The 115,343-nt window shown below is 65.5% G+C and carries 105 protein-coding genes (1 of these 105 only partly in view); 42 read left to right on the forward strand and 63 right to left on the reverse strand.

All coding sequences use genetic code 11. The annotated features are described in order from the left end of the window. Positions 1–1,476 (forward strand): aldehyde dehydrogenase family protein (locus E4J89_RS09670; protein ID WP_136786058.1); only part of this gene is annotated, 1,476 nt, incomplete at its 5' end. A gap of 203 nt (positions 1,477–1,679) precedes the next feature. Here E4J89_RS09670 and E4J89_RS09675 read toward each other — a convergent pair. From E4J89_RS09675 to E4J89_RS09700, 6 genes are all read right to left on the reverse strand, one after another. After that, the gene (locus E4J89_RS09675) at positions 1,680–3,086 is read right to left on the reverse strand and encodes an aminomethyltransferase family protein (RefSeq protein ID WP_136785928.1); all 1,407 of its coding nucleotides are present in this window, start codon (positions 3,084–3,086) and stop codon (positions 1,680–1,682) included. Between the two features lie 106 nt (positions 3,087–3,192). Further along, entirely contained in the window at positions 3,193–3,864 is a 672-nt protein-coding gene (locus E4J89_RS09680) for a GntR family transcriptional regulator (protein ID WP_240691827.1), read from the reverse strand. A 66-nt stretch (positions 3,865–3,930) separates the two neighbouring features. Then, complete coding sequence (locus tag E4J89_RS09685) at positions 3,931–4,893, reverse strand: VOC family protein (RefSeq protein WP_136785930.1); 963 nt, start codon at positions 4,891–4,893, stop codon at positions 3,931–3,933. A 9-nt stretch (positions 4,894–4,902) separates the two neighbouring features. Continuing rightward, positions 4,903–6,054 (reverse strand): 4-oxalomesaconate tautomerase, encoded by a 1,152-nt coding sequence (locus E4J89_RS09690; protein ID WP_136785931.1) that lies wholly within the window; start codon positions 6,052–6,054, stop codon positions 4,903–4,905. Then, positions 6,044–6,739 (reverse strand): 4-carboxy-4-hydroxy-2-oxoadipate aldolase/oxaloacetate decarboxylase, encoded by a 696-nt coding sequence (locus E4J89_RS09695; protein WP_136785932.1) that lies wholly within the window; start codon positions 6,737–6,739, stop codon positions 6,044–6,046. Before E4J89_RS09695 ends, E4J89_RS09690 begins: the two co-directional genes overlap by 11 nt. Then, positions 6,736–7,470: a PIG-L deacetylase family protein gene (locus tag E4J89_RS09700; RefSeq protein WP_136785933.1), complete on the reverse strand. Its 735-nt coding sequence runs from the start codon at positions 7,468–7,470 to the stop codon at positions 6,736–6,738. Before E4J89_RS09700 ends, E4J89_RS09695 begins: the two co-directional genes overlap by 4 nt. 518 nt (positions 7,471–7,988) lie before the next feature. Between E4J89_RS09700 and E4J89_RS09705 the strand changes: the two genes are divergently transcribed. Beyond that, complete coding sequence (locus tag E4J89_RS09705) at positions 7,989–8,579, forward strand: TMEM175 family protein (RefSeq protein ID WP_136785934.1); 591 nt, start codon at positions 7,989–7,991, stop codon at positions 8,577–8,579. Between the two features lie 7 nt (positions 8,580–8,586). Here the strand turns inward: E4J89_RS09705 and E4J89_RS09710 are convergent, their stop codons facing one another. Then, positions 8,587–9,735: a serine hydrolase domain-containing protein gene (locus E4J89_RS09710; protein ID WP_136785935.1), complete on the reverse strand. Its 1,149-nt coding sequence runs from the start codon at positions 9,733–9,735 to the stop codon at positions 8,587–8,589. A 178-nt stretch (positions 9,736–9,913) separates the two neighbouring features. Here E4J89_RS09710 and E4J89_RS09715 point away from each other — a divergent pair, with 178 nt between their 5' ends. Further along, positions 9,914–10,690, forward strand: coding sequence for a VOC family protein (locus E4J89_RS09715; RefSeq protein WP_136785936.1), 777 nt, complete (start codon positions 9,914–9,916; stop codon positions 10,688–10,690). A 154-nt stretch (positions 10,691–10,844) separates the two neighbouring features. Further along, positions 10,845–11,369, forward strand: coding sequence for a VOC family protein (locus E4J89_RS09720; RefSeq protein ID WP_136786059.1), 525 nt, complete (start codon positions 10,845–10,847; stop codon positions 11,367–11,369). Between the two features lie 12 nt (positions 11,370–11,381). Here the strand turns inward: E4J89_RS09720 and E4J89_RS09725 are convergent, their stop codons facing one another. After that, positions 11,382–12,275 (reverse strand): helix-turn-helix domain-containing protein, encoded by an 894-nt coding sequence (locus tag E4J89_RS09725; protein ID WP_136785937.1) that lies wholly within the window; start codon positions 12,273–12,275, stop codon positions 11,382–11,384. A 77-nt stretch (positions 12,276–12,352) separates the two neighbouring features. Between E4J89_RS09725 and E4J89_RS09730 the strand changes: the two genes are divergently transcribed. Next, entirely contained in the window at positions 12,353–13,327 is a 975-nt protein-coding gene (locus tag E4J89_RS09730) for a formylglycine-generating enzyme family protein (RefSeq protein WP_136785938.1), read from the forward strand. A 133-nt stretch (positions 13,328–13,460) separates the two neighbouring features. On the opposite strand, the gene E4J89_RS09735 is transcribed toward E4J89_RS09730, so the two are convergent. Continuing rightward, positions 13,461–15,797, reverse strand: coding sequence for an arylsulfatase (locus tag E4J89_RS09735; RefSeq protein WP_136785939.1), 2,337 nt, complete (start codon positions 15,795–15,797; stop codon positions 13,461–13,463). Between the two features lie 93 nt (positions 15,798–15,890). Continuing rightward, positions 15,891–17,231, reverse strand: coding sequence for an MFS transporter (locus E4J89_RS09740; protein ID WP_240691828.1), 1,341 nt, complete (start codon positions 17,229–17,231; stop codon positions 15,891–15,893). A gap of 106 nt (positions 17,232–17,337) precedes the next feature. Between E4J89_RS09740 and E4J89_RS09745 the strand changes: the two genes are divergently transcribed. Further along, positions 17,338–18,255 (forward strand): LysR substrate-binding domain-containing protein, encoded by a 918-nt coding sequence (locus tag E4J89_RS09745; RefSeq protein WP_169303958.1) that lies wholly within the window; start codon positions 17,338–17,340, stop codon positions 18,253–18,255. A 40-nt stretch (positions 18,256–18,295) separates the two neighbouring features. On the opposite strand, the gene E4J89_RS09750 is transcribed toward E4J89_RS09745, so the two are convergent. Both E4J89_RS09750 and E4J89_RS09755 read right to left on the reverse strand, forming a co-directional pair. Next, the gene (locus tag E4J89_RS09750) at positions 18,296–20,017 is read right to left on the reverse strand and encodes an amidase (RefSeq protein WP_136785942.1); all 1,722 of its coding nucleotides are present in this window, start codon (positions 20,015–20,017) and stop codon (positions 18,296–18,298) included. Beyond that, on the reverse strand, positions 20,017–21,060 hold the full coding sequence (locus E4J89_RS09755; protein WP_136785943.1) for an agmatine deiminase family protein: 1,044 nt from the start codon (positions 21,058–21,060) through the stop codon (positions 20,017–20,019). The genes E4J89_RS09750 and E4J89_RS09755 overlap by 1 nt, the downstream gene beginning before the upstream one ends. A 109-nt stretch (positions 21,061–21,169) precedes the next feature. Here E4J89_RS09755 and E4J89_RS09760 point away from each other — a divergent pair, with 109 nt between their 5' ends. Further along, positions 21,170–21,820: a TetR family transcriptional regulator C-terminal domain-containing protein gene (locus E4J89_RS09760; protein ID WP_136785944.1), complete on the forward strand. Its 651-nt coding sequence runs from the start codon at positions 21,170–21,172 to the stop codon at positions 21,818–21,820. Positions 21,821–21,914: 94 nt separating this feature from the next. Here E4J89_RS09760 and E4J89_RS09765 read toward each other — a convergent pair whose 3' ends face one another. After that, the gene (locus E4J89_RS09765) at positions 21,915–22,319 is read right to left on the reverse strand and encodes a VOC family protein (RefSeq protein WP_136785945.1); all 405 of its coding nucleotides are present in this window, start codon (positions 22,317–22,319) and stop codon (positions 21,915–21,917) included. A 9-nt stretch (positions 22,320–22,328) separates the two neighbouring features. Next, on the reverse strand, positions 22,329–22,769 hold the full coding sequence (locus E4J89_RS09770) for an AraC family transcriptional regulator (RefSeq protein ID WP_136785946.1): 441 nt from the start codon (positions 22,767–22,769) through the stop codon (positions 22,329–22,331). Positions 22,770–22,916: 147 nt separating this feature from the next. Between E4J89_RS09770 and E4J89_RS09775 the strand changes: the two genes are divergently transcribed. Both E4J89_RS09775 and E4J89_RS09780 read left to right on the forward strand, forming a co-directional pair. Next, positions 22,917–23,609 (forward strand): TMEM175 family protein, encoded by a 693-nt coding sequence (locus E4J89_RS09775; protein WP_205754451.1) that lies wholly within the window; start codon positions 22,917–22,919, stop codon positions 23,607–23,609. A gap of 187 nt (positions 23,610–23,796) precedes the next feature. Then, positions 23,797–24,993 (forward strand): M14 family zinc carboxypeptidase, encoded by a 1,197-nt coding sequence (locus tag E4J89_RS09780; RefSeq protein ID WP_240691829.1) that lies wholly within the window; start codon positions 23,797–23,799, stop codon positions 24,991–24,993. Between the two features lie 69 nt (positions 24,994–25,062). Here the strand turns inward: E4J89_RS09780 and E4J89_RS09785 are convergent, their stop codons facing one another. The 5 genes from E4J89_RS09785 to E4J89_RS09805 form a co-directional block, all read right to left on the reverse strand. After that, complete coding sequence (locus E4J89_RS09785) at positions 25,063–26,736, reverse strand: ribonuclease J (protein ID WP_136785949.1); 1,674 nt, start codon at positions 26,734–26,736, stop codon at positions 25,063–25,065. A 258-nt stretch (positions 26,737–26,994) separates the two neighbouring features. Continuing rightward, complete coding sequence (locus E4J89_RS09790; RefSeq protein ID WP_136785950.1) at positions 26,995–27,747, reverse strand: 3-oxoacyl-ACP reductase family protein; 753 nt, start codon at positions 27,745–27,747, stop codon at positions 26,995–26,997. A gap of 45 nt (positions 27,748–27,792) precedes the next feature. After that, on the reverse strand, positions 27,793–28,584 hold the full coding sequence (locus E4J89_RS09795) for an SDR family NAD(P)-dependent oxidoreductase (RefSeq protein WP_136785951.1): 792 nt from the start codon (positions 28,582–28,584) through the stop codon (positions 27,793–27,795). Continuing rightward, a complete protein-coding gene (locus tag E4J89_RS09800) occupies positions 28,581–29,939 on the reverse strand; it encodes an MFS transporter (RefSeq protein WP_136785952.1) in 1,359 nt (452 codons plus the stop codon). The genes E4J89_RS09795 and E4J89_RS09800 overlap by 4 nt, the downstream gene beginning before the upstream one ends. Positions 29,940–30,112: 173 nt before the next feature. Continuing rightward, positions 30,113–31,144 carry a substrate-binding domain-containing protein gene (locus E4J89_RS09805; RefSeq protein ID WP_136785953.1) on the reverse strand — a complete coding sequence of 344 codons (1,032 nt, stop codon included), beginning with the start codon at positions 31,142–31,144 and terminating at the stop codon, positions 30,113–30,115. 207 nt (positions 31,145–31,351) lie between these two features. Here E4J89_RS09805 and E4J89_RS09810 point away from each other — a divergent pair, with 207 nt between their 5' ends. The 3 genes from E4J89_RS09810 to E4J89_RS09820 all read left to right on the forward strand — a co-directional run bounded on the left by E4J89_RS09810 (position 31,352) and on the right by E4J89_RS09820 (position 33,827). Beyond that, entirely contained in the window at positions 31,352–32,323 is a 972-nt protein-coding gene (locus E4J89_RS09810) for an asparaginase (RefSeq protein ID WP_136785954.1), read from the forward strand. A gap of 27 nt (positions 32,324–32,350) precedes the next feature. Further along, entirely contained in the window at positions 32,351–33,232 is an 882-nt protein-coding gene (locus tag E4J89_RS09815) for a polysaccharide deacetylase (protein WP_136785955.1), read from the forward strand. A gap of 67 nt (positions 33,233–33,299) precedes the next feature. After that, positions 33,300–33,827 carry a hypothetical protein gene (locus E4J89_RS09820; RefSeq protein WP_136785956.1) on the forward strand — a complete coding sequence of 176 codons (528 nt, stop codon included), beginning with the start codon at positions 33,300–33,302 and terminating at the stop codon, positions 33,825–33,827. A gap of 34 nt (positions 33,828–33,861) precedes the next feature. Here E4J89_RS09820 and E4J89_RS09825 read toward each other — a convergent pair whose 3' ends face one another. The 3 genes from E4J89_RS09825 to E4J89_RS09835 are packed head-to-tail and all read right to left on the reverse strand — an operon-like array spanning position 33,862 to position 36,850. Beyond that, complete coding sequence (locus E4J89_RS09825; RefSeq protein WP_136785957.1) at positions 33,862–34,188, reverse strand: 2Fe-2S iron-sulfur cluster-binding protein; 327 nt, start codon at positions 34,186–34,188, stop codon at positions 33,862–33,864. Between the two features lie 22 nt (positions 34,189–34,210). Further along, on the reverse strand, positions 34,211–35,605 hold the full coding sequence (locus E4J89_RS09830) for an MFS transporter (protein ID WP_136785958.1): 1,395 nt from the start codon (positions 35,603–35,605) through the stop codon (positions 34,211–34,213). Between the two features lie 45 nt (positions 35,606–35,650). Then, entirely contained in the window at positions 35,651–36,850 is a 1,200-nt protein-coding gene (locus E4J89_RS09835) for a cytochrome P450 (protein ID WP_136785959.1), read from the reverse strand. Positions 36,851–36,967: 117 nt separating this feature from the next. On the opposite strand from E4J89_RS09835, the gene E4J89_RS09840 reads away from it, so the two are divergent. The 4 genes from E4J89_RS09840 (at position 36,968) to E4J89_RS09855 (ending at position 41,378) form a co-directional block, all read left to right on the forward strand. Then, on the forward strand, positions 36,968–37,726 hold the full coding sequence (locus E4J89_RS09840) for an IclR family transcriptional regulator (protein ID WP_136785960.1): 759 nt from the start codon (positions 36,968–36,970) through the stop codon (positions 37,724–37,726). Positions 37,727–37,840: 114 nt separating this feature from the next. Next, on the forward strand, positions 37,841–39,109 hold the full coding sequence (locus E4J89_RS09845) for an MFS transporter (protein ID WP_240691830.1): 1,269 nt from the start codon (positions 37,841–37,843) through the stop codon (positions 39,107–39,109). Positions 39,110–39,190: 81 nt separating this feature from the next. Then, positions 39,191–40,465 (forward strand): MFS transporter, encoded by a 1,275-nt coding sequence (locus E4J89_RS09850; RefSeq protein WP_240691831.1) that lies wholly within the window; start codon positions 39,191–39,193, stop codon positions 40,463–40,465. Positions 40,466–40,595: 130 nt separating this feature from the next. After that, positions 40,596–41,378, forward strand: a complete 783-nt coding sequence (locus E4J89_RS09855) for an SDR family oxidoreductase (RefSeq protein WP_136785961.1) — start codon at positions 40,596–40,598, stop codon at positions 41,376–41,378. 118 nt (positions 41,379–41,496) lie between these two features. On the opposite strand, the gene E4J89_RS09860 is transcribed toward E4J89_RS09855, so the two are convergent. Further along, complete coding sequence (locus tag E4J89_RS09860) at positions 41,497–42,462, reverse strand: ornithine cyclodeaminase family protein (RefSeq protein ID WP_136785962.1); 966 nt, start codon at positions 42,460–42,462, stop codon at positions 41,497–41,499. 403 nt (positions 42,463–42,865) lie between these two features. Between E4J89_RS09860 and E4J89_RS09865 the strand changes: the two genes are divergently transcribed. Beyond that, positions 42,866–44,764, forward strand: a complete 1,899-nt coding sequence (locus E4J89_RS09865; RefSeq protein ID WP_136785963.1) for an FAD-binding monooxygenase — start codon at positions 42,866–42,868, stop codon at positions 44,762–44,764. A gap of 75 nt (positions 44,765–44,839) precedes the next feature. On the opposite strand, the gene E4J89_RS09870 is transcribed toward E4J89_RS09865, so the two are convergent. The 4 genes from E4J89_RS09870 to E4J89_RS09885 form a co-directional block, all read right to left on the reverse strand. Continuing rightward, positions 44,840–45,823, reverse strand: coding sequence for a hypothetical protein (locus tag E4J89_RS09870; RefSeq protein ID WP_136785964.1), 984 nt, complete (start codon positions 45,821–45,823; stop codon positions 44,840–44,842). A 148-nt stretch (positions 45,824–45,971) separates the two neighbouring features. After that, a complete protein-coding gene (locus tag E4J89_RS09875; protein ID WP_136786062.1) occupies positions 45,972–46,640 on the reverse strand; it encodes a DNA alkylation repair protein in 669 nt (222 codons plus the stop codon). A gap of 99 nt (positions 46,641–46,739) precedes the next feature. Next, a complete protein-coding gene (locus tag E4J89_RS09880; RefSeq protein WP_169303960.1) occupies positions 46,740–47,732 on the reverse strand; it encodes a nuclease-related domain-containing protein in 993 nt (330 codons plus the stop codon). 239 nt (positions 47,733–47,971) lie between these two features. Next, on the reverse strand, positions 47,972–49,024 hold the full coding sequence (locus tag E4J89_RS09885) for an LLM class flavin-dependent oxidoreductase (RefSeq protein ID WP_136785966.1): 1,053 nt from the start codon (positions 49,022–49,024) through the stop codon (positions 47,972–47,974). Positions 49,025–49,203: 179 nt separating this feature from the next. On the opposite strand from E4J89_RS09885, the gene E4J89_RS09890 reads away from it, so the two are divergent. From E4J89_RS09890 to E4J89_RS09910, 5 genes are all read left to right on the forward strand, one after another. Continuing rightward, on the forward strand, positions 49,204–49,818 hold the full coding sequence (locus tag E4J89_RS09890; protein ID WP_240691832.1) for a thymidylate kinase: 615 nt from the start codon (positions 49,204–49,206) through the stop codon (positions 49,816–49,818). A 151-nt stretch (positions 49,819–49,969) separates the two neighbouring features. After that, positions 49,970–50,377 carry a hypothetical protein gene (locus tag E4J89_RS09895; protein WP_136785967.1) on the forward strand — a complete coding sequence of 136 codons (408 nt, stop codon included), beginning with the start codon at positions 49,970–49,972 and terminating at the stop codon, positions 50,375–50,377. Then, on the forward strand, positions 50,374–52,371 hold the full coding sequence (locus E4J89_RS09900; protein WP_136785968.1) for an alpha/beta hydrolase: 1,998 nt from the start codon (positions 50,374–50,376) through the stop codon (positions 52,369–52,371). Before E4J89_RS09895 ends, E4J89_RS09900 begins: the two co-directional genes overlap by 4 nt. Beyond that, positions 52,368–53,006, forward strand: coding sequence for a hypothetical protein (locus E4J89_RS09905; protein ID WP_136785969.1), 639 nt, complete (start codon positions 52,368–52,370; stop codon positions 53,004–53,006). The genes E4J89_RS09900 and E4J89_RS09905 overlap by 4 nt, the downstream gene beginning before the upstream one ends. Before the next feature lie 190 nt (positions 53,007–53,196). Further along, positions 53,197–53,982 carry an acetoin reductase gene (locus E4J89_RS09910; RefSeq protein WP_136785970.1) on the forward strand — a complete coding sequence of 262 codons (786 nt, stop codon included), beginning with the start codon at positions 53,197–53,199 and terminating at the stop codon, positions 53,980–53,982. 80 nt (positions 53,983–54,062) lie between these two features. Here E4J89_RS09910 and E4J89_RS09915 read toward each other — a convergent pair whose 3' ends face one another. The 11 genes from E4J89_RS09915 to E4J89_RS09965 form a co-directional block, all read right to left on the reverse strand. Beyond that, complete coding sequence (locus E4J89_RS09915) at positions 54,063–55,550, reverse strand: benzaldehyde dehydrogenase (RefSeq protein WP_136785971.1); 1,488 nt, start codon at positions 55,548–55,550, stop codon at positions 54,063–54,065. Positions 55,551–55,596: 46 nt separating this feature from the next. Beyond that, positions 55,597–56,241: an IclR family transcriptional regulator C-terminal domain-containing protein gene (locus tag E4J89_RS09920; protein WP_276606342.1), complete on the reverse strand. Its 645-nt coding sequence runs from the start codon at positions 56,239–56,241 to the stop codon at positions 55,597–55,599. A gap of 317 nt (positions 56,242–56,558) precedes the next feature. After that, positions 56,559–57,617 (reverse strand): helix-turn-helix domain-containing protein, encoded by a 1,059-nt coding sequence (locus E4J89_RS09925; RefSeq protein ID WP_169303962.1) that lies wholly within the window; start codon positions 57,615–57,617, stop codon positions 56,559–56,561. Between the two features lie 156 nt (positions 57,618–57,773). Then, entirely contained in the window at positions 57,774–58,859 is a 1,086-nt protein-coding gene (locus E4J89_RS09930) for a zinc-binding dehydrogenase (RefSeq protein ID WP_136785974.1), read from the reverse strand. 29 nt (positions 58,860–58,888) lie between these two features. Next, positions 58,889–59,980 (reverse strand): Zn-dependent alcohol dehydrogenase, encoded by a 1,092-nt coding sequence (locus tag E4J89_RS09935; RefSeq protein ID WP_136785975.1) that lies wholly within the window; start codon positions 59,978–59,980, stop codon positions 58,889–58,891. Continuing rightward, positions 59,980–60,540 (reverse strand): hypothetical protein, encoded by a 561-nt coding sequence (locus E4J89_RS09940; RefSeq protein ID WP_136785976.1) that lies wholly within the window; start codon positions 60,538–60,540, stop codon positions 59,980–59,982. Before E4J89_RS09940 ends, E4J89_RS09935 begins: the two co-directional genes overlap by 1 nt. A gap of 75 nt (positions 60,541–60,615) precedes the next feature. Then, positions 60,616–61,632, reverse strand: a complete 1,017-nt coding sequence (locus E4J89_RS09945) for an ABC transporter permease (protein ID WP_136785977.1) — start codon at positions 61,630–61,632, stop codon at positions 60,616–60,618. After that, positions 61,629–62,624: an ABC transporter permease gene (locus E4J89_RS09950; RefSeq protein WP_136785978.1), complete on the reverse strand. Its 996-nt coding sequence runs from the start codon at positions 62,622–62,624 to the stop codon at positions 61,629–61,631. Before E4J89_RS09950 ends, E4J89_RS09945 begins: the two co-directional genes overlap by 4 nt. Then, positions 62,596–64,188, reverse strand: a complete 1,593-nt coding sequence (locus tag E4J89_RS09955; protein WP_136785979.1) for a sugar ABC transporter ATP-binding protein — start codon at positions 64,186–64,188, stop codon at positions 62,596–62,598. The genes E4J89_RS09950 and E4J89_RS09955 overlap by 29 nt, the downstream gene beginning before the upstream one ends. A gap of 99 nt (positions 64,189–64,287) precedes the next feature. Beyond that, on the reverse strand, positions 64,288–65,583 hold the full coding sequence (locus tag E4J89_RS09960; RefSeq protein ID WP_169303963.1) for a substrate-binding domain-containing protein: 1,296 nt from the start codon (positions 65,581–65,583) through the stop codon (positions 64,288–64,290). A gap of 244 nt (positions 65,584–65,827) precedes the next feature. Next, positions 65,828–66,709: a DNA-formamidopyrimidine glycosylase family protein gene (locus E4J89_RS09965; protein ID WP_136785981.1), complete on the reverse strand. Its 882-nt coding sequence runs from the start codon at positions 66,707–66,709 to the stop codon at positions 65,828–65,830. A 280-nt stretch (positions 66,710–66,989) separates the two neighbouring features. Here E4J89_RS09965 and betT point away from each other — a divergent pair, with 280 nt between their 5' ends. The 5 genes from betT (at position 66,990) to E4J89_RS09990 (ending at position 75,568) form a co-directional block, all read left to right on the forward strand. Then, complete coding sequence (gene betT, locus E4J89_RS09970; protein WP_136785982.1) at positions 66,990–69,197, forward strand: choline BCCT transporter BetT; 2,208 nt, start codon at positions 66,990–66,992, stop codon at positions 69,195–69,197. Next, complete coding sequence (locus tag E4J89_RS09975; protein ID WP_136785983.1) at positions 69,194–70,690, forward strand: aldehyde dehydrogenase family protein; 1,497 nt, start codon at positions 69,194–69,196, stop codon at positions 70,688–70,690. Before betT ends, E4J89_RS09975 begins: the two co-directional genes overlap by 4 nt. Continuing rightward, entirely contained in the window at positions 70,691–72,325 is a 1,635-nt protein-coding gene (locus E4J89_RS09980; RefSeq protein WP_136785984.1) for a GMC oxidoreductase, read from the forward strand. Between the two features lie 264 nt (positions 72,326–72,589). Further along, positions 72,590–74,728, forward strand: a complete 2,139-nt coding sequence (locus tag E4J89_RS09985; RefSeq protein ID WP_240691833.1) for a transglycosylase domain-containing protein — start codon at positions 72,590–72,592, stop codon at positions 74,726–74,728. 102 nt (positions 74,729–74,830) lie between these two features. Further along, positions 74,831–75,568: a GntR family transcriptional regulator gene (locus tag E4J89_RS09990; RefSeq protein ID WP_136785985.1), complete on the forward strand. Its 738-nt coding sequence runs from the start codon at positions 74,831–74,833 to the stop codon at positions 75,566–75,568. A 103-nt stretch (positions 75,569–75,671) separates the two neighbouring features. Here E4J89_RS09990 and E4J89_RS09995 read toward each other — a convergent pair whose 3' ends face one another. Further along, on the reverse strand, positions 75,672–76,031 hold the full coding sequence (locus tag E4J89_RS09995; RefSeq protein ID WP_136785986.1) for a DUF1801 domain-containing protein: 360 nt from the start codon (positions 76,029–76,031) through the stop codon (positions 75,672–75,674). A 444-nt stretch (positions 76,032–76,475) separates the two neighbouring features. Here E4J89_RS09995 and E4J89_RS10000 point away from each other — a divergent pair, with 444 nt between their 5' ends. The 4 genes from E4J89_RS10000 (at position 76,476) to E4J89_RS10015 (ending at position 80,629) form a co-directional block, all read left to right on the forward strand. After that, complete coding sequence (locus E4J89_RS10000; RefSeq protein ID WP_136785987.1) at positions 76,476–77,459, forward strand: phosphotriesterase; 984 nt, start codon at positions 76,476–76,478, stop codon at positions 77,457–77,459. Positions 77,460–77,513: 54 nt separating this feature from the next. Further along, the gene (locus tag E4J89_RS10005; RefSeq protein WP_240691834.1) at positions 77,514–78,476 is read left to right on the forward strand and encodes a phosphotriesterase; all 963 of its coding nucleotides are present in this window, start codon (positions 77,514–77,516) and stop codon (positions 78,474–78,476) included. A 108-nt stretch (positions 78,477–78,584) separates the two neighbouring features. Continuing rightward, positions 78,585–79,706: an NAD(P)/FAD-dependent oxidoreductase gene (locus tag E4J89_RS10010; RefSeq protein WP_136785989.1), complete on the forward strand. Its 1,122-nt coding sequence runs from the start codon at positions 78,585–78,587 to the stop codon at positions 79,704–79,706. After that, positions 79,703–80,629, forward strand: a complete 927-nt coding sequence (locus E4J89_RS10015; protein WP_136785990.1) for an alpha/beta hydrolase — start codon at positions 79,703–79,705, stop codon at positions 80,627–80,629. The genes E4J89_RS10010 and E4J89_RS10015 overlap by 4 nt, the downstream gene beginning before the upstream one ends. 480 nt (positions 80,630–81,109) lie before the next feature. Here the strand turns inward: E4J89_RS10015 and E4J89_RS10020 are convergent, their stop codons facing one another. Further along, a complete protein-coding gene (locus tag E4J89_RS10020; RefSeq protein WP_136785991.1) occupies positions 81,110–82,051 on the reverse strand; it encodes an MBL fold metallo-hydrolase in 942 nt (313 codons plus the stop codon). Positions 82,052–82,213: 162 nt separating this feature from the next. Between E4J89_RS10020 and E4J89_RS10025 the strand changes: the two genes are divergently transcribed. Beyond that, positions 82,214–83,932: a CocE/NonD family hydrolase gene (locus E4J89_RS10025; protein ID WP_136785992.1), complete on the forward strand. Its 1,719-nt coding sequence runs from the start codon at positions 82,214–82,216 to the stop codon at positions 83,930–83,932. A gap of 180 nt (positions 83,933–84,112) precedes the next feature. Here the strand turns inward: E4J89_RS10025 and E4J89_RS10030 are convergent, their stop codons facing one another. Next, positions 84,113–85,087 (reverse strand): LysR family transcriptional regulator, encoded by a 975-nt coding sequence (locus E4J89_RS10030; protein ID WP_240691835.1) that lies wholly within the window; start codon positions 85,085–85,087, stop codon positions 84,113–84,115. Between the two features lie 182 nt (positions 85,088–85,269). On the opposite strand from E4J89_RS10030, the gene E4J89_RS10035 reads away from it, so the two are divergent. From E4J89_RS10035 to E4J89_RS10065, 7 genes are all read left to right on the forward strand, one after another. Then, complete coding sequence (locus E4J89_RS10035; protein ID WP_136785993.1) at positions 85,270–85,458, forward strand: ferredoxin; 189 nt, start codon at positions 85,270–85,272, stop codon at positions 85,456–85,458. Next, positions 85,428–86,648, forward strand: a complete 1,221-nt coding sequence (locus E4J89_RS10040) for an FAD-dependent oxidoreductase (RefSeq protein ID WP_136785994.1) — start codon at positions 85,428–85,430, stop codon at positions 86,646–86,648. The genes E4J89_RS10035 and E4J89_RS10040 overlap by 31 nt, the downstream gene beginning before the upstream one ends. A gap of 339 nt (positions 86,649–86,987) precedes the next feature. After that, a complete protein-coding gene (locus E4J89_RS10045) occupies positions 86,988–88,058 on the forward strand; it encodes a LacI family DNA-binding transcriptional regulator (protein WP_136785995.1) in 1,071 nt (356 codons plus the stop codon). An 88-nt stretch (positions 88,059–88,146) separates the two neighbouring features. Continuing rightward, positions 88,147–89,469, forward strand: a complete 1,323-nt coding sequence (locus tag E4J89_RS10050; RefSeq protein WP_136785996.1) for an MFS transporter — start codon at positions 88,147–88,149, stop codon at positions 89,467–89,469. A gap of 93 nt (positions 89,470–89,562) precedes the next feature. Then, on the forward strand, positions 89,563–90,327 hold the full coding sequence (locus E4J89_RS10055) for an SDR family oxidoreductase (protein ID WP_136785997.1): 765 nt from the start codon (positions 89,563–89,565) through the stop codon (positions 90,325–90,327). Between the two features lie 29 nt (positions 90,328–90,356). After that, the gene (locus E4J89_RS10060) at positions 90,357–91,289 is read left to right on the forward strand and encodes a 3-keto-5-aminohexanoate cleavage protein (protein WP_136785998.1); all 933 of its coding nucleotides are present in this window, start codon (positions 90,357–90,359) and stop codon (positions 91,287–91,289) included. Between the two features lie 8 nt (positions 91,290–91,297). Then, entirely contained in the window at positions 91,298–92,275 is a 978-nt protein-coding gene (locus tag E4J89_RS10065) for a glycerate kinase (protein WP_136785999.1), read from the forward strand. Here E4J89_RS10065 and E4J89_RS10070 read toward each other — a convergent pair. The 3 genes from E4J89_RS10070 to E4J89_RS10075 form a co-directional block, all read right to left on the reverse strand. Further along, positions 92,262–92,996 carry a VOC family protein gene (locus E4J89_RS10070; RefSeq protein ID WP_136786000.1) on the reverse strand — a complete coding sequence of 245 codons (735 nt, stop codon included), beginning with the start codon at positions 92,994–92,996 and terminating at the stop codon, positions 92,262–92,264. The genes E4J89_RS10065 and E4J89_RS10070 overlap by 14 nt on opposite strands. A gap of 88 nt (positions 92,997–93,084) precedes the next feature. Further along, a complete protein-coding gene (locus E4J89_RS19375; RefSeq protein ID WP_169303964.1) occupies positions 93,085–93,240 on the reverse strand; it encodes a hypothetical protein in 156 nt (51 codons plus the stop codon). Then, complete coding sequence (locus E4J89_RS10075; RefSeq protein WP_136786001.1) at positions 93,237–93,833, reverse strand: TetR/AcrR family transcriptional regulator; 597 nt, start codon at positions 93,831–93,833, stop codon at positions 93,237–93,239. The genes E4J89_RS19375 and E4J89_RS10075 overlap by 4 nt, the downstream gene beginning before the upstream one ends. Positions 93,834–93,888: 55 nt before the next feature. Between E4J89_RS10075 and E4J89_RS10080 the strand changes: the two genes are divergently transcribed. Next, the gene (locus tag E4J89_RS10080; protein WP_136786002.1) at positions 93,889–95,157 is read left to right on the forward strand and encodes an MFS transporter; all 1,269 of its coding nucleotides are present in this window, start codon (positions 93,889–93,891) and stop codon (positions 95,155–95,157) included. Here the strand turns inward: E4J89_RS10080 and E4J89_RS10085 are convergent. The 9 genes from E4J89_RS10085 to E4J89_RS10125 all read right to left on the reverse strand — a co-directional run bounded on the left by E4J89_RS10085 (position 95,154) and on the right by E4J89_RS10125 (position 104,273). Beyond that, complete coding sequence (locus E4J89_RS10085) at positions 95,154–95,450, reverse strand: antibiotic biosynthesis monooxygenase (protein WP_136786003.1); 297 nt, start codon at positions 95,448–95,450, stop codon at positions 95,154–95,156. The two genes, E4J89_RS10080 and E4J89_RS10085, sit on opposite strands and share 4 nt — an antisense overlap. A gap of 217 nt (positions 95,451–95,667) precedes the next feature. Continuing rightward, the gene (locus E4J89_RS10090; protein WP_136786004.1) at positions 95,668–97,080 is read right to left on the reverse strand and encodes an aminomethyltransferase family protein; all 1,413 of its coding nucleotides are present in this window, start codon (positions 97,078–97,080) and stop codon (positions 95,668–95,670) included. A 26-nt stretch (positions 97,081–97,106) separates the two neighbouring features. Beyond that, on the reverse strand, positions 97,107–98,009 hold the full coding sequence (gene purU / locus E4J89_RS10095) for a formyltetrahydrofolate deformylase (protein ID WP_136786066.1): 903 nt from the start codon (positions 98,007–98,009) through the stop codon (positions 97,107–97,109). A 35-nt stretch (positions 98,010–98,044) separates the two neighbouring features. Further along, entirely contained in the window at positions 98,045–98,911 is an 867-nt protein-coding gene (locus E4J89_RS10100; RefSeq protein ID WP_136786005.1) for a methylenetetrahydrofolate reductase, read from the reverse strand. Between the two features lie 238 nt (positions 98,912–99,149). Continuing rightward, positions 99,150–99,827 carry an ABC transporter permease gene (locus E4J89_RS10105; protein ID WP_169303965.1) on the reverse strand — a complete coding sequence of 226 codons (678 nt, stop codon included), beginning with the start codon at positions 99,825–99,827 and terminating at the stop codon, positions 99,150–99,152. Between the two features lie 107 nt (positions 99,828–99,934). Further along, entirely contained in the window at positions 99,935–100,714 is a 780-nt protein-coding gene (locus tag E4J89_RS10110; RefSeq protein WP_240691841.1) for an ABC transporter permease, read from the reverse strand. After that, positions 100,714–101,499, reverse strand: coding sequence for an ABC transporter ATP-binding protein (locus E4J89_RS10115; protein ID WP_240691836.1), 786 nt, complete (start codon positions 101,497–101,499; stop codon positions 100,714–100,716). The genes E4J89_RS10110 and E4J89_RS10115 overlap by 1 nt, the downstream gene beginning before the upstream one ends. Before the next feature lie 17 nt (positions 101,500–101,516). Then, entirely contained in the window at positions 101,517–102,551 is a 1,035-nt protein-coding gene (locus E4J89_RS10120; RefSeq protein WP_169303966.1) for an ABC transporter substrate-binding protein, read from the reverse strand. A 69-nt stretch (positions 102,552–102,620) separates the two neighbouring features. Then, the gene (locus tag E4J89_RS10125; RefSeq protein ID WP_205754452.1) at positions 102,621–104,273 is read right to left on the reverse strand and encodes a thiamine pyrophosphate-binding protein; all 1,653 of its coding nucleotides are present in this window, start codon (positions 104,271–104,273) and stop codon (positions 102,621–102,623) included. A gap of 91 nt (positions 104,274–104,364) precedes the next feature. Here E4J89_RS10125 and E4J89_RS10130 point away from each other — a divergent pair, with 91 nt between their 5' ends. After that, positions 104,365–105,291 carry a LysR family transcriptional regulator gene (locus tag E4J89_RS10130; protein ID WP_136786010.1) on the forward strand — a complete coding sequence of 309 codons (927 nt, stop codon included), beginning with the start codon at positions 104,365–104,367 and terminating at the stop codon, positions 105,289–105,291. A 69-nt stretch (positions 105,292–105,360) separates the two neighbouring features. On the opposite strand, the gene E4J89_RS10135 is transcribed toward E4J89_RS10130, so the two are convergent. From E4J89_RS10135 to E4J89_RS10170, 8 genes are all read right to left on the reverse strand, one after another. Beyond that, positions 105,361–106,032, reverse strand: a complete 672-nt coding sequence (locus tag E4J89_RS10135; RefSeq protein WP_136786011.1) for a response regulator transcription factor — start codon at positions 106,030–106,032, stop codon at positions 105,361–105,363. Next, entirely contained in the window at positions 106,029–107,537 is a 1,509-nt protein-coding gene (locus E4J89_RS10140; protein WP_346763380.1) for a GAF domain-containing sensor histidine kinase, read from the reverse strand. The genes E4J89_RS10135 and E4J89_RS10140 overlap by 4 nt, the downstream gene beginning before the upstream one ends. A gap of 114 nt (positions 107,538–107,651) precedes the next feature. Then, entirely contained in the window at positions 107,652–108,395 is a 744-nt protein-coding gene (locus E4J89_RS10145) for an SDR family oxidoreductase (protein ID WP_136786013.1), read from the reverse strand. Positions 108,396–108,397: 2 nt separating this feature from the next. Further along, positions 108,398–108,673, reverse strand: a complete 276-nt coding sequence (locus E4J89_RS10150; protein ID WP_136786014.1) for a muconolactone Delta-isomerase family protein — start codon at positions 108,671–108,673, stop codon at positions 108,398–108,400. Positions 108,674–108,709: 36 nt separating this feature from the next. Next, positions 108,710–109,411 (reverse strand): alpha/beta fold hydrolase, encoded by a 702-nt coding sequence (locus tag E4J89_RS10155; RefSeq protein ID WP_136786015.1) that lies wholly within the window; start codon positions 109,409–109,411, stop codon positions 108,710–108,712. Beyond that, positions 109,408–110,796 (reverse strand): MFS transporter, encoded by a 1,389-nt coding sequence (locus E4J89_RS10160; protein WP_240691838.1) that lies wholly within the window; start codon positions 110,794–110,796, stop codon positions 109,408–109,410. The genes E4J89_RS10155 and E4J89_RS10160 overlap by 4 nt, the downstream gene beginning before the upstream one ends. After that, positions 110,793–111,656, reverse strand: coding sequence for a class III extradiol dioxygenase subunit beta (locus tag E4J89_RS10165; RefSeq protein WP_136786016.1), 864 nt, complete (start codon positions 111,654–111,656; stop codon positions 110,793–110,795). Before E4J89_RS10165 ends, E4J89_RS10160 begins: the two co-directional genes overlap by 4 nt. After that, positions 111,649–112,005, reverse strand: coding sequence for a protocatechuate 3,4-dioxygenase (locus tag E4J89_RS10170; RefSeq protein ID WP_205754453.1), 357 nt, complete (start codon positions 112,003–112,005; stop codon positions 111,649–111,651). The genes E4J89_RS10165 and E4J89_RS10170 overlap by 8 nt, the downstream gene beginning before the upstream one ends. 504 nt (positions 112,006–112,509) lie before the next feature. Between E4J89_RS10170 and E4J89_RS10175 the strand changes: the two genes are divergently transcribed. After that, positions 112,510–114,000 (forward strand): aldehyde dehydrogenase family protein, encoded by a 1,491-nt coding sequence (locus tag E4J89_RS10175; protein ID WP_136786017.1) that lies wholly within the window; start codon positions 112,510–112,512, stop codon positions 113,998–114,000. A 280-nt stretch (positions 114,001–114,280) separates the two neighbouring features. Here E4J89_RS10175 and E4J89_RS10180 read toward each other — a convergent pair whose 3' ends face one another. Both E4J89_RS10180 and E4J89_RS10185 read right to left on the reverse strand, forming a co-directional pair. Further along, a complete protein-coding gene (locus E4J89_RS10180) occupies positions 114,281–115,207 on the reverse strand; it encodes a hypothetical protein (protein WP_205754454.1) in 927 nt (308 codons plus the stop codon). Between the two features lie 63 nt (positions 115,208–115,270). Continuing rightward, on the reverse strand, positions 115,271–115,343 hold the end of the coding sequence (locus tag E4J89_RS10185; protein ID WP_169303968.1) for an alpha/beta hydrolase. 764 nt of this gene lie beyond the right edge of the window; the window shows 73 of its 837 coding nt (coding positions 765–837); its start codon lies beyond the right edge, outside the window — the gene reads right to left on this strand; it ends in the stop codon at positions 115,271–115,273.

A 115,343-nucleotide genomic window follows, 5' to 3' on the forward strand; every position in this document is an offset into this window, starting at 1 on the left:
ACCACCCAAGTCACTACGGGGCTCTACATTGGGGGTGAAGTCAGGGACACCGGCGAGACCTACGCCGTGGCGGACCCCGGCAAACCCGGCGCAGTGGTGGGATACGCCGCCGCGGCGTCCAAGCAGGACGTGGCCGACGCCGTAGCCGCCGCGAAATCCGCCTTCCCGGCCTGGGCTGCCCTCGGCGCGAAAGAACGGGCCGCCCGGCTCGCCGCAGCCATCGAAGGCCTCGCCGAACTGCGGGACGATGACGCGGCCATCCTGTCACAGGAAAACGGGAAAATCCGGATGGAAGCCTGGATCGACGCCCTGGTCTTCGACATCCGCTTCCAACTCGCCCTGGCCCTCGCCGACCAGATCGACCAGGGCAAGGTCCTCGAACCGGCACCGGGCATCCCGGTGACCACCACCGTGGCCTACCAACCGCTGGGCGTGGTGACCATCATCGTCCCGTTCAACTGGCCCATCGCCATCCTCGGCGCCTCGCTGCCGCACGCCCTGCTGGCCGGCAACACCGCCATCCTGAAACCACCGCCCACCACCCCGCTGGCCATCACCCGGGTAGTGCAGCGCGTGGCGGAGAAACTGCCGCCGGGCGTGCTGAACATCGTCACCGGCCACGACAGCGAGATGGCCGGCCTGATCCAAAACGACGACGTGGCCAAGGTCTGCTTCACCGGCAGCGTCGGCGGCGGCAAGAAAATGATGGAAATGGCCTCCAAGTCCCTGACCCGCGTCACCCTCGAACTCGGCGGCAACGACCCCGCGGTCTTCCTCGACGACGCCATCCTGGACGACACCCACCTGGACCGGCTCTACGCCGCCATCTTCGACACCACCGGGCAGATCTGCATGAACGCCAAACGCGTCTACGTGCACCGCTCCCGGATGGACGAACTGGTCGCCGGACTCTCCGCCCGGCTGGAAAAAGCCGTCGTCGGCTACGGACTGGACGAAACCACCACCATGGGCCCGCTGCACCAGCCCGCGCAGAAGACCTTCGTCGAGGAACTCATCGCCGAAGCCAAGGCCGCCGGCGCCGACGTCCGCGAGTTCGGCGAGCTGCCCTCCGACCCCGAACTCCAAGGCGGCAACTTCCTCAAACCCGCCCTCGTGGTGGACCCGGACCCGTCCCTGCGCGTGGTCACCCAGGAACAATTCGGACCGGTCATCCCGATCATCCCCTTCGACACCGAAGAAGAAGCGATCACGGCCGCGAACGACACCTGGGCAGGCCTCTGCGGATCGGTATGGACCGCGGACAAGGACAAAGCCAACACCATCGCGGCGCAACTGGTCTGCGGCTACGTCTGGGTCAACGACCACGGCGCCACCCGACTGGACCTGCGCGCACCCTTCGGCGGCATGAAACACTCCGGCTTCGGCCGCGAACAGGGCATCGAAGGCGTCCGCGCATTCCAGGACACCCGCTCCATCGCCCACCTGGACGAAGCAGCCGCCGCAGCCGGCCACTAATAACAACGACGACGGCGCGTGGCCGGTCCTTGCCTCAAGGGCCGGCCACACGCCGTCTCGTTACCCGGCCACCCGACGGCTGCGGCTGCCCCGGCCGCCCCGGACACCGCGACACCGGACACCGGACACCGGACACCGGACACCCTAGTGAGCGGCCCGGCTCCCTCAGCAGGGAAACCGGCCCGTTTGTTTGTCTGGTGGGCTTAGACGGTCTGAGCCGTCCGCCAGCCACCGCGGTATTCGTTGCGGGCGGTAACCGAATAGGGCGCCGGGCTGACCACGGCGCGGACCTCCAGCTGTTGGTGCGGCTCAACCGTGGTCTTGCGCGTGCCGCCGTCGGGCTCGCCCCACACCACCTTCACCTCGGTGCCGATTTCCACGTCCGGGTTGACGGTGGCCAAGGACAGCGCCCGCTTCTCGTTGGCGCTGTAGCCGGTGAACAGGGACAGTCCCACATTCGTGCCGCCGGCGTCGACGATCGCGTCGTAGTTCGAGGACCCGTAGTTGGCGTTGGGCAGGTCGAAGTACTTGTAGGGCGTGCCGTCGGTGTCGAACAGCGAGGCGAAGATCTTGGTCATGTCCTCGGCGTTCCAGGCCAGCGTGACTTTCTTCCGCTGCACAGCCGGGTCGATTTTCTCCAGCGCCTCGCGGCCGATGAAGTCATGGTCGAACTTGACGAAGGAGCCATAGCCGAGCTCCCAGGGGTTCAGGTAGTAGTCCTCGATCTTGTCGGAAAAGAAGCTCCCGGCCACCGCATTCACGGCCTCATAGCTGTCCACACCGAGCCATTCGCGGTACGGCCGTAACTCCTCACCGGAGTAGATGGCCGGCAGCGGAGACGGGATCCAGCCGGATTCCAGCGTGTTGGACGAATACGCCCGGGCGCCGACGGCCAGCATGCCGAACTCCTCGCCCGCCGCCAAAATGGCCTCCCGGATCCGGTCGTACGATTCATACGGCCCCCACAGCTCCAGTCCCGGCGCCCCCGCCATGCCGTGCCGCAGCGTGCGTACTTGCGCCCCGGCCACCTGCATATGGTCCATGCTGAAGAATTTCAACTGCTCCACGGTGCCGCCATTGATCTTTTCGATGATCTGCCAGGCGTTCGGACCCTGGATCTGGAAGCGCCAGTACTTGCGCTGCACCGGCTTGCCCATCGGCCGCGACGGGGACCGGCGGTCCACCTCCAACTCCACGTCGTACCCGCGGGTCTGCCCGTGGAAGAGCAGCCAGTTGGCAGCCGGGGAACGTCCCACGTAGACAAACTGGTCCTCGGCTTCGTGGAACATGATGCCGTCGCCGATCACGTGCCCGGACGGCGTCGTCGGCACATATTGCTTGGCCTTGTTCACCGGGAAGCTGACCACCGAGTTGATCGCGGTGTCGGAGATCAGTCTCAGCGCGTCCGGGCCTTTGATGAACAAGTTGTCCATGTGGTGCGTCTGGTCGTAGAGCACGGCGGCATCCCGCCAGGCGCGGACCTCGCTGCGCCAGTTGGTGAATTCGGGCGCGACCACCGGGTAGATATAGGCGCCGATCTGCGAATTGCGCAGCATGTCAACGGTATTGCCGGCCTGGTCCAGGACCTGCTGCAGGTTCTGTGCACTCATGATTCCCCTATCCCCGCCGGCCGGGGCGGCCGGCGTATCTTGTCCCATGCTCCGGGTGGCCGGGGGCATGCTGATCGATAGCGAGTGGCTGGGGAACCGGCGTGCGTCAGCCGCCGGGCTCCTCGGCTGCCCGCATGATGGCAGTGGCAACGCTCTTCAGGTGCTTCTCCATGGCAGCCGCGGCCCGTTCCGGGTCCTTGGCGCAGACGGCGTCCACGATCTCCAAGTGCTCGGGCAGCGAGACGGACGGCCGCCCCGGCTGCATGGCCAGCCGGAACTGGAACCGGACGCTCTGGCCGCGCAGCCGCGCGATCAGGGCCGCCGCCGTGTTGTGCCCGCCCAGCTCGATGACCCGGCGGTGCAGCGTCTTGTTGCAGTCCGAGTACTTCAGCAGGTCACCGGTTTCCACGGCCTGGCTCATGGTCCGGCCGAGGGCCTGCAGTTCCTGCACATCCTCGTCGGTGACGTGCTCCGCTGCCTTCGCGGCGCAGATGGCCTCCAGCGCGGCGCGGACTTCGGTGATCTCCACGGCTTCCTCCACCGAGACAGCCCGCACCCGGGCTCCCCGGTTCTGGATCCGCTCCACCAGCCCCTCCAGTGTCAGTTCCGCCAGCGCGGCCCGGACCGTGGCCCGACTGGCGTTGAATTCGGCGCAGATGTCCGCCTCCACCAGCCGCTGGTTGGGGACCAGTTCGCCCCGGTCGATCGCCTTCTTGAGTCCGGCGACGACGGCGGCCGAGTCGGTGGACTTCGGGACGGCGGTGGGGGTGGTGCTCACGGGAGGCTGCTCCATGCTGGTTTGTGTGCTGACAAAGTTGTTGGCAATAACCTAGCCCACCCGGTCTCAGTGCTCGTCCGGCACGTCGATTGGCGGCGTGCCGTGGGTGTGGAACGTGGAGATGGTCTGCATGCCCCAGGCCTGGCCCTTTTTGCGTTCCGTCTCGCTCCACACCACTGGCTCCCAATCCGGTGCCAGCAGCAGCCGCGCCCCGGCGTTGGCGAACTCGATGCGGTTGCCGCCCGGCTCGTACACGTACAGGAAGAACGTCTGGTTGATGGTGTGCTTGTGCGGACCGGATTCGATGTGGATGCCGTTTTCCAGGAAGATGTCGGCGGCCTTGAGGATGTCTTCCCGGGTGTCCGGCGTGAAGGCGATGTGGTGCAGCCGCCCGGAGGCGCCCAGGTTGTCGGCGGAGTAGACCAGGTCGTAGGACTTCTGGCCGAACCGGAACCAGTGGGCCGCGGTGCGGCCGTTGTCCAGCCGGATGAGTTCGCTGTCCTTCAGCCCCAGCACCTCGGCGGAGAATTTGGCGTTCTCCTCTACGTTGGCGGCCAGGTAGTTGATGTGGTCCAGCCGGCGGGCGTTGACGCCGTGGCCCGGGAAGCGGGAGGCCTGGTTCTTCAGCGCCGGCTTGTCGTCCGAGGCCTGGTACCACTCGGTTTCGTAGTAGACGGACATCGGGTGCCCGTCCGGGTCGGTGAAGTGGAACGACGGGCCGACGCCGAATTCGCCGTCCTGCCAGCTTCCGCCGAGTCCGGCTGCCTGGATCGAGGCGACCAGCCGTTCCAGCGCCTCGGGTGACGCGGCCCGGTGCGCGACCAGTCCGACGCCGGAGGCCGCCCGCGGGGTGAGCTTGATGCTCCAGTTCTCGTAGTCGTCCCAGGTGCGCAGGAAGACCGAATCGCCGGCGCGGCCGACTTCCCGCATGGCCAGCAGGTCGTTGAAGAACCAGTAACTTTCCTCGAATTTGTCCGTGAAGAGCTCGATGTTGCCGAGATGGGCGATATCGCCGTGATGGGGTGTCATGCTCATCCTTTAGGTGGTGGCTGGTGTTTGTTCGCGGGGAAAAACGGTGCCGTCGAACAGCTTCCGGGCTGTCCGCAGCACCGTGGAGGACGTGGTGGTGAGGCCGGATGGCCCCTGTTCCAGAGCGGCACCCACGTCGAGGTAGCCGGTGGGATGTTCCAGCCGCAGCGGCCCGCCATCCGCGGGCAGCTGCGCGAATTCGTGCCCGACGGCGTCCGGCAGTTGGATGCCGGCCGCCACGGTGGTGCCGCCGAGCACGCCGATGGAGGTGTGGCAGCGCACCGGCAGGAAGCTTCGGGTGGTCACCGCGCCGCCGTTGCGCGGCGCGGCGAGCAGCACCAGTTTGGGCACGGTCTTGCCGGAGACGTCGCCCATGCCCATCAGTTGCGCGGCTTCCAGCCGGATCCGGGCCAGCCGGGCCGCCAGTTCGGCGTTGGCTTCCAGTTCGGCCGGCTCCTCATAGCCGCTGACTCCGAGATCCGCAGCCCGGATCAGGACGGACGGCATGCCGTTGTCCACGCAGGTGACCTCCACGCCGTTCACCACATCCTTGGTGTTGCCGGTGGGCAGCAGGGCTCCGGTCGAGGAGCCGGCGGTGTCGGCGAAGTCCAGCATGATGGGCGCCGCCGTGCCGGGTACGCCGTCAATGGCAGCGTGGCCGCGGTAGTCCACACGGCCGCCGGGCGTCGCGAAGGTAGCCGTGGCGATGCTGTCCGAGTTCACCATTCGGATGCGCACCGACGTCGTGCTTTCCTGCGCCGGGACCAGGCCGCGTTCGACGGCGAACGGCCCGATGCCGGCGAGGATGTTGCCGCAGTTCTGGCTGTCCGAGACGGCTGCCTCGTCCACGGCCACCTGCAGGAACAGGTAGTCCACGTCGGTGGTGCCGTCGGCCGAGCGCGAGACGACCGCCACCTTGCTGGTCAGCGGGTGCGCCCCGCCGATGCCGTCGATCTGCCGCGGGTCCGGGCTGCCCATGATCCGCAGCAGCAGTTCGTCCCGCTCGGCCGGATCGGAAGGCAGGTCCTCGGCCAGGAAGTAGGCGCCCTTGGAGGTGCCGCCGCGCATCAACAGGCAGCGCACGCCGTCGTCGTAATGCGCGGGGCCGGAGGCCGGGCCCGCACCCACTGGCCGGGCGCCGCCGTCGGGGTCAGCCGTCATAGTCCTCAGCCGCCACATACTGCACGCCGAGCTTCTCCAGCAGCGGCCGCAGTCCGTAGTAGTCCAGGCCCAGCGTGCCCTCCTGGAACACCGAGCGGGTCTTGGCTTCCTTGGCTTCGCGCGCCTTCGACGCCTCGATCGCGGCCGGGACGTCCAGCCGCGGCACACAGACCACGCCGTCGTCGTCGGCCAGCACCACGTCGCCGGGGCGCACCGTGATCCGGCCCAGCGTGATGGGCACGTTGACCGCGCCGGCGGTGGCCTTCACCGTGCCCTGCGCGTGCACGGCCGCGGACCAGGCCGGGAATCCCATCGCCTGCAGTTCGGCGACGTCGCGGATGCCGGTGCTGGTGACCACGCCGCGTACGCCGCGGTACTGCAGCGCGGTGGCGAACAGTTCGCCGAACAGCCCGTCGGTGCACTCGGAGGTGGTGGTGACCACCAGGATGTCGCCGGGCCGGCACTGTTCGATGGCCGCGTGGATCATCAGGTTGTCGCCCGGCCAGCACAGCACGGTGACGGCGGTGCCGGCCACGCGGGCGCCGGACTGGATCGGCCGGAACTGCGGGCCGGCCAGGCCGGTGCGGCCCATTGCCTCGTGCACCGTGGCCACGCCGAAGCCGGCGAGCGCGTCGGCGTCGGCCAGCTCGGCCCGCGGCGGGTTGGTGACGATGACGTTTTTCATGCCAGCGTGTCGGTCACTTGCGGGTAGTAGCGCATGTAGGCCTCGCCCTTGGTGTCCGTGGTGAAGCCCAGGTTGGGGCCGGCGTTGCGCTTGACCTGCACGCCGCGGCGGACGGCCAGGTCCGTGTAGTAGTCCCACATGTGCTGCTGCGCTCCCAGGCACTCCATCGCCTTGCGTTTGGCGGCGAAGGCCTCGGTGATGTCCAGCAGCACGTTCGGCTTGAAGTCGCACTGTTCGGGCTGGTGCGGTTCGAAGAAGAACACCGGCGGCGCGCCCAGCGGATCGCCCGGCGCGTCGTAGCCGATGGCCTGTGCCAGCACGCGCGCGTCCAACGCCATCCGCGCCGCGGCCGGGTGGTCGCCGTTGTAGGGGTCCACCAGCGGATGGGTCAGCACCACGGTGGGCTTGACCTCGCGGTAGATCTGGACCAGCTGGTCCACCAGTTCGCGGGTGGGCACCAGCGGGTAGTCGCCGGCGTCCAGGAACCGGACCTCCGCGCCCAGCGCCGCGGCGGCGTTCTCCGCCTCCTCTCGGCGGATCGCCTTGATCTCCTCCAGCCCCTTGCCTTCGCGCCAGGCCTTGGCGGACTCGCCGCGTTCCCCATAGGACAGGCACACGACGACGGCGCGCTCGCCCCGCTGCGCCGCGGCGGCGATCGCTCCGCCCGCCCGCCAGACGAAGTCGCCGGCATGGGCGCTGACCACCAGCAGGGCCGGTTCGGTGTTGTTCACGGATTCTCCTTGCACTCGGTCTGTTCTGTGTGAAGTCAATCACCGGACGCTCAAGATTGTCAACAATCTTGGTTCCAGATTGCAATGGGTGGGATGGTGCTGTGCACGGGGGCGACGCGAGCCGGTTTCGCGCGCACAGCGGGAAGGCGCGTTGCGGGGGTGACTTGCGGGAGGTACCCATCGAGGCCCACAGCGAACCGGGCGGACCTGCGGGAAACAAGCGAACAGTATGCGCCACATTGGACCACGGAGAGCAAGGGCAGCTTGTGGTGGAAGACCCAAGGAGCCATCCAGATAAGAGCCGTCACTCACCGAGCAGCAGCGTTCCTTACCTTTCCCCGGCAATGTGGCGCATAGCGTACGCGCGCCTGCCGGGCACTTCCCCTGACACACGCCCGGCCGCCATTTGCTCGGGCACTCTCCTAAACGGTCCCACTCGCCCGGCTAGCCGTTCCGGGCATCTGGCCCTTCCCAACCGCGGGCGGCGGGACGATGATTTCGTGCATGGAAGTTCCGCCATGAACAAGAACAGGTTGGAAGCGTTCAGCGACGGCGTGTTGGCCATCATCATCACCATCATGGTGCTGGAACTCCATGTACCCGAAGAACCCACCTGGCAGGCCCTGTTTGAGCAGGCTCCCGGATTCTTCAGCTACCTGCTTAGCTTCGTCTACGTAGGCATCTACTGGAACAACCATCACCACATGCTGCACCTGGCCGGGAAAATCAACGGCACTGTCCTCTGGGCCAACCTGCATCTGCTCTTCTGGCTGTCCCTGTTCCCGTTTACCACCCGGTGGATGGACGAAACCGGGTTCGTTACCGTGCCCGTCCTGGTCTACGGATTGAATCTTCTCCTGGCCGCCATTGCCTACTACGTCCTGGAAACTTGCCTCATCCGGCTGCAAGGCCGCGACGGCGCGCTGGCGCAGGCGCTGGGCCGGGACTGGAAAGCAAAGGTCTCCCCTGCCATCTACGTTTTCGGCATCGCCGTGGCGTTGCTGCAGCCGCTGGTGAGCATCGCGGCCTACACGGTGGTGGCGGCCCTGTGGCTGATCCCGGACCGGAGGGTGGAGCGCTTCCTCGCCCGACAGGAGCGTGAACCTTGAGCCCTGGTTAAACGGAGGCGCAGCTAGCCCAGAAGTCGCGCATCAACGGTGGCGCGCTGGGAGACGTCAGCTCCACCTGGCTCATCAGGATGGTCACCGCCTTCTTGGCGGGCAGGACATGCGCTGCCGTCCCGGTGCCGCCGATCCAGCCGTAGCGGCCCGGCATATTCCAGGGGTCTACCCGCGCGACGTCCACCGATCCGCCAAACCCCCAGCCCTGGCCTTCAAGGAACAGCGCACCCGCAATACGCTGGGCCGGCGTCAATTGGTCGGTCATCATCTGCCGCACGGACTCGGACGAGAGCAACTGGCGGCCGCCGGCAGCCGCGCCGTCGGCTAGCAGCATCCGCGCGAACAAGAGTAAGTCATCCACGGTGGACACCAATCCGCCCGCACCCGACGGGAACGCCGGCGGCGTGCTCCACTCTCCGTCCGGAGCGTCAACCAGCTCCACACCATCTGGGCCGGGCTTGTAGTAACTGGTGAATCTTTCCAGTTTGGCGGCGGGAACGTGGAAGCCGGTGTCAGTCATGCCCAGCGGCTGGAATAGCCGCTCGGCCAAGAACTCGGGGAACGGCTGGCCGGCGGCCCTCGCCACCAGTACGCCCTGGATGTCCGAGCAGGTGTTGTACAACCAGGCGTCGCCGGGCTGATGCAGCAGCGGGATGCGCGCCAGGGCAGCCATCCAGTCATCAGGTGCCGCTACCTGCTGCGGCTGCGGCGGCCCCTGGTTCAGCTCGCTGAACAGCAACTGCACGGCCGGCAAGGAGAAATCGGAAGGAAATCCGTATCCTGCACGGGAGCTGAGCACATCGTGGACGGTGATCTCCCGGGCCGCCGGAACCACGTCGTCGACCGGACCCGCCGGCGCACGCACTACCCGCGGCGATTCAAGCTCCGGAAGCCATCGTGCCACCGGATCCTCAAGGCCCAACAGACCATCGTCGACCAGCAGCATGACCGCCGCGGCCGTGATGGGCTTGGTGAGGGACGCCACGCGGAAGATCGACTCACGAGTCATGGGCGAGGTGCCGCCGACGTCGGACCATCCGGCTGCCGCCACTGCCGTCCGGCCGCCGCGGTCCACCAGCGCCACGGCCCCGAGCAACTGGCCGCGGCCCAGGTGATCGTCGAGAACGTCTTTCAGGCTGCCCATCGTCCTGTCCTTCCGCCGCTGAGTTGGGAGGGAGTCTACGCCAACCGCAGCGAACCGCCGGCTGCCGCCCCGGAAGCCTCAGTGCGCACACCAAGCCACCGGATCCGTTGCCGCCTGAGTGGGCCGCGAGTATGCTCGCGGATGTCTCCACCACCCTTCCGCTGAACAGGAGCACGCCATGCCCAAGCCCACCTTCAGTCCCGGCGCACCATGCTGGGTCGATCTGATGACCTCCGATCCGGAGAAGGCCAAGCAGTTCTACACCGAACTCTTCGGTTGGACGTACGAGGTTGGCGACCAGGAGAAGTACGGCGGCTACACCACGGCGTTGAAAGACGGCCAGGCCGTGGCCGGCATCATGCAGAGCCAGGACTCCGGCTACCCGGACGTGTGGAGCACCTACCTGCGGGTGGAGGACATTGACGCCGCCACCCGGGCGGCCGCAGCCAACGGCGGCCAGGTCTACATGCCCCCGATGGTGGTCCCCGAGCAAGGCAAGATGGCCATGATCGGCGATGCCGGCGGTGCCGCCGTGGGCCTCTGGGAGTTCGCCGGCCATACCGGCTACCAACTGGCCGCCGAGCCCGGTGCCCCGGCCTGGCACGAGCTCTTCACCCGTGATTACCCTGCCACCGTGAAGTTCTACGAGGACGTCTTCGGCTGGGACACCGAGGTCATGAGCGACACCGACGAATTCCGCTACACCACGCTCGGCTCCGGCGAGAACGCCACGGCCGGCATCATGGACGCCACCGCCTGGCTACCTGAGGGCGTCCCCGCCCACTGGCGCGTCTATTTCGCCGTGGAGAACACCGACGCCGCCGTCGAGAAGGCCACCGCCCTGGGCGGCAGCGTGGTGCAACCCGCCGAGGACACGCCCTTCGGCCGCATGGCCACGCTGACCGACCCCACCGGAACCACCTTCCTGGTCGCGCAGGATCTGCCGGGGCGCTAGCGGGTCCCAGCACAGCAGCCGGGCTTCACTGCAGTCCCCGCCGGGCTCCGGCGCCCTTCAAGCACGACGGCGGAGCCCGGCTATGGCTCGCCCCGCGCCTTGGCGGAAATCTTCAAGACCGGACACCGGCCGCGCCCCTAGCTTGGAAGGCATGATGACTAACACCACCCAGCCCGCCCACGGCGAACATACCGACCACGGCGTACCGCACGGCGTGACGTCCTTGACCCCGTTCATTGCGCTCACCGACGCGGCGGGCGCCATCGACTTCTACACCAGCGTGTTCGGCGCCAAGCTGCTGGATCGGACCGAGATGCCGGGCCCGGACGGCAGCCCCGTCGTCGTCCACGCCACCCTGGAATTCGGCAACGGCTGCCTGCAGCTCGGCGAGGTCAACCCGGCCTACCATCTGGTCGGCTCCCCCGAGGGCGACGATGACTGCTATTCGCTGGGGCTCTACGTCCCGGACGTGGATGCCGCGGTGGAGCGTGCGGTGGGTGCGGGCGCCAGCGTGCGCGAGGACGTGAATACTTTCGTCTCCGGAGACCGGTACGGCAGCATCCGCGACCCCTTCGGCGTCCGCTGGTCCATCATGACGCGTGTGGAGGACCTGTCGCCGGAAGAGAGCAGCCGCCGCGTGGCCGAATGGGCGGAGTCGATGGCGTCCGGCGAAGCCTAGCTGCCTCTCGCGCTAGGCCGCGGGCGAACCCGGGTACTGGCGCGGCGTGAACCCCAGCACCTGGCGGAATTCCCGGGTCAAGTGCGCCTGGTCGGAGAAACCAAGCTCTGCAGCGAGTTCGCCGAGGTCCGTTGCGGGGTCGGCGCGGACGCGCTCGGCGGCGTCCTGCAAGCGTCGGCGGCGCAGCATCAGCACGGCCGACATCCCGACATAACGGGACGCCAGCCGCTGCACGCTGCGCTCGGACAGGTGCAGTGCCCGGGCCAGCTGCGGCGCTGACCGGATGTCGCCCTCGTCGATCAGGTCCACCATCTGGTTGGCGAGGGCGGCCTCGTCGGACATCCCGCCATCGGACCGCTGGGCGGCGAGTGCCACCACATAATCCTGGAGCAGATCGGCAGCCCGGGCGCGGTACGCAGCAGCAGGAGCGGCGTCCGCCGGAACTGGCGGCCCGGAACCTGCCAGCGAGAAATCAGCCGGCCCCGATTCTGCGGCCCCGGAACGCTCCGCCGCCCCCGGGCTTGCCATCACGTCGCAGATCGACCGGTGCAGGTCAGCCGCCGCTATCGGGGCGTCGGCGTCCAACAGTTCCGCTGGCCGCTCCGCGAACAAGCGCACCCCGGCGGGCTTCAGCAGCGCACCGACCGCCCACCCGCTGCCAATCAGCACCCTGGTGGACGCCCGGCTGGTCGGCCCGTAGATCGCGACGCCGTCCGGCTCCACCACCACGTTGCTGGCCGGATAGCCCAGCACCAACTGCTCCGCTTGCTCCCCCGCCGGCAGATCCCACTCTGGAATCCAGATCTGGCGTACGAAGGCAGCTACATCCGCCCGCGCCGCAAACCTCGTCACCGCGGACCCGGTGCCCGGCGTCAGGTGGCCCTTCGTCGTCGGCCTGAAGCTCATGCTGCGATCGTAGCCGTCCGGTGCCTGTCCGCTCCGGCACGGCACTATCCTGAAAGGACAGCCTGCGAAGGAGCCGTATGTCTTGCTGCCATGGGCCGGAGCGCGAAGCCGGCACGTCGGCCACCCCTGCCGCCGGGACCGGAACTGCCGCCCCGCACAACGGTGCCGCCGCGGCGGCCACTCCCGCCACCCGGGAGCGTGGCATCGAACAGGTCACGCTGCCCGGCGGACGGTTCCTGATGGGCGACGCATTCGACGAGGGCTACCCGGAGGACGGCGAGGGCCCGGTCCACGCGGTGGCGTTGTCCCCCTTCACCGTGGACGCCACGGCCGTGACCAATGCCGAGTTCCATCGTTTCGTCGCCGCCACCGGCTACCGCACCGAGTCCGAGGTCTACGGCTACTCGGCGGTGTTCCACCTGCTGGTCGCCGCCGATGACTCCGACATTCTGGGCCGGGCCGAAGGCCTGCAGTGGTGGGTCACCGTCCGGGGCGCCGACTGGGCGCATCCGCACGGGCCGAATTCCTTCTGGCAGGACGTCCCGGACCACCCCGTGGTCCAGGTGTCTTGGAACGACGCCGTGGCCTACTGCCGCTGGGCCGGACGGGCGCTGCCGACCGAGGCCCAGTGGGAGTACGCCGCCCGCGGCGGCATAGAGCAAGCGCGCTACCCCTGGGGCAACGAGTTAGTGGGGCCGGACGGGACGCACCGCTGCAACATCTGGCAGGGCACCTTCCCCACGCACAACACGCTCGACGACGGCTTCCTCGGCCCGGCCCCGGTGCGCTCCTTCCCGTCGAACGGCTTTGGTCTCTACGAGACCAGCGGCAATGTGTGGGAATGGTGCTCCGACTGGTTCCTGCCCAAGTACTACCGCAAGTCGCCAGAGGACAACCCGACCGGACCCACCATCGGGCAGGGCCGGGTGATGCGCGGCGGATCGTTCCTGTGCCACGATTCGTACTGCAACCGCTACCGGGTCGCCGCCCGGTCGAAGAACACCCCGGACTCGGCGGCCAGCAACATCGGCTTCCGCACCGTCGCCGCCTGAGCGCCGTCGAAGCTGTCGGGGCCGTCGGGGCTGCACTGCGCCGGCCGCGGGGATGCCAAGCTGCGCCATTCCCCGGACCAACCGCACCAAGCGCGGATCGTGCCGCGCCCCCGTCAGGCGCGCATCGCCGTCGTTATTCGAAGGCCGCGGCCATGGCGCGGTCCAGTTCCATGATCTGTTCGGGGTTGTAGTCCGCCTTGGGGCCGGGGGTGTAGCGGACCTGGCGCAGCCGCCCGGTGTAGGGGTAACAGCCGTGGCGCCGGGAGAGCTCCCAGTCCACTGGGCCGCCGCGGTCCAGCCCCACGCTGATTCCGGCGAACGGGGCCATCCCGGTCAGCTGGAAGACCTCCGGCAGGCCGGCCAGCTGGCGCCCATCCAGGTGCAGGCTGATGGCCCACTTGAAGTCCGGCAGTGCGGCAAACTCCACCCTGGCGTCGCGGAGCCCGGGTTCGATCGGGGCGCCGATGCGCTTGACCTCGCCGTATTCGTTGTAGGTCAGGACCAGCTGGCCGTCCTCGATGAACAGCACGTAGCCGCCGCCCTGGTCGCCGTGCGCCACCAGCACGCCGCCGTCGCCGCCCGCTAGCTCAACCTGCGCGTCGATGGTGAAGGAACGCAGCCGAACCAGCTTGGCCGAGCGGTAGCGCTCCAGCGTGGGTGCGCCGGGGTACAAGGTCACCGGCTGTTCCAGCAGCAGTTCGCTGGGCGGCCGGTTGCGGTTGAACGAGCCGTCGTCGTTGAGCGGGTAGACCTGGTTCCACCAGGCATCTGCCTGCCATTTCGCGGCGAGCTCGCGCACCTTCTCCGGATGTTCGGCGGCTACATTGACCAGTTCGGTGGGGTCGGCGGCCAGGTCGTACAGTTCCCAGCCGTCGTGTTTCCAGCCGGGACCGTTGGGCTCCGGGGCAATGGCCTTCCACGTCCCGGCGATGTAGCCGCGGCGGCCGTTGAGCTCGGTGTACTGGGTGGTGTGCTCCGACGCTGCCGCCGGGTTCCGCAGCCAGTTGGCGAACGGCACACCGTCGGTTTCCCGGGCCGGCAGCCCGTGGCGTTCGGCCAGCGGCTCCACGCCGGCAAGTTGCAGCAAGGTGGGACCGATGTCCACGGCATGCGCGAACTGGTGGCGGACGCCGTCGTCATCCGCCGTCCGGGGCAGGCCGGCAGGCCAGGACAGCAGCATGGGCACCCGGACCCCGCCGGCATGCGGGAAAGTCTTGTACATCCGGAACGGGGTGTTGGACGCGTAGGCCCAGCCGCGCGGGTAGTGCACGTAGGTTCGCGGCCCGCCGATCAGCTCCGGGTCCCGCGGCACGTCCGGCTGCCAGTCCTTGGGCAGACCGGACCGCGGTGCGGAGAAACGGCTGAAGTAGCTGCGCGTTCCGGTGTCGCCGCCCTCCGAGGTGCCGCCGTTGTCCGAGGTGAACACGATGATGGTGTTCTCATACTCGCCCAGTGCCTTCAGGTGGTCCGTCAGCCGGCGCAGGTTCTGGTCCACGTTGTCCACCGCGGCGGCGTAGGCCTCCATGTAGCGGGCGAACAGCGCCTGCTGTTCGGCACTGAGCGATTCCCACGGCACCACGTCGGATCCGGGTTCGGCATTGCGCGGGGCGCAGGCCGTGCCTTCCGCAAACAGTCCCAGCTCAACCTGCCGGGCGAACCGCTCCGACCGGATGTGGTCCCAGCCGGACTCGTACCGGCCGCGGTACTTCTCCATGTCCGCCGCCTTGGCCTGGACCGGTCCGTGCACCGCGGTGTGCGCGAAGTAGAGGAAGAAGGGCTTGCCGGCGTCGCTGCTGCGCAACTCGGAAATCATCCCCACCGCCTGATCGGTCAGGTCATCGGTCAGGTAGTAGTCCTCCGGATATTCATCCACCACCACCTGGCTGTTGTCCCGCACCAGCCGGTGCGGGTGGAACAGCGAGGTGAAGCCGTCCATGCAGCCGTAGTAGCGGTCAAAGCCGCGCTGCACCGGCCAGGAGGATTTCTCCGCGGCATCGTGCATCTTCGACTCCACCGTCAGGTGCCATTTGCCCACCATGAACGTGGCGTACCCGGCCGCCCTAAAGTTCTCGGCCAGCGTGGGCGCGTCCGCCGGCAGTTCCATCGCCGAATTCGGAAAGCCCGGATCCATGTGCGGCACGTAGGCGAACCCGGCCCGGTGCGGGTTCATTCCGGTCATCAGTGCGGCCCGCGCCGGAGCGCACATCGGCGGCGTCTGGTAGTTGCCCAGCCGGTACCCGTCGGCGGCAATTTCGGCCAGCGCCGGGGTGTCGATCTCGCCGCCGAACGGGGCGATGTCGCTGTACCCCATGTCATCCATCAACATCACGACGACGTTCGGCGCACCCGCCAGCGCGCGCGTGGCCGGCTTCCAAGCCGCTATGGATTCACTGGCTTTCTCGGCAACGGTTCCTTCGAACCCGGCGTAGTCCCGCACCGGGTGCGGGCCGTTGTGGAGATGATCGTTCATGGTTTTTCCTTTGGTGGTGCCGCCGTCCACCCGGCCATAAATGCGGCGGGGTGGACGGCCGGGATACTGCAACGGCCTGGGCCGGTTGGTGGGTCAGCCGATCTCGGCGCGGTGGCTTTCGCGGGTCATCAAGACCGCAGCGGTGCCCGCGGCGATGACCACCGCCCAGAAGACTGCCACCAGCGCGGTGCCTCCGCCGGCGGCGAGCACCAGGCCGGTGGCGATCATCGGTGTAAAGCCGGCTCCGAGCACGGACGCTCCCTGGTACGCGAGCGAAGCGCCGGTGTAGCGCACGTGGGTGGGGAACTGCTCCGCGATGAAGGCGCCGATCGGCCCGTACAACAGTCCTTGAACCAGTCCGTTGCCGACGACGATGGCGACGGCGAAGCCCCACAAGGTGCCGTTGTCCAGCAGCGCGATCAGCGGGTAGGCGAGGACGATGCCGGTGATGCCGCCGATGACCAGCATCTTCCTGCGGCCCACGCGGTCGCTCATCCGGGCGGCCCAGAAGGTCACGATCAGCGTCATGACGGCGCCGGCGGCCTTCCAGTTCAGCACCCCGGAGCGGTCCACGCCGTTCTCCACCGCCACCGAGACGCCCCAGACAGTGAGCAGTCCCTGGCAGCAGTAGAAACTCATGGTGGCGACGAGGGCCAGGACCACGGCCTTCGGGTGGTTCCGCAACACATCCAAGAGCGGCATCTTGCGCTTTTCGCTGGCGTCCTCCAGCTTGGCGAACATCGGCGACTCGGTCACCTTCAGCCGGATCACCATGCCGACGACGATCAGGACGGCGCTCAGCAGGAACGGGATGCGCCAGCCCCACTCGAGGAACTGGTCGCCGGTGGCAGCGGAGACGGCGGAGACCACCAGCGTGGCCAGAATGGCACCGGCAGGTCCGCCGGCATTCGCGAAGGAGGTGGCGAAACCGCGCTTGGACTTCGGCGCGTGCTCCAGCGCCATCAGTGCTGCGCCGCCCCATTCACCGCCGACCGCCACACCCTGGACCAAGCGGAGGATGACCAGGGCGATCGGAGCCGCCATCCCGACCTGCGCCGTCGGCGGCAGCATGCCGATGATCATGGTCGCGACGCCCATGATCAGCATGGACAGCACCAGCATTTTCTTGCGACCGATCCGGTCACCGAAATGGCCGAAGACCACACCGCCAAGCGGACGGGCCACATAGCCGGCAGCCAGGGTGGCAAAGGAGGCAAAGAGAGCGAACCCATCGCCGAGGTTGGCGAAGAACACGTGCCCGAAGACCAGCGACGCCGCCGTGGCATACAGGATGAAGTCGTAGTACTCGATGGCGCTGCCAATAAAGCTGGACGAGAGGATGCGGCGCATCTCCCGCGTGTTCAGCGACTCGTTTGCTTCCGGCAGCGTCGCCGGAGCCTTTACCGCCGTGCTGGTGTTGCTGGTTGGTTCCACGTGGAACTCCTCGAGGGGTTGGGTCGGGGGCTGGTTGCTACAAGTGTGCTGCAGGCCACATAATATGGAAAATCAATTGTTCCAATGCGACCCATCAAGAGGACTTATGTCTGAGCTCACGCTGCGGCAAATGGAGTACTTTGTCGCCGTGGTGGACCACGGCTCCGTGACCGCAGCCGCGGCCGCCTGCCACGCATCGCAAGCGGCTGCGTCGATGGCCATCGCACAACTCGAGAAGGCCCTGGGAGCCGACCTGCTGGTGCGCAGCCGGTCACGGCAGATTGCCTTGACGCCGGCAGGAATCGAGTTCGCCACCCATGCCAGGGCGGTGCTCGAACGGGTGACCGAAGCTGCGGCGTCCATCTCCGACAACCTGGGACAGATTCGCGGCCCGCTCCGCGTCGGCTGCAGCCAGACGCTCTCGCCACGGCTGGTGCCACCACTGGCCGAGTACTTCACGAAACACCACCCGGAGGTGGACCTGCGCTTCACCGAAAGCTCTGCCGGGGCCGTGCAGGACGGCGTGCGGGAAGGCCGGCTCGACGTCGCGCTGGTCTATGCACTTCAGGCCGACGACGATCTGGACCGGGAGGTCCTCAAGGACATCCAACTCCAGGTGGTCCTGCCCCAGGGCCACCGGCTCGCGAAGGAGTCCGCGGTGCGGCTGAAAGACATCGCCGCGGAACCTGCCATCCTGTTGGACGTCCCGCCCACCATCGAACGTCTGACCACGGTGGCGCGGCTGTCCGGCTTGGAGCTCGACGTGCGTTGGACCAGCGCCAACATGGAGACCATCCGCAGCATGGTGGCCCGCGGCCTCGGCTACTCATTCGCCAACAGCCCTCCGGTCGACGGCACCACTTTTGACGGACTTCAGGTGGTGCACCGGCCGGTGGCCGATAAGCATGCCCGCAATGCCATCGTTGCCCTGCTGCCGGCCGGCCACACTCCCCCGCGTCGGGTCGCCGCCGCCGTCGACGTGCTGCGCCGGGCCGAGGCTGCCCGCCCGGATCAGCTGCCGTGACCTTGGCCCGCTGCCCTGCCGGGTGAGCCGGGCGCGCCGATCAGGCCAGCCGCGGGGTCCGCGGCGGCTCGGTGCGCCGGGAGCCGGTGGCTTCGAACGCGGCAGCCAACGCCAGCAAGGTGGTGTCCTCATAGGCGCGCCCGGCGAAGGTGAGTCCAACCGGCATGCCGATGTCCGTCGTCGTCCCCATGGGCACGGTGACGGTGGGGATGCCGAGGTGCCGCGGGACCAGATTCCCATTGGCGACCCAGACGCCGTTGCACCAGCCGAGGTCTGCAACTGCCGCATTGGTGTCCATGTCCGCGGCGCCGATGTCTGCCACCGCAGGGAAGACGACGGCGTCCAGCCGATGCCGGTCCATCCACTCTTCCAGGTCCACCCGGCGGGTTACCTCGAGTCCGCGCAGGCCCTCCGCGAGGTGCGGAATCTCAAGGAATGACGCCACACCGTGGTCGCGCACGTGCGCCGGATATTCGGCGATGTCGTCGTCGAACCCGTCATAGCGGTCCGGCAGTGCACCTTCGGGGTGCGGGAAGATGCGCGCGCCGTCCACCTCCGCCAGTGAGTTGAGCGAGGGGTCCCCGTTGGCGGCGAGGAAGTCCTCCCACGCCCAGGCCGACAGGTCCAGGATCTCGCGCCGCAGGTACTCCGCGCTGACCAGGCCGCGGGTGCCGATCGTGGTGGCGCCGGGCCGGTCACCCTCGTAGTTGGACACCACGGGAAAATCCACCGGCACCACCTCGGCTCCGGCCGCTTCGAGGTCCCGCCGGGCCGTCTCCCACAGCTCGATGATGGAGGACCGGGTCTCGATCCGCTGCCCGGTGGCACCGCCAATGCCGGGCTGTTCGCCGGTGCCGGCCTCGGGGTCGGCGTTGATGTACATCCGCGGCACGCCGAAACGCTTCCCGCTCAAGGTGTCCCACGCTTCCTGCAGTCCCCGGGGTCCCAGCGCGGGATAGGACGCCGGCCGGACCGACGACGCGGCCGGGATGTATACCCACGGCTGCGCGCGCCAGAAGTCGCCGCGTGTTTCCTGGTCGTCGGCCACGATGGCGTCCAGCACTTCGAGCAGGTCGGCCATGCAGCGGGTGTGCGGCACCACCACATCCATGGTGGGAACCAGCGGCCAGTTGCCCCGCACGGAGATGACGCCGCGCGAGGGGGTGTAGGCGCAGAGCGCGTTGTTCGACGCCGGCGCCCGCCCGCTGGACCAAGTTTCCTCGGCGAGTCCGAAGGCAGCGAAGCTGGCCGCTGTCGCCGTCCCGGATCCGTTGGAGGAGCCGGAGCCAAAGGCGGCAGTGAGGAAGTCTGCGTTGTAGGGGCTTTCGGCTCGTCCGTAGAGACCGCGTTGCATGCCCCCGTTGGCCATCGGCGGCATATTGGTCAGGCCGATGAGCACTGCTCCCGCCGCGCGCAGCCGTTCGATGGCGAAGGCATCGCGCTGCGCCACCAGGTGCTCGAAGGCGGGCGAGCCTGCGGCGGCGGTGAGGCCTTGGGCCAGATAACTGTCTTTGGCCGTGTATGGGATTCCGTCCAACGGGCCGAGTGCCTCGCCGCGCGAGCGCCGCTGGTCCGAAGCGCGGGCCTCCGTCAGCGCGTCTTCATTCATCACGACGACGGCGTTCAGCTGGATGCCGCTGTGGTCGTAGGCGGCGATGCGGTCCAGGTAGGCCTGGGTGAGTTGCTCGCTGGTGGCCTGTCCGGTCTGCAGCGCCACGCGCAGCTGCTGAATCGACGCTTCCACCACATCGAACGGTCTCATCAGGCCTCCGTGGCGACGAGCGCGGGCTGCTGCTGCGTGATGCAGTGGATTCCTCCTCCGCGGGCCAGGATGGGCCGCGCATCCACCGTGACCACGCGCCGGCCGGGGTACGCCTCGGCGAGGATTTCGGCGGCGAGCGCGTCCGCCCGTTCCTCGCCGTAGCCACAGGCGATCACGCCCCCGTTGACCACCAAGTGGTTGACGTAGCTCCAGTCGACGAATCCGTCGTCGTCCTTGAGCGTTTCCGGAGCAGGCAGTTCGACGATCTCGAATGGTTTCCCGGCGGCGTCCAGCTGGGTCCCGAAGAAGTCTCGCAGCTGCCGGCTCACCTCAAAGTCCGGGTGGGCGGGGTTGTTCTGCAGGTGCAGCAGGAGGCGTCCGGGCGAAGGAACCGTGGCCACCATGTCGATATGCCCGCGTGTGCCGAGATCCTCGTAGTCGCGTGTCAGTCCGCGCGGCACCCACACGGTGTGCGTGGTGCCCAGAGTGCGGGCCAGTTCCGCCTCGACCCTTTCCTTGTCGATGTAAGGATTCCGGCCCGGGTCCAGCTGGACGGTCTCCGTCACCAGCACCGTGCCTGCGCCGTCAACGTGGATCGCGCCACCTTCGTTGACCAACAGGGAACTGACCAGCTCCGCGCCGGCCTGCTCGGCGACGAAGCGGCCGATGCCGCGGCTTTTCTCCCACTCCGCCCAGGCTGGTGCGCCCCAGCCGTTGAAGGTCCAGTCCACCGCGCCGAGCACCCCGGGACGTGCGTCGTCGACCACGAAGGTCGGTCCAATGTCGCGCATCCAGAACTCATCCAAGGGCGCTTCGAGCTGGTCGGTTCCGCTGCCCAACATGCGGCTGGCACGTTTCCGTTCCGTCGGATCCACCACCATGGTGACCGGCTCAAACTCGGCAATCGCATGCGCCACGGCGGTCCATGCGCCGTAGGCTTCCTCGGCTGAGGCTGCGTCCTCGCCCAGCGTCAGCCCGGCCCGGGGGAACGCCATCCAGGTCCGCTCGTGCGGTGCTGTTTCCGCGGGCATGCGCCACGCCATGGAACCTCCTGATGCTTAGCGAGCGTGCGCAGCGTCGCCGCCCATCTAACCCAAAATCGTTATTGATCAATTGATCAATAACCTGCAAAGTACTTTAGACTGATTTGTGATGTCAACCACCTCACCCCGACGGTCCCCGCGCAAAGCACCGGCCGAACGTGCCGCGGAACTGGCCCAAGCGGCCCGGAACATTGCCTTGGAGCAGGGCCTTGCAGCCATCACGCTGCGCAACGTCGCCCGGCGTGCCGGCGTTGCCCCGGGCCTGGTGGCGCATTATTACCCGACCGTTGACACCCTGGTGGCCGAAACCTTCTCCAGCATCGTTGCCGCGGAAATCCAAGAAGTCGCCGCCCTGATGGCCGGATTGCCGACGCCCCGGCAGGGACTCAGCCTGCTGCTGGACACCCTCCTCGACGAGCGCCGCCTCGATGTGACGGCGGTGTGGGTGGAAGCCTGGTCGCTGGGGCGCCGCAATGAAACGCTGGCTGTGAGCGTGCGTGACCAGATGGACGCCTGGCAGGTCGTGATTAAGGATCTGGTGACAGCAGGCATTGCGGCCGGTGAATTCAGCACACCGGATGCGGAATCGGTGGCGTGGCAGGTCCTGGGCATGATTGACGGTCTGAACGCGCAGGCGCTGGTGCGCTGGAACGGCGTCTCCGACCGTCACACCCATCTGGCCCGCGCCGTCGAAGTGATGGTCGGCGCGGCGCCGTCGTCCTTGTTGCCAGCCGAGGGGCCTGACGGCCGAGGCGTCTGACGGCCGCTGATGGCGCCCTGCCATACCCGAACGTCATGAACGACGCCGGCCGCTCACCTGGCGAAGGTGAGCGGCCGGCGTCGTTCTGGTGAATTTACTTGGCTTCGTTGATCCGGATCATGTTGCCCGATGGGTCCCGCACCGCGCAGTCGCGCGGACCCCACGGCTGGTCCATCGGTTCCTGCAGGACCTCCGCTCCGAAGGAGACCAGCCGCTCGAAGAGGGCGTCCAGGTCGTCGGTGCGGAAGACGAGCATGGGAAGCACGCCCTTGACCAGCAGTTCCTGGAGCTGGTCGCCGTCGGCCTGCGAGCGTCCGGCGTGCGGAGCGGACAGCACCAGCTCCAGCTCCGGCTGGTCGGGGCTGCCCAGGGTGATCCAGTGGAAGCCCCCGTTGGCCACGTCGTTGCGGACTTCCAGGCCGAGGCCGTCCCGGTAGAACGGGATGGATTCGGCCGGGTCATTGACGGTGATGTTGCAGTACTGAAGTGAAATATCCATGCGCCCAACCTACGCAGGGGCCGGCGCTGCCGCTTCTCTGATCCTGCTCGATCGCGGGTCGATGGGCCGGGTCAGCAGTTTGGCGATGCAGGGCGGCATTGCTTCCGCCGCCTCATGCCCGCGGTTGCGGTAGGAGCTGGGGCTCTCGCCGGCCAGTTGGGTGAACCGAGTGCTGAAGGAACCCAGCGAGGTGCTGCCCACTTCCATGCACGCATCCGTCACGCTCCAGCCAGCGCGCAGCAGCGCCATGGCCCGCTCGATCCGCCGGGTCATCAGGTAGTTGTACGGCGTTTCGCCATACGCTGCCTTGAACCGGCGGGAGAAATGGGCCGGCGACATCAGCGCCTTGGCCGCCATCGTCGGCACGTCCAGCGGCTGGGCATAATCGCGGTCAATCAGGTCCCGCGCCCGGCGCAGATGGGCCAAGTTGGCCAACTCCTCAGGATTCACAGGTTGAGGTTACCGCTCCATGGAACCTGCCGGAAGCTCTGCGGACGGCCGTCGCTCCACCTGCTTGCTCAAACCGTTGCACTGTCACATCCGTTGCGCCACGCTAATCACGTGGAACAGCGACCTGATCGCCAGCCAGCCGCCCGCGTGAGTGGCACTGACGCTTCCCGCTCGAAAGCAGTGGATCCGGTGCGCAACGCCGCCGTGCTGGCACGGGAATCCAGCGAGTTCGACCGTGGGCTCAGCTTCTACGACGTCATTTACGGATTCGCCATCACGCTGCTGGTCACCAACATCGACGCTCCCTCCCCGGAGGCCTGGCAAGACCCGCGGGCGCTGCTCGAATCGGGCGTCGTGCACCAACTCGCCGGCTTCGCCCTGAGCTTCGCCGTGATCGCCGTGTTCTGGCGCATAAACCTCCGGTTGATCAAACGGCTCTCCGCACTGGATTCGGCGACGACGACGGCCAACCTCCTGGCTGCGGCGTTCGTCATCCTGATTCCGTTCACCACCCAGGGCGTGAGCGACCCGGAGACAACTTTGCTTGAGCTGACCACAGTGCTCTACGCCGCGAACATCATTTTGGCGTCCTTGGCCCAACTGCTGATGTTTGAGATTGCCCGCCGGCACGGTCTCGAAATCGACCCGATGACACCTAAGCACCACGCAGCCTTCGTGCTTGATTTCCTCGTTCCACCCTTGGTTTTCGCGGTGTCAATACCCATCGCTTTGGTAGCCGGCGGCACGGCGGGCAAGATCACTTGGGCCGCACTCATCGTGCTGGGACCGGTCTCGGGCATCCTCGCCACTCGGGTCCAGCAATCAACAACGGGCCCATGATCCCGTGCGGCTGAGGGAATTTGCGGCATTCTGGGCCGAGTTTCGGCCGCCGGCTCTGGGCTATTCCCAGATGTGCCGCTAGCCTCTCCGATACCGGCAGCTCGCGCGAGCTGCCGGTCCCATTGTTCGCGGCCGACCCAACCGGCTGCGTTTGGGGATGAATCGCTCAACCTTTGGAGGACATGCAGTGAAGCACCAGCCCAAGAGCAGCACCAACCAGCCCGCGGCCAGACCCAAGCGCTACCGCAGCCTGGCAGCGGCGGCGGCCCTCGCCGTCGTCATTCCCTTCAGCGCCGCGACGCCGGTGCTGGCCGATGCCAACTTCCCCTCGACCGAGGGCAACACCAATATCTCCAGCATCCTGACCTACGACGATGTGGTGAAGGAACTGCGCAAACTGGAGAAGACCAGCCGCTTTGGCGTGGATGCCTTCACGTTGGAAGAAGCGGGCACGCAGGTGAACAAGTCGGAACAGGGCCGCGATCTCTGGGTGGCCACGGTCGGCAACGGCGCCGAACACGTGTGGATACAGGGGCGTATCCACGGCAACGAACCCTACGGCACCGATTCAATTCTGACGCTGCTGAAGGATCTGGGGACCAACGGCTCGTCTGAATACCAGCTGCTTCGCGACAAGTTCACCTTCCACTTCATCCCGATGTACAACCCGGACGGCGCGGAAGCGAACATCCGCCACACCATCCTCTGGGATCAGGCCAATGGCCTTCCGGAGTTCGGGTCCAACGGGCGTGAGCAGCGGATCGACCTGAACCGGGACTGGACGCCCAACGGATTCGTCGCGAACGAATCGCTGGCCTTCTACGAATACTGGACCGAGGTGAAGCCGGCCTACGGCATCGACATCCACCATCAGGGCCTGAAGAAGGAATGGGGCACCGGCGACGACGTCACACTGTCGCTGGGCATCTCGCTGGCTCCGGGCGGGCCGACCCTGCCGGGGATCAAGGACGGTGCCTACGACGAGCTAACCCGCCAGATGCACGTGTACGTGTATGACGAACTCTCCAAGTACGGATCCATCAACATGGACCGCTACCAGGTGGGCAACGGTCAGGAGATCGACATCAAGGGCGGCGTGGTCTCGGCCATGATGCTGGGCCTGAACTACCAGGGGATGAACCCGGAGGGTCACTCCAATCCGGTGGTCTTCTTCGAAACCTCCGGCAACACCTCGGACGGCAGCCTGGGCCAGAAGGCCCGTGGCAAGAGCATCAAGCAGAACCTGCTCGCCATGAAGGAGCTGCTGCTGGGCCTGGCCACTGGCGAAGTCGAGCAGGAGGACGCCGACCGCTGGGATGACATCCCGCACCAGCCGGTCACCGGTTACAACACCGACTACGCCGGAACCATCCCGGTCCCGTAGCTCGAACACAACAGCGCCCCTGCCCAGTCAGTCCGGGCAGGGGCGCTGCTGCTTGTGCACTAAGAGGGGCTATGCCTCCACGATGATGACCGTGACCACCGGCTTGCGGCGGAGGGCGCGGTCGGACCAGCGGATCAGGGCCTGGGCAATTGCCTTTTCGGCCTCCGGTCCGGTCTTGTCTCCGCGCAGACCCATCAGGGTCTTTTCCACGATGCCGGTGGCCTTCTCCAGTTGCTCCACCGCCGGGGCGAAGCCCACCGGGAAGAATTCCGCTTCTTCTTCCAGCCGGCCGGTGTCCGGGTTGACGATCAGCAACACGGTCACCGCGCCGTCTTCGGCCAACCGCAGACGGTCCTGCAGGGAGGCTTCGGTGGCAGCACCCGGGACCATGTTTTCCACGTAGACATAGTCGGCAGCGATCTGGCCGGAGACCCGGGCCACGCCGTCCTTCAGGTCGATGGTGGTGCCGTCTTCCACGATCAGCGCGCGCTTCGGGTCCACGCCGGTGCGGATGGCCAGTTCGGCGTTGGCCTTCAGGTGCCGGTGCTCGCCGTGGACCGGCAGCACGTTCTTCGGGCGGACCAGGTTGTAGCAGTAGACCAGCTCGCCGGCCGAGGCGTGGCCGGACACGTGCACCTTGGCGTTGCCCTTGTGCACCACGTTGGCGCCGCGCTTGGTCAGGTCGTTGATCAGCCGGTAGATGGACGATTCGTTGCCGGGCACCAGTGAAGAGGCCAGCAGCACGGTATCGCCGTCGGTCAGGTCGATCATGTGGTCGCCGCCGGCCATCCGGGCCAGTGCTGCCATCGGTTCGCCCTGCGAGCCGGTGCAGATCAGCACGGCCTTGGTGGGCGCCATCTTCTCGAGTTCCTTGAAGTCCACCAGCACACCGCGGGGGATGTTCAGGTAGCCGAGCTCGCGCGCCGTCGTCATGTTGCGCACCATGGAGCGGCCCACGAATGCGACCTTGCGACCGTACTTGTGTGCCACATCGATGACCTGCTGGATACGGTGCACGTGGCTGGCAAAACTGGAGACGATCACGCGGCGCGGGGCGGTGCGCATAACCGTATCGATCGCCGGCACCAGATCGGCCTCAGCAGCGAGGAAACCGGGAACTTCGGCGTTGGTGGAATCCGGCAGGAACAGGTCCACGCCCTCGTCGCCCAGCCGCGCGAAGCCAGCCAGGTCGGTGATCCGGCGGTCCAGCGGGAACTGATCCATCTTGAAGTCGCCGGTGGCCAGCACCAGGCCGGCGCCGCTGCGGATGGCCACGGCCAGGCCGTCTGGAATCGAGTGGTTCACGGCCAGGAACTCCAGGTCGAACGGGCCGAACTTCTTCCGGTCGCCCTCCTTGACCTGCACCATCTTGGCGCTGATCCGGTGCTCCTGCAGCTTGGTCTTCACGAACGCCAGCGTCAGCTTCGCGGAGATCACCGGAATGTCGCCGCGCTCCTTCAACAGGTACGGCACACCGCCGATGTGGTCCTCGTGGCCGTGGGTGAGGACAATGCCGACGACGTCGTTCAGCCGCTCACGGATGTAGGAGAAGTCCGGCAGGATCAGGTCCACGCCGGGATGCTGCTCCTCCGGGAACAGCACGCCGCAGTCCACAATCAGCAGCTTGCCGCCGTACTCGAACACCGTCATGTTCCGGCCGATCTCACCGAGCCCGCCCAGTGGCACAATGCGCATGGCGCCCTTGGCGAGTTTCGGAGGGGTTTGCAGCGGCTTGGTGTTCATGAATCCCGATCTCTGTGGTGCTATTTATTTGCGGGCTACGACGCCCTACGCCGGAGTAGCCGGCACTGAAGTCTTGGTTGGCCGATACACCTAGGCGCTTCGACGGCGTTCCGCGCAGCGCTGTGGACGGAAAGCATACTTGCCCTGACTTTACCATCGCGCACATGGCGGCATGGCCTGGATCTGTCCGGAACGTCTGTGAGAACAGGGAAGGGCGGGCGCGTGTCTTGGCACGTGCCCGCCCTCGGTGGTGCCAGCTCAGGGCATGACATCTCCACTGTTCGGGCCCAGCGTCTGGCCCATGTAGAGGTCGCCCCCGGGCGAGGAGGCAAGGAGCAGGGCCGTTGGTGCAACTTCTTCTGCGGTGCCGAAACGTCCGAGCGGCAGCTCAGCCTGCTTTTCGGCCCGCCATTCATCGCTGAGATCACCCAGCAGCGGTGTGACGATCGGACCAGGCGCAATCGCGTTGACCAGGACGTTGTGCTGCGCTAGTTCGCGTGCCATGGACTTGGTCATGCCGATCACGCCGGCCTTGGCGGCGGCATAATGTGCCAGGCCCGTGCCACCCTTCAGGCCAATCTGGGAGGCAACATTGATGATCCGGCCCCAGCCTTGCTCGATCATGTACGGGGCCATCCAGCGGCTGCAGAGGAACACGCTGCGCAGATCGACGTCGATCATCTTGTCGAAATCGGCCGGAGTCAGCTCGATGAACGGGATCTCCGTCAGGATGCCGGCGCTGTTCACCAAGATGTCGATCCGCCCGAAGTCGTTCGCCACCGCCTCCGCCAACGACTTCGTCGATTCCGCGTCCGTGACGTCCACCGTGTAGGCCGTATGTTCCTGCGCGGCTGCGGTCAAGGAGGCAGTCACTTCCTTCGCTGCCTGCCCGTTGAGGTCCGCGACGGCGACGGTTGCGCCCTCCCGGGCATACAGTTCGGCGATGGCCCTGCCGATGCCGCTGGCACCGCCGGTGACCACGGCGACCTTTCCTTCAAGTTGCCCTGCCATGATTCTCCTTTCGAAAAATGTTCTTCGGCCCGCACTACCCTCGGGTCAGCTGGGCCAACGAACTGTCAGACCGCCGTCAACAATGAGTTCCTGTCCGGTGACGTAGGCGGCATCTTCGCTGGTGAGGAACCGGATGGTGCGGGCGAGTTCGTCCACTGTTCCGACTCGGCCTCTCGGGATAAACGAGCCGGCAGCCTTCAGGCCCTCCGGTCCCAGCGAGTTCTTGGCGTCCAGCGACTGCGGGCTCTCGATCAGACCGGGAATTACGGTGTTGACCCGGATTCCGCGAGGCGCCAGTTCGGTGGCCAGTGAACGGCACAGCCCCAGCAGGCCGCTCTTGGACGCGGCGTAATGCGCGTGATCATCCCAGCCGTAGACGCCGCCAGCGATGGACGAGACGGCCACCATGGAGCCCCCGTCCTCGCCCATCAGCCGTGCGCATGAGCGGAACAGCCGCAGCACTCCGGTGAGGTCCACGGAGAGCATGTCGTTCCAGGCGTCGTCGGTCATTTCGTCCAGCGGCGCGCGGCGCAGGATGCCCGCGCTGGCCACGGCGATGTCCAGTGAGCCAAATCGCTCGACAGCTGCTTCGGCCAGCCGGTCGACCTGCCCGGAGTCGCGGACATCGACGGCGACGGCGTGGCACTCGCCGCCGGCTGCGGCCACAGCGTCGACCGTTTCCTGGACGTCATGCGGGTCGCCAGGGAAGTAACCGGCCACGGTCTTCGCTCCGGCGCGGGCGTAAGCCACGGCCAGGGCGCGGCCGATCCCGCTGCCTGCGCCGGAAATGACGGCGACTTTTCCTTCCAGTCCGTCGTCCCGGGTCAGGCTGCTCATACCAAGGCTCCTTCGGTGGCCGGCTGGCGGTGATCGACTTTGCGTGCGAAGAACATGACGAGGCCGGCAAGGGCCAGTGGCACCGAGCCTGCCAGCAGGGCTGCAGTCATCATCGACATTCCGGTCCCAAGCATGACCGCGATGAGCCCGGAACCGACGATGGCGCCCACCGGGGCCATCACGTGGGCCACGTTACTGCCGGTGCCGCGGACCTGGGCAGGGTAGGACTCGCCCATGTAGAACAGCATTGCGGCAAAAGGACCGGTGAGGAAGAAGAGGGTCATGGCGTACATGGCGATGACGAATCCAGAGCTGCTCGGGCCTGTCAGCATGATCACGCTGGCGATGCCGCCCAGCAGGAAGCCGACCAGTACTGTGTTCCGGCGACCCAACCGGTCGCCAACCCAACCATGGAAGAGGTAGCCGGCAAAAGCCACCGCGTTGGCCAGGATCAGAATGAACAACGCGTTGTCGAAGGAAATACCCTTAGCCTCAACGAGCACCGTGGTTCCGAGGACGGAGAACACCTGGATAGCCATCCAGCTGAAGAGCCAGGACAGGGACACGCTGATGGTGTGCCAGCGCAACTCGGGCGTGAAGACGCCGCGCACGCCCACCTTGGCACCGTTGCCTACTTCAAGTTCATGCTCGGCCGCCAGTTCGACAGCACCGGCAAGGTCGCCGGCCTTGCGTCGCCGCTCGACTTCCTTCATGGCGGCAAACGTCGGAGATTCGGGCAGTTTGGCCGCGAGCAGGACAACGATCAGCGAGATACCGGCTGCGATGACAAAGCTCCAGCGCCATCCCACGATCGGCAGGAATACCGCAGTCAGGCCGGCAGCCATCAGCGCGCCCACCGGCCAGCCGGCCTGGACGAGGCTGAACATGAATCCGCGGCCCTTGGCCTTCTTGTAGATCTCGTTGAGGTAGACGGCGTTGACCACCTCTTCGGAAATCGCGAAGCCGGAGAAACCGCGGATGATGGCCAACGACACGGCACCGGCTGCAGCGCCGGTCAGGCCGGAGCTGACGGCGCCGCCGATCACGAGGAGGATGAGCGCGCGCTTGCGGCCCATCTTGTCCATGATGGTGCCAACGACGAGCGACACCAGGAAGACGCCAACGGTGGCCCACGTGTTGATCGCTGCGGCCTCGGCCGGCGACCAACCGAAGTCTTCAGCGATGACGGGAAGCAGCGTGCCGAACAGCGTGTAGTCGTAGACGGACGCTACCCAGGCGATGAAGCACACCACTGAGACGTAGGCCATTTTCTTGCCGGTGATGACCACATTCCATGGTTCAGTCTTGCCGGCCGCAGTCTGGGAGCGGCGTTCAGCCGTTGTCGATGTCTCCATGACTGCTCCTTTCGGGAGAGGGGGTTCACAATCGTTTGTGTAACGGAGCCGAAGGGAGGGCAGTCCGGAACGACCAGGAACCTAATAAACGGGATACGCGCTACACAAACCTTTGTGTAACCGCTGGATAAGGACCATACACGGCCTTCGTGGCCTTTGTCACGATAAATAAGTCACATTTTCGGCACGGCGCTAGCGGATGACGCCCTCAGGATTAGCTCGGGAGCCAACCGTACCGACTCCACCTCGTCGCCGCGGAGCATAGATACCAGCAGGTCCAGTCCTTGGCGCCCTATTTCATGCATCGGGGACCGGACCGTTGTCAGCGGGATCGGAAGCTCAGCGGCTAGCGGCGTGTCGTTATAGCCCACCACCGCGACGTCGTCCGGCACGGCTATGCCGCGCTCACGGAGCACACCCATGGCCCCGATGGCGGCAAAGTCGTTGGCGGCGAAAATGGCGTCGGGGCACCCGCCGGCTTCGAGCATCCGCACCGCCGCCTCGTGCCCGCCCGGTGCATCGAATCCGCCTTGAACGATTCTGTGCGGGGGTATCTCGATTCCTGCTTCCCGGCAGGCTTGGACAATCCCGGCGGTGCGATCGATGCCGGTCGAAGCATAGGGTTGCCCCGCCAGAATGCCTATATCCCTGCGACCGCTTGAGAGCAGGTGTTCCGCCACCAGCCGGCCACCCATGACGTCGTCGCACGTTGCCGAGATGTGGTTGCCGGACCTTCGGGAGACCAGGACGAACCTGACACCGCGCTCCGCCAACTCGTCAAGGAACGGCTCGCCAGCGTGGGCATCGCCGAAGATGAGCCCGTCCACGCGGCGGGAGAGCATGATTTCCGTACGGGCAATCTGGTTGGCCGGAATATCAAGGGAGTTCGTGACGAAGGTGGAGATTCCCTGCTCGGTGGCAGCTTCCTCGATGCCCTCGTAGATCGTGGCCAGGACGAAGTCCTGCAGCCGTGGCACCAGGACTCCGACAAGTCCGGAACGTCGGGTTCGCAGGCTCGCGGCCTGCGGGTTGCGCTGGTAGCCGCGTTCGGCCACGACGGACCGGATCCGCTCGATCACTTCGCCCGAGGCCCAGCGCCGGGCCTCCGCGTCCGAAGCATTGATGACGCGGGAAACGGTGGAGACGTTGACCCCGACCTCGTCGGCAATCATGCGCAACGTGACCGGCCTAGAAAGGTTTTCCATAATCTCCTCCACTGGGCCAGGACTCGCCGGGCGCGTGCCGCAGTGAGCTCCGCAACAACCAATCAGCATAGGGGATTGCGCCTCCGGTGACGCAGCGCACTTGCGGCAAACGTTTGTGTAAAGCATACTGGCGTCTAATTCCGTTCCGCGGCGACGATGCGAACGCAATAGCTTCGGCTTCCATCGAGCCAGAAAGGTGCACCTACCATGCCTCAGATTTCAGTGTTGGCGACCGGAGGCACTATTGCCTCACGCCAAGACTCGCGGGGCGCCTCGGTTGCCAGCCAAGGGGTGGAGGGCCTGCTGGCCGGAGTGGCAGAGGGTCCCACGGAAGTCATCTCCCGCGACATATTCCAGCTCGGTTCCTACCTTCTGAACCACGGCCACCTCCGCCGCATTGCGGAAGAAGTCGCCCTCGAAGTCGAACGCGACGACGTCGATGGAGTCGTCTTGACTCACGGCACGGACACCATGGAGGAGACCGCCTACCTGTTGGATTTGGTGCATGCCAGCCCCAAGCCGGTGGTGCTGACCGGGGCCCAGCGCCCGGCAGACGCCACGGATACGGATGGGCCATCCAATCTGCGCGACGCCATTGCCGTCGCCGCAGCCGAAGAGGCACGAGGCACCGGCGTCTCGATCTCCTTTGCGGGCCAGGTTTTCGCTGCCCGAGCAACCCGTAAAGCACACACCGTCGCGCCAGCGCCGTTCCGCACCATGGACGGCGGGCCCGTGGGCCGCGTTGGAGCCGGCGACGTCGAATTCTCGTTCCGTCCGATCCGTCCGCCAGCCTTACCGCTCCCGCCCCAGCGCTTTGACTCGACGCGGGTGGACGTGGTTTCGCTCCACCCCGGTGCAGATGCCTCGCTGGCTCGTGCCGCGGTGGATGCCGGAGCACAGGCCGTGATCATTGCCGGCAGCGGCGTGGGCAACGGCAACCACCGCATCCTCGAGTGGGTGGAGGAAGCCGTTGAGGCGGGCATCGCCGTCGGGCTCTCCACCCGAGTACCGGAAGGACCGGTAGTCCCGTTCTACGGGAATGGCGGCGGCGCCGATTTGGTCCGAGCCGGCGCCCTCCCCCTCGGGTCGTTGCCGGTATTCCACGCCCGTTTACTTCTCGCCCTCTTGATATCGCACGGCGAGACACCGGCCCCTGATCTGCTGGCCCCCTATATCTGATCCATCCCCCGACACGAAGGAAAGAGAATGGCAAAGGAAATTTCTGTAGCATTTGGCATCGACGTGGACGCCGTCGGCGGCTGGCTGGGCTCCTACGGCGGCGAGGACTCCCCCGATGACATCTCGCGGGGCATGTTTGCAGGCGAAGTAGGCGTCCCCCGCCTCAACGCCCTGCTGAAGAAATACAACCTGCCTGCCACCTGGTTCTGGCCGGGGCACTCCATCGAAACCTTCCCCGAGCAGTTCGACGAGGTGGTCGCCTCCGGCCACGAAATCGGCGTGCACGGCTACAGCCACGAGAACCCGATCGCCATGAGCCGGGAACAGGAAACCGAAATCCTGGACTACTGCATCAACCTCATCGAACAGCGCACCGGCAAGCGTCCGACCGGCTACGTGGCGCCGTGGTGGGAGTTCTCCAATGTGACGAACGAGCTGCTGCTGGAGCGCGGGATCACCTACGACCACTCCCTGATGCACCGGGACTTCGAACCCTATTACGTGCGCGTGGGCGACAGCTGGACCAAGATCGACTATGACAAGCCCGCCAGCACGTGGATGAAGCCCTTGGAGCGTGGCGAGGAAACCGATCTGGTTGAGATCCCGGCGAACTGGTACCTGGACGATCTGCCCCCGATGATGTTCATCAAGTCGAGCCCGAACAGCCACGGTTTCGTCAATCCCCGCCATCTGGAAGAAATGTGGCGGGACCAGTTCGACTGGGTTTACCGCGAATACGATCAGGCCGCATTCACGATGACCATCCATCCCGATGTGTCGGGCCGCCCTCAGGTGTTGCTTATGCTGGAACGGCTGATCGAACACATCAACGGCCACGACGGCATCAAGTGGGTCGATTTCAACACCATTGCCGAGGAATTCAAGGCCCGCAACCCGCGGCAGAAGTAATTCCGGACACCACCTAGTTATGTGCGGAGCCTGCTCCGGAGGCGCCTACGATTGGGCCGGACCACTCGTGTCCGGCCCAATTCGGCGCGCGTCAATCGCCCGGTTTCTCAACCGCAGCTGTCCCGGCATCACGGTGAAGACCTTTCCCCAAGGCTGGACCATCGCCACTCGGACGGGGGCCAGTAAGACGGCCAAGGCGTTCAACGACCTGCTGGAGGCCGCAGCCCCACATTCATCGGTAAGGACATGGGCCGAGTTCGATGAACTGTTGCTGGCTACTTCGTCGTCGACCCATCCCGAGGAGTTCGACGAATACCAGCCGCGCCCGGCGGACAAGGCGCTGGACGCACAGACCGTGCTGACCGGCTCCTCATTGGCTGCGGCCCATCTGCGGCTCACAGCATTCGGGCTCGGCATCCGGACCTTCGATCCTGGGCCTGTTGCTGTGAATGTTGAGCATCGCCAGGCTCCGTTCAGGCTCTTGGCTCTTTCAGGCCAGGTCCTCGGCTCCACGGAAATCTCAACGCTTGCCCATCACAGTGTGCCCGCAACTCTTCACCAGCAACCACGGACATTACCCGATATGGAAACGTAGGAGTGCGGCTCCAGGCCGCACCCCTACTGAATCCTCAGCTTTGCTCGGCCGGGAGGTCCACCTCGATTTCAGCGAAGTCGTCGCCCGCCCTTAGCTGGCAGCCCAGCCGGCTGCGGGCATCGTCCCGCGGGGAGGCTGTGCAGTCCAGCATCTCGTCCTCGTCCTCGCCGGTCTGGGGCAGCCCGTCCAGGTACTCCTCGCGGACGTAGACATGGCAGGTGGCGCACATCGCCTGGCCGCCGCACTCGCCCACAATGCCGGCCACGCCGTTGCTGACTGCGGCGCGCATCAGTGAGGTGCCGGGGTCGGCGTCGACTATGTCCACTCCGCCGCCGGGCTGGTGGAAGCTGATCTTGGCCATGGGTTGTCCTTCCTTGTGCGGTCTACTGCGCGGGCTGGGCAGCAGGTGCCGGCAGCGTTCCGTGGCCGGAATCCTGCCCTGGCTCGTCGCCCAGACTGCGGTCTTTGGACTCGGGCATGAAGATCACCGTGACCAGGCTGACCGCGGCGATGATGGACAGGTAGACGATCACCGGGGTCAGCGAGGAGCCGCTGCCGCCGTAAAGGTTGGCCAGCACCAGCGGGGTGAAGCCCGCACCGAGCAGCGTGGCGATCTGGTAACCAACGGAGGCACCGGTGTAGCGGGACGATGTGCCGAACCGCTCGGCGATGAACGCCGCCATGGGCCCGTACAGGACCGTCTGGGTGACGATGCCCAGCGTAAAGGCCAGAAAGATCGAGGCCATGTTTCCGGTGGAGAGCAGCGCGAAGACCGCAGGCGTGACCGCGATGAACAGGATGTTGCCGGCGATCATCAGCGGCTTGCGGCCCACCCGGTCGGAAATCCGGCCCATCAGCAGCGTGGTGCCGATGCTGATCACACCGGCGCCGGCGAACGCGAGCATCACGTCGGAGCGCGGCACGCCCAGCGAGACCGTGTAGGTGATGGAGAAGGTGGACAGCAGCGTCTGCAGGGCAAAAGCGGATGTGGCCGCGAGGATTACCGTCACCAGCAGGCCCGGCCGGCGCAGCACCTGCAGCAGCGGAATGGTGCGGCGGGCCGTGGGCGCTGCGGCGCGTTCGGCAGCTTCACGCTCCAGCGCCTGCTGGAACACTGGGCTCTCCGACACCCGCGAGCGCACATACAGCCCGAGCAGCAGGAGGACGAAGGACAGCAGGAACGGCACACGCCAGCCCCAGCTCAGGAACTGGTCCTGTGGCAGTGCCGAGAACATGCTCATCATCAACAGACCCAGCACCGAACCAGTCGGCGCCCCGGCGTTGGTGAACGAAGCGGCGAACCCGCGTGCCTTGGGGTCCGCATGCTCCAGCGCCATCAGCGCAGCGCCGCCCCATTCCCCGCCCACGGCGATGCCCTGCAGCACCCGCAGGAACACCAGCATCACCGCGGCCCACGGCCCGATCAGCTCCGGCGTGGGGACCAGGCCAATCGCCGTCGAGGCGAGCCCCATCAGCATCATCGAAATGACCAGTAGTTTCTTCCGGCCCAGCCGGTCACCGAAGTGGCCGAAAATGATGCCGCCCAGCGGCCGCGCTACATAGCCTGCGGCGAAGGTTCCGTAGGAGGCGACCACGCCGGCCCACGGATCCAGGTTTGCGAAGAACACCGGCCCGAAGACCACGGCGGAAGCTGTGGCGTAGAGCAGGAAGTCGTAGAACTCGATGGTGGTGCCCAGATAGCTGGAGAAAATGACGCGCCGTCGTTCGCGTACGGTGGCGGAGCCAGGGGCCAATCGTGACTGTGTATTCGTAGACATCATCGTCCTTCTGATGGGTGGGTGGGGGTGGTGCGGGTGGTTGGATTACCAGGCGACCGGAAGGCTAGTCATGCCGCGGAAGACCCAGCCGTCCCAGGTCTCGCTCCGGTCCGGGTCCTGGCGCAGCTCCGGCAGTTCCCGGTACAGCATCGGCACGGCGATCTCGCCGACCGCTTTCTGCGCGGCCCACTTACCGGCGCACTGGTGCACGCCGCTGCCGAAAGCCAAGTTCGGCCCGCCACTGCGGTGGATATCGAACTCATCCGGGTGGGTGAATTGGTTCCGGTCCCGGTTCGCGGAGGCCAGGATCATCCCCACCTGCGTCCCGGCGGGGATGGCAACTCCTGAAACAACGACGTCGGACACCGTTTCCCGGGTGATCATGCCGATCGGGGAGAAATAGCGGGTGCCCTCGGTGAAGGCCTGCTTCCACAATCCGGGGTCGGCCAGCAGTTCGGCCTTCTGCCCCGGCGCGCGGTCCAGCAGCCAGACCAGGTTCGTGATCATGTGCTGCGGTTCGTTCACACCGCCGGAGATGGCCAGCTTCACGTTGTTGCGGACCTTGTCCTCATCCATGCCGGATTCCAGCAGCATCGAGGTAATGGACGCGTCCGGGGTGCGGCGCAGCCGGGCAATCGTCTCGTCCAAGGCGGCATCGCATTCCATCCGCGAGACCTCGCAGCGGTCCCAGATCTCCTGCCGATCCAGCACATTGCCGGTGCCGGCGATGAAATCGCGGGACCAGCGGGCCAGATCCAGCGGCTCCACGCTGGTCATGCCCAGCATGTCGCACAGGTTCTTGGCGGCCAGCGGTTTGGCAAAGTCGAGATTCAGGTCGGCTTTGCCGTTGCCTGCGTCCAGCATGCGGTTCAGGTAGTGGCGGGCGTTCGCCTCGAACTTCGCGGCCCAGATCTCCATGATTTGCTTGGGCCGCAGCGTGCGGTTCATCGGTGCCCGCTCCGCCGCATGCTCCGGGTCGTCCTTGCGGATCATCGGCTGCCCGCCCATGGCCCGGACCATGGTGCCGCCGGAAACGTTGGAGGAGAAGATCTCCGGATGCCGCTCGCCGAAGCTGCAGCCTTCGTAGCTGGAAATGAGGACCTTCTTCACCGCGGGAGACCAGGCCACCGGCGTCTCCTCGCGCAGCCGGGCATAGCTCCGATACGGGTCGCGGGCCAGCTCGGTCGGCTCCAGCCAAGCGGCCTCCGGCAAGGTCTGCGCGGTGGCAGTCGGTGCGATCGTCATGATCCGCCTTTCGGTCAGTCAGGCCCGGCCATCGCCGGGTCTTGCCGAAAGCATGGTGCAGATCACAACAGCGCATGCGTAGAATTCGTATCATGCGAATAAGTAGCGGTCGGTGACGTGGCCAGGTCTTCCGGCGGCCGGTCTGCCATCTCGCGCGCAGTCGATGTACTGGAGGCATTCGACCCCTCCAGCAATGAGCTGACGCTGACCCAGATCGCTGCCCGCACCGGCCTGCCGATGGCCACTGCGCATGGCATCGTCACCGAGCTGGTCGCCCTCGGGCTGCTGGAGCGACGCGGTCGGGAAGTCATCCTTGGTGTCCGGCTGTGGGAGCTGGCGGTGCGCGCCCCGGGTGTTGTGGGCCTGCGTGAAATCGCGCTGCCGCATCTCGAGCGAGTCCGCGACCGGCTGAAGCAGCACGCCCAGCTCGGCATCCTGCAGGGCGGCGAGATCCTGTACTTGGAGCGCCTGTCAGCACCGGAGTCGGTGGTCAACTTCACCAAGGTCGGCGGCCGCATCCCGTGGTACGCCACGTCCAGCGGCCTGGTCCTGGTTGCCGACGCACCGCCCGAACGGCAGGAAGAAGTCCTGGGCCTGCCGCGCCCGCGGTTCTCGGTCGAGCCGCATCCCAGCAGCGCCGACCTGCGGCCGATCCTGGCCAAGGTCCGCCGCGAAGGCCACGCCGTCACCCGCGGCTACATCCATCCGGATGCCACCGCCGTCGCCGTCCCCATCAAGGGCCCCTACGGACACGCCGTGGCGTCCATCGCCGTCGTCGTCCCGACTGAAGGTTTCCGCGCTGCCCCGGTCCTTGAGGTCCTCGCGCCCGCGGCCCATGCCGTGAGCGCGGACCTGAAGCAGAACTACCTGGGCTAGCCGCCGCCCCGAGCGCCTGCCGGAGCCCGACCGGCTGATTCGGTAGGGTGGCTGAGGTGGCTGCCGGACTCCGGACCACCGCGACCCCAAGTGAAGGAGCCAGCGACGGACCGCGTGTTTGCTTCCCGGCCGTTGTTGCCGTGGGTGGTTCTGGGCATTGCCATGCTCGCCATCAGCCTGCGGGCCCCGATCATCGCGCCGACCGCCGTCCTTGGCGAGATTCAGGCGGACATCGGTTTGACCGCTGCCGGAGCGGGCCTGCTCACCGGGCTCCCGGTGCTGATCTTCGCGCTGGCCACTCCGCTGGCCACCCGCACCATCAGCCGGTGGGGCCCCGAAGCCACCGTGCTGCTGTGTCTGGGCGGCGTGCTGGCCGGAACGGTGATCCGTTCCCTGGGCCCGGCTGCGGTGGTTTTTGCCGGCACGGCGATCATCTCCGTCGCCATTACGCTGGGCAACATTGTGGTGCCGGTGTTGATCCGCCGCGATGTGCCGTGGAACCGGGTATCCGCAGTCACCGGCGCCTACTCGGCCATCATGAACGTCGGGTCCATGGCAGCAGTGCTGACCACCGCGCCGCTGGCTGCGCTGGTGGGGTGGCGGTGGGCGTTGGCGGCCTGGGCAGTGGTGGTAGCCATCGGCTTGGCCTATTGGCTGCCGACCGCGCGTCGCCGCCGCGAAGCGCTGGCGTCAGACCACGGCGGCGCGGGGCCGGAAGGGCCATCCGGGCGCCCAGCGGCTACCGGCGGCCGGGGCGCCGACGGGCCGGACGCCCCCGGCGCCACTGCATCGACGTCCCTCCGCGGACGGAGCAACCGGTGGATCGTCGTGGTGCTGACCGTGGCGTTCTGCGGGCAGTCGGCCGCTTACTACGCCACCACCACCTGGCTGCCGCTGCTGCTGGCCGACGTTCGGGGCCTGTCCGCCACGGCGTCCGGTGCCAGTGCATCCCTGTTCCAGGTCGCCGCCATTGTCGGCGCGCTAGGTGTGCCGCTGCTGGCGGCGCGCACCCGGCTCTGGGTGCCGACGGCAGGGATTGCCGTGCTGTGGATTTCGCTGCCCATCGGGCTCCTTCTTGCACCTGACGCCTACCTCCTGTGGTCCGTCACGGGCGGCATCGCCCAGGGCGGTGGATTTACCGCGATCTTCTCCGTCATCCCCCGCGTGGCACGTACTGACCGGGAGGCGGCGACCGCCTCCGCCCGCATCCAGACCGGCGGATATCTGGCCGCCACCTGCGCCCCGCCAGTGGCCGGATGGCTGCACACCTTAACCGGTGGCTGGACCGCGCCCCTGCTCCTGGTCCTAGCCCTGACGCTGGCGTTTACCGTAGCCGGCTTGTCCGCGGTGCAGGCCTCCGAGCGGCGGCACCCACGTCCCTGAGGACGACGGCGGCGCGCGCCTGGGCGTCATGCCCCACCGCTCGCTGCCCGCCAACGGCATAATCGGAAGCTAGGTTCATCCGTGGCGTCCGGCCATGGCAACGATGTCCGGGACCGAGCAGCCAAGGAGGCCGAGCGCGTGCAGGAGAAGCTGTGGAGCAGGAACTTTGTGCTCGCCATCGGCACCAACCTGTTCATCTACATCGTGTTCTACCTGCTGATGACGTCCATGGCGCTCTATGCGGCGCAGCGGTTTCTGGCTTCCGACGCCGGGGCCGGCTTCGCCTCCAGTGCATTCATCGTCGGGGCGCTGATCTCGCGCTTCTTCGCCGGGCCGCTGATCGACAATGCCGGCAGGCGGCGGGTCCTGCTGATCAGCCTGACCGCCTTCGTGGCGGTGTCGCTGTTGTATATCCCAGCGGGTTCACTGACAATGCTGCTGGCCTTGCGTCTGGCTCACGGCGTGGCGTTCGGTCTAGCCAACACGGCGGTCACGGCCGGGGCGCAGGCGCTGATTCCGCCGAGCCGGCGCAGCGAAGGCACCGGCTATTTCGCGGTCTCGACGACGCTGGCCACCGCGGTCGGCCCGCTGATGGCGGTGCTGCTGGTGACGGACGGCAATTACGACGGCGTTTTCCTCTTCTGTGCGGCCAGTTCCGTGGCGGCGATGCTGGTGACCCTCGTCCTGCGGTTGCCCGAGGCGCCGCCGGCGCCCACCGCCGTCGTCCATCACCACGGTCTTGGCGGCGGGCAGGGGAAGCGGCGACCGAGGCCCGCCGCCCTGCTGTCGAAAGTCTTCGAGCCGACGGTCCTGCCGATCGCCACGGTGCTGTTGGTTGCCGGGCTGGCCTACTCCGGAGTGCTCTCCTTCTTGGCCTCGTACGTGGCCGCTTCCGGTGCCGCGGATGCCGCCGCACTGTTCTTTGGCGTGTTCGCCGCCGCCGTGCTGGTGTCCCGGCTGACCGCCGGCAGGATCCAGGACCGCCGGGGCGACAACGCGGTGATCTACCCGGCCATGGCACTGTTCGCCGCCGGGCTGGCGCTGCTGGCGCTGGGGCCCGCGGCCTGGGTCATCGTCACCTCAGCGGTGCTGAGCGGGTTGGGCTTCGGCACCCTGCTTCCGGGCACTCAGGCCATCACCGTGGGGCTGGTGCCGGAGCGCAGGTTCGGCACCGCGCTGGCCACCTACTACCTGATGCTGGACATCGGCACCGGCCTGGGCCCGGTGCTACTGGGCGTGCTGGTGCCGCTGACCGGCTTCGACGGGATGTATGTCTGGCTGGGCGCGCTGATGGTGGCCTGCGTCCCGCTGTATTACCTGGTGCACGGCCGGGTGGCCAGGAAAATTGCCGTGTAGCAACGCCGGCCGGGCTCCTGTACCGGACATCACAGCGGTAGCCGGAATGTTCGGGCAAATTCATGCGCTTGCATGAATATGGACGCCCCAGCCGGGCATCCGTTCCAGTCAGACGAAGGGAAGTATCACCATGCAGAGGTTCTCTGGCAAGTCAGTCATCATCACCGGTGCGGGTTCGGGGCTGGGGCGCTCCGCCGCCCTCCAGGTCGCGAAGGAGCAGGGCAAGCTGACCCTGGTTGACCTCAACGAGGCCGGCCTCAAGGAAACCGAGAAGGAAATCCGCGCGGCGGCCCCGGAGGCCGAGGTCCTGCTGGTGACTGCCAACGTCGCCGACGAGACAGCGGTCGAGAACTACGTCTCCGAGGCCGTCAAGCGCTTCGGCCGGATCGACGGCTTCTTCAACAACGCTGGCATCGAAGGCAAGCAGAACCTGACCGAGGACTTCGGCTCCGACGAGTTCTCCAAGGTGGTTTCGATCAACCTCAAGGGTGTCTTCTTCGGCCTCAAGCATGTCCTGAAGGTCATGAAGGAACAGGGCTCCGGCGCCATCGTGAACACCGCATCCGTAGGCGGCATCCGCGGCGTCGGCAACCAGTCCGGCTACGCCGCCTCCAAGCACGGCGTCGTCGGCCTGACCCGCAACTCCGCCATCGAGTACGGCCAGTTCGGCGTGCAGATCAACGCCATCGCCCCCGGCGCCATCATGACCCCGATGGTCGAGGGCTCACTCAAGCAGATGGACTCGGAGAACTGGGAAGAGGTCGGCAAGGCCTTCGTCGAGCCGAACCCGATGAAGCGCTTTGGCAAGCCCGAAGAGGTCGGCCAACTGGTCGCCTTCCTGCTCTCCGGCGACGCTGGCTTCATCAACGCCGCAGTCATCCCGATCGACGGCGGCCAGTCCTACAAGTACTGACCCCTGCCTTTCCCCACTCGGGGAACGATCTTCAGGAGGCCGACGGCGGCGCGCACGCACCGCCGTTGGCCTCCTTTTCTGGCAGTATCCACCGGCGCCAAACCGAGCCCAGGACCGGCTACTGCCCCGGCCGGCCCTCTTCGTACACCACCGCAGCTGTGACCAGGTCTTCCCAGGCCATGCCCACGCCGGTGTAGAGGCAGCAGGTGCGCGGCCGCCGGTTCAGCTTGCCTTCCATCAGGTCGCGCAGGTTGGGCGGCTGGATGCGCTGCCACTCCTCCACGCTTCGCGCGGGGATCAGATCCCCACTCTCCCGCCACGAGGACGCGCGGCCTTCCACCACAATGTCGCTGCGCAGCACCAACTCCGCATCCACCTCGCGGGCGTCCAGTCCGTGCTGCCCCACGGACGCGATGATCGCCCCGTCCTTGGGCAGCGTCCCGTCGAACAGTGGCTCCGGCGAGGATGTCACACACAGCACGACGTCGGCGCTCGCCACCGCCCCGTCCGGCGCACCGGTTGCGTCGGCCACCTTGATCCCCTCGGCGGCCAGCGCGGCCACCAGTTCCGCCACCCGGTGCGGGCGCTGGCCGACCACGGCAAAGCTGGCCTTGGCGAAGACAGCCCGTGCGGCGCGGATGTGGTTCAGTGCCTGCACGCCGGCACCAAAGACCAGCACCTGCGGGGCGTCCCCGAAGCCTTCGCCTTCCGGAGCCGCGGCAGCGATGTTCTTCACCGCGGCCAAGGTGGTGGCCGGCGTGCGGATGGCGGTCAGTTCCGCGCCGTCCATGGTGGCCAGCGGAGCCAACGTCTCGGCGTCGAACAAAAGGTAGATGCCCTGAATCTTCTCCAGCCCGCGGGCTGGATTGGACGGCGCGATCGTTGCCACCTTCACTCCGGAGTAGCGGCCACCGCCCTCGGTCGGCATGAGCAGGAATTCCCCGTCCGGCGCGGGGCTGAACAACCGCGGGCTGTCCAGTTCCGGGTCAACGGCGGACAGCAGCCCCTCCTCGATGGCGCGCACCGCCCGGTCGAAGGGAAGGGCAGAACGCACGGCACCGGCGTCGAAATAGGGAATTGTCACGGGAAGCGGTTCCTTTCAGCGGCGGTCAACGGACCCGGAAGGCGCGCAGCCGTAAAGCCGGAGTCCTTAGTTGGCCGGAGTCTACGTTCAACCTCCGGCGGTTAAGCGTTCGTGCCCGTAACCACGCGTCATCCAGGGCCGATGCACAGCCACACGAGCCCAAGCTTCCACGCACGGCAGGGCCAGGGCCACCCGGGAGCAGACTCAGCGCTGCCCCCGGGGCAAACCCAAGGAGCCCAACTTCGCCGTTCCGGTGGACCCAGCACTGTTACTTGGATTACTTGTTAGCTGCGTCATGTTTGTCGTACAGTAGCTAAACCGACCGGTTATTCAGTTATAGAACCCGGTGTTCAAATATAGAACACAGGCCAGCGCAAACGGCCCAACGAAGTGAGGACATCCCGTGCAGTTCCACCACCACGGTTACGTATCAGGCGACCCGCGTATCAAGCCCGCCGCCGGCGTCGGCATCGACCGCCCGGAAGAGCTTCCCGACCAGGTCGACGTGCTCATCGTGGGCTCCGGACCTGCCGGCATGCTCGCGGCTGCCCAGCTCGCCCAGTTCCCGAACATCACCACCCGCCTGGTGGAGCGCCGCGATGGCCGGCTGGTACTGGGCCAGGCCGACGGCATCCAGGCCCGCAGCGTGGAGACCTTCCAGGCCTTTGGCTTCGCCGAGCAGATCACTGCCGAGGCCTTCTGGCTCACCGAGATGAACTTCTGGCGCCCGGACACCGAGAACCCCCGGAACATTGTCCGCGGCGGCCGCGCCGTCGACGACGAGATGGGCATCAGCGAGTTCCCGCACCTGATTGTCAACCAGGCCCGCGTGCTCGACTACTTCGCCGAAGTCGCCGCCAACTCCCCCAGCCGCCTGACCCCTGACTACGGCTGGGATTTCAGCAGCCTCGAAGTGACCGACGAGGGCGACTACCCGGTGAAGGTAACGCTGGTCCGCAGCGCCGGCCCGGATGAAGGCACCGAGCGCATCGTCCACGCCAAGTACGTGGTGGGCTGCGACGGCGCCCGCAGCAAGGTGCGCGCCTCGATCGGCAGCACCCTGGCCGGCGACAGCGCCAACCACGCCTGGGGCGTGATGGACGTGCTGGCCAACACCGACTTCCCGGACATCCGCACCAAATGCGCCATCCAGTCGCACGACGGCGGGTCCATCCTGCTGATCCCGCGCGAAGGCGGCTACCTGTTCCGCATGTACGTGGACCTCGGCGTGGTGCCCGATGACGACAACGGCAAGATCCGCCAGACCACCATCGAGCAGATCATCGCCAAGGCGAACGAGATCATGACCCCGTACACCGTGGACGTGCGCAGCGTCGCCTGGCACAGCGTGTACGAGGTGGGCCACCGCCTCACCGACCGGTTCGACGACCTGCTGCCCGAGGACGTCGGCGCCCGCACGCCGCGCGTCTTCATCACCGGCGACGCCTGCCACACGCACTCCGCCAAGGCCGGCCAGGGCATGAACGTCTCCATGCAGGACGGCTTCAACATCGCCTGGAAGCTGGGGCACGTGCTGGAAGGCCGCAGCCCGGAGAGCCTGCTCTCCACCTACTCCGCCGAGCGCCAGGTAGTGGCCAAGAACCTCATCGACTTCGACAAGGAATGGTCGACGATGATGGCGAAGAAGCCCGAGGAGTTCAACGACCCCTCGGAACTCGAGGACTTCTACGTGCGCACCGCCGAGTTCCCGGCCGGCTTTATGACCGAGTACACCTCCTCGATGCTCACCGCCGAGGCCAAGCACCAGGATCTGGCCGCCGGTTTCCCGGTGGGCAAGCGCTTCAAGTCCGCCAAGGTCTCCCGCGTCTGCGACACCAACCCGCTGCACCTGGGCCACCTCGCCGAGGCGGACGGCCGCTGGCGCATCTACGTTTTCGCCGACCAGGCAAAGGCCGGCGAGTCCGCGGCTGTTGCGAACCTGGGCGAATGGCTGGCAACCGCACAGGATTCGCCGCTGGCCGCCACCCCGGAGGGCGCTGACCTGGACGCCTGGTTCGATGTGAAGGTCATCTACCAGCAGAACCACGAGGACGTTGACATCAACGCCGTCCCCGCCGTGTTCAAGCCCCAGGTCGGCCCGTTCCAGCTGACCAACCTGGAAAAGGTCTTCGGCACCGCCAAGGACGAGGACATCTTCGACGTCCGCGGCCTCTCCCGCGACGGCGCTATCGTGGTGGTTCGCCCGGACCAGTACGTGGCCAACGTCCTGCCGCTGACCGCGACGGCCGAACTGGGCGAGTTCTTCGCCCCGCTGCTGCCGGCCCGCCAGCCGCAGCACTAACCAGCAGATCAGGAGGACGACGGCGGTGCGCACGCACCGTCGTCGTCCTCCTCTTTTAAGCCTCCGTGGGATCGGCTATCTGAACCGGACGCGTTCGATCTTGAGGACAGAGGCTTTATTGACCACCGTTACCCTGAGCCACTCCTTAAACGAGGTCCCGCCCTGGATTGAGACGCGGCGCAGGTTGGGCACCTTTTTGGCAATTCCGTAGAAGGAAAGCCACTTCGAGGAGGTCAGCGGTCTATCGCTGCGGTAGGCGTGGGTGTCGCCGTTAAACAGGAAGACCGGCCGCCCGAAACGAGTACTCTCGGCCGCAATGGCCCGCACGAGCGGCCGGTACGCGGCTTTGTAGGTGGATCCCGATCCAACGAACATGTCTGCCTGCGTCAGCAAGACCACGGCCCGGGCTTTGCTGGCCTTGGCCTGCGCGAAGGTGCTGCGGATCAGGGAGATACCGGCTTTGGTCCTGGCAGTCACTTCCGAGCGCTGGGCCGCGGTCGGCGAGGAATAGCCCAGCCCGGTCCACGCGGACAGGTCGTTTTTGGACCCGACGGCATGCAGGGCTCCGAAGATGATGCCCGCACGTTTCAGGCGGACATTTTCTGGGTATTTGGACTGAGGTGTGACAGCGGCGGTGGTTTTTCCCAGCGTCCGGCCCGGCTTGGGGAAGAAGACCCGGCGCACTGCGGCCAGCCGTTTGAGCGGGCTGCCCGCGCCCACGTCGGCCCGGTGGCAGTCGGCCCATTCGTTGTCCCCTGGGGTGTAGATGAGGGGATCGGCAAACCGGTTGAAGGCGGACTTGACCTTGGCGTAGTAGGAGTTGGAGCAATTGATGGGTGAGCTGATGTCACCCAGATGGGCTACCAGCTTCACCCGCGGATCGGCATTGATTTGGGCAATCCGCCCGGGAAACTTCGCCAACTGGGTTGACCCGTAAGGTACGTCGCCGATCACGGCGAAGCTGAACGGCTTAGCGGCGGCCGCATCAGCGGCGGGCAGCGCCGGCGCTGCCGCGAGTGCGAGGCAGACCGCGAGGGTACTCAGTCCGGGGCGTCTCATCGGTTTCCTCCATGCGAGTGACAGCATGATTGGTAGCGACAACGCCGGTGCAACCGCGGCAACCGTTCCCCCACAGGCGCCGACACCCCGAACGCTATAGGACGGCTCTGGTCCCTGTCCACACCTCAGGGCTGTGAAGCCCGCGCGCTCAGCCGCCCTTGCGGCTCACCATTTCGTTGATCCAGATGGGCGCGAACGGGGAGGTGCAGTTCGGCGGCGTGGGATAGTCCTTAAGCACTTCGAGGCGTTCGCCGATGTCGAGCGCGCGGGCGCGGTGCTCGGCGTGCTCGATTCCGATCTGGGCCAGCGTGTGGTTCATGGCCCACTGCAGCCGGTCCGGTGCGTCCTTCATCTCCGCCTCGACGGTGTCCAGCAGTCCCGGCAGGTCCAGCCCCTCGGGTTTCTTGGCCACCCGTTCGGTGGTCAAGGCCCAGCCGGCACTGGCGACCACCGGGTCCGGATCAGCGGTCCAGGCCACGCGCAGTTCTTCGGCGTGCGGGCTTTTCTTGACCACATAGTTCACCAGCCAGTCGTGCACCTTGGGAGCACGCGACTCGCGCAGCATCGCATCCAGTTCATCTCGCTCGAAGGCCTTCGGCCGGCAGATCAGCAGTGCCAGCAGCCGGGCCGCGGTGTTATCCGTGGCCCACAATTCGCGGGCCAGATCCTGCTGGGTCTTCAGCCGCTTCGCCACCGCACGCAGCTTGGACAGGTTCACTCCGTGATCGTCGCCGCGCTTCTCGTTCGCCTCGCGCATCTTCGGATCTTCCAGCGTGGCCAACTCGGCCATCACCTCGGCCACCGTCGCCTCGGACATCTCACCCTCCCGGTCACTCACGTCTGAGATTCAGCCTACTGGAGCAACTGCTCACGCCCGCAGTCCGGAGAGACAGATGAATTCCCGAATTCACTGGGCTCAGTACGGCCGGAAGCCGCGGGCGGACCTGCGCGGTCGGAAGTTGGCGGCGGGTCGGCGCGGTCGGAAGTTGGCGGCCGGTCGGCGCTGGACCGCTAATAATGGCCTGCTGCCCCGCCGCGTGCCAGCGTCAGAGCGGGCACGCTTTCGCAGCGATAGCAGCCTGGCCAGAGCGTAACGATCCACCGTTCCTGCCTTCTTACCCTGCAGCAGCCAATGGCCGATCATGTCGATCCCTTCCTGCACCCCGGTAACGGGAATTCCAGTCGGGGAAATCTGGCGCCCCGGCGTGAACGTGACATCCCCCGGGGCGTTCGCATGGACTATGACATGGCACGTCATTTCAGCCCCGACCTTGGCGGTCAGCGGGTGGGTCTGGAGGACATCCATGTGAATAGGCCTCCGCCTCAGCCCGCGCGGATGGACGGAAGCCAGTGTCTCGCTATCGACCCATTGATATTGCCCGGGCTTCCAGAACTTGGAGTCGACATAGACCACCCGGTCCCCATTGATTACTGCGTGATCAACGTCCGCCACATGACTGCCCGGGAACCGCAACCCGTGGAGGATGCGCGTCCCGGGAATGGCCAGCAACATTTCCAGCGCCTGCGCCGTCCACCGCTCGCCCTCCACACCTTTGGCGATGTCCTCCCGCCGAAAACGGGTCCACCCACTAAGCAACGCGTCGCCGGGTGCGCCGAAGACCAATTGCCGGGCAGTTGCCATGGACACCGCCTTGCCCCAACGCCGACCCACGACCTTAATGATCAGACAAAGAACCAGCACCAGGGCGACGGCGACCGGCCAGAAAGCGGGCGCGCGGCCGAACGCCACACTCGGCATTGCGCTCAAGAGGACCAGTGTCAGGGCAAATCCCAGCAGCATCACCCCGATGATGATCAGCACGCGCAGTGCGTTGTAGCTGCGACCGATCCGTTCCGCTGCTGGCGTCGGTGCGGCCAACCACGACAGCTTGTTCGGATCGAATTCCATGAAGGGTGAGTACTCAGTCGAGACCGTCGTCGGTCGCGGAATATCACCCGGCTCTCCCGGACGTTCCATGCAGTTCCCCCAAACCACGTGAAGCAGAGACCGACAGTATGCCTCACGCTGCTCAGGGTGGCCCGAAAGATCCGGTAAAGATTTCCACCAGTGGTATCGACGGGTGGCCCGTTCACTTGCCCTTCGGGCGGTGGAAAAGCTGAGGCGGTTTGTTCGCCGTCATGATGGTCCTAAACGTCTTGGCTCAGTACTTCCCGGTCCGCAGGCTGCCAGCCGAGCGCCGGCGCGACCTCACGTGCCGCGACGGTCAGGATCCGGCGCACCACACTGGCCGGGTAGTCGAAAGGCAGCGCGATGACGAGCTCGTCCGCTGCGGCGAGCGCAACGTCGCCGGCGAGCGCTGCCGCGACCTGCTCGCCGGAACCGGCGGCCACCCGGCCGAACTGGAACGGCAGGTCCGGGTTGCCGCCTTGGCGCTGCGCGTCGCGGTCCAGCAACCACTGCAGTTCCGCCTGTTCCTGCGCATCGGTGTAGGGCGCAATCTGCCGGCTCACCGATGCGTGCGAGCGCCAGCCTGCCACCTTGGCATGCTCCGCCCGGTAGGCCTCGATGCACGCCAGCTGGGCCTCCTCAAAGCTCAGCTCGGTGACCTCGGTGTTGAGCGTGGAGAGCTGCAGGCCGAGCCCCTGCCGCCCGGTACGTTCGGCGCTGGCCAGCGACCCGGCACCGTAGGCGATCCGGCCGCGCAAACCCGGACTGACCGGTTGGACCGGCAGCTCGGCGCCGGCCTTGGCGAACGGCACCTGCTCATCGGCAACGGCAATCGTCCGGCCTTCCACCGCGTGCAGGAACCGCTGGACGCGCTCGTCCACTACGGCCCGCAGGCTGCCGTCGATCGAGCCGTATGCCTGCGCGAACGTTCCCTCGTTGTTGGAGTAGCCGGAGCTCAGCCCCAGTTCCAGCCGGCCGCCGGTCAACAGGTCCACGGTGCCGGCTTCCTCGGCCAGCCGGACGGGGTCCTCGAAGCGGATCGGCGTGACCGACGTGCCCACCCGGATCCTCCTGGTCCGCTGGGCGGCCGCGGCCAGGAACGGCAGCGGCGCCGAGAGGTAGTGCTCCAGATGGCGATGCCGGACGTAGCCGACGTCGTAGCCAAGGTCCTCCGCCAGTTCGAAGAGCTCCAGCCCCTCATCTAGGCCCCGGGACCGGCCGCCACCAATTCCGGAGTGCTCAACAAAGGCCAGGAAACCCAAGCGGAAGGGCTGCGGGGCGGCATCGGTCATGGAGTTGGTCCTTTTCGGTGGCTGGGCGCTGGTCTTCCAGTCAATAATGCGTGCGGTTCTACCGCGTCCCGGCGTTACGTTTCACTACGTCACGGTCGGACTTACGTCACAGGCGGACGGGGGATTGATCCTGGCCAGGCGTTCGTTGTCACGGGGAGACCAGACGAGAGCAGGGGCCCTTGCCAACCGAAACCAGACACCGCCCACGTCTGCACGCGCGCAGGACCGTCGTCGTCCTCGGCATCGACGGGGCAGGGAAAACGACGACGGCGGCGGCGCTGGTCACGGCCGAGCAGGCGGCGGGCAGGGCTGCCCAGTTGGTGCGCAATCCGGCCGGACGGCGTTGGCTGTCCCGGGTCGCTGCACGCTGTGGCATCGGCGTTGCGTCGCGCTGGGCTGACCGGTTCGAGTCAACGGTGCGCCTGATCAACGTGCTGACCGCCCAACTGCGGGCGGCCGTGTTCCCCGGCACCACAGTGATGGACCGACACTTGCCGTGCCAACAGGTGCTGCGCGCCGTGCGCGGCCTGCCCCGGGGACGATTTCTGCCCTGGCTGGTCCAGGTATTGCCACGGGCGGACACGGTGGTGCTGCTGGACCTGCCTGCCGCGGCAGCTCAGGCGCGGATCAGCGCGCGGGGTGAGGATTCCGAGTCGACGGCCTATCTGCGGGCGGCACGCGAGGCGTACCTGCGGATGGCCAGGTCCTCGGGCTGGCGCGTGGTCGATGCGTCCGGGTCCCGCAGCGAGGTGCTGGATCGGGTTCTGGCCGCAGTGGCTCCGCCAGGGAAGTAGCTGGAAACCCGCTGCCCGGAGGCTGCACTGCGTGTCCGCCCGGTGATAGCTACGCCCACCCGCCCGCCTGCAACGCCCCTCCCGCCCGGTAGCGGCACGTCCCCACCATGGGGAGTGCTCCCCATTCAGTTCATGGCGTCTTCGTGGAACAGTGGCCGAGGAACGGTTAACCACGGAGGGCGGAACGGGCATGGGCAGCTGGCGGGTCAATCCGAGGCAGCTCCACATGGTCCTGGTGGATGTGGCCGCCGACGGCCAGTCGCTGGACAAGGCGGCAGGCGACGCCGCAGCGGCCGGCGAGCAGGCGGCGTCGTTGTTTGGCAGCGCCGTCGACGTGGCGGATGCCTTCGCCGGGTTCTGGTCGCCGCGGCGCGACGTCGGCCAGCGGATCGCCGGCCTGGTCTACGGCAAGTCCCGGGTGGTGGCAGAGACGGCCGAGCTGTTCGTCGACGCCGACGGGCAGATGTCCGCTGCCGCGGCTGACTTCGCCGAATCGCTGAATGCCGGTGACGCTCCGGTGCTTGCAGCGCGCGGCTTCGGCCCGGTGCCGCAGCCGTGACCACCAGGCTGGGCACTGTCCCTGAGCTCGATGTGCCCTGGGACCAGTTGTCGGATGCTGTGGAGGAGATGTCGCGGCGTGCTGCCTCCGCGGGCAGCTATCTGGTGGATGCGGGCGCTGCGTGGTCGGGGCTGAAGGACGCCTACCGGCAGCCGGATACCGAGCTGGAGGTCCACGCCGCGCTGACCGAGCTGGATGGTCCAATGCAGGAGTGGACCGCAGCCTTGGCCGCAGCCCGCGATGCGTTGGCAGCGTTCGTTTCCGCGGGCCGACCGCTGCAGGCGGAGGCGGAGGAACTGGCTGCCGCACGGCCCGCACTCGCCGCCCACCTGGCCACCGCGCTGGACGGCGACGGCGCACAGGGCGACAACCAGGCGGAGCGCGCCCTCCGCCGAGCGGAAGCGTTCAATGGCCGAATAGCCGCGCTGCGGGCTGACTGGCAGGCGCTGAGCTCCGAGACCTCCGCAGCGCTCAAGGGCATCAGCGGCGGCACCCTCGACTCGCTGCCGGCCACCCCGCTGCTGGCCGCCTCCGCTTCGCTCCCGGCGGCACCGCCGTGGGCCAGTTTTACCAGCGGCCTGAACGAGCGTTTCGGCCCGCTGACTCCGGAATCGTACCTGGCCTCGCTGACCGGGCTCACCGATCAGGAACTGCGCGACTGGGCGGCGGCCAACCCGGAAGGCGCTGCCTTGCTGGCCGCCAACACACTGCCGGCCTTGCGGTTGCCCGGCTCCGCCGAGGCGGTGATGGCCCAGGCCATGGCCAACGACGCCGCACTCACCGAAGCCGGGATCAGCGCCATCCGGGACGCCTGGAAGGGGCTGGCGCCGGATGACCAGGAACGCCTGCTGCTGCTCTACCCGGCGGTGTTCGGCGCGCTGAACGGGGTTCCGTTTGCCAACCGGATTCGCGCCAACACCCTGACCGCCGCTGGCTACCGCGAAACGGTGGCGACCCAGCAGGAGCGGCTCGGCGCCAAGCCGGACCTCAACGACTACCTTGCTGACGCACGAAATACGCACGGGCATCCGCGGGCCGTGTACCAACAGGCTTACAACCGCTACACCGCGGATCTCGAGGATTGGCAGGCGGAGCACAACCGGCTGGCGACGCTGCGCTCGGGACTGGACTTCGCCGTCGAGAATCGGCTGCAGGTGGTGATGCTCGGGCTGGAAGGCGATGGACGGATCGTCACCATGGACGGGGCGCTGGGGCCGGGGACCCGGACCATCGCCACCCTGGTGCCGGGGACCGGCGCGGACCTGGGCCAGCTGGAAGCCTACACACACCGGCTGGATGCGGTGAACGGCGAGCCCTCGGCGGACACGGTCTCCTTCTACTGGCAAGGCACGGATCTGCCGGATGAGATCAGCGACAACATCACCGCCTCGTTCAACGAGGACGGCGGCCCGTTGCTCGCGGCGTTTGACCATGCGCTGGATCTGGAAGCCCGGTCCGATGCCCGGACCACGTACATCGGCTACAGCGCCGGCGGCTCGCTGCTGGGCACCGGCGAGCGCGAGGGCCTGGATTCCACCAACATTGTCTACGTGGCGCCCGCCGGCACCGGGCACAACGTGGGCAGTCCGGCGGACACGGCCAACCCGGACGCGAACCGCTACTGGCTGCAAACCCGCGACGACCCGATCTCCGCCGCACAGCTCCTCGGCGGCGGCTACCACGGCTCGTCCTTCTGGCGCGGCGGCAGTCCCACCGCCATGGATCCGGTCCGGCTGGAGACCGGCTTCCTCGCCCCCGAAGACTCCGGCTCGCTGATGGGCGGGCACACCGACTACTTCCGGCGGGACTCCACCTCGGCCACCAATATCCAGGGCATCATCGAAGGCACCGAGGTCAGCCCCTACGTCGAGGACCAGATCCACCAGACCTACTCCGCCTACGGCCCGCTCATCGTCAGCCCGCTGGAGCAGAATCCCGAGGACTACGCCTATGGCAACCTTGAGACCGTGACGGTTGAAAGTCTGGAGAAATGACCATGCGGGAGTCCTTCCCACCGCACCGGCCGTCCCGTCTGCGCGGCAGAGCACGACGGCGGCCGCCCGGCTTCGCCGCGTCCCTCACCACCGCGGCTGCCCTGTCCGCCATCATCCTAGGAGGCTGCGCGATGCCGCAGGAGAACCAACCGCAGGAGAGTCAGGCAACCTCGCAGGACTACGGCCGCCAGCTGGAGCAGTTGCTGGCCCAGGCCATGGCGGAGGCCTCCTCCGCCGCCGACCTGAAGGTGAACGTCCTCCGCGAAGAGACCTGCCTGCGCCCCGAGAACGAACAGCCGCAGACCCAGACCGCCTGGATCGCCCGCGCCACCGGCGAGGTCGCGGACACCGAGCAGGCCAACACGACCCTCGACGCTGCCGCCGGTTACCTGACCGCGCAGGGCTGGGAGCAGAAGAACGAAACGACCGCGCAGACCGGCGACGTGCGCAAACTCTACTTCCGCAACGGCGACCTCGGGGCCACCGCCGCCCACCACACCCTCGGCGGCCCCGGCACCGTGGTGCTCTCCTTCAGCAGCCCGTGCCTGGACCACCCCGAGGACCACCGCATGGTCCGCTCCGAACAGGACCCGGAGTACGGCAAGAACAGCCAGTACTACGACGACGGCGCCTGAGCCGCTTTCGGCAAACTTCCCGCCGCGGGCCGTCGCGTCCTTACCAGTCCGACCATTTATATGCAAAGGAATGAAACCCGGTTCCTTGCTGTTCCAGTCAGTGACACCCCCTTGAGGGTGTACAAACAGGCGGTCTATAGCACGTCGAACCGGGCAGAGACCGCCGGAGCAGTGAAAAGGAGACAACTACATGACTGTTCAGGACAAGGTCGCACTCGTTACCGGCGCAGGCCAGGGCATCGGCCGGGCCATCGCACTTCGTCTGGCCAATGATGGTTTCAACGTCGCCATTGCGGACATCGAACCGCAGCGCTCGAAGGGCGAAAGCGTCGTCGCCGAAATCGAGGCCCTCGGCCGCAAGTCTGTTTTCGTGGCCGCCGATGTGTCCAAGAAGGACCAGGTTGTTGCTGCTGTGGAAACTGCTGCCGATGCATTGGGCGGCTTCGACGTGATCGTCAACAACGCCGGCATCGCGCAGATCAAGCCCGTCCTGGAAATCACCGAGGAAGAGCTCAACCAGATCTTCAGTGTCAACGCCAACAGCGTGGTCTGGGGCATCCAGGCAGCTGCCGCGAAGTTCGAAGAGCTCGGCCACGGCGGCAAGATCGTCTCCGCCGCGTCGATTGCCGCGATCCAGGGTTTCCCGATCCTGAGCGCCTACTCGGCCTCCAAGTTCGCCGTGCGCGGCTTCACCCAAGCCGCCGCCCAGGAACTGGCACCCAAGGGCATCACGGTGAACGCGTACGCGCCGGGCATCGTCGGCACCGGCATGTGGGAGCTCATCGACAAGGAGCTCAGCAAGATCAACGGCAAACCGATCGGTCAGAACCTGAAGGAGAACGTCGAGGGCATCGCGCTCGGCCGGATCGAGACACCGGAAGACGTCGCCAAGATCGTCTCCTTCTTTGCCGGCCCTGATTCCGACTACGTCACCGGCCAGGTCCTGCTGGTGGACGGCGGCATGCTGTACAACTGATACTCCCGCCTCTTAAAAGGGAACGACGGCGTCCCTTCCCTTTCATGGGGAGGGACGCCGTCTTCGCAGTTGGGAAGGGTCTAGAGCGGATACTGCCCAGGGTCACGCCGCATCGTAATCCACCGGGTTTCGGTGAACGCGTCGATGTTCGCCTGTGCGCCTCCGTGGCGAGACCCGGTCCCCGATGAGCCCACGCCACCGAATGGTGCGGTCGCTTCATCATTCACGGTCTGGTCATTGATATGTACGATGCCGGTCGGGATTCGTCGGGCAAGCTCCAATGCCCCGAGTGCGTCGCGGCTAACGATGCCGAGCGACAGTCCGTATTCCGTGGCCGAGGCAAGCTCAACAGCCTCATCGTCCGTAGCGTATGAAACTACCGAAGCCACCGGCCCGAAAACTTCCTCGCAGTAGGCCTCCGCGCTCTTAGGCGGGTTCGCCAACACAGTGGGCCGGTAGAACAACTCATCATAGGTACCGCCGGCAGCAAGTGTGGCGCCTTGCGCTACCGCATCCTGAACAAGGGAGTGGACACGGTCACGCTGCACTTCGTCAATGAGCGGCCCGAGGTGCACCTGTCCTGCTGCTGGATCACCCACCACCATTGAGTCAGCCTTGGCTGCGAGCTTTGAAACGTATTCCTCAAAGCGTGATTCGTGCACGATGTGGCGGCCCACCGTCATGCAAATCTGGCCCTGATGCAGGAAAGAGCCCCACGTCGCCAGATTGACTGCTTGATCGACGTCGACGTCCTCCCTCACGATGAAGGCGGAATTGCCGCCAAGTTCGAGGTGCGCCCGCTTGAGATGCTTGCCAGCGAGCTCGCCAACGCTTCGCCCCGCACGCGTGGACCCAGTAAAAGCTATGACGCGGACCTGTGGATCGGCCACCATCGCTTCGCCTACATCGGCACCGCCGGGTAGGAGTTGAAGCAACCCCTTCGGCAACCCTGCCTCTTCAAAAATCCGAACCAGTGAGATGCCACCTGTGACTACCGTTCTGGGGTCCGGCTTTAGGAGAACGGCATTACCGAGAGCTAGCGCCGGGGCAACAGCTCGAATTCCCAGGATCAGCGGCACGTTGAAGGGGGAAATAACTCCCACGACTCCCACAGGTACCTGCTCAGCCAGCGAGAGCCGCGGCTCTTCGCTGGAGAGGATGGATCCGAGCGGCGCGGAGGGCAAGGTTGCCGCCTCGTAGCATTCTGCCGCCGAAACGTGCAGCGCGAACCCTGCGAGCGGTGGGATCGCGCCTACTTCGCGAATGTTCCAACCACTGATTTCTTCGGCGTGCTGCTCCCACAGTTGACCGGCGCGGCGCATCACTGCGGCTCGCTCGGGATGCGGAGTGGCCGCCCATTCCCGCTGCGCCTGGGCGGCGCTGTCGGCGGCACGGCGGACATCCGCCGGTCCCGCCAGACCAACAGTTGCTAGTGTTTCCCCGGTCGCCGGCGCAATCGATCCGAAGGTCCCGCCCGCGCCCTCCACCCACTCGCCGTCGATGAAGATTTTTCCGGTGAACACCGACTCGTCAATGAGCGGAGATGCCACTTCAGTTACTGCAACCATGTTTCCTCCTGCGTTTGTTTTGTTATTGAAGTCGACTGAATGCTGGTTATTCGTCCTGTTGGAGATCACGTGCGATCGCTGCGACAGCCGATCGGATCAAGGGAGCAAGCCGCCGCTCATCCCAGCGTTCTGGGGCAACGACCATTTCCACTGCTGCCTTCGAATACCCCTCGTCGGCGAGAATTGGAGCGGCTATCGCTACGCTCCCCTCGCCAATTTGCACTGCGTACCCGCGCCTATGCCACTGCTCCAAAACATCGTCCCCCGCGTTTTGATTCACGAAGGCAGGCATGTCGCGCGGATGCAGCCGGCGCAGGATCTGCTCCCGCCAGGCCTTTGGCTGCGCCGCAGTGAGGGCAACGCCCATAGCTGTTGCCAACAGAGGGAAAACGCGGCCCTCTTGAGCGTTTGTCCGTGCGGACTGCGGGCCTTTGACATGCCCGACGTACATCACCTCTGCCGTTTCGGGAACGTCGGTTGTCATGACTCCGAGGAAGATATTCTCGCCGCTGGCGTCATACAGCCGAGTGAGGTGCACTTGGGCTGCGTGGCGCAGGTGCAGTTGGATTGAGGAGTGTTGCGCTAATTCCCATACGAGTGAACCAACGCAGTACCGACCGCCCGAGGTGCGGGTCAAGAGGCCAAGGCTGACCAGGTCGCCAATCAAGCGGTGGACAGTGGAGCGAGGAATTCCCGATCACTCAACGAGGTCCTTGGCCGAAAGCGTGTACTCCGCCTGTGTAAAGCACCGCAGTAAGGCAACGGCACGCGCAAGCAGTGGCGCGACGGCCACCTCGTCCTCAGTTGCGGCGCCATGCATCATCGTTGGGCGGAAAATGGCGGGAGCCTCCGTAAACTCATCTAGCTCACGACCATTTGCTCTCACTGCTGGCTCCTCACTGTCCTCAACCTCGGCCTGCCTTCTCCCGAAGGACAAAAGGACTGCCCTGTCAGCATCGGGTCAGTGACCTCTTTCACACTATCGAAAGGGATCGGATCGACCTTGCGTTACGCCACATCCTTATTGACTAGGAGCGCACTCCCAACGACGCCTCCACGTGTTTTGCGGTTGACTCCGGCACGCGCCTCCCGCGGGCTCAACCCGAAGTGCTTCTTATATGCCCGGCTAAAGTGTGTCGGTTCGAGGAAACCCCACTTGGCAGCAAGTTCGCTGACGGATTCGCTGGCCAGGGACGGATCGACAAGATCGCGGTGGCATCGTTCGAGACGCCGCTCGCGTACCCACGAGCTCACGGTCAGGCCGTTGCGTTGAAAAAGCGCCTGCAGGTACCTGGAGGAGATGAAGTGCGCGGAGGCGATGGAAGCAAGTTTCAGGTCCGGATCGCGCAGGTTGTCTTCGATGTATCCCATGACCTGACGGAGCATTCGACTAGCGTGTGTGGCTTCCTCGGGTGCGAGGTCGAGTTCCGAGACAAGCATGGTGCCCAACAAGTCAACGATGTTATGCGGCAGTCTTGAGCCTCCTGGCCGGGCAAAGTGATCGAGCTGCATCATCAGCTGGGAGATAAAAGGGGAAACGCTCGCAGCGAGTCCGTGGGACCGGTCGAAGCGAACCGCAGTAAGCTGTGCCACCATCTCCGGCGGCAATGCGATCATGTCCCGGGGGAACATCACGATCGCCGTTCTCGCTCCCTCGCTTGAAATGACGGAATAAGGGCGGGTCGTGTCATAAATCGCCAGATCGCCCTGGCGTAAGACCGCTTCGCGCGAGTCTTGCATCACCATGCCCTCACCCTGCAGCATGAGGCTTAGCTTGTAGAACTCCCCGGTGGCGCATTCGCGGATAAGCTCCGGCGTACGTTCTACCGTGTGCTCTGGAGCGGTCACTTCGAAGCAGAACACCCTGTCCCGGCCGGCGGTTCGCATGCGTCCAACGAACGCATTGGCGTGCCTGCTCTTCACTGACAGCGGCATGACCGAGGTGCGCACGAGGTCGGCAAACTCGTCAATCGTCCGCGTGACAGTCGTTTGCACGCCCGGCCCGGCCCCTAACATTGCGACCCTTGAAGCGTTCACAGAAACCTCGCTCTTCGTGCTTGTTGCCATTGGAGTGAGAGCTAGATTACATCTGGGAATTTCTCGCCGAATGGAACATTCCCATCCCATGGGACGATCCCTCAGATTGAACGTTTCATGACGCCATTCAGACAACAGATGGGCTGCGGCTTGAAGCCGCAGCCCATCTTTTGTCGTGTTTCCGCGTCAGGGGAAGGTCACTACCGTGCGCCCGATGTGACTCGTCATCTCCGCGTAGGCCTCATTCACCTCATTCAGCGAGATGGTCCGAGAGACGAGCTCATCGAGCTTGAAGCGTCCTTCGTCGTAGAGCGCGACAAACTGAGGAATGTCTCGCAAAAAGTTGGTAGATCCGTTGAAGATCGGACGGATCCGCACTTGGTTCCAGATGAAGTCCGGCCCGATGCTGATCTCCAGTGTGGCCCCTGGCTTGTTGATCCCGATCACCCCCAGTTCACCCGCTCGGCCCACTGACTCGTATGCCTGCTTTGTCACCTCAGGCCGCCCAACAAAGTCGAAAACGTAGTCCGCGCCGCCTTCTGTGAGCTCCCTGATGGCCGCGACCGGATCCTGGCTGGCAGAGTTCACCACGTCAGTCGCGCCGAACTTTGTCGCATATTCGAGTTTTTCGTCCGCAACGTCGACCGCAATGATGCGTGAGGCTCCAGCGAGCAGCGCTGCCTGGATAGCAGTCAAGCCCAGGCCGCCGCAGCCGAACACTGCGACTGTCGAACCTTCCGGAACCTTCGCTGCGTTAATCACAGCGCCTGCGCCGGCCAGAACCCCGCATCCAAGAATGCAGGCGATCTCGTGCGCGATGGGCCGGTCAACTCGGACCAGATTGTTTTCATGCAGCAAGACTTGCTCCGCAAAACCGCCCAGATTCGCGACGGCCGTGACAGGTACGCCGTCAAGCGTCAACCGCGGCTCCTGCTCCTCCGTGCGCGCCACAAAGCCGGGGTTGCTGCACATATTGATGTCGCCTTGCTGACAGGCAGCGCAGCTTTCACAGTGGGACTGCAGCGAGGCAACGACATGGTCGCCGACCGAAAAACGAGTGGCTTCCGGCCCGACTGCTGCCACCACACCTGAGATCTCGTGCCCAAGTATGGCCGGGACTGGCCATCCACCCAACGAACTGGCGGTCAGGTCGCTGTGGCACAGTCCGCTTGCTTTAACTTCCACCAGCACCTCCCGACCGATGGGGGCAGCGATATTAACATCTGCGAGCCGGAATGATGATCCGATCTCGTCGAGTACGAGGGCTTTCACGATAGTTCGCTTCTTTCAACTAGCTTGTTTTAAAAGTTGGTGACCACAGCGCGCGCCACGGCACCGCCAGCGAGCAGTTCATAACCGCGATCAATCTCATCGAGCGTGATCCGCTCAGAAACAAGGTCAGCCAGGTTAAAGCGGCCCTGCAGATACAAGTCCGCGAACATGGGGATATCGCGATGCGGATTGGTTGACCCCATGGCCACACCCACGATCCGCCGCTGCGGCAGGACGATCTCGCCGAACAGGTCCAGGTCCAGACGGCTTCCCGGCTTTTGCACGCCAATCAGCAGCGCCGTTCCGCCGACGCTCAGCATGCGCACGGCCTGCTCCGCCGTAGGCTGCAGACCGATCACCTCAAACGAGAAGTCCACGCCGCCGCCCGTGAGTTCTTTGACCGCCTCGACTGCGTCGCACTGACCTGCGTCGACGACGTCAGTGGCACCAAACTTCTTCGCGAGCTCCAGCTTTCCGGGCTGCAGATCCACCGCAATAACCCGCGAAGCACCTGCAAGCACAGCACCCTGGATGGTGTTCAAGCCAACGCCACCGCAACCGATAACGGCAACAGTATCGCCGGGCCGGATGCCTGCGGTGTTGATGGCAGCCCCCGCTCCCGTGACGACCCCACACCCGAGCAGGCAGGCGACGTCATACGAGACTTCCTCAGGCAACGGAATAGCAAGGTTTTCATGCACCAGGACATGCTGGGCGAATCCGCCCACGCCCATGAACTGGGTCAGCGCTTCCCCGCGGCGCGAGATGCGAGGAGCATCCGAGGGTTCCCGTTCGAGGCTGGTGGTGCGCTGGCAGCGGTAGGGCCGAGCGGCCCGGCATTCTCGGCAAATACCGCACCCAGCTACCATGCACACCACCACCCGGTCGCCGACCTTTACCGAGGTGACGTCCGCTCCTATCTCGACTATGTCCCCCGCCACTTCGTGACCGAGCAGTGCGGGCATCCGGAACCCGAGTCCGTGTTCAGCTATGGACAGGTCGCTGTGACACAACCCGCTCGCTCGGACCTGCACGACGATCTCGTGCGGTAGAGGATCCGCCAGATCCACGTTTTCGACACTGAATCCCGAGCCGGGTGCGTTGACAACAGCGGCACGCATCAGACAACAGCTCCCTCATGCAGTTCGCTCTCCCGGTCGTCGACGCCATGGAACGGTGCCGGCGGTCCGGCTAGGAAGAAGAAGCCAGGTGTCCCGCTCCCTTCTTCCGGCGTTCCCGTGCACAAGTACAGGTTGTCGTTCACCTTCCGGACCTCATCGAGGAAGCCGATGCTCCCCGCGGCATTGTCGAAGTCGCTGTACTTAAGCATCAGCGTCTCCTTGCCGTCGATCGGAGAAGTCCCGCGGTGCACTCCGAACCGGTCGCGTCGCAGGACTGTACCGTCTGGCGTGCGCAAGCGGTTGTAGCCGGAGGCTCCGTCGCCCTCTTCACCCGGAATACCCTTACCTAGCCAGAAGATGCCGTCGCCGGCTTTGACACGTTCAAGGGCAGCCGCGAACGTCTCCTCGCTCTGGCCCAGATAGTCGATCCCGGCGTACTCCCCCGCCACGTCACCTAGTGCGGGCGCTTCCAACGACTTGAACAGGTTCATCAATGCGTCGTAGTCCAGGGCTGCAAGATGGGACACTTGCCAGTGCTCAATGGGATCTGCATGAAGCATTTTCTTCTCCTCTTTCCGTGATTCATCTCCACTGGTCCGGTGTGGACCACCGTCCAGGCATTTTCGCGTGGGAAGTTATACTCGGTCGCTCATCTTGCGGCCTCGGCCATAGAGCGCCATGGCGATCAGAATGACGGCGCCGTACAGTATCTGCTGGTCACTCGTTGCGAGCCCATGTCCGATAAGCACCGTCGTGATTACAGTCAGCATCAGGGCGCCAATAACGGTCCGGGAGTAGTCGCCGGGCCCGCCGAACACGGTGCCGCCAATAATGACCGCCGCAAGACTTTGGAAAAGGTACGGGCCGCCGATCGAGGTGTTAACCGTTCCTGAGAACGCCGCCAACACGACTCCTGCCAGTCCGGCAAAGAGCGCGCTCAGCGCGAACACAACAATCCACATGCGCCGTACCTTGATGAGTGACAATCCTGCGGCGCGCCCGTTGGCCCCGGCCGCCAGCATCCGCCGGCCCACTGCAGTGCGGTGGATGAAGATGGCCAAGGCGACCGTGACCACAGCCCAAATCGCGATGACAGGCGGGAACGGTAGTCCAAATGTTGTTGATCGAAGTGAAGTCAGCGCCATCAGCCACCCCGGCGCACCGCCAGCGATGGTGCCTTCTGTCTGGATCTGCATGAGCCCCAGCGCAAAGGTGCCCATTGCCAGCGTGACGACCAGTGGCTCCACATTGAATCGGTGGCAGACCCAACCCACAAAACCGCCCAGGATCGCGGTGAACGGGACGAGCAAGAGCAACGCGGTGGTGAAGCTCATGCCATAGAGTTGCGTGAACTGCGTGACGAATACGGCACCGACGACGAGAAAGTTCGCCACCGACATGTCCACACCGCCGATGAGGATCGCCAGTGTTTGACCGATTCCCGCCAGTCCGACGAGGGACGCGAGAATCAGCAACGACTTCACGCTATTCTCCGAGGCGAAACCGTCTAGGGTGAAGGCACCGACGAGGAACGCGACGACTGTAATGGCAATCTGCAGGAGCGGGAATTTGCTCTGCGCCCGGGCCAGTAGTTCAGTCGTGCGGGGACGCTCGTCAATGGTGGGCTCAGCCGCGGCCGACAGGGTTGTCATGAGTTATTCTCCTTACGTGGCGCGGCAATGATCGAGCCGGTGATGACGGCGAACAAGAGCAAGGCGCCAAAGACGAGATTCAGCCAGACCTGGGAAACGTTGAACAACGTCAACATGTTCTGAACCAGGAAGATGACGGCGGCGCCGGCGACAGCGCCCAGCAAGCCGCCTCGGCCTCCAGTAATCACAATGCCGCCGAGGGCGATAGCGGTGATGGCACCAATGACGTATGAAGAACTTGTCGATGCGTCGGCGGAACTCACCAGCGCCGTCAGGGCGATCCCGCCGACCGCGGCTATCACGCCGCCAATGGCGTAGGAAGCGACGCGGATGAGCCCCACGTTGACCCCCGCAGAAAAAGCGGTTGCGTCATTGCCGCCGATTGCATAGAGGTTCCGGCCGAAGGCTGTCCGCACGAAAAACGACCAAAGAGCGAGCGGTACTCCAATTGTCAGCAGCGCACCGGGAATGAACCACACCTGGCTGGCCAAGTTGAGCACCCACCCGTCGAACAGGATCACGGGCGTGGGAGCCAGTCGCAGGTTTATCCCGGCGAGGATGAACATCGAAGCCAACGAGGCCACAATCGGAGGAAGGCGCAGCACGACCGCGAGAAGGCCGTTCAGCGTACCGAGGACTGCACCCACTACCAACAGGATGGGAATCGCAATGTAACCGCCCAGGCCGGCGGGCGTAAGGTAGCCGACCAACAGGATTGAGGCGAAAGTCATCTGTGCACTGATCGAAAGATCGATCCCGCCTCCAATGACTGCCGCTGCGGTCGCCATCGCGGCCAGCGCGATAGGGGCGAATGCCGCGAGTTGTTGTACCGGTCCGAAGTGCGGTTGCACCGCGATGTTGATCGCCAGCATGACAACGGTCAGAATCGTCGCAAAAGCGGCGGGACGCAGCCGGAAGAACAGCCGCATGCTCTCCGCGAGCGGAACCTTGGGGGCGACACTATTACTGGTTCTGCGCAAGACCGTGCTCATCGCGGCTGTCCTTCCCGAAGAAACTTGCAACCAGGCCCTGCCTGGTCAGATCCATATGGTGGAACTCGTGGGTGCACTCGAAGTCATCGAAGACGAGCACCCGATCCATGAGTTCCACATGTTCATCGACCTCTGTGGAGAGCATGACAACGGCCATGCCTTCGGCGGTCAGTTCGCCGAGGAGACGGTAGAGGTCCCGCTTGGCGTTGATATCGATGCCACGCGTGGGATCGTTCAGCAATAAGATCTCGGGTTTCGTTGCCAACCAGCGGGCGATGATGACCTTTTGCTGGTTGCCACCGGAAAGCGTAGTGATCGCGTTGGTTGTGTTCCCGGTCTTGATGCTGAGTCGTGAGACGTAATCGCTGAAGCGTCGCGCCGCAGCGCGGGGGCTGAGGAATCCTCCCCTGACATCCTCATTTACTGTGGCGATGGAAAAATTGTCGAGTATGGACATCCACTCAAAGAGAGACTCGCCCCGCCGCTCTCGCGGCACATATGCGATCCGCTTGGAGTGGGCATTTTCCCGATTGGAGATGACCGCTTCGCGGTCGCCTTCTGTCCGCACCACGTCGCCGGACACATTGCCGAGCCCCGCGAGAGACTTCAGAAATACGTCTTGCCCCTGCCCTTCGAGTCCTGCCAAGCCGACCAGTTCCCCGGCCCGAATCTGGACATCGATAGGGGCTTGTCCCGGCGCCAGCGAGAGCCCCCGTGTTTCCAGAACTACCGGTGCATCCGTGACATGCTCCCGCGTCTCAACCCGGGCGGCAGCGGGGGCCAAGTGGTCGCTTCCGGTCATCATCACCACTAGTTGCTCAGTCGTCCACTTCTCGTCGTCGACAGTTCCCACAGTGATGCCGGAGCGAAGGACGGTGATGCGGTCACCTATCTCCTCGATCTCATCCATTCGATGCGTGATGAGCATGACGCCCACACCTTCTGCGCACAGCCGCTTGACCACGCGGAACAGCCGTGAGCGGCTGTCATAGTCCAGGGCCGATGTCGCCTCATCCAGAATCAGGACGCGCGGGTTTCGCAGCAGGGCGCGGGCAATGCTGCAAACCTGCCGGTCGCTGAGCGAAAGATCCTCAACACGGGAGTCGAGCCGCGGCGGGTGCTCGAGGAGTTCGGCGAGGATCTTCTGGGCACGCTTAGCCTTGTCCGTTTTGCGTACCTTCGTGGTGAAGGACCCGTCTGCACCCAGCCACAGATTGTCCAACACTGTTCGGCTGCCCACCGAGAGTACTTCTTGGAACACAGTCACAATGCCGGCGGCCTGCGACGCCCGGGGTGAGGTGAAGCTTTTAAATCGGGTGCCATCGACGGAAATCTCACCGCTATTGGGGGCATGAATTCCACTGAGAATTTTGACGAGGGTAGATTTACCCGAACCGTTCTCCCCCACGAGCGCGTGAACCTCACCGGCGCGAATGCTGAACGAAGCGTCCCGAACGGCGACGGTAGGGCCGAACCGTTTGCTGAGCGACTGCACGTCCAGCAGCACGCCACCAGGCTCAGATCGATGTGTCTTCGCTTCAGGAGCGCGGAGTTTCGCGTCCATTTTCGCTCACTTTCTTCTTGTAGGGCACAGGGGTGCCCAACCGACCGGTGCGGGCCAGCCGCCGAGGCGGCAGCCAGATCCGCACCGGCCCTGGGTCTACTACTTGCCGGGGTTGGTGAAGTAACCGTTAAGGTATTCCGCGGGAAGCAGTGAACCGACCGTCTTGGTTTCTTCCGCCGAGGTGGTCGACGCGCCTGGCACTGCGTAGTCGTCGATGTTCTCGTTCGTGATGAACTGGGTTTCAAGAGCGATTTGGTTGATCTTCGGGCCTTCGCCCTTCATGGTGCGAAGTGCCACCTCCCACAGCGCTTCGCCGAACTGGGTGCCGGTGCCCGGGACAGCCAAGCCTTCATACCCATCGGAACTCAGCTGGTCCCACCAGGCGAGCGAGGCTGCAGTGGGCAGGTTGTCGAGAATCACCGGCATTTGATCACGGCCGGCATCATCGAAGCCGGCGAAAGTTCCGGCGCCCATGGACGCTACCTGGTACACCAAATCGATGTCTTCCGGATGCGACGCCAGGAAGCTCATCACTCCCGATTTTGCGCCCGGGTCGCTGAAGTTCCCGGCGGGGCTGCCCACAATCTCGATCTCATCGCAGGACTCCACCACCTGTTGCGCGGTGGCCACGGACGTGGTGTTGACCGTCATGCCCTCAATGCCCTGGACGATGAGCATGTTGCCCTTGCCGCCGATCATCTCAACACCACGCGCCACAGTCTGGGCAACGCTGTCGAAGCCGTTCGGACTGATGTTGAGGGCGTACGGTGAAGCAACGTATCCAGTGAATGTCACAGTGGGGATTCCCTTTTCGCCAGCGGAATTCACCGCCCCAACGAGGGCTTCGCCCGACAGAGGCTGGGCAATGATGATGTCTGCGCCCTTGCGGACCAGTTGCTCGAACGCGCGCACCTGGTCGGCCGCCGTCACCTCTCCGCCGGCACCTCCCGGTGTCTCGATCAGCAGGTCAGCGATGTCTCCGGCAGCCTTCGAGTCTTTGGCCAAGCGCTTGATCTCAGTGCTCAACGCAGCGGCTACAGGACTCCCCGAGTCCTGCTGCAGATAGCCAACCGTGACGGGACCCTCTGCCACCTTAGATTTAAGCCCGGCCCACGCGCTCGCCTCAACCTTGTCAGGCCAACCGTTGAACGCCGCGCGCACGTCCTCTGGGAGGTCCTTAAGCAGCCCTTCTGGATCATTCGGTTCAACCACGGGTACGTCGCCGCAACTGGCTTCTGCGATTGCGTCCGCCGCGCCTGCATTGCCACCAGCGCTGGAAGATCCGCCGCCGCCGCAAGCTGCCAGAGCGAGGACAGCCGGCAGCGCCAGTGCCATCAGCATGCCGCCGCGGACACGCTCACGGCGCTTCAATTCTGTAGGAGAGAGCTTGGTCATGTTTACTGTCCGTTCTTCAAGTGTCCATCGCCTTTGAAATGAGACACCTACGGCCGCACCGTGTTCGTTTGAGGCGGCCGAGGATCGACGGGCGGATCTGCTGTGATCGCCACCACGGCAACGATATGGCGGCCCAAAGTGAACGGAGAAGGGGTTAGCGGAGACAGTGCGCGCCAGATCACAAGCCATGCGCAGGAGCGCAATCCGCGGCCGTCATCGCCGACTTATCGGCCCGGTACTCGCCTTACTTGAGGAACTTGGACATGCGGCGGTCGGCCAGCAGCTTGCCGCCGGTCTGGCAGGTCGGGCAGTACTGGAGCGATGAGTCGGCGAAGGACACTTCGTGGACGGTGTCGCCGCAGACGGGGCAGGGTTCGCCGGTACGGCCGTGCACGTGCATGGCATTGCGCTTGGAGTCCTTGAGTTCTTTTGCCGGGCGGCCGGAGGCTTGCTTGATCGCCGATTCAAGCACCCGGTGCATCGCCCAATACAGCCGGTCCACGTCTTCGGGGTCGAGCTTCGCGGCGTTGGCAAACGGGGAGAGCTTGGCGGCGTGCAGGATTTCGTCGCTGTACGCGTTGCCGATGCCGGCGATGGCCGACTGGTCGCGCAGCAGTCCCTTGATCTGCCCGCTGTGCGAGGCGAGCATCTGCGCGAAAGCCGGGGCATCGACGTCGAGTGCGTCAGGCCCCAGCCGGGCAATGCCCGGCACATCGAGCGGATCTTTGACCACGTAGACCGCCAGCGATTTCTTGGTTCCCGCCTCGGTCAGGTCGAAGCCGGGCGCCTCCTCGCCGTCGGCCGCGAAGCGCACCCGCAGCGCCATGGCTCCCTTGCCCGGCCGCAGCCGTCCCGGCTTCAGCGCATCGGACCAGCGGAGCCAGCCGGCCTTGGCCATGTGCATCACCAGGTGCGCGTTGCCGGCCGTGATGATGATGAATTTGCCCCGGCGTGCCAGGTCCGACACCGGTTGGCTGCCCAACGCTTCCAGCGGAACATCCGCCGTTTTTAACACGGCGAAGGACAGCACCTCAACGTCCGCGATCCGGGCCGCAGGCCCCTCCGGCGGCAGCAGCTTCGACCGCAGGAAGTCAACGAGCCCCTGCACTTCCGGCATCTCTGGCATGCCCTCACGGTAACGCAAAATGCGGCTGCAGAGGCCCGGAATTGCGCCAGCTTCCCCCTGCGCGCCCGACATCGTCACTCCTGCGGGGGACCACCGTCAAGCCCGCCGCGGGTGATACCCCTCATGAAAACTGGTGAGCTTGCTCACTTTATTGGTGTGCTACACGCGCGCAGGCGTCGAAATTCGTTCCGTTGCTAGCGTCGAAGGTTGGCCCCGAGAGGCCGTGGCAACCCAGCGAGACCGCGACCAGCACAACCATCATGTGAGGTACGAGACCGATATGAGCACGCCGCCCAAGCCCGCCGCGCCCGGACCCGACACACGGGAGGCTCGACCCGAAGCGCAGACCCCTGTCCCGCCCGCCGGCGACGTTCCGCCCGAACCCGAGCAGCGCACCAGAGTCAACAAGACCGTCTTCATCGGCTCCGCAGTCGGTGTGCTGGGCATCGCCCTGTGGGCCATCATCGACCGGGAGTCGGCGGACGCCGTCATCGGTTCCGCCGTGGCCTGGGTGGGCTCCACCTTCGGCTGGTGGTATTCGCTGATTGTCGTCTCCGTCCTCGTCTTCGTGCTCTTCGTGGCCGTCTCCCGGGTGGGCAAGACCCGGCTGGGGCCGGACCATTCGCGTCCCGCGTTCAACCTCTTTACCTGGACGGCGATGCTCTTCGCCGCCGGCATCGGCATCGACCTGATGTTCTTCTCGGTGGCGGAGCCGGTGACCCAGTATCTGGCACCGCCCACCGGCGACGGTTCCACTGTGGAGGCCGCACGGCAAGCCGTGGTCTGGACGCTCTTCCACTACGGCATTCTCGGCTGGGGCCTCTACGCCCTGATGGGCATGGCACTGGGTTACTTCGCCTTCCGCCACAACCTGCCGCTGAGCATCCGCTCGGCGCTCTACCCGATCCTCGGCAAGCGGATCCATGGTCCGCTGGGCCACGCCGTCGATATCGCCGCCATGCTGGGCACCATCTTCGGCATTGCGACCAGTCTGGGCATCGGCGTCGCGCAGCTGAACTTCGGTCTGAGCTTCCAGTTCGGCATCCCGGAGAACACGGTGGTGCAGATCGCGCTGATCGCCGTGGCCGTGGTGATGGCGACCATCTCGGTGCTCACCGGGGTTGAGAAGGGCATCCGCCGGCTCTCCGAACTCAACGTCATCCTGGCCATCTCCCTGATGATCTTTGTTCTGATCACCGGTTCCACGCGTTTCCTGCTGGACGGGATCGTGACCAACATCGGTGACACGCTCTCCCGTTTCCCGTCGATGGCGCTGGACACGTTCGCCTACGACCGGCCGGATGACTGGCTCAACGGCTGGACGCTGTTCTTCTGGGCCTGGTGGATTGCCTGGGCACCGTTCGTGGGCCTGTTCCTGGCGCGCATCTCCCGGGGGCGCACGCTGCGCGAGTTCATCGTGGGCGTGCTGGTGGTGCCGTTCGCGTTCATCCTGCTGTGGATCTCGATCTTCGGCAACAGTGCCCTGGAGATTGTGGCCGGCGGAAACGCGGCCTTCGGCGAGGTGGCCATGAGCCAGCCCGAACGCGCGTTCTACGGCCTATTGGAGCAGTATCCGATGGCCCCGCTCAGCGCCGCGATCGCCACCTTCACGGGGCTGCTGTTCTACGTCACCAGCGCCGATTCGGGCGCTCTGGTGATGAGCAACTTCACTTCCTACCTCAAGGACGCCGATTCGGACGGCCCCAAGTGGCTGCGCGTCTTCTGGTCCGTCGCCACCGGACTGCTAACCCTTGGCATGCTGCTGGTGGGCGGGGTGCCCACGCTGCAGAGCGCCACTGTGATCATGGGCCTGCCGTTCTCGGTGGTGCTGGTGTTCATCATGCTGGGCCTATACAAGGCCCTGCGACTGGAGACCGCCCTGGCGGACAGCTACCAGGCCGGGCTGCACGCAGTGCTCAACTCCCGCACCAACGTGCCGGCCGGCGCGGACGGCCGCCGCGGCTGGCGCCAGCGCCTGGCCCGGGCGATGAACTACCCGGGCCGTCGCCAGGCCCAGCGCTTTGTGTCCGAGGTGGCGGTTCCGGCGCTCTCCGATGTGCGCCGCGACCTCGCCAACCGCGGCATGGAGGCCACGATCGAGACCCATACCGTCGAAGCATTTGGCATCGATTCGGTGGACTTTTGTGTGGAGCTCGACGGCGAACGGACCTTCAAGTACCAGGTCTTCCCGGTGCAGAACGACGTGCCGTCCTACGCCCGCTCCTCCGCTGCCGCCGGGAAGTACTACCGGATCGAAGTGTTCTCGCTGGAGGGCAGCCACGGCTACGACCTGATGGGGTACAGCAAGGACGAAGTCATCGCCGACGTGCTGGACCACTACGAGGTGCACCTTGAGTTCCTGCACCAGCACCGCGCCACCCTGCCGTACACCACGGCCGCCGAAAGCGTCCCAGCCAAGGCGGACTGGGACACCGATTACGACACGGTTGACGAACCCGTCGCCGCACTTCCGAAGGAGACACCATGACCAACACCGCCTCCACCTTGTTCATCAACGGCGCTTGGGAGCCGGCCGCGTCCGGCGCGGTGCGCGAAATCCGCAACCCCGCCGACGGCCAGCTGGTCGCCACAGTGTCCGAGGCCGGCCGGGAGGACGCCGAACGCGCCATCGCTGCGGCCCGCACCGCGTTCGACTCCGGCGTCTGGGCGTCCGTCCCGGCGCCCGAGCGCGGCGACTTCCTGCTGAAGGTCGCGGCCGGGCTGCGTGAGCGCCGCGAGGAATTCGCCCGCGCCGAGTCGCTGGACACCGGCAAGCGGCTGGTCGAAAGCCGGCTGGACATGGACGACATCGCCGCCTGCTTCGACTACTTCGGCAAGCTCGCCGGCCAGCAGGCCGGCCGGATGGTCGACGCCGGCGACCCCGCCGTCGTCAGCCGCATTGTGCACGAGCCGGTGGGCGTCTGCGGCATGATCACGCCCTGGAACTACCCGTTGCTGCAGGCGGCGTGGAAGATCGCGCCCGCGCTGGCGGCCGGCTGCACGTTTGTGCTGAAGCCCGCCGAGCTCACCCCATCCACGGCCATCCTGACCATGCAGTTGCTCCAGGACCTGGGCCTGCCGGATGGTGTTGCCAACCTGGTGACCGGAACCGGCGCGGAAGCAGGCGCACCGCTCTCCGAGCACCCCGACGTCGATCTGGTCTCCTTCACCGGCGGGCTGGTGACCGGCCGGGTGGTCGCGGCGGCCGCCGCCGGCACCGTGAAGAAGGTGGCGCTGGAACTGGGCGGCAAGAACCCCAACGTGGTGTTCGCCGACGCCGACTTTGACGCGGCCGTCGACAATGCGCTGAACGCGGCCTTTGTGCACTCCGGGCAGGTCTGCTCCGCCGGGGCGCGGCTGGTGGTCGAGGAGTCCATCGCCGAGCGGTTCGTCGACGAGCTGGTCCGCCGCGCCGAGGGCATTCGCTTGGGCGGCCCGTTCGACGAGGCCGCGGAGACCGGACCGCTGATCTCGGCCGCGCACCGGGAGAAGGTGGACAACTACGTCCGGCGCGGCGTGCAGGAAGGCGCGCGGCTGCGCTGCGGCGGCGCCGCCCCGGAAGGCGCCGAGTACGACGACGGTTTCTACTACCTGCCGACCGTGCTGGACCGCGTCGAGCGCGGCATGTCCGTCGTCGTGGACGAGGCCTTCGGCCCGGTGGTGACCGTGGAGACGTTCCGCACCGAGGACGAGGCCGTGGCCACCGCGAACGACACAGTCTACGGGCTGGCCGGCGCGGTCTGGACGCAGGACGCCGGCAAGGCCCAGCGGGTGGCCGGCCGGCTGCGGCACGGCACCGTCTGGATCAACGACTTCCACCCCTACCTCCCGCAGGCCGAATGGGGCGGCTTCGGCCAGTCCGGCGTCGGCCGCGAACTCGGCCCCACCGGCCTGGCCGAGTACCAAGAGGCCAAGCACATCTACCAGAACACCAGCCCGCAGGTGACCGGCTGGTTCGCTGACCACGGCAAGGAGAGCTGAATGCACATCGACAACATCGACAACCTGGTGGACCGCGAGTTCGACTACATCGTCGTGGGCGGCGGATCCGCCGGCGCCGCCGTCGCCGCCCGGCTGAGCGAGGATCCGGCCGTGTCCGTGGCCCTGGTCGAGGCCGGCCCGGACGACCGCGGCGTGCCCGAGGTGCTGCAGCTGGACCGCTGGATGGAACTGCTCGAATCCGGCTACGACTGGGACTACCCGATCGAGCCGCAGGAAAACGGTAACTCCTTCATGCGCCACTCCCGGGCGAAGGTGATGGGCGGCTGCTCCAGCCACAACTCGTGCATCGCGTTCTGGGCCCCGCGCGAGGACCTGGACGAGTGGGAGTCCAAGCACGGCGCCGCCGGCTGGAACGCCGAGGCCGCTTGGCCGCTGTACCAGCGGCTTGAGACCAACGAGGACGCCGGCCCGGCTGCCCCGCACCACGGCGACTCCGGCCCGGTGCACGTGATGAACGTCCCGCCGGCCGACCCCACCGGTGTGGCGCTGCTGGACGCCTGCGAGCAGGCCGGCATCCCGCGCGCCACGTTCAACGACGGCACCACCGTGGTCAAGGGCGCCAACTTCTTCCAGATCAACCGCCGGGCCGACGGCACCCGCTCCTCCAGCTCGGTGTCCTACATCCACCCGATCATCGAGCGCGAGAACTTCACCCTGCTGACCGGGCTGCGCGCCCGCCAGCTGGTGTTCGACGCGGACAAGCGCTGCACCGGCGTCGACGTTGTGGACGCCGCCTTCGGCCGGACCTACCGGCTGTCCGCCCGGCGCGAAGTGGTGCTGTCTACCGGCGCGATCGACTCGCCGAAGCTGCTGATGCTCTCCGGTATCGGCCCGGCCGCGCATCTGGCCGAGCACGGCATCGACGTGCTGGTCGACTCCCCCGGCGTCGGCGAGCACCTGCAGGACCACCCGGAGGGCGTGGTCCAGTTCGAGGCCAAGCAGCCGATGGTTACCGAATCCACCCAGTGGTGGGAGATCGGCATCTTCACGCCCACCGAGGATGGCCTGGACCGTCCGGACCTGATGATGCACTACGGTTCGGTGCCGTTCGACATGAACACGCTGCGGCACGGCTACCCCACCACGGAAAACGGCTTCAGCCTCACCCCGAACGTCACGCACGCCCGATCGCGCGGCACCGTGCGGCTGCGCAGCCGCGACTTCCGCGACAAGCCGATGGTCGACCCCCGGTACTTCACCGACCCGGAGGGCCACGACATGCGCGTGATGGTGGCCGGCATCCGCAAGGCCCGCGAAATCGCCGCCCAGCCCGCCATGGCGGAGTGGGCCGGGCGGGAACTGTCCCCGGGCATCGAGACGCAGACCGACGAGGAGCTGCAGGACTACATCCGGAAGACGCACAACACCGTCTACCACCCGGTCGGCACGGTGCGGATGGGCCCGGTGGAGGACACCATGTCGCCGCTGGACTCCGAGCTTCGGGTCAAGGGCGTCACCGGCCTGCGGGTTGCCGATGCTTCGATAATGCCCGAGCACGTGACCGTCAACCCGAACCTCACCGTGATGATGATTGGCGAGCGCTGCGCTGACCTCATCCGCGGCCGCCAGGCCAGCGATGCAACAACGGCGGCGGCAGGCTCGGCCCGGGCCTAGCCACTGTCCGTCGGAAGGCGGGGCATCGTCGGACAACGACGATTCCCCGCCTTTCGTAGCTTCTGCGGAAGCACGACGGCGGCGCCCGGGCCCGTTGTCGACCGGCTTTCGTCGACATGTGGCTGGCCTCAGGCTGGCCAGGTTGACGCCGCAAATCCGGTGCCCAAAACCTCTACCGCAGCGCCGTTGGAGCTTCTACCCTTTTCTATACTGCTCCGTCTGTCGGGAAGGAGGGGTGCGGGAACCGCCGGCGTCGGGGTCTGCGTGCCCGACGCTCCGCCGGAGGATTTCGCCCGGATCCGTCGGCCGGTTTTCGCACAACGGATCATGTGGCCCTTTCGACGCAACAGGCCTGAAGAGGTCGAGTTCGACGACCTGATGGAGACTGCCCGGCGCCCGAAGAAGAAGCGCCGGCGCCGCCGCCTGGACCTGTGGCTGGTGAGTGTGGCGGTGGCCGCCTTTGCCGCGGGGGCACTCGTCGCGCCCGCGGCGGTGGGAGTGTCCGCCGTCGGAAATTCCGTCCTCGACATGTGGCAAACCCTGCCGACCGATCTGCCGGTGGACCGCCCGTTGGCGCAGCGCACCGTCCTGCTGGACAAGGACGGCAAGGAATTCGCCCGCTTCTACAGCGAGAACCGGGTTGATGTTCAGCTGGACCAGGTATCGGAGGCCTTCAAGAAGACCCTGGTCAGCACCGAGGACGCCCGCTTCTACGAACACGGCGGGGTGGACCCTCTGGGCATCACCCGGGCCCTGTTCCACAACATCACCAGCACTGACGTCCAAGGCGCTTCCACCCTCACCCAGCAACTGGTCCAGAACATCCTGGTCAACCATGCGCGGAACGCGGAGGAAGACAAGGTTGCGGTCGGCGACACCTACAACGCCAAGATCCGCGAAATGAAGTACGCCGTCGCGCTGGAAAAACAGTTGCCCAAAGATGAGATCCTGCTGCGCTACATGAACGCGGTCTATTTCGGGAACCGCGCCTATGGGGTGGAGGCCGCTGCCCGCTACTACTTCAGCAGGTCGGCGTCGGAACTCAACTATGAACAATCGGCCCTGCTGGTGGGGCTGCTCAAGGCGCCGACCGCCTTCGACCCCTTCACCCACCCCGAGGCCGCCACCGAACGGCGCAACACCGTACTGGAGGTGCTGGAAAGCAGGGGGGTGTTGTCGGCGGACCAGGCGCAGGCCGCCCGCAAGGCACCACTAGGGGTAAAACGCGGTTCCGAGCCCTCCGGCTGCGGCGGGTCCAAGTATCCGTTCTACTGTGAGGCAGTCCGGGAAGAAATACTCTCCAACCCGGCCTTCGGGAAAACCGCAAAAATCCGCGAGCAGCGCTTCAACTTGGGCGGGCTGACCCTGACCACCGCGTTGGACCGGAAGGCTGCCAACGCAGCACAAAAAGCCGTGGAGAAGGCGCTGGGCAATGGCAATCGCGGGGCCTTGGGCACCGCCGTCGTGCAGCCGGGAACCGGCCATGTAGTCGCCATCGCGCAGAACCGCGAATGGGGCAAGGGCAAAGGCAAGACCCAGGTGGTCTACGTTCGCAACGCGTTCCAAGTCGGGTCGGCCATGAAGCCGATCGTGCTCGCCACCGCGCTCACGCAGGGCATTCACACCTCCACCAAGTTCCGTGCCGACGGCCCCTACCGCTCGAAGAAACTGGACAACCCGAAGGGCGGCTACATCAACTACGACAACGTCGACTACGGAGTCATCAACGCCCGCCAAGCCGTCCGCGCCTCGGTGAACATCTATTTCATCAAACTCATCGAGCGTGTCGGTGTCATCAACGCGGCCAAGATGGCCAACAAGCTCGGCATCACCTCCATCGACCCCGACAAGCTGAGCGGCAGGGAGGGCTCCCTTGCGCTCGGTGCCTACGAAGTGACGCCGCTGCAAATGGCCAGCGCCTATGCCGCCTTCATGAGCAACGGCACGGTCTGCAAACCGGTCATGGTGATTAAGGCAGTCGCTACCGACACCAAAAAGAAGCTGCCCGTTCCGGACCCCGACTGCCATCGCGCCATCAAGCCCGCCGTCGCGGACACCGTGGCGAATGTGCTCCAGGAACCTTTCAACCCGAGGGGAACCCTGGGACCGCGGATCGAACTCGCGGGCAACCGGGAGGCCGGGGCCAAAACCGGGACCACCAACGACTTCGCAGCGAACTGGATTGTCGGCGGCACGCCGCAGCTCATGGCTGCCGTCTGGCTCGGGGATCCCCGCGGTGGGGCGCAGCACCCGCTCACCAAACTCACGGCCTACGGCAAGACCTACGAAGACCTGACCGGCTCCGAAGTGGCCGCACCCGTTTGGAAGGAAACCATGGACGGCGCGCTCAAGGGCGAAAAGAAGCTGGAGTTGCCCGAGGCCCGCCGCTCGTTGACCAAATAGACCTACCGCCCGCCCGCGCCTGCCCGCACAGTTGCCGCCGTTCGGCTGTTCCAGCACATAGGGTTGATGTGATCATCACCTGAACTGGAGGACCGACCACCGATGGCGTCTGGCGAACTCGACTTCTCGTCCGGGGTCCCGCTGTACCGGCAGATCAAGGAGATCCTGCGCCGGGAGATCGCGGACGGAGTGGCGGATCCGCAGAAGCCGATGACGGAGGCGCAACTGCTCAGCCGGTTCGAGGTCAGCCGCGCCCCCATCAGGCAAGCACTCATGGAGCTAACCAGCGACGGGTACGTCTACCGGAAGCAAGGCAAAGGGACCTTCCCGGCCAGGGGTCTCCGGGTGCATAGGCCGGCCGATGTCCAGTCCGGACGTTTTTACCAGTTCCTGGTGGAAAGCGGGATGCATCCGTCGTCGAAAGTCTCCGCCCCTAAATGGGTGGAACCGCCCGCCGAAGTCGGCCAACTGCTGGGCATCGACGAACACGAGAGGCTCCTGCATTTCACCCGCCTGATTTCGGTCGAGGGCGCGCCGCTGGCCGAGGCGACCGTGTACATTCGCGCGCCGCGCGACTTCAACCCCACGGTGCAGGAACTGGAAGAGAGCGGCTCGGCTTTCGAACTGCTGGAACATGGCTACGGCATCACGCTGGGTCGGTCGGAACACGAGGCGTGGGCGACGGCGGCGACCGCCGATAACGCCGCCACCTTGGGCGTCAGCGTGGGAAGCCCGCTGCTGGTCATCGACACGGTCTTCCGGACCGCGGGCGGCCGTCCCATCGGCTGGCGCACGGCCCTGCACCACGCCGAAAACTTCAAGTACCGGTTTACTCAGTAGCTCTCCGACGGCGGCCTCGGGTGTGCCCGGCGGCGGAGCGGTGCGGTGCGCCGAGGCGACCGACTCCGGTGGCGGAGCGGTGCGGTGCGCCGAGGCGACCGACTCACACCTTGCCCGAAGGCAGCTGCTGTAGCCGCCACGCGATGATCTCGCGCATGAGCTCGGTCGGGAGCGGGGCGTCATGGCGCAACTGGATCAGGTGCTCGGTGGTTCCAAAGTCAGCCAGCTCTGCGGAGAAATGCGCGATCGCGTCTGGGGTCGGATAGAACCCGATGTGGCGCTTCGTTCCGGTGAAGAAGAACAACGGCTCAGTGCCGAGTTTGAAGGTCGGCATACGCCAACTGATCGATTCTTCCGCCTCATCAGGCACAGCCGTCCGGATCAATTCGTACACGGACAACAGCCGATTTCGTACGTCACCGTCGTACTGGTCGATGTACTCGATGATCGAACTCGCAGTCATGGCGGTCTCCCTTTTAGCCGACGTCGGTGGGGCGACGGTCGCAGCTTGAGCGATGCCGCAAACCGATCCTATGACAGCCGAACACAAGCACCCGGCGAATAGCCCGGTGACGGGTCCACTGCGAAACAGCGTTCACAAGCGCCGCCCTGGGCTCGCTGGGGGGGACACTTCGGTCCGGGCAATCGGCCTGCGCCAGCACCCCCTGACGGCCCCAGAACAACCGGTCGGTAATGGCATTGACTTTCACCCGACATCGTGTAAACCTAGTTTACAGGTAATCGGGGTCACATGTTCGGGCCGCCGGCAGCCATCCGGCCGGTGCTCGTTTCCTTCGATTACCGACGCCTGCACCGAGTTCGGCGAGGAATCCATCCAGAGGTCGCGGTGCATGATCCTTCCCAGCGCGTGACGCCCCGGCGTGACGTACAACGAAAGGTTGTGCCGATGACGGATACAACGACTTCCACCCCCGAAACCGTCAACACGGTCCTTGGCCCTGTTCCTGCTCACGAGCTGGGCGTGGTCGCGGTCCACGAAGCACTGCTCTCCGTCCTGCCGGGCGCGCAGTACGCCCCGGACATTTCCATGGACCGGGCCGAGATCTTCGAGGCCTTGGCCGCGAAACTCGCCGACTTCCGCGACAAGGGCGGCAAGACCATCGTGGACAGCACCGGCATGTTCCACGGCCGCGACCTCAAGCTCTACGAGGCACTGTCCCGCTCCACCGGGGTGCACATCATTGCCTCCACCGGCCTGGGCCCGGAGGAAGAACTCGGCGGCTACTTCCTGACGCCGCAGACCAACCCGCCCACGCCGTGGCCGGCCGAGAAGTTCGAGGACCTCTTCGGCAAGGAGGTCACCGAAGGCATGGTGGTCCCCCGGGTTGAACGCCGCGCCGCCGCCGGGATCGTCACCACCACGGCCGACCGCTCCGGCATGACTCCCACCGAGGAAAGCCTGTTCCGCGGCTCCGCCCGCTCGGCCAAGAACACCGGCGTGCCGGTCTCCATCCGCTTCGGCGCCGACGTCCTGCACGACCTGGACGTGGTCCTCGACGAGCAGATCGGCGCGGACCGCGTGCTCGTCGGGGATGTGGACCGCAAGGACGCCGCCAAGTTCGCCCTCGAGGTCGCAGGCCGCGGAGCCTTCGTCGGCATCGACCACGTGGGCCTGGACGACGACGAGGCCTACCTGACCGACCGCGAGCGGGCCGATCTGGTGCTTGAACTCGTCAAGGCCGGCCATGCGGACAAGATCATTCTTTCCGGCAACTCCATCGGCGTCGCCAAGGGACTGCCGGAGTACAACCTGCCGTACAGCCACGTGCTGGCAACCTTTGTGCCCTTCCTCAAGGGCCAGGGCCTGAGCGACGATGACGCGCAGACCATCCTGGTGGACAACCCCCGCCGCCTGCTGACGGTGCGCTGACCGCCCCTGGCGAGCACCGCCGTCGTACATCAACACAGCTTTTCTAATCACGAGGTGAGGGTCTTGACCAAAGTAAACACCGTGCTGGGAACCATCCCGGCTGAAGAACTGGAAATCGTGGCGGTCCACGAACACATCGGCTACGGCATGCCCGGCTCCGAGCTGGACACCAAGTGGTGGAAGTCACCGGAGCAGGCCTACGAGGAAACCGTGCCGAAGCTGCGGAAGTTCCGCGAGTACGGCGGCGGCACGTTTGTGGACGCCACCGGCATCTGCAACGGCCGCGACATCGACTACTACCGGTCGCTGTCCCGCAAGACCGGCGTCCATATTGTGGCCTGCACCGGCTTTGTGGGCGGCGACACCGCCCTGCCGCACTTCTCGCGGGCGTCGGTGGACTACCTGGCCAAGGTGTTCATCCACGAGATCACCGTGGGCATCGGCGACACCGGCGCCAAGGCCGGCGTGATCAAGGTGGGCGTCAGCCGCGGCGGCAAGATGACCGAGCTGGACAAGCGCATTTACCGGGCCGCGGCGCGCGCCGCCGTGGTCACCGGCGTGCCGATCCTGACCCACCTGGCCATCGACCCCGAACCGGCCGTGAACATCTTCAACGAAGAAGGCCTGCCGCTGGACCGGGTGCTCTTCGGCCACGCCGACGACGGCCTGAACGCCCCGATCACCCCGCACGACTGGATTTACGAGCAGGGTGGCCGGATCGGCTTCGACACCTTCGGCTACGACCTTGAACTGCCGGACCCGCCGTTCTGGGGCCGCAAGCGTGCCGAGCGGATGGAGCACTTCGTCAACCTGGTGAACAAGGGCTACGCGGACAAGCTGCTGGTCTCGGCCGACGCCAACTGCAGCCCGCTGGGCTGGCCGGGAGTGAAGGGCCACACCATCAACTACATCTTCGAGGACATGCTGCCTGACATGCGCGCCGCCGGCATCGACGAAGTCACCATCAAGCTCCTGCTGGAAGACAACCCGGCGGACTTCCTGTCCATCAAGGCCTAAGCACCGACCATTGATCCGCACCCCGCCGCGCCACAGACGACGACGGCGGGGCTCACCATCCATCCCCGAGGTCGCCCCCCGCGGCGTCCAGTGAAGGAACACAGAATCATGAAGACTTCCGACATCCAGAACCTGAAGGTTGCCGTCGTCGGTGGCGGCTACGCCGGCGCCTCCGCCGCCCTGGCCCTGCTGCAGCTCGGCGCCGATGTGCACGTCTACGAGCAGGCCCCCGAGCTGGGCGAAGTGGGTGCCGGCATCGGCCTGCGCCCGCCGACCGTCGAGGTGCTGCGCAAGTGGGGCGTGTTCGAAGAGTTCGCCAAGGTTTCCGCCCCGTCCGAGGCCATCGAGGTCTACCAGGCCAACGGCGAGCTGATCGCCCGCGACCCGTGGCCGGGCATCAACGAATACGCCCAGACCAACCACTGCCGCATGGTGCACCGCGGTGACGTCATCGAGACCCTGCTGCGCTTGCTGCCGGCCGAACGGGTGCACATCGGCCACAAGATGATCACCGTCACAGACAACGGCGACTCCGCCACCGTGAAGTTCGAGAACGGAGTGGAGGTCACTGCCGACCTGGTGCTGGGCGCCGATGGCATCCGCTCCAGCGTCCGCAACCAGATCTTCGGCGAAGTCCAGCCGGTGTTCTCCCACACCATCGCCATGCGCGCCGTGATCTCCGCCGACAACGCCTACGGCCTGGTGGAGAACGACAACTTCCGCGTCTACGTGGGTCTGAACGGCACCACCGTGTACTTCCTGCCGCTGCGCCACCGCAACCAGGTGTCCTTCGACATCACCGCCCCGAGCGAGGACACCACCTGGGCGCCGGAGGTCACGCACGAGTACATCGGCCAGCTGCTGGAGGGCTTCGACGAGCGGCTGCAGAAGATCGGCCAGGAACTGGACATCGCCGCGATGACCAACCGCGGCGTCTACGACATCGAGAAGCAGCCGAACTGGCACACCAACAGCGTTGCACTGGTGGGCGACGCCGCGCACGCCATGCTGCACCACCAGGGCCAGGGCGCCAACTCCGCCATGCAGGACGCTGCCTGGCTGGCCGATGCCATCAAGGACGGCGCCGACCTGCAGGACGCGCTGCGCACCTACCAGGCCAAGCGCAAGCCGATCACCGACGTGCTGCAGGACATCTCCCGCAAGCCGTTCGACATTGGTGATTCCTTCCCGGAGACCACGTCCTTCAAGAAGGGAGCTGGTGTCGAGTGACCATCCACCCCGAGATCGGCAAGCTGCTCGCCACACTCCCGCCGTTCGACCACAGCGTCCGGCCGGACCCTGTGGGCAAGCGCGCCGGCGACCTGCAGTTCGTCGCTCCGCTGGAGGACCGGCTGCCGCTGCACGCTGTGGAGGACTCGGTGGCGGTCACGGCGGCGGGCGACGTTCCGGTGCGGATCTATACCCCGGCCGAAGCAGATTCCTACGGCCTGCTGGTCTACTTCCACGGCGGCGCGTTCTTCTCCGGCAGCCTGGAGACGCACGACCACGTGGCGCGCGCGCTGGCCAAGGAGAGCGGTTACAAGGTCATCTCTGTCGGCTTCCAGCTGGCACCGGAGGCACCCTTCCCCACCAGCCTGCAGGAGTGCTACGCCGTGGTCCGCTGGGCCGCCGAGCAGGGCGAAAGCCTGGCCTGGGACGGTACCCGACTGGCGCTGGCGGGCGACAGCTCCGGCGCCAACCTCGTGGCCGCGGTGACGGCGACGGCGCATGATGACGGCTTCGACCGGATCACGCACCAGGTCCTGTACTACCCGTCCGTGGACCTGGACTTCGACGAGGACCGCTATGCCTCGCTGCGCGAGAACGCCACCGGCTACGGCCTGGAGACCCCGGCGCTGAAGCCCTGGAACTCGTTCTACATCGAGAGCGGCGCGGATCCGGCCGATCCACTGGTCTCGCCGATCAAGCGCGAGGACCTCTCCGGCCTGCCGAAGGCCCTGGTCATCACCGCCGAGTACGACCCGCTGCGAGACGAGGGCGAACTCTACGGCCAGCGCCTGAAGGACGCCGGCGTGGACACGACAGTGAGCCGTTACGCCGGGGCCAACCACGGCTTCGTCCAGAACTTCTTCTGGATTCCGGAGTTCTACCGGGCCTTCCAGGAGACGGCGGAGTTCCTGAACCAGGGCTGACCCCAAAAGCACGACGGCGGTGCCCTGCCCTATGGGGCCCGCCCACCACGGCGGCGGCACGGGTCTTCGGACCTGTGCCGCCGCTTTCTCCTCCTCCGCACGGATACTTGGCCGCGCCATTTACTCGCGCCCCGCACCGTCCCCGTTCAACTCGGCAGTCTAAACGCCACCATCAAGGGCCCGACGGCGCTGCCCGCCTCTCGGCGCCCCGCCCCAAAGCGACGTGCACCATAGCGGCGCTCACTCCGCGGAGGGTGCGCCGCCGTCGCTCTATTGAGTTTCCGTCGCTCCCCTCAAACGTCGCTCCCCTTAAACGACTGTACGGATGTGGCCCCTGTCCGGCGCGAAAAGGGGCCGTATCCGTACAGTCGATTTGTAGGTGGGACCTGCAGGAGGCGGGCGTCGGTAGGTCTGGCCCTCGGGACGCGTGAGCAGCGGGGCTGCGGCAGCTTTGCAAGCGCTGACGCCCCACCGCAGCGGTCAGCGGGCGGCGTCAAACTCCTGGCGGTAGCCGTGCAGCGTGGTGAAGAACGGGGAGGGCTCCAGCGCCGGGTTCCCGGTGTAGCCGATCGCCTCGGCAACCGGTTCGAACGGGGAGTACGCGGAGTCAGTGGCCTGAAGCCCGTCCTGCAGGCACTGCCGGGCGGCCCCGGCGATGCGGGCTTCCAGATCGATGCTGAACTGCAGGGCCTCCCGGGCGCGCTCGGCATCGAGGCCAATCTCGTAGGGAACCCCGTTCGCGTCGCGGTACGGGTGCCCCAGGAACAGTCGGTTGGGCCGGACCTCGTCGCGCAGGTACTCCAGGCTCTTGCGGTAGGCGGCCGGCTCCTCGTAGCCGGGGAAGCCGTTCGCGGCACCGTGGGCCTGCACCGCGTCGCCGACGAAGACGTCGTTCTGCCCGTCGATGACGTAGGCCACGGAGCCGGCGGTGTGGCCGGGAATGTGGTGCACGGAGACGGTTACGCCGCCGCCGAGGTCCAGTTTCTCACCGCCCTGCACCAGCAGCGTGGGCTCCATCTCGCCGGAGATCACCTTGTTGGCCGCCTGCGTCTGCTCCTCGATGGCGTTCGGGTTGTCCAGGTACTGCTGGCGTACCTGGACGTAGTTGTCAACGTGCGCGCGGCGGGAGCGCAGCAGCGGCGCGTCGCCCTGGTGGATCACCACCTGCGCCTTGCGTCCGGTGAGTTCCCACAGCGCATGCGCACCGCCGAGGTGGTCGATGTGGCCGTGCGTCAGCAGGATCCAGCGCACGTCCTCGATCCGGCGGCCCAGCTTCTCCAGCTCGGGGATCATGCCCTCCACCGGCGAGGTTGTGATGCCGGTATCCACAATGGCCGGCTCGAGGGCATCGATGAAGAAGCTGTAGAGGCCAAAGCGGCCCCACGGCGACACCAGCGGATGGACTTTCACGTCGTGCGTCATGCTGCTCTCCTCAACTCCGGAACCGGCTGGATAGCCCTCAACCATTGTGGGCCCGAGCCGCTGTGGCCTTGCCCACATCCACTTTATTATAATAATATGTCTGGAGCGAATGCCCGCCTGCAACGGCTCGGGGCACTCGGCCGCTGACAAGGAGTTGCACACATGACTGATTTCACGACGTGGAATGCCGGTGGGGAAAAGATCGCCATCCGCAAAGACCTCCGGGTGCCGATGCGCGACGGCGTGGAGCTCGCCGCGGACGCGTACCAGGGCATGGATGAGAAGCCGCGCCCGGCGCTGGTGGCCCTGAGCCCCTACGGCAAGGAGCTGCAGGCGCTGGCGCTGACCACTCCGCCGCAGCGCCGCCCCAGCCCGATGTGGGACGGCTGCATCGAGGCCGGCGACATAGCCCGGATCGTCAAGGAAGACTACGTCCACGTCATCGGCGACCTGCGCGGTTCGGGCGCCTCCGGCGGCGAGCACATCGGCAACTACAACGCCGGCGGCGTATCGCTGGGCGAGGATGCTTACGACTTCATCGAGTGGGTTGCCGAGCAGCCCTGGTGCGACGGCAACGTCGGCATGGTGGGAATCTCCTACTTCGGCTCCATGCAGGTGCTGGCCGCGGCCGAGCGCCCGCCGCACCTGAAGGCCATCTTCGTCTCCGGCGGCCACTACGACTTCTACGAGACCACCTACCACGGCGGCGTCATGTGGTTCATGCCGCGGGCCGCCCGCGAAGGCCGCGGCGGCGACTCCGGCTGGGCGTTCACCGACGGCGTGAAGTCGCGGATGATCGAGAAGTACTCCCCCGAAGAGCTGAAGAAGCTAGTCGCCAAGCGCCTGCAGGACCCGGACGTGGCCGCCTGGCCCAACCTGGTGCACGTGCTGAACTACCCGAAGAACCACGAGGCCTGGTTCGACATCGTGATGAACGATCTCGACGGCGAGTGGTACGAGGAGCGCAACCCGATCACGCTGGCCCCGAACATCGACATCCCGGTCTGGCTGCAGCTGGACCAGGGCCGCGGCTGGACCCTTGACGGCACCATCGAGCTGTACAACGCACTCAAAGGCCCCAAGAAGCTGGACATCGGACCCTACCCGCCCATGCAGTCGCGCCCCTTCATCGAAGAACACGACAAGATGTTCCGCTGGTACGACTACTGGATCAAGGGCATCGACAACGGCGTGATGGACGAGCCCGCCGTCAGCGTCTTCGTCGAGGGCTCCCGCGAAGTGGTGACCGCCGAGGCGTGGCCGCCGAAGGAGATCGAGTACAAGTCGCTGTACCTGCGCCCCCGCCACAAGCTCTCCGCCGAGCCGGAGCTGATGGGCGCCGAGTACGCCGCGCCGGACGGTTTCTACCAGCCCCCGCTGACGGTGACGGACAAGGTCCAGATCATCAACTGGAGCACCGAACCCTTTGAAGAGGCCACCGAGATGATCGGCACCGGCGCGGCGCACATCTTCGCCGAGATCGACCAGCCGGACACCAACTTCATCCTGCGCCTCTGGGATGCCGCGCCCAACGCCAAGCGCCAGCTGATCACTACCGGCTACCTCAAGGCCTCGCACCGCGAGCTCGACGAGCAGCGCACCACCGAGGGCAACCCGTACCACCTGCACACCCGCTCCGTGCCGGTGGAGCCGGGCAAGATCGAAGAGTACGTGGTGCGCCTGTACCCGTTCGCCAACACGTTCAAGCCCGGCCACAAGCTGGTGGTGGAGCTCTCCAACGCCGAGCCGCTGGCCGACGAGCACAACGCGCTGCTGCCGCCGGATGCCTTCCACCTGCCCGTCGGCCGCCCGGTCACGCACAAGATCTACCGCGACGCCGAGCACCAGTCCCGGCTGGTGCTGCCCTTCACCACGCGCTAACCCCACAGGGACAACGACGGCGGTGCTCGCCATGGCGAGCATCGCCGTCGACGCTTCTTCCCACCCAAGCGGGCGCCGCCGTCGTCCGTTTCTGCGCATTGAAGTGGCCACCGCCAAACTGCTTCTGCGCGCTGGGCGGGCGCCGTCGTCGTTCTCACCCCGCCCAGGGCAGGTAGGACGCTAACTGGGCAGCTTGTACCGGGCCTGCAACGGCTCGGCCGCCTCGAGCAGGATCTCCCGCAGCCAGGTCTTGAAGGCGCCGTCGGCCAGCCACGGGTTCCAGACCATGTCGATGCCCAGCGGCTCGACCGGAAACGGGAACTCCTCCACCCGCAGGTCGAATCGGCCTTCGAACTCCAGCCCCACCTGGTAGCGGTGGATCGCCACGCCGCTGCCGGACTGAGCAATCAGGTGCGGCACGAACAGGTGGTCGGAGACCCGCTGGCGCACCCGGTACGGGATGCTCTTCTCGTCCAGGATTTCGTACGGGCGCAGCCGCTCCGACGGCGAGTCGGGAAACACGTGCGGCACCTGCTCCAGCAGCTGCAGGGCGTCGGCGTCGCGGGGCTCGTTCCACGACGCCACCACCACCCACCGGTCGTCGTACAGCCGCTCCCGGGGATGCGGCGACGGGAACGCCTCCGGCAACAGCACCACGTCGGCGGCGTCCTCCACGAACGGCGCACTGGTGGCCACGCTGGTGGTGCGCAACTGCAGCACGGTGTTCGGCGCGCGCTCCGCCAAGAGCCGGCTGAGCTCGCTGCCGATCACGAAGGCGGTGCTGTTGGTCATCGCCACCGTGATCTGCCGGGTGTCCACGGCGGGATCGAAAGATGAGGCGCTGATAATGCGCGCCGTCTGGTGCAGCGCCTGCCGCAACGGAGCAATCAGTTCCGCGGCACGCGGCGTGAGCACCATCCCCCGGCCCTGCCGGACCAACAGCCCGTCATTCAGCAGCCGCCGGGTCCGGTTCAACCCATGGCTCATCGCCGGCTGGGACAGCCCCACCTTGCCGGCGGCCTTGGTCACCGACCGCTCCTCCAGCAGGGCCAGCAGGGGCACCAGCAGGTTCAGGTCGATGGAGGCCAGCCGTGCCAGATCGGCGTCCATGGCGGTCTCCGGCCGGACATCGGCCAGCGGATCCAGTGACGACATCGAAACCTCCGTTGGAGTGAGCGTGGGCATGTCCAGCACCGTCCGCCCAGTCTAACCATCTATTCATCAGCTGCACACCACGGATGAAAACTATTCATTTGCCGAACACCAGTGGCGCTGCCAAGCTTGCAATAAGCCCGGCGTGTGAAGCAAGCCACACGCAGATTCGAGTGGAGAACAACATGGAAATCATCTTGGACCGGCCGCGCTGCGAAGGGCACGGCCTCTGCGAAGAAGTCGCACCGCAGCTGATGCATCTGGACGACGACGGCGAACTGGTACTGGACGTGGTGCACGTCGACGAGGGCCAACTCGAAGCGGCCAAGCAGGCCGCCCGGGTATGCCCGGTCGCCGCACTCCGCCTGGCCTGACCGTGCAGTTGGAACGTATCGTCGTCGTCGGTCATGGCATTGCCGGGCTGACGGCCAGTGATTCGCTGCGCGCCGCGGGATTCGACGGCGAGCTGACCATCGTCGGCGACGAGCACCACGCGCCTTACAGCCGGCCGGCGCTCTCCAAGGCGGCGCTGCTGGACGCAGAGGAGATGACCTCCCACCAACTTCCCGCTTCGACGCACGAGGCCCGCGAACTCCTGGGCGTCCGGGCCCTGCAGCTGGACCCGGGCCTCAAGTCGGTAGTGCTCGACGACGGCAGCATCCTTCCGTATGACGGACTGGTCGTCGCCACCGGCTCACGGGCCCGTCGCCTGGCCAGCGCAGACCCGGCCGCGCGCCGGCACGAGCTGACCCTGCGCACCCTGGAGGACGCACTGGAACTGCGGCGCCGGATTGTGGACAAGCCCTCGGTGGTGGTGGTCGGCGGCGGCGCCCTCGGCATGGAGATTGCCTCCGGCTGCCTGGCCGCGGGCTGCGACGTCACGCTCGCTTCACACCGCCAGCCGATGGCCCAGCAGCTCGGACGGTATCTGTCCGAGGTCTTCCTCGCTGCCGGCCTGGACCACGGCCTCAGGCTTGCCCCGTCCCAGGCCGTTGGCCTGCGCGAGGCAGACGGCCACCCTCTGGTGGAGCTGGCCGACGGCTCCAGGCTTGCGGCTGATCTGGTGGTCAGCGCCATCGGCGATATCCCGAACACCGGCTGGCTGGCGGACAGCGGAATCCTGACCAATGGCAGGCTGGAAGTCGACAGCCGCAGCCGGGTGCGCCCGGACATCGTCGCCGCCGGCGATGTGGCCGCCTTCCCCACTGCCCGCGGCGTCGGCCGGATTCCGCTCTGGACCAGCGCCATCGAGCAGAGCAAGACCGCCGCCCTGGCCCTGCTGAACGGCGACGACGCCCCGGAGCTGGAGTTCCGCCCCTACTTCTGGACCGAACAGTTCGGCCTCAGCCTCAAGGCCAGCGGATTCCTCCCGCTCGAGGGAACCCCAGAGTTCCTCGAAGGCGGCCCTGGCGGCGGCCCCGCGCTCATGCGCTGGACGCACCAGGATAGTTCCGGCACCGCCGTCGCGCTCAACTACCGCATCCCCATCCCCAAGCTGCGCCGCCTGGCCAACCCCGCCCCCGCCCTCGTCGAGACGCCCGCCCTCGTCGAGACGCCCGCCTGACCGCCGCACTGGCGGTAACAACCGCACCATCGACGGCGTCGACTGCTGAGCTGAAGCAGCCGACGCCGTCGTTCTTATCCTCCCGCCGGCAACGCAGACGGGCCCCGAGGGCAGGACCGCCGCGCCAGAACCTGCCCTCAGCGGCCCAGAAGGTCCAAACCCTGTAAGCGACGTTAAGTTCTCAGGCTCATCACGCCGGTCGCACACTGTGACGAAAGGACGAGGCTGACGCGGCGTAGCAATGTCTTCACGCCAGTGAAACAACTTAACGTTGCTTAACCCTTCTCGCTACTCTGTAATGGTCATCACGTGACGAAGGCGACAGGGAGAGGAGGCATCGTGAATTCAGCTGTTGAAACCGCGGTACGTCCTCACCGGGTGTCGGCGGCAGAGGTGGCACGCGTCTGCGGCGTCTCCGCGGCCACCGTCAGCTATGTCATGAACGGCAAGGGCGGGGTATCCCAAGAAACCCGGCGGCACATCATCAAAGTCGCCAATGAACTGGGTTTTCGTCCCGCCGGTCACGCCAAGAAGCAGGGCGATGACCCGCACCTGAACAGGGTCGTCGGGCTGATTCTGCCCAACATCGTCAACCACATGTACACGGGCTGGGCGGAAGGCATCATCTCCGCAACGGCCCGCGAGGGTTTCGAAGTGTTCGTCGCCACCACCCGCGACGATCCGGACACTTTGGCCCAGGTGGCTGCCACCCTGGCCGCCCGCAACGTGGACGGCGTCATCATCGCTGCGACGTTGCGCGAAGACTCACGCGCGCTGCGCACGTTCCGGCAGCGCCGGATCCCCTACATTTATCTGTCCCGCAGGTCGGACCACTTGCCCGGCGACTTCGTCGGCATCGACGATTTCACGGCGGCCTCCCAGCTGATGCAGCACATGCTGGACCACGGCTACCAGGAGATTGCCACCGTCATTGGTCCGCGGTTCTCCACCGCGTCGCTGGCACGCGAACAGGCCTTCGTCGGCACTGCGGCGGCGCACGGCGTGGTGATCACCGGCGAGCGCAAGATCAGCACGCGTCTCAACCGCGACGGCGGCCGGGTTGCTGCCGAAAAGCTGCTGGCGTCGCCGAATCCGCCGCGCGCCATCGTGTGCGGGTCGGATGAGATCGCCATCGGTGTCATGGAGCATGCGCTCGAGCTCGGCCTGCGCATTCCCGAAGACCTGGCGGTGGCTGGCAGCGACGGCCTCCCGCACAGCAGGTCGGCCCTGATTGGCCTGACCACCATCGTGCAGCCGGTGCAGGAGATGGCGGAAAAGTCGTTCGAACTGCTGCTGGCGCAGATCACCAAGCCCGGCAACGCCTTCACTCACACGTTCTGCAAGCACCATCTCCACATCGGGCGCACCTGCGGCTGCAAACCTGGCGGCCCGCCCAGACCCGAACCCTAGTCACCCGAGCACCGCACCGGCGTCGTCCGGTGATCCCACCACGCACTTCAAGTAATCCCCCATGCCCTTCAACAGGAAAGACTCTGCTATGTCGATTACGTCGCAGGCTACGGCGAAGAGGCCGCCAGCCGTCATCAACAAGATCATTTTCCGGCGCATCATGCCGCTGCTGATCGCCTCCTATGTGATGGCGTTCCTGGACCGCACCAACATCGGCATGGCCAAGGACCGTCTGGAAATCGACCTCGGCATCTCGGCGACGGCCTACGGCATCGGTGCCGGCCTGTTCTTCCTGACCTACGCCTTGTCCGAGGTTCCCTCCAACCTGATCATGCACAAGGTCGGGGCCCGCTTCTGGATCATGCGGATCATGATTACCTGGGGCCTGATCTCCGCGGCGATGGCCTTCGTGCAGGGCGAATGGTCCTTCTACCTGCTCCGCATGCTGCTGGGTGTGGCCGAGGCCGGACTCTTCCCGGGCGTGATCTACTTCCTGACCCAGTGGTTCGTGGCCAATGACCGCGCGAAGGCCAACGGCATGTTCCTGCTGGGCGTCTCCATTGCCAACATCGTCGGCGCTCCGCTCGGCGGCCTGCTGCTGACCATGGACGGTATCGGCGGACTGCACGGCTGGCAGTGGATGTTCATTATCGAGGGCCTGCCTGCCTGCGCCCTGGCGTTCGTGGTCTGGAAGTTCCTCCCCAACAAGCCGACCGACGCCAAGTTCCTGTCCCGTGCCGAGGCCGAAGACCTCGAGGCCCGCATCGCCGCCGAGGAAGCAGCCGGAGCCCAGGCAGCCGGAAACTCCAAGCTGCGCCACGTGCTGAAGGACAAGCAGATCCTGCTGGTCGTCGCCATCTACTTCACGCACCAAATCGCGGTCTACGCCCTGAGCTTCTTCCTGCCGTCCATCATCGGCAGCTACGGCGAACTGAACAGCATCCAGATCGGCCTGCTCACCTCCATCCCGTGGATCTTCTCCGCCGCCGGCGCCCTGCTGCTGCCGCGCTTGGCCACCAACGCCTCCCGGTCGCGGCTGATCGCCACCTGCACCATGGTGGGCATCGTCGCCGGCTTCACCCTCGGAGCCATCAGCGGACCCGTCATGGGCTTGATCGGCTTCTGCCTGGCCGCGTTCAACTTCTTCGCCCTGCAGCCGATTCTGTTCACCTACCCCGCCACCCGGCTCTCCGGCGCGGCACTGGCCGGCGGCATCGCGTTCGTCAACACGGTGGGCCTGTTCGGCGGATTCCTCGGCCCGTACGTCATGGGCTTCATGGAGGAAGCCACCGGCAACGCCCTCTCCGGCCTCTGGTTCATCGTCGGCATGTGCTTCATCGGCGCGCTGCTGACCCGCCTGCTCAAGCGCGGCGCCGAGGACCCGTCCAAGGCCACCATCAGCAGCCACTGACCCCCGGTGACGCGTACGACGGCGGTGCCGCACCGCCGTCGTACCGTCCCCTCTGACACTTCCCCACCTGCACTACCCAAGGAGCACCACCCCATGGATTTCACCGGACGCAAGGTCCTGGTCACCGCCGGCGCCGCCGGCATCGGCCGCGCCATCGCCACCCGCTTCCGCGACCTCGGCGCGGAGGTCATGGTCACCGACATCAACCCTGACGCGGTGGATGCGGCCAAGCAGGACGGCTTCGCCGTGGCCTTCAGCGATGTGTCCGACGAAGCCCAGGTCCGGCTGTTGATGGAGGAGGTTCGCACCAAGCTGGGCGGACTGGACGTGCTGGTCAACAATGCGGGCATCGCCGGGCCCACCGGTCCCATCGAGACCCTGGACTCGGACGCCTGGCGGACCACCTTCGACGTCAACGTCCACGGCCAGTTCTACTGCATCAAGCACGCGCTGCCGCTGCTGCGCGAGGCGAAGGACGCGGCCATCGTCAACCTCTCCTCCGCCGCCGGCCGGCTGGGCATGGCCGGCCGCAGCCCCTACTCGGCGTCCAAGTGGGCGGTCGTTGGCCTGACCAAGACGCTCGCCATCGAGCTGGGCCCCGAAGGCATCCGCGCCAACGCCATCTGCCCCGGCGCGGTCAACGGTCCGCGCATCGACGCCGTGATCGAGGCCAAGGCCGCCATGCTGGGCCGTCCGCTGGCGGAAGTCTCCGATCTGTACCACAAGCAGTCCTCGCTGGAGCGGCTGGTGGAGGCCGATGACATCGCCAACATGGCGGCATTCCTGGCCAGCGACTTGGCCCGCAACGTCAACGGCCAGGCGATGGCCGTGGACGGCAACACCGAAAAGCTCTACTGATTTACCGGCACCACCAAAGGAACAACATCATGGCCAGCAAGCGCAAAGTCATCATCACCTCCGCTGTTACCGGCGCCATCCACACCCCCAGCATGTCCCCGCACCTGCCGGTCACCCAGGATGAGATCGCCGACGCGGCCATTGGCGCCGCCAACGCCGGCGCCGCGATCGTGCACATGCACGCCCGCGACCCGAAGGACGGCCGCCCGTCCCAGGACCCGGCGCACTTCGAGCCCATCCTGGCCAAGCTGAAGGCCAACACCGATGCGGTCATCAACATCACCACCGGCGGTTCGCCGCACATGACTGTTGAGGAGCGCATGCGTCCGGTCGCGGCATTCAAGCCGGAACTGGCGTCGCTGAACATGGGCTCGATGAACTTCGGCCTCTACCCCATGCTGGACCGTTTCCAAAAGTTCGAGCACGAGTGGGAGCGCGAAGGGCTGGAGAAGTCCCGCGACCTGGTTTTCAAGAACACGTTCCAGGACATTGAGACCATCCTGAACATCGGCAACGGCAACGGCACCCGGTTCGAGTTCGAGTGCTACGACATCTCGCACCTGAACAACCTGGCCCACTTCCACGGCCGCGGCCTGGCCCGCGGACCGTTGTTCGTCCAGTCCGTCTTCGGGCTGCTCGGCGGCATCGGCGCCCACCCGGAGGACCTGATGCACATGCGCCGCACGGCGGACCGACTGCTGGGCGATGCCTACGAATGGTCCATCCTCGGCGCCGGCAAGAACCAGATGCCGCTGGCCACGATCGGCGCTGCCATGGGCTCGCACGTCCGCGTCGGGCTGGAAGACTCGCTCTGGATCGGTCCCGGCCAGCTCGCCGCGTCCAACGCGGAGCAGGTCAGCCGGATCCGCACCATCGTCGAAGCCCTCAACTTCGAGGTAGCCACCCCTGACGAGGCACGCGAGATGCTGGACCTCAAGGGCCGCGAGAACGTCGGATTCTGAGCCATCAAATGAAGACCCTCATCGCGCCCGACAGCTTCAAGGGCACCTACACCGCCGCCGAGGTGGCCGCCCACATTGCCGCCGGTGTCCGGGAAGCTGGCGGCACCGCCGTCGAACTTCCCGTGGCCGACGGCGGTGAAGGCACCTACGAGATCCTGCGGGACGCGTCGGCGGCAGCCCTCGTGGAGGCGGACAGCGTGGGGCCATGGCGGGATCCGCTCCGCGCGTCCTACGCGCTGAGCACCGACGGGACGGCGGTGATCGGACTGGCCGCGGCCAGCGGAATCACACTGCCGTGCTCCAGCGAGCGCGACCCGCTGGCCGCCGACACCTATGGGACCGGGCTGCTCATGGTCGACGCCGTGCGGCGCGGGGCATCGACCATCCTGGTGGCGGCCGGCGGCAGCGCGACGACGGACGGCGGCGCCGGCGCGATCGCAGCGATCGAGGAACACGGCGGGCTTCGGGGCGCCCGGGTGCGGGTGCTCACCGATGTGACCACGGTCTTTGAGGATGCCGCGGTGGTGTTCGGGCCGCAGAAGGGTGCCGGCCTGCAGCAGGTGTCGGAGCTGACCGAACGGCTGCACCGCCAGGCCGCCGCCCTCCCCCGGGACCCCCGCGGTGAGTCGCGGACCGGTGCTGCCGGCGGTTTCAGCGGCGGCATGTGGGCGCAATACAACGCTGACCTGCTGCCGGGTGCGGAGTACATCCTCGACGCGGTCGGTTTTGACCGGCTCGCGGCTGAGGCGGACGTGATCGTGGTGGGCGAAGGGCGGTTGGATTCGCAGACCGGACAGGGCAAGATCATCTCCGCCATCCTGGCCCGCAACCCCGGCAAGCCGGTGCACGCCGTGGTCGGCTCGGTCAGCCCCGATCTGGGCGGCTACGCGGAGAACTTCGCCAGCATCATCGTTGCCTCGGATGCTGACGCCATGCGCGCGGCCGGCGCCCGGCTGGCGGAGGAGTACTGCGTCAGCCTGGGCTGAGGACGCAGAACTCGTTGCCTTCGGAATCGACGAGGCAGACCCACGGCACCTCGCCTTGGCCGAGGTCGGCCTCGGTAGCGCCCAGAGCGCGCAGCCGGGCCACCTCGGCCGCCTGGTCGCCCCCAGGATACGGCTTCAGGTCCAGATGCACCCGGCCACATGCAGCGCTATCAGGCGTGCGGAGGAACTCCAGATACGGTCCGACGCCCTCGGCCGAGCGCAGCCGCGCAAGGTCGTCGGTCACCTCGTGCAGGGTCCAGTCCATCGCCTCGCCCCAGAACCGGGCCATCGCCCGCGGATCCGAGCAGTTGACCACCACCGCGGCTATCGGCCCGGTGTCCCGGTACATCGGCCGGGGCTCCAGCACACAGAACAAGTTGCCCTCCGGGTCGGCCAACACGGTCCACGGCACGTCACCTTGTCCGATGTCCGCGGGCGTCGCGCCGAGTTCGTGCAGGCGTGCGACCAGCTCCGCCTGATGCTCCTCGGACGTGGTGGCGAGATCGAGGTGTGCGCGGTAGTGCACGGTCTCCGGATCCGGGACTTTGACCACGTCCACGCAGACGGCGGAAGGGGCCGGCCAGTCGAACCCCACGGGTTCAACGTTAGTCACCCCGGGCCCCTCGCTGGAAACGCCCCAGCCGAGCGCCTCCGCCCAGAACCTACCGAGAGCCGAGTCGTCCCCCGCCTTGAAATTCACCTGAACCAGTCGCAGCGCCATACCGCCCGACCCTATACCGGAGAAAACGTAATCGGGAGGAACATTTAGGCCATTCGGGGCGCTTGGCCGCTGGATTTCCGGCGCCTGGCTAAAACCGTGCGATAGCGGTGCCGACGGTGGTCGAAGGAGGCGCGCCAGCGCCGAGCAGAGACCGGTCGACCACCGCGCGGTCGGTGCCGCACAGGGACCGGTCGGTCACCGGGGCGCCGGCGAGCGCAGCCTCGACGTCCTTGCGCAGAATCATCCCGTCAGCGCCGGGGCCGGAGATGTCCCGATGATCGAGCGGGCCACAGTGCGCGCGTGGGCCACCGGGTTACTGGGTTCGCCGCGGAGCAGGCTGCCGAGCACTCCGTTGTACAGCAGCAGCAGGACCGCGGCAACCGTAGCCGGGTCCGGGCAACCCGCCTCCTTCGCCAGTCTTGCCAGCCGCTCGGTGATCATCTGCGTGTCCTGACGGATCAGCTCGAACACCGGATCTTCTTGGCCGGCGGCTGGCGCGGGGCGCTCCGACGCAGTGGCCAGAAAGCTGCACCACTGGGTGGGGTTGGCCGCGGCGCGGAACGTTTCGACGGCGTCGAACACCGCCAGCAGCCGCTCCTCAGGGGTGTTGGCGCGGGCGATCGCTTCGTCCCAGTGCTGGGCCCAGTTGTCCAGCCTCCGGGCAAGCACTTCGCGCAGCAGGTTGTCCTTGGAACCGAAGTGCTTGTAGAGCGTCACGATCGCCACTCCGGCCGTTGCCGCCACCCGGTCCACGCCGGTCACACTGATTCCTTGCTGGAAGAATAACTCCTCGGCCGAATTCAGGATGCGGTCGCGGGTGTTCAAAGGACTGGCCATGGGACTAGTATAACGCTCGTTATGGTGTAACGGTCGTTATGCAGCGGGAGGCTGGATGAGCAGGGGAACCATCGGGCGCGAAGTCCGGACGTCCGGACTAGGGGTGGCGTTCGCCGGGATGATGTTGATCGCGGCAACCTACGGCATGGCCCGCTTTGGGGTCGGCCTCTTCGCTCCGCTCTTGGCCGTGCAGCGGCCGGAACTCGCGGAGGTTCTCGGGTGGGCAGCCGCGGCGCAGTTCACCTCATATTCCGTAGCTGCGCTGACCGCCGCGCGGTTCGTTGACCGCGCTCCTCGCGCCGGCCTGCTGCTCGCCGGTGCCACTGCTGCTCTTGGGTGCCTTGGGGTCGCCGTTGCAGGGTCGCCGGCGATGTTCGTCGTGGCCGTCTTCATCGGCGGAATGGGCGGCGGCTTCGCCTCTCCGGCGTTGGTCCCGGTAATCGACGCGGCCGTCCCGCGTCGCGCCTCCGCCACCGCGCAATCGCTGGTGAATTCCGGAACGGCCGTCGGCGTGATCGGCGCCGGACTGGTGGCCTTCGCAGCATCGTCGGTCGGTCCGGCCTGGGTGTTCATGGCGGCGATGTGCGCGACGACGGCGGTGGCCGTCTGGCATTCCGCCGCGCCGCGTGCGGAATTAGGTGCCGCCGCCCGCGCAGCTGCGGGGCCGACGTCGAGGCTCCCGGGCAACAGGGGCAAGAAACCACCGTCGACCTCCCGGGCCGGCAGGGACATGGAAGCGGCGTCGTCGCCCCAGGCAGGGAGCCGTCCGTGGCGTCTCTTGGCGGTCCCCGGCGTGGCAGCGGTCATTGCCGGTGCCGGCTCAGCCCTGATCTGGACATTCGGACCGCTGCTGCTCACCGAGGCCGGTTCCGTCGCACCCGAGCGCGCCGGCTGGCTGTGGATCGCCTTGGGTTTCGGCGGATTCCTCGGGGTCTTCACCGGAGCACTGGTCCGGCATCTGGGCACGCGAGGCGGCTGGTGCTTCTGCGCCGGAGGGCTGGCCCTCGCCAGTGCCGGCGTCGCGGCGTCGGTGCTGACCGGCAGTGCTTGGACCGCTTATGCCAGCATGGCTGTCTTCGGCGCTGGTTACATGAGCCTGTCCGGCGTGCTCATCCTCTGGGCACGCACCGTGTGGCCAGGCAGTGCCGGCGCCGGCACATCCATGTTGTTCATTGCGCTGGCCATCGGACAAGCACTGGGGTCCGCCGGCTTCGGACTGGCCCGCGGGGCCATGCCGCCGGTGCAACTCGCAGCGTTGGCCGCCAGCTTCCTCATCCTCGGCGGCCTCGCCGGGCTGATCCGTAGACGGCGGCCCGCCCCCTAATCTGCGAGCTCGACAACCTCAAACTCAAGCAACTCCGCGCCACTGGCGACCGGCTGCTGCGTGCTGTTGTGGTCCCGCGGCGCCCGGTTGTCGCGCCAGTTCTCAAAGTCCTCGCGGCTAGCCCACTGGGTGTAGACAAAGTAGCGGTCCTCGCCCGCGATGGGACGCAGCAGCTGGAACCCCTCGAAACCGGGAGCGGAATCCACTGCATGCTTCCGTGCGGCGAAGCGGGACTCCAACTCGGTGCCCGAACCCTCCGGAACCTTCAGCGCGTTGATAACGACGATGGACACGATGCTTCTCCTTGAATCCGAGGAACCCGCTCGGGGCAATGACGCTCCCACGCTACTCCGGTCCTCCCAGGGCGCACAGTAAATGAAGTACCGCTGCACAACGCTTGGGACTGCAACTGGAGGCGCCGGAAGCAGCCATCCCGCTCAATGCCGCAGAAGGGTGGCCGCGCCGAACCCTGGGGATTCAGCGCGGCCACCCTCTGCCGGTCGGTTTTCTCTAGCCCTTTGCGGCGACCGTCCGCCAGCCACCGTCGGTGTAACCCTTGCGGACCACCTCGGAGAACGGCACCGGGCTGACGTCCACATTCACCTCGTACTGGCGGTGGGGCTCAACCGAAGACTTATTGGTGCCGCCGTCGGGTTCCCCCCAAACAACCTTGAGCTGTGATCCGATTTCCACGTCCGGGTCGACGATCGCCAGGGACAGGGGCCGCTTTTCGTTCCAGCTGTAGCCGGTGAACATGGAAACGCCCACAACCTTGCCGGACTCGTCGACCACGGAGTCGAAGTTTGAAGCGCCGTAATTGGCATTCGGCAGGTCGAAGAACTTGTACGGCAGTTCATCCTTCTGGTACATCGAGGCGTGGATGGTGGCAACGTCGTCGCCGTCCCATGCCAGCGTGACCTTCTTCCGCTGGGCTGCCGGGTCCATCGCCTCAAGCGCATCGCGGCCAATGAAGTCGTGGTCATACTTGATGAAGGAGCCGTATCCCAGTTCCCATGGGGTGGTGTAGTAGCCCTCGATGGAGTCCGGCACGTAGGAGCCGGCCACTGCCGAGTTGGCCTCGTAGCTCTCGGCACCCAGCCACTGACGGTAATCCGCCAACTTGTCACCGCTGTAGATGCCGGGCAGCGGCGACGGGATCCAGCCGGATTCCAGCGTGTTGCACGAGTAGGCGCGGGCGCCGGCCGGCTCCAGGCCAAACTCAGCGCCGGCTTCGATGATCGTTTCCCGCACCCGGTCATAGTCCTCATACGGTCCCCAAAGCTCCAAGCCCGGGGCGCCGGCCATGCCATGGCGCAGGGTGCGGACCTGGGTCCCGCCCACGTTCATGTAGGACATGTTGAAGAACTTCAGCTGCTCCAAGGGGCCGCCGTGAACCTTCTCGATGACCTCCCACGCACGCGGCCCCTGAATCTGCAGTCGCCAGCAGTCACGGCTGACGGCCTTGCCCATGGGCCGGGACGGGGAGCGGCGGTCAATCCTCAGTTGGACGTCGTAACCGCCCTTTTCCGCGTTGTACATCAGCCAGTTGGCAGCGGGAGACCGGCCTACGTAAACCAGCTCCTGCTCAGCTTCGCGGAACAGAATGCCGTCGCCAATGACATGTCCGTACGGGGTGACCGGGACGTACTGCTTGGCCTTGTTGATCTCAAAGTTCTCCACCGAGTTGATGGCGGTATCGGAGATCAGCTTCAGGGCGTCCGGGCCGGAGATGTAGAGGTTGTCCATGTGGTGGGTCTGGTCGAACAGCACGGCGGACTCGCGCCAGGCCCGAACCTCGTTGCGCCAGTTGGTGAATTCCGGAGCAACGACCGGGTATACGTAGGCGCCAACCTGTACGTTGCGCAGGTGGTCGACGACGTTCCCGGACGCGTCCAGTACGTCCTGCAGGGAAGTGGTGGTCATGTCAGGTTCCTCTCGTTGAATGAAAATCAGAAGACGATAGTTGCGTTGCCGTCGCGGATGACTCGGTCCTCGCAGTGCGCTTCCACTGCACTGGACAACACGCGGCGTTCGACGTCGGCGCCGCGCCTTTGGAGATCGGCGGCCGTTTCGCGGTGGGTCACGGTGATGACGTCCTGCGCAATGATGGGGCCTTCATCAAGGTCCTTCGTCACGTAGTGCGCGGTAGCTCCAATGAGCTTTACTCCGCGTTCTTTTGCCTTGCGGTATGGGGCCGCTCCGATGAACGCGGGGAGGAATGAATGGTGGATGTTGATGATCGGGACGCCCACGTTGTCAATGAAGTCCTCGGTGATGATCTGCATGTAGCGGGCCAGGACCACAAGGTCTACATTGCCCTGGAGAAGTTCAAGGTGGCGTGCTTCTGCCTCGGTCCGTTTGGTCTTGTCGGCCGGCACATAGAAATAGGGGATCCCGAAGGCCCGCACGTCGTCACTGAGGTCGGGGTGGTTGGAAATCACCATCGTAATGTTGACGGGCAGCTCCCCGCGGCGCTGCCGCCACAGGAGGTCCAAGAGGCAGTGATCGGATTTCGAGACGAACACGGCCACACGCTTGCGCTTCTTTGCTTCGACCAGTCGCCATTCCAAGCCGAACTCGTCGAGGTTTTCGGTCAGGGCCGCCCTCAGCTCATCGATGACCGTGGCGAGGTGAGGCAGCGTAAAGACGGTTCGCTGAAAGAAGCGACCGCCGTCCGGATCCGAAGTGTGCTGGTCCAACGCAACAATGTTGGCGTTGAAACGCGCCAGCGTCTGGGTAATGGCAGCGACAATTCCTGGCTGGTCTGTGCCCTTGAGGATTAGCCTAGCGACATTGTCTTGTGCCGGAGCGAATCCGGAATCGCCCAAGGGCAACGGGGCGTTGGACCGCATGGGCACTGTAGCAACGGAAGTTTCCACTGGAGCTCCTATCCGTGGGCTTGTTCGAGCAGTTCCCGACGCCAAACTTCGGTCTGGGCGAGATCGTTGAAAGTGAAAATGTGAAAGCCCTTGATCGCCGCATTGCTCGCCGGCAGTCCTTGGACCAGGCCTTTGATGAGTTGTGTGGGCTTGTAGCCGGAAGGGCTGAAAAAGCGCCAGAACATGTTTTGCTGCTTCTTCAGGAAGTTGGCTGACTGCCCCAATCCGAGCCCGGCCGACACCCGCAGCAGCTTTTGCCGGCTGACCGGCCCCGGCATCCCTGCATAGATCGGCAGCGCGACGCCTTCGCGCTTGATCTGGGCACCCCATTCCAGGAAGGTCTGAGGATCAAAGCAGATCTGGGTCAGGATGCGCGTGGCATACGGTGCTTTGTCGCGCAGCGCCTGCCGGATGGCCTCGTCCGGAAAGGAAGCGTGCCCTTCCGGGTATCCACCGATGCCCACATCCGTGAAGTGATGTCCCCTGTCGGTGAGGGCTGCGAGCAGGCTGCGGGCATCACGGAATTCTCCCGCTGCCTCCTCGGCATCTCCGGCGATGATGAAGATCCGGTCGATCTCGGCCGCCTCCAGCCGGCTCACCAAAGCATCGAGTTCTTCGACGTCCCGGACCAACCGTGCGGGTACGTGCGGGGCAACTGAGTATCCCCGGCCCCGCAGAAAGACAGCAGCGTCCAAGGTCGGTTCCAGGCCTTTTCCGCCCGTGGCTGTGATTGTCAGCGGGACGCTGGTGGGCACTTCAGCCAGAACCTTGTCCTTCGCGGACTTGAACGGCATGATCTCGTAGCCAATGTTGTCCAGCAGCGTGGCAAGGGTCTGCCGATCCTCGTCCGTAGCTGCCAACAGACGTGAAGCCATGGGTCCTCCTTGATATGGGCCGAGCGACAGCAAGTGACTCGACTCACATGACTTTATGCCGGTCGCTGCAGCCACTCGTAAGGTAATCGTCCACACTTCTACCGAGACGTTTGTCGCGGTATTGGCGGACCACGCTGAGACGCCAAGGACAGAGTGGGCTAGAACCCGAAGGCCAGCCAACCCGGCAGCGATTGCCGGGTTGGCTGGCCTTTCCGCAGGTGGGCCCTACGACGAACTTCTAGACCTTCTGTCCGCCGGCCGCCCGCTGTGCTGGCCGCTGCCACGGGAGCACGATCGGCGTGACAAGCCGGAAGGCGAGGTTGATCAGCAGTCCGAGCACCCCTGCGAGCACGATTCCGGCATAGACCTCTTCGACTGCGAATTGTTGTCCTGCCCGGCGGATCATCGCACCCAAGCCATATTCAGCTCCAACGAACTCTGCGGCGACCAGAGTGATGAGGCAGGTAGCCATGCCCAGACGCAAGCCATTTAGCAGTCCTGGGGCGATGGCAGGAAACAGTAGCCGGGTGAAGAACCGCGTCCCCGTTGCGCCGAAGTTGCGACCTGCCTCGATGAGGTCCGACGGGACATCGCGGACACTACCCCGCGTACTGATGATGATCTGGAAAAAACCGGTTGCGAAGGCGGTGATGACGTACGCGCCTTCGCCGCGGCCGAAGATAATAATGAACAACGGGAGAAGCGCGATCTTCGGCAGCGGATACAGGGTGTCGGTGATCGGCCGGATGAGCAGTTCAACGGTTCTCCACCGCCCCGATGCCACGCCGATCGCCACCCCGAGGACCGCCGCGAGCGCGAAAGCCATCATCAGCCGCTGGAGGGTGAGCACAAGGTCGAGACCCAGCCGCCCGTTCACGAGTTGATCGACCGCCGTGACGAGAATGTCACTGAGCACAGGGAAAAACCGAGGGTCAAGCAACCCAGCGCGGGTACTCGTCTCCCACACCGCGAGGAGCACGATTGGTATGGCCCAGGCCTGGGCGCCCCGGTACACGGACGGGCTCATGTTTGAGCCCCCTGAACGTCTCGACGCCACGGCAGCATCCGGTCGGCAACGGCATCAAATCCGACCGAACTCAGCAGGCCGAGCACCGCGATGATCAGCAGTGCGACGTACATGTCGGTCACCCGCAGGATCTGCCAGTTCGACCAGAGGAACTGCCCCAGCCCATTCGAGGCGCCGACCATTTCGATGGCGATGACCGCAATCAAAGTGAAACCGAGGGAGACTCGGATGCCGGTGACAATCGACGGCAATGCTCCGGGGACAAGGATGCCGAAAAAGCGCCGAGCGCCGTCGGCTCCGTAATTGTCCGCCACCTCAAGCAGGGTGCGGTCGATGCTGCGCACGCCCGCGACGGTGTACAGGACCATCACGATCAGTGGCGTGACCAGCGCGGTGAGTATGATCGCCATTTCGGTTCGCCCCAACAGGAACGTTAAGAAGGGGAAGAACAAGACACCGGGAATCGGATAAAGGAACGCCAATACTGTATTGGTGCCGCGCTCCATCCACTGGGACGCCGTGATAGCAATCCCGAGCGCAACCCCGATGAGCACGGCGAAGAAGATCGTCGCGAGCACCCGTAACAAGGTGGCGATGATATCGCCACCCATTCCCGATCCGGCGTCGAAAATGATCCCAGCCCGGATGAGTATCTCAGTTGGCGGGGGAAAGAATGTAGGGCGGATGACGTCGGCTCGGCTGAGAAGCTCCCACGTCAGAAGAATGAACACGGGACCGACAAACAGCGGCCATTTTTCACCCAAGGCGCGCCGCATCACCGATCGTCCACCGCCATCGCCAATTGAACTTCATCCCGAAGATGGTTCCAAATATCCTGCGACAGCGCCGCAAACTCCGACGTCCCGCGCAGCTCTGGGCTGCGATCGGGGCCGAAATCCAGTTGTACGATGTCGCGAATACGGCCGGGCCGGGCTGACATCAGCACAATGCGGTCAGAGAGGAATACCGCCTCGTCGATCGCGTGCGTGATGTATAAGACAGTCGGCTTCGTCTGCTGCCGCAACTCCAGAATCTGTTCCTGCAGCAGGGTCCGGGTTTGGGCGTCGAGCGCACCAAGCGGCTCGTCCATGAGCAAGACCTCGGCGTCCTGGGCCAGGGCCCTGGCGATGCCAACCCGCTGCTTCATTCCCCCAGAGAGCTGATGAGGAAAGAAATCGCCGAAGCGTGCCAGTCCGAGCCTGGCTAGCTGCTCGTCGGCAATCTCTGCGGCCTCTTTCTTGGGCATGTTTCGGTTGCGCGGGCCGAACATGACGTTCTCGCGCACCGACAGCCAAGGAAAGAGGGCGTGCTCTTGGAAAACCATCGCCGTCTTCGGACGGTCTGGCTTGGAGCTTTCGATTTCGACAGTCCCCGATGAGGGTTCGTAAAGCCCGGCCACCAGTCGCAGCAGGGTCGACTTTCCGCAGCCGGACGGTCCAACGATTGAGACGAACTCGGATTCGGCGACCTCCAGGGACACGCCCTCCAGCGCGGTCACGTTCTCTTGCCCTGGGAACTTTTTGGCGACGTCGTTTAGGCGGACTTTGGCCTTGGCCTGCACGCTCATATCCTCTCGCGTCATTTCTTGAGGGCCGCGTCGCGCCACGTGAAGTCCCAGATCTCTTCTTCGGGGATGATCTGGTCGTAATTCAGCGAGCCCTGTTTCATAAAGAACTCCTGGTAGCGAAGCAGCACGTCCAAATCGACGCTCAGGTCGGCAAGGATATGGTGCTGCCGCGAAGCCGCGACGATCTTCGGGTCCGCTCCGGTGTACTCCTCCACCAGCGCGAGCATTTCCTCGCTATCCCAGCCGTTCTCCGCAAGGTCTTCAGCCGCCATAGCGTAAGCGCGCATGAAGTCTTCCGCGAGTTGCTGGTTCTGCTCGGCCCAATCCGTGTTGTATATGATGCCCGTGAATGGCATCGGCGGCTCGTCCGTCGGTGTCTCCCACGGCCGGTAGGCGGATCCGTTCTGCTCCGCCTGCGTGGGGAACGGCTCCGACAGAATGCCGCCGGCGATCCCGCCGTTGGCGAGTGCGGGCACCTGATCGGGGAACGGAATGTGCTCGAGCGCGACCTCATCCATGGACAGTCCGCCACGTTCAAGGGCGAATCCCAGCAGCGCCTCGGTCACGACGCCCGGTGCGTTCGCTGCGAAAGTTTCTCCCTCGAGTTGCGACATATCCTCTGCCAGCTTGGCAGCCTCCTCCGAAGATCCCGCGAGCTTCGAGGAGATGATGAAGTAATCCTCAATGTAGCCAGAGTGCATCGGCGCCACGTACCGCACCGGCAGGCCCTCATCGAACGCGTTGTAGGCGGCGGAGCCGATGCCGGCGAATCCAGCGTCGTACTGAGCGGTGGCCACGCCGGTGATCGACTCGTTACCGCTGGTGACCTCGACGAGTTCCACGTTGATGCCGACCTCGTCGGCATATTTCTCCGCGGCAACGAAAATCGGCAGGGAAGACCCGGTCGCCAGATAGGCGACGCGGATCGTGCCTCCATCGTCTTCGCTACCTGAGGCGGCACCTTCAGGGTCGGCCGCACACCCGGTTAGGGCCAGGGCGGCGGCAGCTCCGGCAGCGACGAGGAGCCGCCGGGAACGGGTTGTCATTGCATGGATCATGATGAAACTCCCTTGTTTCGTGCGTGTCCGAGGTTTCGGTGGGTCCGAGCTGTACTTTTAGTGGCCTTCTTCCCTGGCCATGAGCCAGGAGGGACGGCCGGTGATCTTGGCATCAATGACCAAGGGGCGATTCCGGTCGGACTCGAGCCAGGCGGTTACCCCGCCAAGGTCGTCGAGTGACCGCACGGTGATCGCGTCGCAGCCGTAGCCTCGGGCAATCGCCGCGATGTCCGCGTCCGGAAAGCGAACGATTTCCTGTTCCTTGGCCGTCGACTCAGGGAACAGGTGAATCTCTGCGCCGTAGGCGCTGTCGTTGTAGACGATGATCAACATGCCGAGCTGCAGTCGGACGGCCGTCTCCAACTCCACGGCGCCCATCAGCAGCGAGCCATCCCCGGTGCCGAGCACCGCCATCCGGTCGGGGCGCGCAACCGCTGCGCCGATGACGCTGCCGAGTCCCAGGCCGATGGACTGGAACGATAGAGGGAGCACATACCCCTCGTCGTCAGGAACTCGCAGGTGGGCGCCCGGGTAGGCGTTGACGTTGCCGCCGTCGACAACAACCACACGTTCGTCGGGCAGCAACGCGTCGAGGGCGTTGGTGAGGGCTGCCGGATCGACGAAGCCCGGCTCGTCAACCGGATCGACGGTCTGGTCCGACCAGTACCGTGCACGGCGGACCCGCTCGGCAACCTCCGGCGTCCGGTATCCCGCGCTGGCTGTCCCCGTCGCGGCCAGCGCCTTGGAGGTCGCCAGGGCAACAGCGGCCGCATCGCCAACGATGCCGAGGTCTACCAGCCGGTGCTTGCCGATCGCCTCGGCCCGGTCGTCAACCTGGACGAGAGTTGTTTGGTCAATGAGCGAGCCGCCGCGCGTTGTCCAGTTGTTCAGGGCCACGCCGAATCCGACGACGAGGTCGGCATCGCGCACCAGCTCCGCGGCAGGCTCGGTCGCGAAACCGCCCATGATGTCCAGCGCCCACTCGTCGCCTTCGAAGATGCCGCGGCCACCTCCGGATGCGATGAGCAGGGCTCCCGCCGCGGCTGCCAGCTCGCGCAGCGCCCCTTTGGCGCCCCGCGAGCCCCGACCTCCGATGATGACCGGTCGTTCCGCCTTCGCAAAAAGGCTGGCGAGCTCCACGGCATCTGTCGCCGAAACCATCGGCGTCGGCACTCGAAGATTGGAGACGAGGCTCGCTCCCTGGTACTGAATCTCGCCCTCTTGGATGTCCACGGGCATGGAAAGGACAACCGTGGTTCGCTCGATTTGTGCGACGCGGAAGGCTCGTGCTGCATCGGAAAGGGCCGTCTCAACAGAATGGATGCGCATCGGCGTCGCGCCGAGTGCCCTGACAGCCGAGTCCTGGTCGATGTGGAAATTCGACGTTACGTCGCCGACCGCACTATCTGCGGCAAGGACCAGCAGGGGCGTGTGGCATTTCGCGGCCTCGGTCACCCCCGTGAGTGCGTTCGTGAGACCACAGCCTTGGTGGAGGCTCAGCGCACTTACTTCCCCGGTGAGCCGGGAATAGGCATCTGCCATGGACGCCGCGCCGGCCTCGTGGCGGGCTGCCACGAACTGGGCGCCGGCAGCCACGAGCGCGTTGGTGACGCGGAAATTTCCGCTGCCAACCACTCCGAACACCTGCGACACGCCCAAGTCGGCGAACATGTGGCCGAGAGCGTCGGAAACCCTCATCTTCTGCGTCATTGCACCCATCCTGTTTCTAGGTCTTCGTCGACCTCCTATCACCGTAGGTATTGCGCTGATGTGCGTCTACTGAATATTCATCATTCTCGACATGACCATAGTGAATAATGAGGCCATGTTGCTCAACCTTGACCTGAACCTCTTGCGTACCTTCGTCGTCGTATACCGCGCGAAAAACCTCACCGCGGCGGCGGAGACGTTGCGGGTATCGCAGCCCGGGGTCAGCCATGCCCTGAGGCGTCTGCGGACGCATTTCGACGATCCGCTCTTCATCCGCACGGGTACGGGCGTGCGTCCCACCCGCCTGGCCGCCGACCTCTACGCGGAAATCAGCGGTCCCCTGTCGCACATCGTCGCAAGCATGGAGGACCGAACCCGCTTCGATCCGGCCACCTCGCACCGCCGCTTTCGGATCGCGCTCACCGACCTCGGCGAGGCCGGCCTGCTCCCCCGCATCCTGCTGGCTACGGGGAGTGTGGGTCCGGGGATCGAGATCGAGGTGGTGCCGCTGGACATTGACACGGTCGCGCGGGACGTCGTGACGAGGGACATCGACGCCGCGATCACGAGTTCTGCCGTCCTGGGCCAGGTAAACCAGGAGGTTCTTTTCCGTGATCGCTACGCCTGCCTGGCGCCCGCCGACCTGGAGGACGACAACGGGCGGATCCGGGTCGAGGATCTACAAAGGCTGCCCGAGGCCCGAGTCGGCTCCTCTGCGGGTCACGGAGCAATCACCGAGGCAGTCACCACGCTCGGAGCGGGCGTCCTCTCCCGGGCCCCGCAGGTTGAAGTGCCCCGTTTCACATCGCTGCCTTGGATCGTCGCGCGGTGTGGGTACGTTGCCATCATTCCGATCGATGCCTTCGCTGCACTGACGGTCCCTGAGGGAGCGAAGCTGCTGGAACTTCCATTCCCCTCGCCAACAACGGCTGTGTATCTCGTCTCGCACGCCGCCGCGGATGCCGACTCCGCGACTGCATGGTTCCTGGACACAGTGCGTTCGGCTCTCGCCGCGTGAGTCAGGTCAACTCCACGAAGGGTAGGGCCCGTGCTTCGCACCGGGGACGCGTCTAGGTTGCCGGGATCTCTAGGTGGTGGGAGCGACCAATCCCGCATTAACGGCCATCAGGGCCGCCTGCGTGCGCGATGTCAGATTGAGTTTGCCCAGCATGTTGGAAACGTGTGTACGGGCCGTCCGCTCGCTGATGAACAATTCCTTGGCGATTTCGCGGTTGGATTTCCCAGTGGCCACTAGCCGCAGCACGGCCCGCTCCCGCTCGGTGAGGGAAGACATCCCGACGCTGGGCGCACTCATTTGCAGTGTGAACTTCTTGGCCATGGACGTGTCGATGAATACCTCGTCGCGTGCGGCGGCCCGTATCGCCGCGGCTACATCCAGCGCCCCGGCGTCCTTCAGCAGGTAGCCGGATGCCCCCAACTGCATCATGGTGTTCATGCGCTCCATCTCACCGAAGCTGGTCAAAACCACCACTTTAACCCCGGGGTGCTTGCGCCGGATTTCCTGCATCGCGGTCATCCCGTCCATTCGCGGCATCATCAGATCCAGAAGAACGACGTCGGGGAGGTTGCCATACGTGTCCAGCTCAGCCAGCTGCTCCAGAGCGTCCTGGCCGTCCACCGCCTGCCCAATCGCCTCAATGTCCTCGAGCACTTCAAGGTAGGCCGAGATGCCGCGTCGGGCCACCGCATGGTCATCAACGATCAACACTCTTAGCGTCTTCGGCGAGGATGTGCTCATGGCTGCCTTCCGGGGGAATGGTAAGTGACAAGGTGCGGGACTTCGGCGCGCACCACGGTGCCGGCCCCGCCGAAATTCAGGTCGACGTCGAAAGCGCCGTTCCATCGTTCGACGCGCTGGCGCATGAACGCCAGTCCGTGGCCTTCATGCTCAAGGGCCTCACGGGCAGCACCGGGTGGTTCCGGCTTTCCGCCGTTGTCGCGGACAGTCAATCGAATCTGACCGTTGCTAACGTCGAGGGTAATGACGATCAGGTCGGCGGGCGAATGTTTGACGGCATTGTGCACAGCTTCCGCGGCCACGTAATAGAGATCCTCTGCGAGTTCGCCGCCGATCTCGTCCACTACCGCTTCGGCGTTGAGCTCAAACTTGACGCCGGTCTGCCGGTGCGTGGTTGCCGTCAGCCTGGTCAGGGCTCCGCGAAGCCCGCTGCTCCCGATGACGGTGGGACGCAGCTGGGTGACAAGTCCCCTCAGGTCCTTCAGGACGGAACCGGTGATGTCCTCGAGTTCTGCGGCGATTGCATGGATGCGCTGGTCCCGCTCCGGGCCATCGGTCAGGATCTTGAGCGTTTGTGTCAGCATGCCCATGGAAAAGACTTGCTGCACTGCTGAATCATGAAGATCCCGTGCCAGCCGCTGCCGCTCCTCCCGGTGGGCCGCGCTCCGCTCCTCTTCCAGCATGGAGGCGTAGTCGATGGCCAGTCCCGCCTGTTCCGCCATCGACGTCAGGAACTCGATGGCTTCCTCGTCGAGGGCCTGCCCCGGTGCGAGAAACGCGTTAAGGATGCCGATCGTGTTCTGCCGGACCTTGATCGGGATCGAGGCAAACGCGTCCCATGTCGGGTATCGGTGAAACTCGTGCAACGGCTCCCACGCCGGATTGGACATGAACGCGTCGTAGCGGTGCGGGAATATCACCGGCTTACCCGATTCCATGGCGTTGAGCATTCCCAAATCCGCGCCCCGCCGTCGACACTCCATAAGGAGGGAAAAGAAGGCGCCGCTCCGAGAAGCTGGAAACCCGGCCATACCAAGCATGTGGAGCTTGTCGCCGGAATACTCGTTGGTCAACACCTGCACTCCGGCCAGCCCATCGGCCTGCAGAATCTCGTGGGCCAAAGCGCTCAACGTTGCCGGGAGTGAACGTTCGGAGGCCACGCGTGCCGCTGTTCGCGCCACTGCCATGGCACGCCTTTCGCGCTGTCGCCGGCGCGTCACGTCATAAAACGCGACACTGTAGGCCTCACCCACCCGCTGCATCCGGTAAGCAAGCTCTACAGAGTTCCCGGCTGCTTTGATCCACGCGGTGCTCCATCCAGTGCCGGATGCCGGCTGCCCCTCGACCAGCCCGCTTTCCCCGGACAGGAGTGCGTGCAACGGCTGCAAGGCTCCGCCGTGGTTTCCGAGTATGGCCCGGCCACTGGAATTCAGCCGTGTCACGCAGCCAGCCTGGTCCAGAAGCGCCAGGCCGACAGGCGAGTGCTCCCAATCCTTGTCCGGCATGTTCCTCCCGCTCAATACCCGCTCCAACGCGAGCTACATCACACGCGCATCAGAGGATACTCTGCCGCACGATGAATTGATAAAACGCATCCGTCACTGACAGAGTCGTCCTGTTCACCGAAGGAGGCCGCCGCCGTCGTACACCAAGGTTTGGCCGGTGATCAGCGCGGCGTCGGGCGACGCCAGGTAGGCGGCAAGGCCGGCGAAATGCTCCGGTGTGACATATTCCTTGATCGCCTGCCTGGACATGGTGGCAGCGAAAACTTCCTCGCCGGAATGCTCGCGGGTCCCCGGCGTGGCAACTTGGGCCGGGACGATCGCGTTGACGGTGATGCCGTCTGCCCCCAACTCGTTCGCCAGTACGCGGGTGAGACCGGTCAGCGCGCCTTTGGAGGCCACATATGCAGCCTGACCGGCATTGCCGGTAAAGAAGGTGCGCGACGCGACGTTGATGACCCGCCCGCGGTGCTCGCTGGCTTTCAGGTACGGGTAGGCTGCTTGGGTCATCAGGAGCGGCCCGACGGCATTTACATCGAAGTAGCGATGCATCTGGTCGGCCGTCACGTCCAGGAAACTGTGCCTGCCGCTGAGCAGACCGGCGTTGTTGACCAGAATGTCCAGCCCGCCGAACTGCTCCGCGACTTTCCGGACAGTGGCGTTGACGTCCTCCCGGTCGGTCACGTCGCAGGCAAGAAACTGTACGCCCGCCTCCAGCGGACCTGCCGGCTCCTTGATGTCCAGCGATGCGACTGTGCACCCTTCCGCCGCCAAGCGGCCGGCGATCCCGCGGCCAAGACCGCCGGAACCGCCGGTCACGATCGCCACCCGGCCCACGAGCCGCGGTGCCGCATCCGCCATGCCTACCGCTCCTGTGGATGCGTCGCCAGCGGCTCCACGGACACTTCCATCCACGGGAACTGCGGCAGGGACGCCAGAGCGTCATGCAGTTCGGTTGCATCGTCGGCTTCCCAGAGCCCGACGACGGCGCGCCGCCCTGGGATGCGCCACAGCCGTTTCAGAGTGCCCTCCTGCCTGAGTTCCATGGCGCGTGCCCGTTCCTGGGACTTGAGCTGCTGGGCCTGATCCGCACTCATCGAATCAGGCAACGTTGTTTCAAATCGAACGAGGAATTCCATACCTACTTAACCTCCTGTGTGGTCTGGCGGAACGGTCTAACCGACAATCTTGAGCAACACCGAGGCCAGTTCGTCCGGAGCGGTCACCATGGCTTCATGGCCGGTGTTCACTTCGTAGGTCTCCCATCCCGCTGCAGTCGCTTGCTCTGCGAAAGGCCGGAAGACCCGCATCCAATCGACGCACTCGATGTACACGCCGGGCACGTCCTCATACGCTCCGGACAACGGGAGCGATTCCGTATAGGTCTTCCACGGATGCGGAGTCAGGCGCGCCGCCAGCCAAGCATGGTCAGCAGGTTCGTTGATGCCCAGCTTCTCCAGCGGCCGGGTGGGGATGAGCCAGCCGAACCCGGACTGTTCTACCGATTCGCGGTAGTGATGAGCAACTGTTTCCGGAAGCAGCTCAATCGCCGGCCTCCCGTCTCCGATGAACCCGTCCAGGTGCACCCGGCGGGCAATCCTGTCGGGGACCCGGTCGGCCACGCCGGTGATGACCTGCCCTGCGTAGCTGTGTCCAACCAAGGTGACGTCTGTCAGGTCGTACGCTTCGAGGAGCCGCACCAGGTCCTCGATATGCGTGGCCAGACCGACGTCGGGGTTGATCAGGTGGGCCCTGTCGGAAACGCCTGTCAGCGTTGGGGTAAAGACCCGGTGTCCCTCTTGTTCCAGGAGCGGGACCACTCGTTCCCAGCACCAGCCGCCGTGCCATGCCCCTGGCACCAGGACGAACGTACTCATGCCTTTCCTTCCCGAATGTTTGCCGGTTCTGTCCGGTGCCCCGGAGCGTTCAGCGCACCGGCGTCTGCGGAAGCAGCGTACCGGCCCACTTTCAGCGCGGCCATCGCCACGAAGCTGACGACGCCCATGATGAGCAGATACACGGCGATCGGAGTCGTGGAATTGAAGGCTGCGTACAGACCCGTAGCGATCAGCGGCATGAATCCGCCGCCAAGGATGGAGCCGATCTGGTAGGCAGTGGACGCGCCGCTGTAGCGGACCTCCGCGGGGAAGAGTTCGGCGATCAGTGCTGCCTGCGGGCCAGCCATGAGCGACTGCCCCAGCAGGATGACTGCGAAGGCGATGGCGATGGCAATGGGCTGCCGGGTGTCGACCAGCCAGAAGAACGGGAAAGACCACACAGCCAGCAGGGCTGCGCCCCAGAGGAAGACGGGCTTCTGCTTGAATCTGTCTGCCAGGAGGGCGCCCAGTGCAACGGTGACAAGGTGGCAGACCGCTCCGAAGATGATCAGCATCAGCATGGTATTTCGCGACAGCTCAAGCGTCCCGGTTCCGTAGGAGAGCATGTAGACGGAGTAGAGGTAGCCAATGGCAGGAGCTGCGATGGAGACAATCCCGGCGAGCAGAACGGTGCCAGTGTGGTGCTTGAAGAGCGTCAGGATCGGAGCCTTGACGTCCTTCTTCCCCTCCTTCACTTCCTTGAAGGCCGGAGAGTCTTCAATCTTCAGGCGCATCCACAGAGCGATGATGATCAGGACTGCGCTGAACAGGAACGGCAAGCGCCAGCCCCAGGACGTGAATACTTCCGGGGCGAAGATGTTGGTGACGATGATAAAGACGAGGTTTGAGCCGATGATTCCCACCGGGAGCCCCATTTGCGGGAACGAACCGTAGAACGCGCGTCGCTTGCTGGGCGAGTACTCGACTGCCATCAAGACGGCGCCGCCCCATTCGCCTCCGACGCCGATGCCCTGGAGCAGGCGGAAGACCACCAGCAGGATCGGTGCCCAAATGCCAATGGTCGCGTAGTTCGGGAGCAGGCCGATCGCCACCGTCGCAATACCCATCAGCAGCATGGAGAGCAGCAGCATGGATTTTCGGCCGATGCGATCGCCGAAGTGGCCCATCAGGAGGCCGCCAATGGGGCGGGCCAGGAAGCCGACGGCGAAGGTCGCGAACGCGGCCAGCGTTCCCGCCATGGCATCGTCGGTCGGGAAGAACTGCGGACCAAAAATCAGCGCCGCCGCAGCTCCATAGATGAAAAAGTCATACCACTCGATCGCGGTCCCGACGAGGCTTGCCCCCAGGACCTTCTGCCGCTCCTTCACTGAAGGCAGCGATGCGTCCGCCCCCGCCAGCCCGGACGTCGATGTCTGCTGATTCACAGTTGTTCCCTTTCATTGGCATCCGTGGCAAAGAGGGCCAGTGCCGCCGCCGTGTTGGAGGCCGGTACGTGGTAGGTCTCGTGGACTCGCCGGATATCGTCTCCCAGGGCACCACGCATGATCAGCCACATGATCATTTCGATACCTTCGGAACCTGCCTCCCGGATGTATTCCTCGCGTGAGATCTGGGCCAGCTGCTGCGGGTCTGTTTCGATCTTCTTGAGGAAATTGCGGTCGAACTCCTCATTGATCAGACCGGCTCGTTCACCGGAGAGCTGATGCGACATCCCGCCGGTTCCGAAGACGGCCACCTTGAGATCGCCCGGGAACGAGCGGATCGCCCGCCCGAGCGCCTCGCCAAGGTCAAGGCAGCGCTGGGCCGTCGGCTGCGGATAGTGCAGCACATTGACCAGCATGGGCACCACGGCGCACGGCCATGCATCTCCCGGATCAGGCGTGTACACAGAGAGCGGCACGGTGAGGCCATGGTCGACGTCGAGCTCTTGCAGCACCGTCAGGTCGAAGCCCTCATCGACGAGGTTCACCAGGAGGTGCTCGGAGAGCTCCGGAGCGCCAACAACATTGGGCACCTTCCGCGGCCCGTAGCCTTCATCCGCCACTTGATAGTGGGCGGCAGTGCCCAAGGCGAACGTGGGAATCATCGACATGTCGAGGGCATTGGCGTGATCGTTGTAGACCACCACGGCAACATCGGGCTTGTGCTCGGCCATCCATTCTCGTGCCGGCGCATAACCGTCGAAGAGCGGCTTCCAGTAGTCATCCGCCGTCTTCTGGTTGTCCATCGCCGCGCCAATCGAGGGCACGTGCGAGGTGGCCAGGCCCCAGATGATTTCAGCCAAACTTCCGCCCTCCTGCATTGAGTTCTGCGATGAACTCTTCAGTCCTCATGCCCGTGAATACGGCACCAAGGTCCTGCATGGTCTTCTTGTCGATGGCGGCAAGTTTGACGATATAGAAGATGGAGGCGCCGATTTCCGTCATCGTCTTCCAGTCACGCGCGAGCACAACACGCTTCTGCTCATCGTTGAGGTCGTATTCCTCGCAGTATGCGGCTTCGTCGGCGCTAAACCGTTCCCGGTTATTGGGATCCTTGAGCGAAAACAGCATGTTGTTCAGGGCTCGCCCGCGCAGGCTCGACTGGGTGTCGTAGACGTGCGTGCCCTCGATCTGTGGAGTGTAGGACGGCACAGTGCCTCCTCCTTATTGCTTTGGTGTGATGCGTCTCACCTGAGACACTACGGTCGCAACAAGGGGCAAACATCGGTGGCCTGACCTAATCCGACCGCGACATTTGTCCTGCTTGAACGGCTGGCCACATGGCCGGGATCACGGCGCGGGCCACGCGGACTTCCATCCCCGCACACTGTGCCGCGGAGCCCCGACCGGACGGTGTACCACTTTGAATCAGAAAATGTTAACAATCTCGTTGTCAAACCTCCAGGCTTCGGATAGCTTGTTAGCGACATCACAAATACCTGCTCGAGCAGAGCTGCGCTTTGCTTTACTGCGTGATTTCAGAGCAGGCATTGACTGAACGGCCAACCGACAAGGGGAGACCTTTTTGGGCCATGAAATATAAAGGTACTTGTCATCACCGGGGTCGATGACCATCGCGATAGACCACCGGACTTTCGAGCCAGAATTCAACAGTCCGAGATTTGAACCCCACACTACATGGAGAGGTGTTAGCAGATGACTGAAGCATTGACCACCCAAGTCACTACGGGGCTCTACATTGGGGGTGAAGTCAGGGACACCGGCGAGACCTACGCCGTGGCGGACCCCGGCAAACCCGGCGCAGTGGTGGGATACGCCGCCGCGGCGTCCAAGCAGGACGTGGCCGACGCCGTAGCCGCCGCGAAATCCGCCTTCCCGGCCTGGGCTGCCCTCGGCGCGAAAGAACGGGCCGCCCGGCTCGCCGCAGCCATCGAAGGCCTCGCCGAACTGCGGGACGAGGACGCGGCCATCCTGTCCCAGGAAAACGGGAAAATCCGGATGGAAGCCTGGATCGACGCCCTGGTCTTCGACATCCGCTTCCAACTCGCCCTGGCCCTCGCCGACCAGATCGACCAGGGCAAGGTCCTCGAACCGGCACCGGGCATCCCGGTGACCACCACCGTGGCCTACCAACCACTGGGCGTGGTGACCATCATCGTCCCGTTCAACTGGCCCATCGCCATCCTCGGCGCCTCGCTGCCGCACGCCCTGCTGGCCGGCAACACCGCCATCCTGAAACCACCGCCCACCACCCCGCTGGCCATCACCCGGGTAGTGCAGCGCGTGGCGGAGAAACTGCCGCCGGGCGTGCTGAACATCGTCACCGGCCACGACAGCGAGATGGCCGGCCTGATCCAAAACGACGACGTGGCCAAGGTCTGCTTCACCGGCAGCGTCGGCGGCGGCAAGAAAATGATGGAAATGGCCTCCAAGTCCCTGACCCGCGTCACCCTCGAACTCGGCGGCAACGACCCCGCGGTCTTCCTCGACGACGCCATCCTGGACGACACCCACCTGGACCGGCTCTATGCGGCGATCTTCGACACCACCGGGCAAATCTGCATGAACGCCAAACGCGTCTACGTACACCGCTCCCGGATGGACGAACTGGTCGCCGGACTCTCCGCCCGGCTGGAAAAAGCCGTCATCGGCTACGGACTCGACGAAACCACCACCATGGGACCGCTGCACCAGCCCGCGCAGAAAACCTTCGTCGAAGAACTCATCGCCGAAGCCAAGAACGCCGGCGCCGACGTCCGCGAGTTCGGCGAACTGCCCTCCGACCCCGAACTCCAAGGCGGCAACTTCCTCAAACCCGCCCTCGTGGTCGACCCGGACCCGTCCCTGCGCGTGGTCACCCAGGAACAATTCGGCCCGGTCATCCCGATCATCCCCTTCGACACCGAAGAAGAAGCGATCGCGGCCGCGAACGACACCTGGGCAGGCCTCTGCGGATCGGTATGGACCGCGAACAAGGACAAAGCCAACACAATCGCTGCGCAACTGGTCTGCGGCTACGTCTGGGTCAACGACCACGGCGCCACCCGACTGGACCTGCGCGCCCCGTTCGGCGGCATGAAGCACTCCGGCTTCGGCCGCGAACAGGGCATCGAAGGCGTCCGCGCGTTCCAGGACACCCGCTCCATCGCCCACCTGGACGAAGCAGCCGCCGCAGCCGGCCACTAATAACAACGACGACGGCGCGTGGCCGGTCCCTGCCTCAAGGGCCGGCCACACGCCGTCTCGTTACCCGGCTGGCCCAGCAGCCGCCCGCCCCGGGCATCCCGGGGCCCAGCAAACAGGCCGGCTCCCCCCAACAGGGAAACCGGCCCGTTTGTTTGTCTGGTGGACAGTTCAGGGTTATTGCTGGGTTTTCCCACCGCCGGTGAACTCTCAAAAGGCCGCGCTATCGCGCTCCGGGACGTCGACGTTTGGCTCGCTGAGCATGCCTCGTTTTGGTTGCTGGCTAGCGGCGCCGGTCCTTCAGGAGCACGGCTCCGCCGTTCCACGTGTCGTCCAGATCCTGGATCTCGGCGTCGGTCGCCCACGGAGACTTGCTGAAGTACGGAGAGCCAATGAACGTCGCCTCGACGGCAGCAATTTCACCGTTCTTTATCTTGAAAATTTCCATAAAACTCCACGTATGCGGCTCCCGGAACGGCGACTCGCGCATCGAGCCATCGGTGAGCTCATACTTGTCCAGAAGGCCCTTGTGGTCGATAAAGCCTCGGGCGAGGCAAATGCCCCGGGCTTCGTCCACCATGATCCACTCCCGGCGGACCCGCTCGTTGAATCGCCAGCGGCCCAGCAGGAAGTCCCCGGCGGCCCCTTTTGGCGCCGCCTGATAGCCGTTCTCAATCCGGTAGCAAGTGTCAGCGAACTTGGTATAGAGAGTTCCGTCGTTACGGGACAGAGTCTGGAAATATCCGTCTGCCAAGGCCAGCGCGTCGTCCCGGCTGCTCCACTCACTCGGTTCCAGCTTGGCCGCGATGACCGGCTGGTGGTGCAGTTCGCGCACCTCGCCGAAGGGAGTGGGCGGACCGCTGACGCCGCGCTTGGTGGAGAGCATATGCTCGATCTCGATGATCTCCCCGCCTTTCACTTTCAAGCGGATCGTCAGGAAACCGGGGGTGTCGTTCATCATGATGGCCGTGAAAATGCCCACGTTGCCGGTATGCGGATCCGAGAAGGTCAGCGCTGGACCGAGTTCTTCAGTCACGGCGTCCCAGCTTCCATCGGGGAAGTTCAGCTCGACGTTGTTCTCCGTGTAGCGCACCCGAGGTGAAACCGGCAGCAACGATGGCTCGTGCCGGACATAGGCATCCCGGTAACGCTCACCCAACTGCTCGAGTTCGTCCTGGCCGGGCAACTGTGCTGTTTCAGATGATCGCATGGTTCCTCTTCCTTGAAGATAGTGACAATGTGCCCATGGGCAGGTCCAATAGCGATGGGCGGTTCAGCCTGTTTCCTTGCCGAGGCCGCGGACGAAGGAGGCCAGTTCTGTTCCCAACACTTCGTCGTCGGTTCCC

It is taken from the genome of Arthrobacter sp. CAU 1506 (assembly GCF_005047635.1).
GTDB lineage: Bacteria > Actinomycetota > Actinomycetes > Actinomycetales > Micrococcaceae > Crystallibacter.

Excerpts from the sequence above, each read along its gene's own strand:
- E4J89_RS09675 (WP_136785928.1), bottom strand. The coding sequence starts at position 3,086 with ATGAGTGCACAGAACCTGCAGCAGGTCCTGGACCAGGCCGGCAATACC.
- E4J89_RS09685 (WP_136785930.1), bottom strand. The coding sequence starts at position 4,893 with ATGACACCCCATCACGGCGATATCGCCCATCTCGGCAACATCGAGCTC.
- E4J89_RS09690 (WP_136785931.1), bottom strand. The coding sequence starts at position 6,054 with ATGACGGCTGACCCCGACGGCGGCGCCCGGCCAGTGGGTGCGGGCCCG.
- E4J89_RS09695 (WP_136785932.1), bottom strand. The coding sequence starts at position 6,739 with ATGAAAAACGTCATCGTCACCAACCCGCCGCGGGCCGAGCTGGCCGAC.
- E4J89_RS09705 (WP_136785934.1), top strand. The coding sequence starts at position 7,989 with ATGAACAAGAACAGGTTGGAAGCGTTCAGCGACGGCGTGTTGGCCATC.
- E4J89_RS09710 (WP_136785935.1), bottom strand. The coding sequence starts at position 9,735 with ATGGGCAGCCTGAAAGACGTTCTCGACGATCACCTGGGCCGCGGCCAG.
- E4J89_RS09715 (WP_136785936.1), top strand. The coding sequence starts at position 9,914 with ATGCCCAAGCCCACCTTCAGTCCCGGCGCACCATGCTGGGTCGATCTG.
- E4J89_RS09720 (WP_136786059.1), top strand. The coding sequence starts at position 10,845 with ATGACTAACACCACCCAGCCCGCCCACGGCGAACATACCGACCACGGC.
- E4J89_RS09725 (WP_136785937.1), bottom strand. The coding sequence starts at position 12,275 with ATGAGCTTCAGGCCGACGACGAAGGGCCACCTGACGCCGGGCACCGGG.
- E4J89_RS09730 (WP_136785938.1), top strand. The coding sequence starts at position 12,353 with ATGTCTTGCTGCCATGGGCCGGAGCGCGAAGCCGGCACGTCGGCCACC.
- E4J89_RS09735 (WP_136785939.1), bottom strand. The coding sequence starts at position 15,797 with ATGAACGATCATCTCCACAACGGCCCGCACCCGGTGCGGGACTACGCC.
- E4J89_RS09745 (WP_169303958.1), top strand. The coding sequence starts at position 17,338 with ATGTCTGAGCTCACGCTGCGGCAAATGGAGTACTTTGTCGCCGTGGTG.
- E4J89_RS09750 (WP_136785942.1), bottom strand. The coding sequence starts at position 20,017 with ATGAGACCGTTCGATGTGGTGGAAGCGTCGATTCAGCAGCTGCGCGTG.
- E4J89_RS09755 (WP_136785943.1), bottom strand. The coding sequence starts at position 21,060 with ATGGCGTGGCGCATGCCCGCGGAAACAGCACCGCACGAGCGGACCTGG.
- E4J89_RS09760 (WP_136785944.1), top strand. The coding sequence starts at position 21,170 with ATGTCAACCACCTCACCCCGACGGTCCCCGCGCAAAGCACCGGCCGAA.
- E4J89_RS09765 (WP_136785945.1), bottom strand. The coding sequence starts at position 22,319 with ATGGATATTTCACTTCAGTACTGCAACATCACCGTCAATGACCCGGCC.
- E4J89_RS09785 (WP_136785949.1), bottom strand. The coding sequence starts at position 26,736 with ATGAACACCAAGCCGCTGCAAACCCCTCCGAAACTCGCCAAGGGCGCC.
- E4J89_RS09790 (WP_136785950.1), bottom strand. The coding sequence starts at position 27,747 with ATGGCAGGGCAACTTGAAGGAAAGGTCGCCGTGGTCACCGGCGGTGCC.
- E4J89_RS09795 (WP_136785951.1), bottom strand. The coding sequence starts at position 28,584 with ATGAGCAGCCTGACCCGGGACGACGGACTGGAAGGAAAAGTCGCCGTC.
- E4J89_RS09800 (WP_136785952.1), bottom strand. The coding sequence starts at position 29,939 with ATGGAGACATCGACAACGGCTGAACGCCGCTCCCAGACTGCGGCCGGC.
- E4J89_RS09805 (WP_136785953.1), bottom strand. The coding sequence starts at position 31,144 with ATGGAAAACCTTTCTAGGCCGGTCACGTTGCGCATGATTGCCGACGAG.
- E4J89_RS09810 (WP_136785954.1), top strand. The coding sequence starts at position 31,352 with ATGCCTCAGATTTCAGTGTTGGCGACCGGAGGCACTATTGCCTCACGC.
- E4J89_RS09815 (WP_136785955.1), top strand. The coding sequence starts at position 32,351 with ATGGCAAAGGAAATTTCTGTAGCATTTGGCATCGACGTGGACGCCGTC.
- E4J89_RS09825 (WP_136785957.1), bottom strand. The coding sequence starts at position 34,188 with ATGGCCAAGATCAGCTTCCACCAGCCCGGCGGCGGAGTGGACATAGTC.
- E4J89_RS09830 (WP_136785958.1), bottom strand. The coding sequence starts at position 35,605 with ATGTCTACGAATACACAGTCACGATTGGCCCCTGGCTCCGCCACCGTA.
- E4J89_RS09835 (WP_136785959.1), bottom strand. The coding sequence starts at position 36,850 with ATGACGATCGCACCGACTGCCACCGCGCAGACCTTGCCGGAGGCCGCT.
- E4J89_RS09855 (WP_136785961.1), top strand. The coding sequence starts at position 40,596 with ATGCAGAGGTTCTCTGGCAAGTCAGTCATCATCACCGGTGCGGGTTCG.
- E4J89_RS09870 (WP_136785964.1), bottom strand. The coding sequence starts at position 45,823 with ATGAGACGCCCCGGACTGAGTACCCTCGCGGTCTGCCTCGCACTCGCG.
- E4J89_RS09875 (WP_136786062.1), bottom strand. The coding sequence starts at position 46,640 with ATGTCCGAGGCGACGGTGGCCGAGGTGATGGCCGAGTTGGCCACGCTG.
- E4J89_RS09880 (WP_169303960.1), bottom strand. The coding sequence starts at position 47,732 with ATGGAATTCGATCCGAACAAGCTGTCGTGGTTGGCCGCACCGACGCCA.
- E4J89_RS09885 (WP_136785966.1), bottom strand. The coding sequence starts at position 49,024 with ATGACCGATGCCGCCCCGCAGCCCTTCCGCTTGGGTTTCCTGGCCTTT.
- E4J89_RS09905 (WP_136785969.1), top strand. The coding sequence starts at position 52,368 with ATGACCATGCGGGAGTCCTTCCCACCGCACCGGCCGTCCCGTCTGCGC.
- E4J89_RS09910 (WP_136785970.1), top strand. The coding sequence starts at position 53,197 with ATGACTGTTCAGGACAAGGTCGCACTCGTTACCGGCGCAGGCCAGGGC.
- E4J89_RS09915 (WP_136785971.1), bottom strand. The coding sequence starts at position 55,550 with ATGGTTGCAGTAACTGAAGTGGCATCTCCGCTCATTGACGAGTCGGTG.
- E4J89_RS09925 (WP_169303962.1), bottom strand. The coding sequence starts at position 57,617 with ATGGCAACAAGCACGAAGAGCGAGGTTTCTGTGAACGCTTCAAGGGTC.
- E4J89_RS09935 (WP_136785975.1), bottom strand. The coding sequence starts at position 59,980 with ATGCGTGCCGCTGTTGTCAACGCACCCGGCTCGGGATTCAGTGTCGAA.
- E4J89_RS09940 (WP_136785976.1), bottom strand. The coding sequence starts at position 60,540 with ATGCTTCATGCAGATCCCATTGAGCACTGGCAAGTGTCCCATCTTGCA.
- E4J89_RS09945 (WP_136785977.1), bottom strand. The coding sequence starts at position 61,632 with ATGACAACCCTGTCGGCCGCGGCTGAGCCCACCATTGACGAGCGTCCC.
- E4J89_RS09950 (WP_136785978.1), bottom strand. The coding sequence starts at position 62,624 with ATGAGCACGGTCTTGCGCAGAACCAGTAATAGTGTCGCCCCCAAGGTT.
- E4J89_RS09955 (WP_136785979.1), bottom strand. The coding sequence starts at position 64,188 with ATGGACGCGAAACTCCGCGCTCCTGAAGCGAAGACACATCGATCTGAG.
- E4J89_RS09960 (WP_169303963.1), bottom strand. The coding sequence starts at position 65,583 with ATGACCAAGCTCTCTCCTACAGAATTGAAGCGCCGTGAGCGTGTCCGC.
- E4J89_RS09965 (WP_136785981.1), bottom strand. The coding sequence starts at position 66,709 with ATGCCAGAGATGCCGGAAGTGCAGGGGCTCGTTGACTTCCTGCGGTCG.
- betT (WP_136785982.1), top strand. The coding sequence starts at position 66,990 with ATGAGCACGCCGCCCAAGCCCGCCGCGCCCGGACCCGACACACGGGAG.
- E4J89_RS09975 (WP_136785983.1), top strand. The coding sequence starts at position 69,194 with ATGACCAACACCGCCTCCACCTTGTTCATCAACGGCGCTTGGGAGCCG.
- E4J89_RS09980 (WP_136785984.1), top strand. The coding sequence starts at position 70,691 with ATGCACATCGACAACATCGACAACCTGGTGGACCGCGAGTTCGACTAC.
- E4J89_RS09990 (WP_136785985.1), top strand. The coding sequence starts at position 74,831 with ATGGCGTCTGGCGAACTCGACTTCTCGTCCGGGGTCCCGCTGTACCGG.
- E4J89_RS09995 (WP_136785986.1), bottom strand. The coding sequence starts at position 76,031 with ATGACTGCGAGTTCGATCATCGAGTACATCGACCAGTACGACGGTGAC.
- E4J89_RS10000 (WP_136785987.1), top strand. The coding sequence starts at position 76,476 with ATGACGGATACAACGACTTCCACCCCCGAAACCGTCAACACGGTCCTT.
- E4J89_RS10010 (WP_136785989.1), top strand. The coding sequence starts at position 78,585 with ATGAAGACTTCCGACATCCAGAACCTGAAGGTTGCCGTCGTCGGTGGC.
- E4J89_RS10020 (WP_136785991.1), bottom strand. The coding sequence starts at position 82,051 with ATGACGCACGACGTGAAAGTCCATCCGCTGGTGTCGCCGTGGGGCCGC.
- E4J89_RS10025 (WP_136785992.1), top strand. The coding sequence starts at position 82,214 with ATGACTGATTTCACGACGTGGAATGCCGGTGGGGAAAAGATCGCCATC.
- E4J89_RS10030 (WP_240691835.1), bottom strand. The coding sequence starts at position 85,087 with ATGTCGTCACTGGATCCGCTGGCCGATGTCCGGCCGGAGACCGCCATG.
- E4J89_RS10035 (WP_136785993.1), top strand. The coding sequence starts at position 85,270 with ATGGAAATCATCTTGGACCGGCCGCGCTGCGAAGGGCACGGCCTCTGC.
- E4J89_RS10040 (WP_136785994.1), top strand. The coding sequence starts at position 85,428 with ATGCCCGGTCGCCGCACTCCGCCTGGCCTGACCGTGCAGTTGGAACGT.
- E4J89_RS10050 (WP_136785996.1), top strand. The coding sequence starts at position 88,147 with ATGTCGATTACGTCGCAGGCTACGGCGAAGAGGCCGCCAGCCGTCATC.
- E4J89_RS10055 (WP_136785997.1), top strand. The coding sequence starts at position 89,563 with ATGGATTTCACCGGACGCAAGGTCCTGGTCACCGCCGGCGCCGCCGGC.
- E4J89_RS10060 (WP_136785998.1), top strand. The coding sequence starts at position 90,357 with ATGGCCAGCAAGCGCAAAGTCATCATCACCTCCGCTGTTACCGGCGCC.
- E4J89_RS10065 (WP_136785999.1), top strand. The coding sequence starts at position 91,298 with ATGAAGACCCTCATCGCGCCCGACAGCTTCAAGGGCACCTACACCGCC.
- E4J89_RS10070 (WP_136786000.1), bottom strand. The coding sequence starts at position 92,996 with ATGGCGCTGCGACTGGTTCAGGTGAATTTCAAGGCGGGGGACGACTCG.
- E4J89_RS19375 (WP_169303964.1), bottom strand. The coding sequence starts at position 93,240 with ATGATTCTGCGCAAGGACGTCGAGGCTGCGCTCGCCGGCGCCCCGGTG.
- E4J89_RS10075 (WP_136786001.1), bottom strand. The coding sequence starts at position 93,833 with ATGGCCAGTCCTTTGAACACCCGCGACCGCATCCTGAATTCGGCCGAG.
- E4J89_RS10080 (WP_136786002.1), top strand. The coding sequence starts at position 93,889 with ATGAGCAGGGGAACCATCGGGCGCGAAGTCCGGACGTCCGGACTAGGG.
- E4J89_RS10090 (WP_136786004.1), bottom strand. The coding sequence starts at position 97,080 with ATGACCACCACTTCCCTGCAGGACGTACTGGACGCGTCCGGGAACGTC.
- purU (WP_136786066.1), bottom strand. The coding sequence starts at position 98,009 with ATGCGGTCCAACGCCCCGTTGCCCTTGGGCGATTCCGGATTCGCTCCG.
- E4J89_RS10100 (WP_136786005.1), bottom strand. The coding sequence starts at position 98,911 with ATGGCTTCACGTCTGTTGGCAGCTACGGACGAGGATCGGCAGACCCTT.
- E4J89_RS10110 (WP_240691841.1), bottom strand. The coding sequence starts at position 100,714 with ATGCGGCGCGCCTTGGGTGAAAAATGGCCGCTGTTTGTCGGTCCCGTG.
- E4J89_RS10120 (WP_169303966.1), bottom strand. The coding sequence starts at position 102,551 with ATGACAACCCGTTCCCGGCGGCTCCTCGTCGCTGCCGGAGCTGCCGCC.
- E4J89_RS10125 (WP_205754452.1), bottom strand. The coding sequence starts at position 104,273 with ATGACGCAGAAGATGAGGGTTTCCGACGCTCTCGGCCACATGTTCGCC.
- E4J89_RS10130 (WP_136786010.1), top strand. The coding sequence starts at position 104,365 with ATGACCATAGTGAATAATGAGGCCATGTTGCTCAACCTTGACCTGAAC.
- E4J89_RS10135 (WP_136786011.1), bottom strand. The coding sequence starts at position 106,032 with ATGAGCACATCCTCGCCGAAGACGCTAAGAGTGTTGATCGTTGATGAC.
- E4J89_RS10140 (WP_346763380.1), bottom strand. The coding sequence starts at position 107,537 with ATGCCGGACAAGGATTGGGAGCACTCGCCTGTCGGCCTGGCGCTTCTG.
- E4J89_RS10145 (WP_136786013.1), bottom strand. The coding sequence starts at position 108,395 with ATGGCGGATGCGGCACCGCGGCTCGTGGGCCGGGTGGCGATCGTGACC.
- E4J89_RS10150 (WP_136786014.1), bottom strand. The coding sequence starts at position 108,673 with ATGGAATTCCTCGTTCGATTTGAAACAACGTTGCCTGATTCGATGAGT.
- E4J89_RS10155 (WP_136786015.1), bottom strand. The coding sequence starts at position 109,411 with ATGAGTACGTTCGTCCTGGTGCCAGGGGCATGGCACGGCGGCTGGTGC.
- E4J89_RS10175 (WP_136786017.1), top strand. The coding sequence starts at position 112,510 with ATGACTGAAGCATTGACCACCCAAGTCACTACGGGGCTCTACATTGGG.
- E4J89_RS10180 (WP_205754454.1), bottom strand. The coding sequence starts at position 115,207 with ATGCGATCATCTGAAACAGCACAGTTGCCCGGCCAGGACGAACTCGAG.